At 58.9% G+C, this 115343-nt stretch carries 90 protein-coding genes, 28 pseudogenes and 1 riboswitch; of the genes and pseudogenes, 54 read left to right on the top strand and 64 right to left on the bottom strand.

Features of this window, described 5'->3' with window-relative positions:
* Positions 1-657 precede the first annotated feature (657 nt).
* The 8 genes and pseudogenes from MF410_RS32680 to nifH all read right to left on the bottom strand — a co-directional run bounded on the left by MF410_RS32680 (position 658) and on the right by nifH (position 7659).
* Positions 658-1113, bottom strand: coding sequence for a phasin (locus tag MF410_RS32680; protein ID WP_007636614.1), 456 nt, complete (start codon positions 1111-1113; stop codon positions 658-660).
* Between the two features lie 954 nt (positions 1114-2067).
* On the bottom strand, positions 2068-2385 hold the full coding sequence (gene fdxB / locus MF410_RS32675) for a ferredoxin III, nif-specific (protein ID WP_097622191.1): 318 nt from the start codon (positions 2383-2385) through the stop codon (positions 2068-2070).
* Positions 2382-2585: a CCE_0567 family metalloprotein gene (locus MF410_RS32670; RefSeq protein ID WP_097622192.1), complete on the bottom strand. Its 204-nt coding sequence runs from the start codon at positions 2583-2585 to the stop codon at positions 2382-2384. The genes fdxB and MF410_RS32670 overlap by 4 nt, the downstream gene beginning before the upstream one ends.
* A gap of 24 nt (positions 2586-2609) precedes the next feature.
* Positions 2610-3098: a NifX-associated nitrogen fixation protein gene (locus MF410_RS32665; protein WP_088397325.1), complete on the bottom strand. Its 489-nt coding sequence runs from the start codon at positions 3096-3098 to the stop codon at positions 2610-2612.
* Positions 3099-3158: 60 nt separating this feature from the next.
* Positions 3159-3434 (bottom strand): annotated as a pseudogene (locus MF410_RS32660) (nitrogenase component 1); the annotation flags it as partial.
* Positions 3435-3492: 58 nt separating this feature from the next.
* Entirely contained in the window at positions 3493-5034 is a 1542-nt protein-coding gene (nifK, locus tag MF410_RS32655) for a nitrogenase molybdenum-iron protein subunit beta (protein ID WP_239621149.1), read from the bottom strand.
* A 122-nt stretch (positions 5035-5156) separates the two neighbouring features.
* Entirely contained in the window at positions 5157-6659 is a 1503-nt protein-coding gene (gene nifD / locus MF410_RS32650; protein ID WP_096772154.1) for a nitrogenase molybdenum-iron protein alpha chain, read from the bottom strand.
* Positions 6660-6765: 106 nt separating this feature from the next.
* On the bottom strand, positions 6766-7659 hold the full coding sequence (gene nifH / locus MF410_RS32645; RefSeq protein ID WP_054186393.1) for a nitrogenase iron protein: 894 nt from the start codon (positions 7657-7659) through the stop codon (positions 6766-6768).
* 464 nt (positions 7660-8123) lie between these two features.
* Here nifH and MF410_RS32640 point away from each other — a divergent pair.
* Positions 8124-8507, top strand: a pseudogene (locus MF410_RS32640) (GDP-mannose 4,6-dehydratase); the annotation flags it as partial.
* Between the two features lie 412 nt (positions 8508-8919).
* Here the strand turns inward: MF410_RS32640 and nodA are convergent.
* Positions 8920-9507: a nodulation N-acyltransferase NodA gene (gene nodA, locus MF410_RS32635; protein ID WP_096772155.1), complete on the bottom strand. Its 588-nt coding sequence runs from the start codon at positions 9505-9507 to the stop codon at positions 8920-8922.
* Positions 9508-10444: 937 nt separating this feature from the next.
* Here nodA and MF410_RS32630 point away from each other — a divergent pair.
* Positions 10445-11359 (top strand): hypothetical protein, encoded by a 915-nt coding sequence (locus MF410_RS32630; protein ID WP_040111901.1) that lies wholly within the window; start codon positions 10445-10447, stop codon positions 11357-11359.
* A 351-nt stretch (positions 11360-11710) separates the two neighbouring features.
* Here MF410_RS32630 and MF410_RS32625 read toward each other — a convergent pair whose 3' ends face one another.
* A complete protein-coding gene (locus MF410_RS32625; protein WP_096772157.1) occupies positions 11711-11929 on the bottom strand; it encodes a hypothetical protein in 219 nt (72 codons plus the stop codon).
* A 755-nt stretch (positions 11930-12684) separates the two neighbouring features.
* On the opposite strand from MF410_RS32625, the gene MF410_RS32620 reads away from it, so the two are divergent.
* A complete protein-coding gene (locus MF410_RS32620) occupies positions 12685-14748 on the top strand; it encodes a recombinase family protein (protein ID WP_239621147.1) in 2064 nt (687 codons plus the stop codon).
* Positions 14749-14771: 23 nt separating this feature from the next.
* Here the strand turns inward: MF410_RS32620 and MF410_RS32615 are convergent.
* A pseudogene (locus tag MF410_RS32615) lies at positions 14772-15575 on the bottom strand (IS3-like element ISRel21 family transposase); the annotation flags it as partial.
* Positions 15576-15652: 77 nt separating this feature from the next.
* On the opposite strand from MF410_RS32615, the gene MF410_RS32610 reads away from it, so the two are divergent.
* Positions 15653-16485 (top strand): IS5 family transposase gene (locus tag MF410_RS32610; RefSeq protein WP_239621145.1). Its coding sequence is split into 2 segments (ribosomal slippage): positions 15653-15869 and positions 15869-16485, totalling 834 coding nucleotides; the frame shifts between segments, so codons are not numbered across the junction.
* A 12-nt stretch (positions 16486-16497) separates the two neighbouring features.
* Here MF410_RS32610 and MF410_RS32605 read toward each other — a convergent pair.
* Positions 16498-16725, bottom strand: a pseudogene (locus MF410_RS32605) (transposase); the annotation flags it as partial.
* Between the two features lie 443 nt (positions 16726-17168).
* Here MF410_RS32605 and nodD2 point away from each other — a divergent pair.
* The gene (nodD2, locus tag MF410_RS32600) at positions 17169-18113 is read left to right on the top strand and encodes a transcriptional regulator NodD2 (RefSeq protein ID WP_096772353.1); all 945 of its coding nucleotides are present in this window, start codon (positions 17169-17171) and stop codon (positions 18111-18113) included.
* A 476-nt stretch (positions 18114-18589) separates the two neighbouring features.
* Here nodD2 and MF410_RS32595 read toward each other — a convergent pair whose 3' ends face one another.
* The 3 genes and pseudogenes from MF410_RS32595 to tnpB (MF410_RS32585) form a co-directional block, all read right to left on the bottom strand.
* Entirely contained in the window at positions 18590-18895 is a 306-nt protein-coding gene (locus tag MF410_RS32595) for a hypothetical protein (protein ID WP_096772371.1), read from the bottom strand.
* Positions 18895-20460, bottom strand: coding sequence for an IS66 family transposase (locus MF410_RS32590; RefSeq protein ID WP_096772372.1), 1566 nt, complete (start codon positions 20458-20460; stop codon positions 18895-18897). The genes MF410_RS32595 and MF410_RS32590 overlap by 1 nt, the downstream gene beginning before the upstream one ends.
* 72 nt (positions 20461-20532) lie before the next feature.
* Positions 20533-20676: pseudogene (tnpB, locus tag MF410_RS32585) on the bottom strand (IS66 family insertion sequence element accessory protein TnpB); the annotation flags it as partial.
* Positions 20677-20723: 47 nt separating this feature from the next.
* Between tnpB (MF410_RS32585) and MF410_RS32580 the strand changes: the two are divergent.
* The 3 genes from MF410_RS32580 to MF410_RS32570 all read left to right on the top strand — a co-directional run bounded on the left by MF410_RS32580 (position 20724) and on the right by MF410_RS32570 (position 24043).
* Positions 20724-20984, top strand: a complete 261-nt coding sequence (locus MF410_RS32580; protein ID WP_239621142.1) for a DUF5372 family protein — start codon at positions 20724-20726, stop codon at positions 20982-20984.
* 194 nt (positions 20985-21178) lie between these two features.
* A complete protein-coding gene (locus MF410_RS32575) occupies positions 21179-21748 on the top strand; it encodes a helix-turn-helix domain-containing protein (RefSeq protein WP_239619764.1) in 570 nt (189 codons plus the stop codon).
* A gap of 183 nt (positions 21749-21931) precedes the next feature.
* On the top strand, positions 21932-24043 hold the full coding sequence (locus MF410_RS32570; RefSeq protein ID WP_239619765.1) for a recombinase family protein: 2112 nt from the start codon (positions 21932-21934) through the stop codon (positions 24041-24043).
* On the opposite strand, the gene tnpB (MF410_RS32565) is transcribed toward MF410_RS32570, so the two are convergent.
* From tnpB (MF410_RS32565) to MF410_RS32550, 4 genes are all read right to left on the bottom strand, one after another.
* Positions 24019-24264: an IS66 family insertion sequence element accessory protein TnpB gene (gene tnpB / locus MF410_RS32565; protein ID WP_239621140.1), complete on the bottom strand. Its 246-nt coding sequence runs from the start codon at positions 24262-24264 to the stop codon at positions 24019-24021. The genes MF410_RS32570 and tnpB (MF410_RS32565) overlap by 25 nt on opposite strands.
* A complete protein-coding gene (locus MF410_RS32560) occupies positions 24261-24641 on the bottom strand; it encodes a transposase (protein WP_096772384.1) in 381 nt (126 codons plus the stop codon). The genes tnpB (MF410_RS32565) and MF410_RS32560 overlap by 4 nt, the downstream gene beginning before the upstream one ends.
* Before the next feature lie 252 nt (positions 24642-24893).
* Positions 24894-25802: a transcriptional regulator NodD3 gene (gene nodD3 / locus MF410_RS32555; protein WP_096772347.1), complete on the bottom strand. Its 909-nt coding sequence runs from the start codon at positions 25800-25802 to the stop codon at positions 24894-24896.
* A gap of 150 nt (positions 25803-25952) precedes the next feature.
* On the bottom strand, positions 25953-26978 hold the full coding sequence (locus tag MF410_RS32550) for an LLM class flavin-dependent oxidoreductase (RefSeq protein WP_096772348.1): 1026 nt from the start codon (positions 26976-26978) through the stop codon (positions 25953-25955).
* 1453 nt (positions 26979-28431) lie between these two features.
* Here MF410_RS32550 and MF410_RS32545 point away from each other — a divergent pair.
* A pseudogene (locus tag MF410_RS32545) lies at positions 28432-28799 on the top strand (ATP-binding protein); the annotation flags it as partial.
* A 102-nt stretch (positions 28800-28901) separates the two neighbouring features.
* On the opposite strand, the gene MF410_RS32540 reads toward MF410_RS32545, so the two are convergent.
* The 3 genes and pseudogenes from MF410_RS32540 to istA (MF410_RS32530) form a co-directional block, all read right to left on the bottom strand.
* On the bottom strand, positions 28902-29258 hold the full coding sequence (locus tag MF410_RS32540) for a hypothetical protein (RefSeq protein ID WP_096772349.1): 357 nt from the start codon (positions 29256-29258) through the stop codon (positions 28902-28904).
* A 401-nt stretch (positions 29259-29659) separates the two neighbouring features.
* A complete protein-coding gene (gene istB / locus MF410_RS32535) occupies positions 29660-30394 on the bottom strand; it encodes an IS21-like element helper ATPase IstB (RefSeq protein WP_017996675.1) in 735 nt (244 codons plus the stop codon).
* Positions 30395-30399: 5 nt separating this feature from the next.
* Positions 30400-31893, bottom strand: a pseudogene (gene istA / locus MF410_RS32530) (IS21 family transposase); the annotation flags it as partial.
* A 232-nt stretch (positions 31894-32125) separates the two neighbouring features.
* Here istA (MF410_RS32530) and MF410_RS32525 point away from each other — a divergent pair.
* The 3 genes and pseudogenes from MF410_RS32525 (at position 32126) to MF410_RS32515 (ending at position 32648) form a co-directional block, all read left to right on the top strand.
* Positions 32126-32314 carry a hypothetical protein gene (locus tag MF410_RS32525; protein WP_239621137.1) on the top strand — a complete coding sequence of 63 codons (189 nt, stop codon included), beginning with the start codon at positions 32126-32128 and terminating at the stop codon, positions 32312-32314.
* An 89-nt stretch (positions 32315-32403) separates the two neighbouring features.
* Positions 32404-32457 (top strand): annotated as a pseudogene (locus tag MF410_RS32520) (hypothetical protein); the annotation flags it as partial.
* An 83-nt stretch (positions 32458-32540) separates the two neighbouring features.
* Positions 32541-32648: a nitrogen fixation protein NifQ gene (locus tag MF410_RS32515; protein ID WP_141098812.1), complete on the top strand. Its 108-nt coding sequence runs from the start codon at positions 32541-32543 to the stop codon at positions 32646-32648.
* A 1186-nt stretch (positions 32649-33834) separates the two neighbouring features.
* On the opposite strand, the gene MF410_RS32510 is transcribed toward MF410_RS32515, so the two are convergent.
* Together MF410_RS32510 and MF410_RS32505 are read right to left on the bottom strand one after the other, a co-directional pair.
* Positions 33835-34356, bottom strand: a complete 522-nt coding sequence (locus MF410_RS32510) for a YbaK/EbsC family protein (protein ID WP_054185946.1) — start codon at positions 34354-34356, stop codon at positions 33835-33837.
* Positions 34357-34439: 83 nt separating this feature from the next.
* Positions 34440-35135, bottom strand: coding sequence for a DUF6875 domain-containing protein (locus MF410_RS32505; RefSeq protein ID WP_096772339.1), 696 nt, complete (start codon positions 35133-35135; stop codon positions 34440-34442).
* 356 nt (positions 35136-35491) lie between these two features.
* On the opposite strand from MF410_RS32505, the gene MF410_RS32500 reads away from it, so the two are divergent.
* Entirely contained in the window at positions 35492-36064 is a 573-nt protein-coding gene (locus MF410_RS32500) for a hypothetical protein (RefSeq protein ID WP_239621135.1), read from the top strand.
* 310 nt (positions 36065-36374) lie between these two features.
* Here MF410_RS32500 and MF410_RS32495 read toward each other — a convergent pair whose 3' ends face one another.
* Both MF410_RS32495 and MF410_RS32490 read right to left on the bottom strand, forming a co-directional pair.
* Complete coding sequence (locus MF410_RS32495; RefSeq protein WP_096772340.1) at positions 36375-36671, bottom strand: hypothetical protein; 297 nt, start codon at positions 36669-36671, stop codon at positions 36375-36377.
* Positions 36671-36895, bottom strand: a pseudogene (locus tag MF410_RS32490) (transposase domain-containing protein); the annotation flags it as partial. The pseudogene MF410_RS32490 and the gene MF410_RS32495, both read right to left, overlap by 1 nt.
* A 94-nt stretch (positions 36896-36989) precedes the next feature.
* Here MF410_RS32490 and MF410_RS32485 point away from each other — a divergent pair.
* A pseudogene (locus MF410_RS32485) lies at positions 36990-37264 on the top strand (serine recombinase); the annotation flags it as partial.
* Positions 37265-37390: 126 nt separating this feature from the next.
* Here the strand turns inward: MF410_RS32485 and MF410_RS36855 are convergent.
* The 3 genes and pseudogenes from MF410_RS36855 to MF410_RS32475 form a co-directional block, all read right to left on the bottom strand.
* Positions 37391-37980: pseudogene (locus MF410_RS36855) on the bottom strand (Tn3 family transposase); the annotation flags it as partial.
* Between the two features lie 276 nt (positions 37981-38256).
* Positions 38257-39202, bottom strand: a protein-coding gene (locus tag MF410_RS32480) for an IS630 family transposase (protein WP_170961553.1) whose coding sequence is annotated in 2 segments (ribosomal slippage) — positions 38257-38862 and positions 38864-39202 — 945 coding nt in all. Because the reading frame shifts where the segments join, the coding sequence is not laid out codon by codon here.
* A 220-nt stretch (positions 39203-39422) separates the two neighbouring features.
* Positions 39423-40379, bottom strand: coding sequence for an IS481 family transposase (locus MF410_RS32475; RefSeq protein ID WP_096771901.1), 957 nt, complete (start codon positions 40377-40379; stop codon positions 39423-39425).
* A gap of 238 nt (positions 40380-40617) precedes the next feature.
* Here MF410_RS32475 and MF410_RS36695 point away from each other — a divergent pair, with 238 nt between their 5' ends.
* The 3 genes from MF410_RS36695 to MF410_RS32465 all read left to right on the top strand — a co-directional run bounded on the left by MF410_RS36695 (position 40618) and on the right by MF410_RS32465 (position 43911).
* Complete coding sequence (locus MF410_RS36695) at positions 40618-40743, top strand: hypothetical protein (RefSeq protein ID WP_275593055.1); 126 nt, start codon at positions 40618-40620, stop codon at positions 40741-40743.
* Between the two features lie 117 nt (positions 40744-40860).
* The gene (locus tag MF410_RS32470) at positions 40861-41946 is read left to right on the top strand and encodes an HlyD family efflux transporter periplasmic adaptor subunit (protein ID WP_097622114.1); all 1086 of its coding nucleotides are present in this window, start codon (positions 40861-40863) and stop codon (positions 41944-41946) included.
* A gap of 27 nt (positions 41947-41973) precedes the next feature.
* Entirely contained in the window at positions 41974-43911 is a 1938-nt protein-coding gene (locus tag MF410_RS32465) for a peptidase domain-containing ABC transporter (protein WP_239621132.1), read from the top strand.
* Between the two features lie 96 nt (positions 43912-44007).
* Here the strand turns inward: MF410_RS32465 and istB (MF410_RS32460) are convergent, their stop codons facing one another.
* On the bottom strand, positions 44008-44742 hold the full coding sequence (gene istB, locus MF410_RS32460; RefSeq protein WP_222135253.1) for an IS21-like element helper ATPase IstB: 735 nt from the start codon (positions 44740-44742) through the stop codon (positions 44008-44010).
* Between the two features lies 1 nt (position 44743).
* Positions 44744-46243: an IS21 family transposase gene (gene istA / locus MF410_RS32455; RefSeq protein ID WP_222135254.1), complete on the bottom strand. Its 1500-nt coding sequence runs from the start codon at positions 46241-46243 to the stop codon at positions 44744-44746.
* Between the two features lie 753 nt (positions 46244-46996).
* Between istA (MF410_RS32455) and MF410_RS32450 the strand changes: the two genes are divergently transcribed.
* Positions 46997-47332, top strand: a complete 336-nt coding sequence (locus MF410_RS32450; protein WP_007635986.1) for a helix-turn-helix transcriptional regulator — start codon at positions 46997-46999, stop codon at positions 47330-47332.
* On the top strand, positions 47325-48572 hold the full coding sequence (locus tag MF410_RS32445; RefSeq protein WP_096771906.1) for a type II toxin-antitoxin system HipA family toxin: 1248 nt from the start codon (positions 47325-47327) through the stop codon (positions 48570-48572). Before MF410_RS32450 ends, MF410_RS32445 begins: the two co-directional genes overlap by 8 nt.
* A gap of 196 nt (positions 48573-48768) precedes the next feature.
* Here the strand turns inward: MF410_RS32445 and MF410_RS32440 are convergent, their stop codons facing one another.
* From MF410_RS32440 to MF410_RS32410, 7 genes and pseudogenes are all read right to left on the bottom strand, one after another.
* A complete protein-coding gene (locus MF410_RS32440; protein ID WP_239621130.1) occupies positions 48769-49410 on the bottom strand; it encodes a thiamine phosphate synthase in 642 nt (213 codons plus the stop codon).
* Positions 49407-50180: a thiazole synthase gene (locus MF410_RS32435; RefSeq protein WP_096771908.1), complete on the bottom strand. Its 774-nt coding sequence runs from the start codon at positions 50178-50180 to the stop codon at positions 49407-49409. Before MF410_RS32435 ends, MF410_RS32440 begins: the two co-directional genes overlap by 4 nt.
* 1 nt (position 50181) lies before the next feature.
* A complete protein-coding gene (gene thiS / locus MF410_RS32430) occupies positions 50182-50379 on the bottom strand; it encodes a sulfur carrier protein ThiS (RefSeq protein WP_007635990.1) in 198 nt (65 codons plus the stop codon).
* Positions 50376-51356, bottom strand: a complete 981-nt coding sequence (gene thiO / locus MF410_RS32425) for a glycine oxidase ThiO (RefSeq protein WP_007635991.1) — start codon at positions 51354-51356, stop codon at positions 50376-50378. Before thiO ends, thiS begins: the two co-directional genes overlap by 4 nt.
* A 2-nt stretch (positions 51357-51358) precedes the next feature.
* Positions 51359-51562, bottom strand: a pseudogene (locus tag MF410_RS32420) (phosphomethylpyrimidine synthase ThiC); the annotation flags it as partial.
* A gap of 260 nt (positions 51563-51822) precedes the next feature.
* Positions 51823-51953: riboswitch (TPP riboswitch) on the bottom strand.
* A gap of 1122 nt (positions 51954-53075) precedes the next feature.
* The gene (locus MF410_RS32415) at positions 53076-53489 is read right to left on the bottom strand and encodes a hypothetical protein (protein ID WP_054186188.1); all 414 of its coding nucleotides are present in this window, start codon (positions 53487-53489) and stop codon (positions 53076-53078) included.
* 9 nt (positions 53490-53498) lie between these two features.
* A complete protein-coding gene (locus MF410_RS32410) occupies positions 53499-54047 on the bottom strand; it encodes a hypothetical protein (protein WP_054186187.1) in 549 nt (182 codons plus the stop codon).
* Between the two features lie 255 nt (positions 54048-54302).
* Between MF410_RS32410 and MF410_RS32405 the strand changes: the two genes are divergently transcribed.
* From MF410_RS32405 to MF410_RS32390, 4 genes are all read left to right on the top strand, one after another.
* The gene (locus tag MF410_RS32405) at positions 54303-54470 is read left to right on the top strand and encodes a hypothetical protein (RefSeq protein WP_007636000.1); all 168 of its coding nucleotides are present in this window, start codon (positions 54303-54305) and stop codon (positions 54468-54470) included.
* A 169-nt stretch (positions 54471-54639) separates the two neighbouring features.
* Positions 54640-55530: a hypothetical protein gene (locus tag MF410_RS32400; protein ID WP_239621127.1), complete on the top strand. Its 891-nt coding sequence runs from the start codon at positions 54640-54642 to the stop codon at positions 55528-55530.
* Between the two features lie 23 nt (positions 55531-55553).
* Complete coding sequence (locus MF410_RS32395) at positions 55554-57488, top strand: flagellar biosynthesis protein FlhA (protein WP_096771911.1); 1935 nt, start codon at positions 55554-55556, stop codon at positions 57486-57488.
* A 38-nt stretch (positions 57489-57526) separates the two neighbouring features.
* Entirely contained in the window at positions 57527-58279 is a 753-nt protein-coding gene (locus MF410_RS32390) for a pectate lyase (protein WP_096771912.1), read from the top strand.
* A gap of 60 nt (positions 58280-58339) precedes the next feature.
* Here MF410_RS32390 and MF410_RS32385 read toward each other — a convergent pair whose 3' ends face one another.
* From MF410_RS32385 to MF410_RS32330, 12 genes and pseudogenes are all read right to left on the bottom strand, one after another.
* Positions 58340-59137 carry an EscU/YscU/HrcU family type III secretion system export apparatus switch protein gene (locus tag MF410_RS32385; protein WP_096771913.1) on the bottom strand — a complete coding sequence of 266 codons (798 nt, stop codon included), beginning with the start codon at positions 59135-59137 and terminating at the stop codon, positions 58340-58342.
* A complete protein-coding gene (locus MF410_RS32380) occupies positions 59124-59933 on the bottom strand; it encodes a flagellar biosynthetic protein FliR (RefSeq protein ID WP_096771914.1) in 810 nt (269 codons plus the stop codon). Before MF410_RS32380 ends, MF410_RS32385 begins: the two co-directional genes overlap by 14 nt.
* Before the next feature lie 10 nt (positions 59934-59943).
* The gene (locus tag MF410_RS32375; RefSeq protein WP_004672590.1) at positions 59944-60213 is read right to left on the bottom strand and encodes a flagellar biosynthetic protein FliQ; all 270 of its coding nucleotides are present in this window, start codon (positions 60211-60213) and stop codon (positions 59944-59946) included.
* A gap of 59 nt (positions 60214-60272) precedes the next feature.
* A complete protein-coding gene (sctR, locus tag MF410_RS32370) occupies positions 60273-60926 on the bottom strand; it encodes a type III secretion system export apparatus subunit SctR (protein WP_088396743.1) in 654 nt (217 codons plus the stop codon).
* Complete coding sequence (locus MF410_RS32365; protein WP_096771915.1) at positions 60926-61945, bottom strand: FliM/FliN family flagellar motor switch protein; 1020 nt, start codon at positions 61943-61945, stop codon at positions 60926-60928. Before MF410_RS32365 ends, sctR begins: the two co-directional genes overlap by 1 nt.
* Positions 61942-63261 carry a FliI/YscN family ATPase gene (locus tag MF410_RS32360; protein ID WP_088396741.1) on the bottom strand — a complete coding sequence of 440 codons (1320 nt, stop codon included), beginning with the start codon at positions 63259-63261 and terminating at the stop codon, positions 61942-61944. Before MF410_RS32360 ends, MF410_RS32365 begins: the two co-directional genes overlap by 4 nt.
* Positions 63254-63817, bottom strand: coding sequence for a type III secretion system stator protein SctL (gene sctL, locus MF410_RS32355; protein WP_096771916.1), 564 nt, complete (start codon positions 63815-63817; stop codon positions 63254-63256). Before sctL ends, MF410_RS32360 begins: the two co-directional genes overlap by 8 nt.
* Positions 63814-64443 carry a hypothetical protein gene (locus MF410_RS32350; RefSeq protein ID WP_088396739.1) on the bottom strand — a complete coding sequence of 210 codons (630 nt, stop codon included), beginning with the start codon at positions 64441-64443 and terminating at the stop codon, positions 63814-63816. Before MF410_RS32350 ends, sctL begins: the two co-directional genes overlap by 4 nt.
* A gap of 2 nt (positions 64444-64445) precedes the next feature.
* Positions 64446-65270, bottom strand: a complete 825-nt coding sequence (sctJ, locus tag MF410_RS32345) for a type III secretion inner membrane ring lipoprotein SctJ (RefSeq protein WP_088396738.1) — start codon at positions 65268-65270, stop codon at positions 64446-64448.
* Positions 65267-65743 carry a hypothetical protein gene (locus MF410_RS32340; RefSeq protein ID WP_096771917.1) on the bottom strand — a complete coding sequence of 159 codons (477 nt, stop codon included), beginning with the start codon at positions 65741-65743 and terminating at the stop codon, positions 65267-65269. The genes sctJ and MF410_RS32340 overlap by 4 nt, the downstream gene beginning before the upstream one ends.
* A gap of 50 nt (positions 65744-65793) precedes the next feature.
* On the bottom strand, positions 65794-66051 hold the full coding sequence (locus MF410_RS32335) for a hypothetical protein (RefSeq protein ID WP_088396736.1): 258 nt from the start codon (positions 66049-66051) through the stop codon (positions 65794-65796).
* A gap of 298 nt (positions 66052-66349) precedes the next feature.
* Positions 66350-68358: pseudogene (locus MF410_RS32330) on the bottom strand (hypothetical protein).
* A gap of 556 nt (positions 68359-68914) precedes the next feature.
* On the opposite strand from MF410_RS32330, the gene MF410_RS32320 reads away from it, so the two are divergent.
* Positions 68915-69202: a hypothetical protein gene (locus MF410_RS32320; protein ID WP_239621120.1), complete on the top strand. Its 288-nt coding sequence runs from the start codon at positions 68915-68917 to the stop codon at positions 69200-69202.
* A gap of 212 nt (positions 69203-69414) precedes the next feature.
* Here the strand turns inward: MF410_RS32320 and MF410_RS32315 are convergent.
* Positions 69415-71662 (bottom strand): annotated as a pseudogene (locus tag MF410_RS32315) (hypothetical protein).
* Between the two features lie 622 nt (positions 71663-72284).
* Between MF410_RS32315 and MF410_RS36690 the strand changes: the two are divergent.
* The 4 genes and pseudogenes from MF410_RS36690 to MF410_RS32300 all read left to right on the top strand — a co-directional run bounded on the left by MF410_RS36690 (position 72285) and on the right by MF410_RS32300 (position 75195).
* A complete protein-coding gene (locus tag MF410_RS36690) occupies positions 72285-72410 on the top strand; it encodes a hypothetical protein (protein WP_275593054.1) in 126 nt (41 codons plus the stop codon).
* Positions 72411-72583: 173 nt separating this feature from the next.
* Positions 72584-72853 carry a hypothetical protein gene (locus MF410_RS32310; protein WP_239621116.1) on the top strand — a complete coding sequence of 90 codons (270 nt, stop codon included), beginning with the start codon at positions 72584-72586 and terminating at the stop codon, positions 72851-72853.
* Between the two features lie 51 nt (positions 72854-72904).
* Positions 72905-73738 (top strand): hypothetical protein, encoded by an 834-nt coding sequence (locus MF410_RS32305; RefSeq protein WP_342588543.1) that lies wholly within the window; start codon positions 72905-72907, stop codon positions 73736-73738.
* A 426-nt stretch (positions 73739-74164) separates the two neighbouring features.
* Positions 74165-75195 (top strand): annotated as a pseudogene (locus MF410_RS32300) (type III polyketide synthase).
* A gap of 221 nt (positions 75196-75416) precedes the next feature.
* Here the strand turns inward: MF410_RS32300 and MF410_RS32295 are convergent.
* Together MF410_RS32295 and MF410_RS32290 are read right to left on the bottom strand one after the other, a co-directional pair.
* Positions 75417-76000, bottom strand: a pseudogene (locus tag MF410_RS32295) (hypothetical protein).
* Between the two features lie 316 nt (positions 76001-76316).
* Positions 76317-76943 carry a pyroglutamyl-peptidase I gene (locus MF410_RS32290; RefSeq protein ID WP_096771919.1) on the bottom strand — a complete coding sequence of 209 codons (627 nt, stop codon included), beginning with the start codon at positions 76941-76943 and terminating at the stop codon, positions 76317-76319.
* A 237-nt stretch (positions 76944-77180) separates the two neighbouring features.
* On the opposite strand from MF410_RS32290, the gene MF410_RS32285 reads away from it, so the two are divergent.
* Positions 77181-77594, top strand: a complete 414-nt coding sequence (locus MF410_RS32285) for a hypothetical protein (RefSeq protein ID WP_239621176.1) — start codon at positions 77181-77183, stop codon at positions 77592-77594.
* A pseudogene (locus tag MF410_RS32280) lies at positions 77483-77932 on the top strand (IS6 family transposase); the annotation flags it as partial. The gene MF410_RS32285 and the pseudogene MF410_RS32280, both read left to right, overlap by 112 nt.
* A 176-nt stretch (positions 77933-78108) precedes the next feature.
* Here MF410_RS32280 and MF410_RS32275 read toward each other — a convergent pair.
* The 4 genes and pseudogenes from MF410_RS32275 to MF410_RS32260 all read right to left on the bottom strand — a co-directional run.
* Positions 78109-79458: pseudogene (locus MF410_RS32275) on the bottom strand (IS66 family transposase); the annotation flags it as partial.
* Positions 79459-79505: 47 nt separating this feature from the next.
* A pseudogene (gene tnpB / locus MF410_RS32270) lies at positions 79506-79849 on the bottom strand (IS66 family insertion sequence element accessory protein TnpB).
* Positions 79846-80250: a transposase gene (locus tag MF410_RS32265; protein ID WP_037080141.1), complete on the bottom strand. Its 405-nt coding sequence runs from the start codon at positions 80248-80250 to the stop codon at positions 79846-79848. Before MF410_RS32265 ends, tnpB (MF410_RS32270) begins: the two are co-directional and overlap by 4 nt.
* Positions 80251-80504: 254 nt before the next feature.
* A complete protein-coding gene (locus MF410_RS32260) occupies positions 80505-80972 on the bottom strand; it encodes an avidin/streptavidin family protein (RefSeq protein ID WP_064842422.1) in 468 nt (155 codons plus the stop codon).
* Between the two features lie 505 nt (positions 80973-81477).
* Here MF410_RS32260 and MF410_RS32250 point away from each other — a divergent pair.
* Positions 81478-81633: pseudogene (locus tag MF410_RS32250) on the top strand (DUF6429 family protein); the annotation flags it as partial.
* A gap of 58 nt (positions 81634-81691) precedes the next feature.
* On the opposite strand, the pseudogene MF410_RS32245 reads toward MF410_RS32250, so the two are convergent.
* Positions 81692-82404, bottom strand: a pseudogene (locus MF410_RS32245) (IS6 family transposase).
* An 89-nt stretch (positions 82405-82493) separates the two neighbouring features.
* On the opposite strand from MF410_RS32245, the gene MF410_RS32240 reads away from it, so the two are divergent.
* The 4 genes and pseudogenes from MF410_RS32240 to MF410_RS32225 all read left to right on the top strand — a co-directional run.
* A complete protein-coding gene (locus tag MF410_RS32240) occupies positions 82494-82775 on the top strand; it encodes a hypothetical protein (protein ID WP_239621115.1) in 282 nt (93 codons plus the stop codon).
* Positions 82772-83251 carry a (2Fe-2S)-binding protein gene (locus MF410_RS32235; protein ID WP_096771481.1) on the top strand — a complete coding sequence of 160 codons (480 nt, stop codon included), beginning with the start codon at positions 82772-82774 and terminating at the stop codon, positions 83249-83251. Before MF410_RS32240 ends, MF410_RS32235 begins: the two co-directional genes overlap by 4 nt.
* Complete coding sequence (locus MF410_RS32230; protein ID WP_096771482.1) at positions 83248-84009, top strand: N-acyl homoserine lactonase family protein; 762 nt, start codon at positions 83248-83250, stop codon at positions 84007-84009. The genes MF410_RS32235 and MF410_RS32230 overlap by 4 nt, the downstream gene beginning before the upstream one ends.
* Positions 84006-84922: pseudogene (locus tag MF410_RS32225) on the top strand (molybdopterin cofactor-binding domain-containing protein); the annotation flags it as partial. The gene MF410_RS32230 and the pseudogene MF410_RS32225, both read left to right, overlap by 4 nt.
* A gap of 254 nt (positions 84923-85176) precedes the next feature.
* On the opposite strand, the pseudogene MF410_RS32215 reads toward MF410_RS32225, so the two are convergent.
* A pseudogene (locus MF410_RS32215) lies at positions 85177-85829 on the bottom strand (helix-turn-helix domain-containing protein).
* Positions 85830-86500: 671 nt separating this feature from the next.
* Here MF410_RS32215 and MF410_RS32210 point away from each other — a divergent pair.
* The 8 genes and pseudogenes from MF410_RS32210 to istB (MF410_RS32175) all read left to right on the top strand — a co-directional run bounded on the left by MF410_RS32210 (position 86501) and on the right by istB (MF410_RS32175) (position 93894).
* Positions 86501-86836 carry an NTP transferase domain-containing protein gene (locus tag MF410_RS32210; protein ID WP_345774744.1) on the top strand — a complete coding sequence of 112 codons (336 nt, stop codon included), beginning with the start codon at positions 86501-86503 and terminating at the stop codon, positions 86834-86836.
* Between the two features lie 449 nt (positions 86837-87285).
* Positions 87286-88522: pseudogene (gene serA, locus MF410_RS32205) on the top strand (phosphoglycerate dehydrogenase).
* Positions 88523-88654: 132 nt separating this feature from the next.
* Positions 88655-89410, top strand: a pseudogene (locus MF410_RS32200) (IS5 family transposase); the annotation flags it as partial.
* Positions 89407-90071, top strand: a pseudogene (locus tag MF410_RS32195) (SOS response-associated peptidase); the annotation flags it as partial. The pseudogenes MF410_RS32200 and MF410_RS32195, both read left to right, overlap by 4 nt.
* Before the next feature lie 659 nt (positions 90072-90730).
* A complete protein-coding gene (locus tag MF410_RS32190) occupies positions 90731-90985 on the top strand; it encodes a type II toxin-antitoxin system HicA family toxin (protein WP_096771483.1) in 255 nt (84 codons plus the stop codon).
* The gene (locus MF410_RS32185) at positions 90982-91338 is read left to right on the top strand and encodes a type II toxin-antitoxin system HicB family antitoxin (protein WP_096771484.1); all 357 of its coding nucleotides are present in this window, start codon (positions 90982-90984) and stop codon (positions 91336-91338) included. The genes MF410_RS32190 and MF410_RS32185 overlap by 4 nt, the downstream gene beginning before the upstream one ends.
* 254 nt (positions 91339-91592) lie before the next feature.
* The gene (gene istA / locus MF410_RS32180; protein ID WP_128715576.1) at positions 91593-93110 is read left to right on the top strand and encodes an IS21 family transposase; all 1518 of its coding nucleotides are present in this window, start codon (positions 91593-91595) and stop codon (positions 93108-93110) included.
* Positions 93100-93894 (top strand): IS21-like element helper ATPase IstB, encoded by a 795-nt coding sequence (gene istB, locus MF410_RS32175; RefSeq protein WP_054186382.1) that lies wholly within the window; start codon positions 93100-93102, stop codon positions 93892-93894. The genes istA (MF410_RS32180) and istB (MF410_RS32175) overlap by 11 nt, the downstream gene beginning before the upstream one ends.
* Positions 93895-93966: 72 nt before the next feature.
* Here the strand turns inward: istB (MF410_RS32175) and MF410_RS32170 are convergent.
* The 4 genes and pseudogenes from MF410_RS32170 to MF410_RS32155 form a co-directional block, all read right to left on the bottom strand.
* Positions 93967-94197 (bottom strand): annotated as a pseudogene (locus MF410_RS32170) (AAA family ATPase); the annotation flags it as partial.
* Positions 94194-95319, bottom strand: a pseudogene (locus MF410_RS32165) (DNA repair exonuclease). The pseudogenes MF410_RS32170 and MF410_RS32165, both read right to left, overlap by 4 nt.
* Positions 95320-95321: 2 nt before the next feature.
* Entirely contained in the window at positions 95322-101306 is a 5985-nt protein-coding gene (locus MF410_RS32160; protein ID WP_239621113.1) for a DUF3320 domain-containing protein, read from the bottom strand.
* Positions 101307-101720: 414 nt separating this feature from the next.
* The gene (locus MF410_RS32155) at positions 101721-102089 is read right to left on the bottom strand and encodes a hypothetical protein (RefSeq protein WP_239621112.1); all 369 of its coding nucleotides are present in this window, start codon (positions 102087-102089) and stop codon (positions 101721-101723) included.
* A gap of 102 nt (positions 102090-102191) precedes the next feature.
* Between MF410_RS32155 and MF410_RS32150 the strand changes: the two genes are divergently transcribed.
* The 5 genes from MF410_RS32150 to MF410_RS32130 all read left to right on the top strand — a co-directional run bounded on the left by MF410_RS32150 (position 102192) and on the right by MF410_RS32130 (position 107463).
* The gene (locus MF410_RS32150; protein WP_239621111.1) at positions 102192-102344 is read left to right on the top strand and encodes a hypothetical protein; all 153 of its coding nucleotides are present in this window, start codon (positions 102192-102194) and stop codon (positions 102342-102344) included.
* Positions 102341-102907, top strand: a complete 567-nt coding sequence (locus MF410_RS32145) for a hypothetical protein (RefSeq protein WP_096771492.1) — start codon at positions 102341-102343, stop codon at positions 102905-102907. Before MF410_RS32150 ends, MF410_RS32145 begins: the two co-directional genes overlap by 4 nt.
* 1 nt (position 102908) lies before the next feature.
* The gene (locus tag MF410_RS32140; RefSeq protein ID WP_096771493.1) at positions 102909-106304 is read left to right on the top strand and encodes an ATP-dependent helicase; all 3396 of its coding nucleotides are present in this window, start codon (positions 102909-102911) and stop codon (positions 106302-106304) included.
* An 83-nt stretch (positions 106305-106387) separates the two neighbouring features.
* Positions 106388-107077 carry a multiubiquitin domain-containing protein gene (locus MF410_RS32135; protein WP_096771494.1) on the top strand — a complete coding sequence of 230 codons (690 nt, stop codon included), beginning with the start codon at positions 106388-106390 and terminating at the stop codon, positions 107075-107077.
* Entirely contained in the window at positions 107077-107463 is a 387-nt protein-coding gene (locus MF410_RS32130; protein WP_141399549.1) for an E2/UBC family protein, read from the top strand. The genes MF410_RS32135 and MF410_RS32130 overlap by 1 nt, the downstream gene beginning before the upstream one ends.
* Before the next feature lie 5 nt (positions 107464-107468).
* On the opposite strand, the gene MF410_RS32125 is transcribed toward MF410_RS32130, so the two are convergent.
* Positions 107469-107966 (bottom strand): hypothetical protein, encoded by a 498-nt coding sequence (locus MF410_RS32125; RefSeq protein ID WP_239621109.1) that lies wholly within the window; start codon positions 107964-107966, stop codon positions 107469-107471.
* A gap of 64 nt (positions 107967-108030) precedes the next feature.
* Between MF410_RS32125 and MF410_RS32120 the strand changes: the two genes are divergently transcribed.
* The 6 genes from MF410_RS32120 (at position 108031) to MF410_RS32095 (ending at position 114855) form a co-directional block, all read left to right on the top strand.
* Positions 108031-108807 (top strand): ThiF family adenylyltransferase, encoded by a 777-nt coding sequence (locus MF410_RS32120; RefSeq protein WP_275593052.1) that lies wholly within the window; start codon positions 108031-108033, stop codon positions 108805-108807.
* The gene (locus MF410_RS32115; RefSeq protein ID WP_239621103.1) at positions 108800-110323 is read left to right on the top strand and encodes a phosphotransferase; all 1524 of its coding nucleotides are present in this window, start codon (positions 108800-108802) and stop codon (positions 110321-110323) included. The genes MF410_RS32120 and MF410_RS32115 overlap by 8 nt, the downstream gene beginning before the upstream one ends.
* A gap of 13 nt (positions 110324-110336) precedes the next feature.
* Complete coding sequence (locus MF410_RS32110; RefSeq protein WP_141399551.1) at positions 110337-110816, top strand: DUF6527 family protein; 480 nt, start codon at positions 110337-110339, stop codon at positions 110814-110816.
* Between the two features lie 804 nt (positions 110817-111620).
* Positions 111621-112814, top strand: coding sequence for a transposase (locus MF410_RS32105; RefSeq protein ID WP_239621100.1), 1194 nt, complete (start codon positions 111621-111623; stop codon positions 112812-112814).
* Positions 112814-113290, top strand: coding sequence for a transposase (locus tag MF410_RS32100; protein WP_239621097.1), 477 nt, complete (start codon positions 112814-112816; stop codon positions 113288-113290). Before MF410_RS32105 ends, MF410_RS32100 begins: the two co-directional genes overlap by 1 nt.
* Positions 113291-113937: 647 nt before the next feature.
* Positions 113938-114855 (top strand): recombinase family protein, encoded by a 918-nt coding sequence (locus tag MF410_RS32095; protein WP_096772351.1) that lies wholly within the window; start codon positions 113938-113940, stop codon positions 114853-114855.
* The last annotated feature ends 488 nt before the right edge of the window (positions 114856-115343 follow it).

Raw genomic sequence — 115343 nt, 5'->3', positions numbered from 1 at the left:
AAATCAATGATGACGTCTCAGGCCAGACTCAGCCCGATCTTTGTCCGCTGTGAAAGTCAGCACTTTCGAACCCGCCTAACATCTCGTTCTGACATGGGTCGAGCCGCGGTCCCGTCTGTTCGAAGAGACGTGGCACAAGGAAACGAGCAAGAATGCCTGATACCGGGTGAAACAACTCAAATTGATGTCCGCGTGGTGTCGCCGGTCGAGCCGCATCCCACCGTCTCGGCACGCTCCATGCGCTGGCCCCCGGCGATATTTTGCTGATCGCCAGTGGAAACTGGTGCCGGCCTAACGGCGGAAATCTCGAACGAAGCCTACCGAAATGCGGAAGTCGTGGTCGTTCCAAGTCCACAGGCCCTCGCCGCGGCCGCCGACGTGATCGTCAAGGTGCGCTCCGACTAATGAGGTCGCCCTGCTGTCGCCTGAAAAGACGCTGATCTCTTTCATCTATCCCGTAGCCAACAACGAGTTGCTCGAGCGGGCTCTGCATTCGGGCGCGAATATAAGCGCCATAGACATCCCGCGCATCAGCCGTGCACAGAAGATGGATGGGAAAGATCGGGAGCTACCGAGCGGTCATCGAAGCGAGTGCGAACTTCAGGTGTTTCTTCACCGGGCAGATCACCGCGCGGTTTTTCCAGGCTCTCCTCAGTTTTACGTCGCCTTGAGGTCCGTCAGCACCTTGTCAAAAGCATCCTTGACCGGCTTTGAGATTTCCTCCACCGTCCTGCTTGCGAGTACCCGGAATTCCTTGGCGTGCTGCAAACTTGTCTCAACCCGCTTGCGCAGGAAGGTCGACTGCAGTTCGAGGACCTGCGACGGCGAATTTGCGCTAAGCAAAGCTTGCAGATGCGAGAAGCCGGCCTCGGCGTCGGCCTGCAGTGCAGCGATCGTCTTCCAAGACAATTCGTTGCCGAACAGGCTTGTCGTTTCGAGGATCGGAGGCAGCATTTTCTGTGTCGCTTCAGCACCGGACGCAAATTTCAAAAAAGCCTCTGTCACCTGCTTGTTCCCCTTTTCAACGGATGCGCCCAACTGATCTGGCACCTTGAGCGGCGATGACGCCGGGTTTTCGATCGTTTCAAAGGATCTTTCGGAAATCTTGGTCATAGCGTTTTCCTTCTCATTGAGTTGGTTGCAAGCTGTGACGTCGGGATTGCCCCTTCCGCCGGCGGACTATGCAGGCCGCTTGGTAGAACGTCGGGCCGATGACGAACCGTCATGTGGCCTCCGTTCCGTTCGTTTCATGAACCGGCATCATGCAGACTGCTTTCTGCCGCTTGTAACCAGGGATCAGCAAACACCATGCCAACTGCTCAGACGCTTCAAGAAGATGATTTTTGTTTATCGATGGGCGGATTGATGGGTATTTGGCGGAGAGACCGGCGAACAAACGTTCTAATCTCGACAATTCGACAATACCGAGGAGACCCGAGAGGGGACGACGGCGGCGGGCGAAGCAGAAGCAACCCCGACGAGCGGGTTGCTTCTAGATAGGTGTCGGGTGCCCGACATTTGCGAGACATGTGGACAGCTGAGATGGGGACAAGCGAATGAGCATGTAATTCAATCGCGCTCAGGATCGTCCTGTGTCGGATCGTATTGAGCCTGCGGGGTGGAAAGTGACGTTGCGGTCCTCGCCGCAAGTGCCTCCGTCAGCCGCGCACTGGTGTTTGCCTTGACGGTCAGCTTGCGCGAGACATTGCGTGCAAGCGCAGTGCCTTCTTTACACCGGCCGTCATCTGGGTAGAAACCGCCGCATCCGCATCCGCGGAACCGGCATGGGACACGAATGTCACGATGTGTGGCGATCCGATCACGGGGCATCAGCCTTGGAAACCGGATAATCGGTTCATCGCCGAGGGCCACGAGACAGCGATCGCCACTTCGCGCTTTTGAAAAAGCTTCACTGAAGAAGCGATGAACTAGCCACCATCGCAACGCTAACTTTGTGGATGGAATGCCACAGGAAGTAACTTCGTTCGTTGGCTTGCGCAGAGTACGAGCAGCAGGAGGCAACAAACGAGATGAAGGCAACAGCGTTCTCCTGATTTGTTCGCAAGATCACGCACTAACCTTATCTGCCGCGACATGGGTCTGACAGTTCTTCGGGCAGACGCGCGCGCAGGCGCCGCAACCAATGCATCGGCCGGCCTGGTCGACAACCATGATCATACGATTGAGCTCGCCATCGAAGTCTTCATCCTCGTCGTCGCAGATGCCGAGGATTCCACCCGCTTCATCGACGCCATAGAGGTGCATGACTTCGCGAGAGCAGACTTTGAAGCATCGGCCACAGCCGATGCAGGTTGCAGCATCGATGCAGGTCAGGTACTCCGGCACCCAGCTGGAGCCGTCGCGCGTGACGAAAGAGCCGGTCATCGTGAATTCTCCAATGCGGCGAGCTCTTCCTTCGCAGCGTTCAACTCGGCGAAGGCGTCGAACGTCTCTCCAGCAATGGTCTTGATCTTAGCCCAATTAATCGGAAGGTCCTCGGCAAGATCGTGCAACGCCATTTTCGCAGTGGCGGCACGTGACTGCAGCTTACGGACCTTCTTCAGCTGCTCCACAATGTTTGGCATGATCTCTTTCCTCGAAAACTGATTTCATGATGCCCGCGCAACGTCGGGATAGGTTTCGATAACTGCAATCGCGTCATCGACCATTTTGTTGCCGACCTCGGCGAGCTTGCCAAGCGTCTCAAAGCCGAACCGGTGGACATCGCGCAGGGTCTTCGACAGAACGACCAACCGTCCAGTCGTGAAAAGCACGCGGCCGAAGCCCTCATGGCCGATCGTCATGATCGGCGATGCCAACAGGCCTGTGCACTCTTCGATCACAAGCCCCACGCAACTGTAAAAATTCTGGAGCCTCCACAGCACATCTGGATCGGGATCGCCTATGATCGGGATCTTACGGCGCTGCTCCTTGGTGAGGATGAAGTCGGCCAGCAGGTCAGCGTCCGATTTGCCCTCCCACGCCCCATGGGCATCCTGAGCGCGGATGAGCCTTATGAGGCATCTGAGAAAAGGGGTGGCGAGATCCCCATCCTCCTTGACAGCAGGGCCATCCGTACTTCCTGTCAATGTACCCATGTCCTAGTCCTCCTCATCGAAAGGCTTCTTTTCGGTGGCGCCTGATTCGGTCAGCACCTTGAAGCTCGTGTGCCAGAGCGTCGGACCTGAGGAAGCCGATCCTCGGTTGTCCCAGGAATTGCCCTCACAGCCGAGAGGCCCGTGGATCAGGTGCGCGACGTCGGTGACGGGCTGCAGCACGATCTTGGCGCCATCGAAAGCGCATCCGCCGGCTGCCGCCCCGGGGATCAGCGGCTTCGAGCAGCCGGTCTTACGCGCCTTGGAATCCTTGCTGCGGTTCTTCTCGCAGGCAGGCTCGTCGAAGACGTCCTGGACTTTAGCATTGAGCGAGGGCATTGCGGTCTCCAAGTTCAGATGAAGGCGGCCGGCCTCACAAGGCCGACCGCCGCCGCTCCTAGCGGGTCAGGTCGTAAGAATAGTCCGTCACACCCGGCTCGCTCGTCTCGCGATCGAGCGTGTCGAAGATCTTGTCGAGGATCGTCGTCAGGACGCGCAGGCCGCCCTGGTAGCCCATGAGCGGGAAACGGTGGTGATGGTGCCGGTCGAATATCGGAAAGCTCAGCCGGATCAATGGGGTGCCGGTGTCGCGCTCGAGATACTTGCCATAGGAATTGCCGATCATAAGATCTACCGGCTCGGTAAAGAGCAGCGAGCGCAACGCCCAGAGGTCCTTGCCCGCCCAGACCTGGGAAGCCTTGCCGAAGGGCGAGGATGCGAGCAACGCCTTCATCTCGGCTTCCCAGGCCGACGTGCCGTTGGTAGCAAGGCAGTGGGTCGGCTCACCGCCGGTTTCCAAGACGAAGCGAGCAACAGCGTAGACGAAGTCAGGATCGCCGTAGATCGCGTATTTCTTCCCGTGCAGCCAGGCCTGGCTATCTGCCATAGCGTCGACGAGACGGCCGCGCTCCAGGCCGAGTGCCGGAGGAATTTCCTTGCCGGTAATCTCCGAGACCTTCATCAGGAATTCATCGGTCGCCTGGACACCCAGCGGATAATGGAACGAGGCCGTAGCCTGACCGACCTCCTTGCAATATTCCAGCGTTTTGCGCGTGTTATAGTGCTGCAGCGACAGGGTCGCTTCGGCGTTCAACGCCGTTTTCACGTCTTCGATCTTCGTGCCGCCGTCATACATGCGGTACGTGCCGTCAGACGGCGTGTCGAACTGGTCGGAGGCATCCTGGATGAAGATGTAGGATACGCCCATCATGTCGAGCAGGCGCTTCAGTTCGCGGTTGTTGCCGACGCAGAAGCCGTCGAAGCCGGGAATGATGTTGATGGCTTGGGCAACCTCCTTCCGCTCGTTGCCTTTCCAGAAGTTCTCCAGAATGCCCTTGATCATGCCGTCATAGCCATCGACGTGGCTGCCGACGAAGGCAGGCGTGTGAGCGAAAGGAACATCGAAGTCGTGCGGGACCGACCCTTCGTTCTTTGCGTTTTCGATGAAGCTGTGGAGATCGTCTCCAATGACTTCGGCCATGCAGGTGGTCGAGACGGCGATCATCTTCGGATCGTAGAGCTTGTATGTATTGGCGAGCCCGTCGATCATGTTCTTCAACCCGCCGAACACCGCCGCGTCCTCCGTCATCGAGGACGAGACCGCCGATGAAGGCTCCTTGAAGTGACGCGACAGATGCGAACGGTAATAGGCGACGCAGCCCTGGCTGCCGTGGACGAAGGACATCGTTTGCTCAAAGCCTGCGGCTGCGAAGACGGCACCGAGCGGCTGGCAGGCTTTGGCCGGGTTCACGACCAGGGCTTTGCGGCCCAGGTTCTTTTCGCGATACTCCCAGGTCTTCGTGAAGTCGTTTTGATCGGCAACGACCTGATCCGGGTGGGGGCATTCGAAATTGGCTTTCTTCTCGGCGAGCATCTGCCTGTATTCCGGCTCGCGGAACAGGGGAGCATGATCGAGAACTTTTTCCGCCGACTGCGGCATAGTAAGCACCTTTCTTTTCATCGCGCCGCACCGGTGGCGGCAATGGGATGTCATCTGTCACGAGTGCGGATCAAGGCCGATGGAAGGGCCTGGCCTGCCCCCTCCCAAGACAGGCCAAGCTCTCATTCGGCCGCAACCGCCTCAGCTGGCGCGGCCTTTTTTTTCCAGGGGACGTCGTAGAGATCCCACACCGGATTATTGATGGCCAGATCCATGTCGCGGGCGAATATGGCAAAGCCGTCATAGCCGTGATACGGGCCCGAATAATCCCAGGAGTGCATCTGGCGGAAGGGGATGCCCATCTTCTGCACCGGATACTTCTCTTTGATGCCGGACCCAACAAGGTCGGGGCGGATGCCTTCGATGAACTTTTCCAGCTCGTAACCGGTCACGTCGTCATAGATCAACGTACCCTTGTTCACATAATGGCCGGTGCGCTGATAGTCGTCGTTGTGGGCGAACTCGTAGCCGGTGCCGACGATCCGCATGCCGAGGTCCTCATAGGCCGTGATGACGTGGCGAGGACGCAGGCCGCCGACATAGAGCATCACCGTCTTGCCTTCGAGGCGCGGCCGGTACTTGTCGACGACAGCATCGACCAGGGGCCGGTACTTGGTGATGACAGCCTCGGTCTTGTCGACGATTTCCGGACCGAAGTGCTTGGCTATTTCGCGCAGGGAGGTTTCGATCTGGGACGGACCAAAGAAATTGTATTCCATCCACGGGATGCCGTACTTTTCCTCCATGTGCCGACAGATGTAGTTCATCGAGCGGTAGCAGTGGATGAGGTTGAGCTTCGCCTTTGGCGCGCGCTCGACCTCAGCGAGCGTGGCATCACCCGACCAGTTGCCGACCACGCGCAGCCCCACCTCCTCCAATAGAATGCGCGTAGCCCACGCGTCGCCACCGATATTGTAGTCGCCGACGACGTTGACGTCATAAGGGCCGGTCTCGAACTCGACGTCGTTCTTGTCGAAAACCCAGTCACGGATGGCGTCGTTGGCGATGTGGTGGCCGAGCGATTGCGAGACGCCGCGGAAGCCCTCGCAGCGCACCGGCACGATCGTCTTTTCGTGCTCCTTGGCCTTCTTGCGCGACACCGCCTCAATGTCGTCGCCAATCAGCCCGATCGGGCATTCCGACTGCACGCTGATGCCGTTGTTGAGGGGGAAAAGCGCCTCGATCTCGTCGATGACCTGTTCAAGCTTCTTGTCGCCGCCGAACACGATGTCCTTTTCCTGGAAGTCTGAGGTGAACTGCAGCGTCACGAACGTGTCGATGCCCGTCAGGCCGACGTAGTAGTTGCGGCGTTGCGACCAGGAATAATGACCGCAACCGACCGGCCCGTGCGAGATGTGGACCATGTCCTTGACCGGCCCCCATACCACGCCTTTGGAGCCGGCATAGGCGCAGCCGCGGATCGTCATCACGCCCGGAATGGACTTGATGTTCGATTTGACGTCGCATTCGGAAAGCGCCTTCGGCTCATCGCCAGGCTCGTCGCCGCTCGTTGCGACGCTGAGGTGCTTCTTGCGGCGCTTCGCCGCCTTGTCTGGATATTGCGCTAACACTTCCGCAATGAGCTTTTCATGCAAAACGCTGTCATTCTCGTAATCAAGGCTCATGGGCCCCTGCCCCTTTCAAGGTTCGGGTTAGGTCGTCGTCGACGAAGCGTCTTTCGTGGAAGGACGCGCTGGCTCAAGGGCCAGCGCGTCCTGTCGACAGCGGCAGTTATTGAGCCGCAGCCACCGCTGACTCCTTGGCCTGTAGTTCGGCCAGCATCTGCTCGTCGCTCTTCATGATGCCGAAGTCGAGCAGCATGTCTTCGAGCTCTTCCATGGTAATCGGGGTCGGAATGGTCCCTTGGCCCGAATTGGCATGGATCTTCTCGGCTAGCGCCCGATATTCCCCGGCCTGCTTGGAGTCCGGCGCGTACTGGATCACCGTCATCTTCCTGAGCTCGGCGTGCTGGACGATGTTGTCACGCGGCACAAAGTGGATGAGCTTGGAATTGAGCCTGGCAGCCAGCGCCTCGGAGAGGTCGAGCTCGCGGTCCGTCTGGCGCTCGTTACAGATCAGGCCGCCGAGCCGCACGCCGCCGGAATGGGCATATTTCAGGATGCCCTTGGCGATGTTGTTGGCGGCATAGAGCGCCATCATCTCGCCGGACATCACGATGTAGATCTCCTGGGCCTTGTTCTCACGGATCGGCATCGCGAAGCCACCGCACACCACATCGCCAAGCACGTCATAGGAGACGTAGTCGACATCGTCATAAGCGCCGTTCTCCTCGAGGAAATTGATCGAGGTGATGACGCCGCGCCCGGCGCAGCCGACGCCCGGTTCCGGACCGCCGGACTCCACGCACTTGATGCCTTTGTAGCCGGCCTTGAGCACGTCCTCGAGCTCAAGGTCTTCCACCGAACCTTCCTGGGCTGCCAGATGCAGAACCGTGTCCTGTGCTTTGGCGTTCAGGATCAGCCGGGTGGAGTCGGCTTTCGGGTCGCATCCGACGATCAGGATCTTCTGCCCGAGGTCGACAAGCGCTGCGAGCGTATTTTGGGAGGTGGTGGACTTGCCGATCCCCCCTTTGCCGTAAAATGCGATTTGACGCAAATCTGACATATCGCCTTCCTTCTTTCGTTCCATCCATCGCTGAGTAAAAGGCCGGCAGCTCGCGCCGCCTCCCAGGGCAGTCTTCAAAACCCGTGCCATGTGGGCCGATCGAGCCGAAGGAAAGATCTTTTTGTTGGGTTTCAGGAAGTTAGCCGGAGCCAGCACAGGAAACTGGCCAACCAACCCTAATGTCGCCGACAAGACAAAGCCGACAGACGGTGTCGTAAGGGCATCACTTGCACCGCTCGGTCGACCGCGCGGCAGGGAGACCGCGACTATCAGCAGGATCAAACGAAGCTCCGAAAACTGGAGACAATCGCACATCCCTGTAGCCAAGAGAGAAATGGCGTATCGCACGGGCGACGATGCGAGCGCCCAGGTGACAGAGCTTCGCCTTGTGGCTGAACAAGCCAACTTCGATCGCGCAGGCCCGCAGCGCCCGACAGCTGGCCAAAAACAGCGTCAGGAGCTGCGACTGGGGCCACGCACGTGAGTATGTCGAGGGCATGTGGCGCATGCTGCAGCAGGACAAGCCGGATGGCCACGTCTTGGCGACCGGCGAGACGACGAGTGTCCGCCAATTTCACGAGCGGGCTTTTGCCGATGTGGACATTGCTTTGGAATGGAAGGCGTCCGGCGTCGACGAAATGGCTACGACTCCGCGTCCGGTGCCTGCCTTGTGGAAGTCGATCCTCGATACCTCCGCCCGACGGAAGTCGATCTTCTGCCGGTGATCCGACCAAGGCCCGCCAGAAGCTGGGCTGGCAACACAAGAACCCGGTTCGGGAGCTCGTCGCCGAGAAGGTGCGCGAGGTGTCAAGCACTGGAAGGCCCTGAACAGCCGGGAAGAGCTTTAAGTGTACGACTTGTCCAACAAGAAGATCTGGGTTGTCGGCCATCGCAGTATGGTCGGCAGTGCGCTTGTACGCAGGCTCCGATGCCGTGCTCTGCGGCAGTGGCGTCAGTTAGCGGGTCGAACGAGGAGCGCGGATCGTGAACCCGCGAGCGCGCAAAAATACGGCATTAGCCGATAATGTTCATACTTCCTCCAGGTGCCCGGATTGCGGTACCGAGGCTTCGGGGCATATGTCCCTGATGGTCCTGCTTGTCTCGAATATCTCAAGCTTGACGTCTAAGCGTTCGCAGATCGAAAGGTGCGGGATGTGTCATCGTGTGAGTCGGTCCGTCATCGAGGGTTAAATAGACGCACCGATCACTGGGCCGCCACCGTCTCTCTTCGGATAACTTCAGCTATGGGACCATGCTCTTTCATAGCTCAGGGCCATTCCGCTCGATCAAGGTCCCCGATGGCCAATCACTCATTGAGCATCCTATTGGGAATACTACCAGAATTACGTTTTCACAGCGCGTCGGCGGGAGGTTGAGATAAACATCGGCAAGGGTGGATCGCACGCGTACCCCTTCCAAAACCGTCGCAAGACCATTTCGGCAGAGCCTGAGAACAAGGTTGCGCAACGCCTGCCGAACACCGCCGAACGCAAACCGAACGCCAAGTTGCTGCAGCACTGGGTAAACAATGCGCATCGAATTAATGCCGTACCCCTCAAGATCTGGACGCACGCCCCACAATCCAAGCTCGCATACGAGTAGATCGACCTCGCCAATCCGAACGAAACGACGCAACAACCCCATGTGAGCGGCCACACCGTGCGCATCATAGCCTATTACGCGAAGCTCGGGCCTAGCTCCTGACCAACTACGAGCACCTTCGAATGGAAGGGCGTTGTAAGCTCCAGTTGGCCCATAGGTCTTCCGAAAGAAATCTGCGAGCTCCGTGTGGTCAGAGAGCTCCAACTCGTTTTCCCAGCATACTTTCCACCGCACCTGAGGGCTCATACCTAAACCTCCACTTAATACTCTGTCCAGGCGTCGACAGAGCAACTACTTGATACGCACTCGTTGGGGCGCTTCTAATGGCACTGGTATAAGCTGGTGAAATCATTTGTTTGGATGGAACTCATCCGTCCAATGGATGCGTTCCAATCAATCGGCCTGCCATCGGCTGCCGACGCCAGATGAAGCGGCCGAGCTCCAACTTCTTCGTGAACATGCCGCCTTGTCCATCATGCTGGATCATCTTGATCAGGCATCCACGACATTGAACTGAAAAGTTGACCATGACTGAGGGGCTCGCTACTCAGGCAGAAGCAAGCCAAAGACGTTTTCGGCGATAATCAGGCAAATTGTCGAGATCACATTAGAACCCTCGGCGGGACCGGGCTGGTCTATCCCGGCGTCGAAAGTCGTCGAACGACCCGACCTGGCGGAGGGGTTTTTTCGGAATGTTCGGTTTGCGCCCGTCTGATTCCACACAAAATGGGACGCGGCGATAGGCAGCAGCATTCTCCTGTTGAATCTGAAAGGGGTTCCCCTTGCAAAACGCCCTGGTTCGCTTTGGCTATCGCAACCCATGGACCGGCACGCTGGGTATCGGCGAAGATTGCCAGAGGACATACTTGCCTGGCGATCCCGACCTCGGGAGAAGATGATGGGTACAGGAATGGATTCGCAGATCAGTGCGTTTCCGGTGCAAGCTTTTAGGACCCCGGACACAGCAAACGCCTCCCAGGACTGGCGAGGCGGCCGCGAGATCGCAATTTTCTCCTAGATAACGGTATGAGGTGATCGTCATACCCTGGTCACCGGATGCCGATCGTCACGCACATGGTCTGATACAGAGCCGGCGGCGCCGATGTGCCCCCGAGGAAATACTTAGTGACTGGCACGATTGTTGCGTCGTCTCACGAAAGACAGCCGTTAACGAGAGGTCACGATGATTGACGTATGCTCGATGGGGATGGTGTTGTGCGGTGGGTACCTTCTTGCTGCATCCGCAGGCAGACTCGGCGGCGCTGAGAATGTCTTATCTGACTCGCCATTGTCCGCGGCTGATGTATCGAGTTTCGAGACTTTCATAGTTCGCAGCCCACCGACATCACTCAATCTGGATCCATTTTATGCCAAATATGCTGACGCAGCGGGCATACCTATTATTTCGTCAAACAAGGTTCCAGACACGGCACTATTGATCTCACGTGACATTGTCCTCTACATGTTGTCAGAACGCCGTGATGTCCGCGATGCTTTAATCCAGGCTGGAGCGCGGGTGGGCGTCATGGCAATTGACGAGACGACGACTGATATTCCCGAGCAGCGGGATTGGAAGAAGCCTCTTCCCGATGATCCACGTCTCACCCCTGACGAGCGGCGGGATTACGCCAACACGATCGGCAAGATGACTGCCCGAGACTACTGGGCACAAAGGGCGCGCGGCATGGGCGGGCTCTACACGACGGGAGCTGTGGAGAATTTGATGGGCGTGCCGGGCACGCGGTATTACGGCGGGAACATTCTTGTTCACGAATTCTCACATAATATTTTCTACGCGCTGCGCACGGTAGATCCTGATCTCGTTGCACGAGTTGAACGTGCCTATTCGCACGCCTACGAGAAAGGCCTCTGGGCGTGTTCCTATATGGAGAACAACGTCGATGAGTATTGGGCCGAGGGCACGCGATTTTGGTTCAATACGAACTTGGCTTACAGCCGAGGCAATCTCACCATTGCCACATCAGAAGATTTCGAGGCTCACGATCCAAGCCTCTATAATATCATGGCCGAAGTCTACCGCCATGACCACCACATTCTGGCGGATGTCTATTACCGGCATTCGGCGAAGTCGCAGTAATGTCCTTTGGTATTGACTGCCGGCCTCATGCTGCAATCCCGCTGGAGACCCGAACTATCGCTGATCGTCCGTAATTTGTCAGAGCCAGCCATAAATTTGAGTTTCCGTTCAATTGAAGCGCCCATGTTGTTCCCACGGGTGCATACCAAGTACTTCGTGACCGCTGGAATTGGCTCCTTGTGCAACATCGAGACCAAAGGCGTAAACTTTGACGTCTGTCCCCTTGCTGGCGACACTCGGCCGCGGCGCAAAGGGCGATATCACCGGCTTGAACATGCCACGCCGAACCCATCCTGGTTTAGCGGTGCTGGAGATGATCAGTGTTGTTAAGCCGTTAAACGTTTCGTGGGCCTATTCTGGCGCATCTTCGAGGAGGCCGTCATAGACTTCCATGAGCGCGTTGTTGATAGCCTGTCCAAGAGCATTGCCTGCTTCCCGGACTGCGTCTTCGGTTCCATCACGTACGGCCTTGGCTAGATCAAAACCCTGTTCGCCGACAATCTGCTTGGCGACCTTGATCGCCCAGTTACCAAAGTCATCCCGATTGTCTATATTGATGCATTCTTCCATTGTTCGTCTCATCTATCTATGCGGAGCGCTTCCCGTGACCTGCCACTGAATTTTCATCCGGCGGCGATTAGAGCCTCGGCGTCAGTGAACCGCTCCCAAACGTTGGACCACCGCATGCTAGAGTTTTCCGGCTTTACTCAGGGAGGCGGGCTGGTTGCGCACCCTGAATTCACCAACGAGATCGGCACCTTGTTGCCGATCGCACCATGAGGTCTTTCCTCATTGTACAACACGACGACAGAACACCCACGGGACCGAGGTTCGCGAGCTTCTGTATCCGTGGCATCCCTGGTCCGGACGGCTTGTTCACGTGCATGAGGCGGTGTCTAAAGGGACGCATATTTTCCGCTGCAGCCTTTCTGGTTCTTCTTCTGGTCGACTTCTTGAGGTCCCGTCGTGGATGTTCGACCGATCAGTGAGTGGTTGTTGGCGCAGCCTGGCGGTCCCGCACGTCGATCTCGCAAGCCTGCATTCTTTGGCAAGATTGCTGAAGGACGCTGATGCCTCATCGCAATCTTCGGTAATGGGCGCAGCATTGGTCTCTCACGAAACGAGTTGGAGAGATGTTCATGCCTCGCCAGCCCATGACATGCCAGTTCGATCTGTTCTCGGCCCCGCAGCGGGGAAGACGGCAGGGACGCCGCAATGGCCGGAGTTGCCGGAGGAGACCCGCCAAGCGTTGACGGTGCTCATCGTGCGGCTGTTCGTCGATCACGCAAAGTGCGGACATGCCTGCCAACAGAAGGAGGCCGGTCATGATGCATGAGAAGATCGCGCCGCATCATCTGGAGCGGAAGGCCATCCTCTATGTTCGGCAGTCCTCGGCTCACCAGGTTCTGCACAATCGAGAGAGCAGCGCCCTCCAGTACGCCATGCGCGACCGTCTGGCAGCGCTTGGATGGTCACATATAGAGACGGTGGATGACGACCTTGGTCGTTCGGCCGCCGGCGGCGTGACCCGCGCTGGATTTGATCGGATGGTGGCGGAAGTCTGCCTTGGCAAGGTAGGCGCCGTGGCCGCGCGTGAGGTATCGCGCTTCGCCCGGAACAGCCGCGATTGGCAGCAACTCATCGAGATGTGCCGCGTTGTCGATACCGTCCTGGTCGACCAGGAAGCAGTTTATGCGCCCCGCCAGGGCAACGACCGCCTGCTCTTGGGTTTGAAGGGCAGCCTCAACGAGTATGAACTCGATCTCTTGCGTCAGCGTTCCCTTTCCGCCCGCTATGAGAAGGCTCGCCGCGGTGAACTCGTCGTCACTGTTCCGGCCGGCTTCGTAAAGGCCGGTGACAGGATCGAGAAGGATCCCAATCGGCGCATCCAGGAAGCCATCGCACTCGTCTTCGACAAGGTCACCGAACTCGGGAGTGCCCGGCAGGCCTTGCTATGGTTCCTTGAGCAGGGATTGGACCTGCCCGTCAGGTGCGCCAACGGTGACGTCATCTGGCGCAGGCCAAATTATGCCACCATCCACCGGATGATTGCGAACCCGATCTACGGCGGCGCTTATGCTTATGGTAAGAGTTGTTCCGTACCAGGATACGATGGCCGATCTGGAATTCGCCGCAAGGCGCGTGATGAATGGCTGGCGCTGATCCCGGATGCGCACGAAGGTTACATCAGTTGGGAACGGGCGGAGGAGATCCGCAAGATGGTCAGCGACAATGTACCGGCCAGTCGCCATCATGGAGCGCCGAAGCATGGCGACGCTCTGCTTGCCGGCCTGTTCCGCTGCAAAAGGTGCGGCCGGAAGCTGACGGTTCGTTACACAGGAGCCAACCATAACATCCCGCGCTATTCCTGTTGGCGAGGGTTGCTCGACAACGGCGAACCACGTTGCATCGCCTTCGGCGGTCTGCGGGTCGATGACGCGATCGAAGAGGCACTTCTCGGCGTGGTCGAGCCAGGAGCCATTGCCGCCGCCGTCGAGGCGGAACGCAATATGGCCAACCAACGCGATCAGGTTCAGGATGCCCTGATGCGCGACCTCGAGGCAGCACGCTATGTAGCCGACCGGGCATTCCGGCAATATGACGCGGCCGATCCAGAGAATAGGCTGGTGACGTCGGAGCTGGAAGCACGCTGGAACAAGGCGCTGACTGGCGTCGGTGAGATCGAGGCCAAGATTGCCAAACATCGGACAGTTACGCCGCATCCGTTCCCCATGTCCGCATCACAGGTAACCGCACTTGCGGGAAACCTTCGCGCCGTCTGGACGGCGCCGACAACCGATGCAAGGCTGAAGAAGCGCATCGTGCGCACGCTCATCAATGAAGTGGTCGCCGATCTCGATGATGGAACCTCTGAGATCGTCCTCGTCATTCATTGGGTTGGAGGCGTCCACACCGAACTGCGCCTGCCGAAGCGACACCGTGGCCAAAGAAATGCGACCCCTGACGACATTGTCGACGCTGTGAAACAGCTCGTCTTGATCGCCAATGATGATGTGATTGCCGGTGTCCTCAATCGCAACGGACTGACGACCGGCAATGGCAATCGCTGGACACGGGAGCGGGTCACCGCGCTGAGGTCATATCGCAAGATTCCGGTCTTCCGTCCGCAGATCGACGGGGTTGAGCCATGGCTTAATCTGGGCGGTGCGGCGAAGTTACTCGGGATATCGCCAAAGACGCTGCGTCTGGCGGCCGAGGCTGGCGATATTAAGGGGGCTCATCCGCTACCCGATGGCCCATGGATCTTCAGCCGTTCCAAACTCGCGACCCCGCAAGCACGTCAGATTCTCGATCGTGCCCGGAAGAACCCTCGCCACCCCGCGGGATCGCCTCCAGATCAGGAAAATCTATTCCTTTCAATGACATAGAAAGATGGGTGTTATGAAACAGGATTGTAGTATCTACGCCAATCCTCCATCTTTTCGCGGGCATCCGCAAGGGTCAGGAACCAATGCTGGTTCAGGCATTCTGCACGGAAGCGGCCATTGAACGCTTCGATGAAAGCATTATCAGTTGGCTTGCCGGGGCGTGAGAAGTCCAACGTCACGCCCTTGGAATAGGCCCACAAGTCCAAGTCGCGCGACACGAACTCCGTCCCTTGGTCGACACGGATCGTTTTCGGATAGCCGGCTTTTTGGCACACCCGTTCAAGGGTTTGCACAACGTCTTCGCCTCTATAGCTATGACGTGGATCAAGCACCGGCACGTAGCGCGAGAAGGTGTCGACCACCGTCAGCACGCGCAGTTTCTTACCCGTTGCGAGTTGGTCGTGAACGAAGTCCATCGCCCAGACGTCGTTGGGGCCGACGGCCATGTGCCGATCCTCGCGAAGCTTGGCTTTTACCCTCCGCTTCGGTGTTTTGTTCCGCAACTGTAGCCCCAAGTCCCTGTAAATGCTTGTAAGTTCGCTTGATGTTGGTGCCCCAACCCTCGCGTTCCAACAGCACATGCACGCGGCGATAGCCGTACCGCACACGGATCTCGCAGATCTCGCGAATACGACGTTCCAGACCGGCCTGATCAGTACGGCGAGAGGTATAGTGGTGAGTTGATCGATCGAAGTTCAACGCTCCACAAGCACGCCGGATCGAGATCGCCCAATCGCGGCACATGCCTTTCACCATCTCCCGCTTCCGAGCAGGCCTCAGAGCTTTCGGCGGATGACATCCTGCAACATCTCGCGGTCCAGCGTTAGAGGCTGCCCCAAAAGATTTGAGTGATTTCAGCCAGTTGTGATTCCTTCGGATTTGCGAAGATTCGATGGAGTGCACAATGGCCTGGACTGAAACCACCCGACGGCAATATGTCCGTCGGACGAGCCGATATGCAAGCGATGTTACCGATCGCGAATGGGAATTTATTGCGCCGTTCATGCCCGCGCCACGGCGTCTGGGCCGGCCACGCAAGACCGATCTGCGCGAGGTTTTAAACGCCCTTCTCTATATCGCTTCGACAGGCTGCCAGTGGCGGATGCTGCCGAAGGACTTTCGCCCTGTTCAACGGTGCAGCGGTATTTCTATGAATGGCGGGCAATGGGTCTTTGGCCACGGATCAACCATCACCTCGTCATGGAGGCGCGGGAGCTGGATGGGAAAGAAGCTTCACCGACGGCTGGCGCCATCGACAGCCAAAGCGTCAAGACGACTGAAAGCGGTGGTATTCGGGGCTTTGACGCTGGCAAGAAGATCAAGGGCCGCAAGCGCCACATCATTGTCGATACGCTCGGGCTGATGGTTGGTCTCGTGGTGCACAGCGCTGATATACAGGACCGCGACGGGGCTCCCGATCTTCTGAAGTCCATCCGCAACCGATGGCCGTGGCTCCTTCATGTCTTCGCCGATGGCGGCTATGCGGGCGACAAGCTGAAAAAGCGGCTGCAGAAAATAGGAAAATGGACACTCGAAATCATCAAGCGTACCGACAAGGCCAAGGGTTTCGAAATCCTGCCGCGCCGCTGGGTCGTCGAACGGACGTTTGCGTGGTTGGGTCGATGCCGCAGGCTGGCCAAGGACTTCGAGACATCCATCGCTTCAGCAGAAGCCTGGATAACCATCGCTCACATCCGAATGCTCACCAGGCGGCTGGCAAGATACGGATATCGTTGAAACCTTTTCGAGTTCGACTCTTAGATCCGCGACGATCTTCTTCAGGCGCGAATTCTCGTCCTCGAGCTGTTTCAGCCTCTTCATCTCCGGTGGCAGCATGCCCGCGTATTTTTTCTTCCAGTTGAAATAAGTCGCCTGGCTGATCCCCGCCTTCCTGCAGATTTCAGCAACCGACACGCCTTCATCACCTTGCTTCAGAATGAACGCCTTCTGAGCGTCCGAAAACTGCGATGCTTCCATCGTCTTCTGGTCCTTTCCCAGCCAGGAAAATGCACCGGAAAACTCTAACCAAAATTGGTCCAGTTTGAAGGGTTCAGATCAAATTCTCAGTGGCAGGTCAACGCCACCATATCTTGAACATGCTTCCAAATAGAAGGAGCCCGCCAGTCGATAGCCAGCGTACGGCAAAGCCTCTCCGGTATCGCGATATGATGAACCTACTTCCGCCCATTCCGTTCACTAGCGAATGTTATGTCGCTCGGTGACGCCGCTCCACATCGCCTATTGCTAAGGCGCCTTTCCATACTTAAATTAGACTATCTGCAACTATAACGTCTATCGTAACTATGCACGCTACTTAATAGATCATCGACGAACCTTCATTGGAGCTAGGCTGGAAGGTTCTGTACTGGAAAACTTGATTGTTTGGATATAAAATATCCGTTGTTTGGATGTGACTAAAGATGCGTTTCAAGGGCCTTGATCTAAACCTGCTCGTTGCACTGGACGCGCTCACGACCGAGCGCAACCTAACGGCTGCCGCACGTAGTATCAATCTAAGTCAGCCAGCCATGAGTGCCGCCATTGGCAGGCTGCGGGACTATTTCCGCGACGAATTGTTTACAATGAATGGTCGAGAACTTCGGCTGACGCCACGCGCCGAAGGACTTGCCTCGGCAGTGCGCGAAACTCTCTTGCAAGTACAATGCTCAATCATCTCTTGGGAGCCATTTAACCCGTCGAAGTCTGACAGATGCTTTAGAATAGTTCTGTCCGATTTCATGATGCTGATATACTTCAATAAAATCATTGAGCGCGTTGCTCGAGAAGCGCCCGGAGTCAGCTTCGAGTTGCTGCCTTTAGATAGTGATCCGTACGAAATGCTTAGCCGCGGTGACGTCGATTTCCTCATACTGCCTGAATTTTTTCTCTCGGGCGCACACCCGAGCGCAAAGCTGTTCACAGAGAAATTTGTATGCGTAGCCTGTTCGACAAATGTGGACCTACCTTCAGCGCTGACGATCGAGCAATATGTTTCCATGGGACACGTCGCTGCCGCGTTTGGGCGCTTTTTGAAGCCATCGGTCGAGGGCTGGTTCTTGCTCGAGAATGGGATTCAGAGGCGGGTGGAGGTCGTCGTGCAAGGGTTTAGCTTAATACCATCAGTCCTGCGTGGCACGAAACGCATAGCTAACCTACCGCTTCGCTTAGTCGAGCATTACGAAAGTACTTTTCCTTTGCGGATCATCAACCTTCCGTTACCGCTTCCCGTCTTCACCGAAGCTGTTCAATGGCCAGCGCTACATAATGCCGATCCAGGGAGCATCTGGTTTAGGGAGATATTGGTTGAGGAAGCTTCCCATATGATTTCCTCCAACGCACTTAAAATACATGGCTCGCTGCAATAATCCGGTTCCTGACGGAGGTTCCTGCTTGAGTACGATCTGCCGAATCCGAACAAGTTCAACTAACGCGGAGAATTCGCGGCCGACGCCGAAGTCATGATACTGCACCCACTAAACAGGCGTTTCAGAGCCCAAACGCATGAAAATTCACAGTGGGGCGCTCGCATTGGATCGCTGAGGAAGCCGCGGTTAGAAAGGCTGCTATCATAAACTAGTTTAGAATTCGGCGATCCAATCGCCTGTGAAGCGGTTAAACGCGAACATTGGCCACATTCCCGAGGCCTCCGTCCCTGCTTACGTAGGAGCAGCGTCCGAGCTTAGGAGATGCCACCAAAAACCAAGAACCATCAGAAACGAACAATACCAGCAATTGTGGTCCCCCAGCACCCTTCGCTTTGCCGCCGAAGGTGCTAGACCGCAGGTCGCGCAATCGTCGTAAGCGTCCGGCGAATGCATTTTTTGCGTCAACGAGGCACGGTTTAGGACTTGCGGATTAGCTCATCTGCCATGACGCGCTCGATCACCTCGGGATCGCATTGTTCATCGACGAGGAACTGGCGGATTCCACCATCCCACGTCCGTATGTCGGCCAGGAGATCTCGAAGGTCGTCAATTCCATTTTCGGTCAGGCCTTTTGTGCCATCTTCACTGCCATCGCGGACATATACCAATTCGCCCTCGGCGATATTGTCCGAGTTGGCGGTGACTTCCTCGAGTAGTTCAAGGTTCTCGCCGATCATGACGGCGACTTCTTTGAGCGTGTAGATGAACCTCGAGCGTGCCATCACGCAGCCTCGTATCGGTCTTTCGCCGGCACCCACTGCCACGGCAGCAGTTCCTGGAGCCGATCCTTGGGATGGCTCGGGATCCGGGTCAGGACGTCTGTGAGATAGACCTCCGGATTGTGGCCATGGAGTTTGGCAGTCTCGATGATAGTCAGAATGTTGGCGATGCGCTCACCGCCCTTGTCTGACCCGGCGAAGAGCCAATTTTTTCTTCCGATTCCAAGCGGACGCATGGCTCGCTCAGCTATGTTGTTATCGATTTCGACACGGCCATCGTCGATGTAAACGCTCAACGCTGCCCATCGCGAGAGGGCATATCGCATCGCTTCAGCCAGCTTCTGCTTCTGTGGTACCGCCTGCAGCTTTTCCTCGATCCAGCTCTTGAAGTCTGCCAGAAGGGGCCTGGCGTGTTGCTGGCGCAGTGTACGCCGCTCGTCAGCCGGCATGCCGCGGATACGATCCTCGATATCGTAGAGCGCACCGATGCGCGAGAGCGCTTCGTCAGCGATTGGAGATGGCTTCAGCTTGATCACATCGTGGAACTTGCGGCGCACATGGGCCATGCAGGCGGCCTCGACGATCTGGTTGCCGTAAAGCTTCTTATAGCCACCATAGCCATCCGCGTGCATCACGCCGCTGAAGTTTGCGAGATGGTCGGCTGGATGCGCGCCCTTGCGGTCGGGGCTATAGTAGTAGGCAATGGCTCTTGGAGTGGGATCTTGATAGCCGCTGCCATCGAAGACATAGACCCAGACCCGCCCGGTTTTTGTCTTTCCTCGCCCAGGGTCGAGAACATCGACCGGGGTATCGTCCGTATGTATTCGGTCGACCGCCGCGATATGGGCTCTGATCAGCAAGATGAGAGGAGCCAGCAGAACTGACACGCGGCCGACCCAGTCGGCCATCACGGATCGGGAGATATCTATCCCCAGCCGGTCGTACATCTCGGATAGACGGTAGAGCGGGATGTGATCGTCGAATTTGGCGACCATGATATGGGCCAGCAACCCCGGTCCGGGCTTGCCGCGCTCGATCGGCAGGGTCGGCATTTCGCCTGCCACCGTCGTATCGCAGTCCCTGCAGATCATGCGCTTTTCGACGTGGCGGACAATCTTGATGGACGCCGGCACGTGCTCCATCACCTGGATCACCCTGTCGGCGGCCTTCAGGAACGATGTGCCACCACAAGTCGGACAACTGCAGGGTGCTGCATAGACCAGTTCTTCGGTTGGAAGACCATCGGGCAATGGTTTACGCTTCGGCTTGTCCGGCGCGTCGTCCAACTCCGGCAAAGGAGCTTTCCCGGAGCGCATCTCAGCCTCGGCGCGGGCGGCTTCGATCTCCTCCAGCATCAGTTCGAATTGCTCGATCTTCCGGTCGATCTTTTCCGAAGAAGCGCCATGCTGCCGATGGCGGAGCAAATCCAACTGCGCGCGCAGGAGCCCGATAATGGAGTCTCGCTTGCTGACTTCGGCTTCTTGGCGCTCAAGTTTCGCCGCCTGTTCAGCGACGAGCGCGCGCAAAACAGATAGCTCCTCCTGACTGTCCAGCGGCGTTATTTCCATACCCGCATACGTAGCCGATTTGCGCCGGAAGCGCTAGCATTATGCTCCGGATGTCCTTGCAAAATATAGCTTTTAACCCGTTCGACCGGGAGCGGAAGTCCACGCAGGTCGGCGCCAGTCGATCCCCTCAACAAGCATCGACAACTGAGCTTGCGTCAGATGCGCAACCCCATCTTTCGCTGTCGGCCAGGGAAAGTATCCGCGTTCCAAAATTTTGTACCTCACAACAGAATGCAGCCACTGCCAACGCAGATACGCAGTTAGTGCGGGTAACGCATCCGTTTCATCCTTTATTCCCACGACAGTTGCCGTGCATCGGCAAGCGCTACAACCGGCATGGTGAACGCCTTTTGCTGCAGACCGAGGACGCCACTGTTTGGTCGGTTCCTCCGCAATGGACTGATCTTGTGAGCCTGGATCCCGAAGTCGTCATGAGCAACGGACGATTGCTCTTGCGGATTGTCGACTTAATGGAGTTGGCCACTCTGGTGGAGCGCCTTTCGAGCAAATCGAGCCCGCGCTGACGCGCTGAAGTGTAAAGGTAAATATGTCGCATCTGTAAAGTGGATTATGCCGCAAGAGGTCGTTTTTATGAGATGGTACGCCTGCAAATACGAGATATCGCGTCAGATAGACCATAAACATCGCCTTGACGAGGTAGCAGAATGCGGCATAATTAGCATTACGCTAACGCCGCTTCATGTCCTCGGAGCCATTGATGTCTGCGAAGTACGAGAGCAAGCGCACAAAGATGGATGTCCTCATCGAAGAGGGCACGTTCAATCCCACCCCCGAGAAGGTGCGCGATCCAAAGTTTCGGGGCAGCGAGTTCTTCGATCCGCACGACGCCGTGCAGGTCAAATACGAGATGCTGCGTCGCGTGTCCATCGACAAGGTGTCGGTGACGGAGGCCTCCGACGAGTACGGTGTTTCCAGGCCAACCTATTACCAGGCCAAGGTGAACTTCGACATGGCCGGGATTGCCGGACTGGTGCCGACAAAGCCGGGCCCCCGCGGTCCCCACAAGATCGACGACAAAGTCCTGGCATTTCTGCAGGCGCAGACCGCCCCAGGAGAACCCGTTCGCGCCCGGGAACTGGCCAAGCTGCTCCGCCAGGAACTCGATATCGAGCTTCATCCCAGATCGATCGAGCGGGTTCTAAAAAAAGCGACACGTAAACATTGCCGCGACGGCGGCATGCCCGACCCAACCGTCGACCATCGCGTCCCAGTACGAGGTATTGCGCAAGGCCGCCTTCGGCGCAGCGCTGCCACTTATGGCCCGTAGCGGCCTGATGCTCTTTCTGCGCCGGGGCATGTGGGGATGGGCTCAGGCGCTGACCGCAACAGCAGTCACCCCGCCAGAGCAGAATTACCCATCGTCAATGGCTTGGCCGCTGCGCGGCGGACACAGCGCCGTCGTTCACGTCCTTGCGACAATCGCTATGAGCACCAACGATCGGAGGTCACCATGAATGTACATCTCAAAGTCCAGCCTCATCACCTCGAACGTGGCGCCTACCTCTACATCCGCCAGTCTTCCATGCGGCAAGTCGTCGAGAACGTCGAGAGCGCCAGGCGGCAATATGCGCTTCGGGGACGCGCTGTCGCCCTCGGCTGGCGCGACGAGCAGATTATCGTCATCGACAACGATCAAGGAGAGTCCGGTGCATCGGCGGTGTGGCGCGAGGGGTTTCAGCGGCTGGTCAGCGACGTCGGCATGGGACATGCCGGGATCGTCATGGGCCTGGAGGTCTCGCGTCTGGCGCGCAACAATGCCGACTGGCAGCGTCTGCTGGAGATTTGCGCCCTTGCCGACACCCTGATCCTCGACGAGGACGGCGTCTATGATCCGGCAAGTTTCAACGACCGGCTCCTGCTCGGCCTCAAGGGAACAATGAGTGAGGCCGAACTGCATGTGATCAAAGCCCGGCTACGCGGCGGCATTCTCAACAAGGTGCGGCGCGGCGAGTTTCGTTGCCTCCTGCCGACTGGGTTGGTCTATGACCATTTCGGCAATGTGACGCTCGATCCAGACATGCAAGTCAGAGAAACGATCATTCATTTCTTTGAGATGTTCTCTCGCCTCGGGTCCGCCTCCCAGACCGTCAAGGTCTTTCGCAATGAAGGCCTATTGTTTCCATCGCGCCTACACAACGGCGGCACGCTGTTTCGGCCGCTGACCGCATCGACGGCGATGCGTGTCCTGAACAATCCGCGCTACGCTGGCGCCTATACCTATGGCCGACGACAGTTTCGACGCACCATCGACGGCAAAAAGACTCTGCGTGCGCGCGACATTGATGACTGGCCGGCCTGCATTCCCGATGCTCATCCCGGCTATATCAGCTGGGAGCGACATCAGGAGAATCTGAAGATCCTCAAGGCGAATGGCCGTGGATTTGAAGCGGCACGAGCTTCAATCCCAAGGGAGGGACCGGCACTGCTGCAAGGCCGGGCCGTATGTGGGCAGTGCGGCAGCCATCTTAGGGTTCGCTATGCGGCGCGGCGTGGCCGGCAGGAAGCCTGGTACATTTGTAATCGTGCCCGCATTTATCGTGGGGAGCCTATGTGTCAGTCGATCGCCGGGCCTCCCGTCGATGAAGCCATCGGTATGCTGATTGCCGAGCAAATGACGCCGGCGGCCGTCGAACTCGCTCTCGAAGTCCGCAAGGAGATCCAAGCCCGGCATGAAGAAGCAGACCGGCTGCGCTGTCGCGCAATCGAACGCGCCCAAACGGAAGCCGAGCTCGCTCAGCGCCGCTTCATGCTTGTCGATCCTAGTAACCGCCTCGTCGCCGACACGCTCGAAGGTGAATGGAACGAGAAGCTTCGCACGCTGGCCAGTGCCCGCGAAGAGCGCGAACGTGGCCGAGAGCACGATCAATTCATCCTCGATAAAGCTGTCCACGAACGGTTAGTCGCGATGACGGCCGACTTCAACCAGCTCTGGAAAGAGCCGGATACCCTAAGCCGCGAACGCAAGCGATTACTGGCCCACATCATTGAGGATGTCACTCTCTTAAAGCTGCCAGCGGAAGGAACCACCAAGCTTCACGTTCGCTTCAAGGGCGGCAAAATCCAGACGCTCACCACCATGAACCCAAAATCCTCTCCTCAGCAGATCAAGACAAAGCCCAGTATCATTGAACTGGTCGATAGGCTTCTCGACGATTACATTTATCCCGAGATCGCCGAGATTCTAAACGAGCAGGGACATCGCCCAGGTGGAACCGCACGTCGCGGCTGCCAGGACGCCCGCTTTACACCCCTCAAAGTCGCCTATCTCATCCACGAATATAAGCTGCGATCACGATATGATCGACTGCGACAGCGGGGAATGCTGACAAGACAGGAAGCGGCAGCGCATCTCAATATCAGCGAGCAAACCGTCGCCAGATGGGCCAAATTTGGCCTCATCACCAGACATGCCTATAACGGGCACTATAGCCTGTACGAAATCGCCGATGGAGACCTGCCGCAAAAGCAATGCAGCCGATGGAACCCCTCAAGAATCGCGCTGCTGCGTATCGAGAAACGCAAACTGAGCCAAAAACATCAACTGGCGAGGAAAGAGGTGTAGTATGAACGCCGATCGTTGTAAAACAGGCAGAACCCTTGGCCATCCCACCATAAAAGTTTGATCCGATCAGCGCGTTTTCCGCGGAAGCCGAAGATTGCGCCGGAGCCCGGCACCTCCTTGATAGCCGTCTCGACAAGCGCGGACAGTCCATCAATGCCACGCCGCATGTCGGTCACCCCGCAGGCCAGATAAACCCGCACATTCCCCGAAGGCCCGATCATGCCGCCTCCACACAAGCGACCAGTGACGATAGCACTTCGAGATCCATGTCCGCTGCAATTCTCAGTAAGCGGCCATTCCTCAGGACGATTTCAACGTCTTTGCATCTCGGCCGAGCACTGCTCCTCTTAGAGCCTTCACTCACGCACTCCGACGCTCCGATAAGCGATACCGGGATGAACGATGCGGTCTGGGGAGATTCGGGTGGCAAGAGCTTCTTTCGCCAGGCGTAAATCTGCTGCGGAAGAACGTCGTGCCGGCGCGCCACATCCGAAACGGTGCCATCCGCGCTGAACGCTTCTTGCAATATCGAAAGCTTCAGTTCCGTCGACCATCGACGTTGTCGCTCGGCACCCGTCAGGATCTCAACCTTGGCCATTCATACCCTGTTACGTCACAAATGAATCATCTGTGTCGTAACTTGCGCCAATCCCACACCTAACCAAAATCCGCTCACCGGACGCTCACCACCAATCGTCCGAAGGCCGGCCGACCGGCGACGGACGTGGCGCTCAGCTTCGTCGATAAAATGGCCTGCGGGTCAGTCACAGGTGGTGCCGTCTTCAGCTAATCGGGCACGTCGCGGGTCGATCGATTCCAATGCAACCCAGCTTCCTAGGTTTCAAGATGGTCACGGCAATCGCGCTGCCTCCTGAACCATTATATCTCGCATCCAGATATTTGCCGGATCTTTGTCGTGAAGTACCGGCCATTGGACCGCCTCGGTGAATGTCGGCAGCGTTATCGGGGGCGCAGTCATCCGCAACGGTATCTTGTCCTCAAAAAGCCCAACTAATCGTAACGGAATGGTTGCGATGCGATCAGTGCCCATCAGGGCGGCGGGGATCATGCTAAAGCTTGAAACAACGACTTCGACCCGCCTCTTGAGGCCATGCTCCTGCAAGAAGCAATCTTCTATGGTAGGCTGCTGCGTCCGACCGAACCTAACTACCGCGTGCCCCATTGATGAATACTCCTCTGCAGTAAGGGCTTCCTCAAGTTGTTTGTTATTACTGCAGCCGACGCAAGTCAGTCGTTCCTGAAATAGATCTATCTTAGGATGCGCGCTCGACATGAATAACGGTGGGCTAATAAGGAAGTCTACGTCGCCGCGTCGCAAGAGCTCGTCTGGATTGTCAGTAAGCGGCAGCAAGTCAAAGCTAATGCCGGGTGCCTCCCGCGCAAGACGCTCCAGTATCTTCTGAAAAAGAACAACTGTAACGAAATCGCACAAACTTACTCTGAAATGACGATCTGATTGATCAGGAGTAAATTTGTCCCAGGAAATGATATTGAGACGAATATGCTGTAAAGCCTCACGAATCGCAGGCGCGAGGTCTTCCGCACGCGGCGTTGGAACAAATTCACGACCACGCATCGTAAAAAGTTCATCGCGGAAATAGGAGCGGAGCCGGCGGACGGCTGCACTCATTGCGGGCTGGCTCAGATTAATGCTACGTGCCGCCGCAGTAAGGTTGCGCTCAATCATTAGTGCATCGAGCGCGACAAGGAGATTTAGATCGAGGCCCTTGAATCGCATATCTTTTAACTATCCAATAATGCAGCCCTTCCACAACGGTTGTTCCTACGGCGATGGCTGAATTCGCCTTGGCGCTCCTCAACCGATTTGAGGGCGCGGACACAGAGACTTAATCTCTGTGCTCGGAAAGCAACCTGAGGCCAGTCCAGATTAAGCCATAACTCCAGAGTGAACGCTCGTTGCAGTGTAATAGGAAGCCTCCAATGGCAAATCGCCAAACGCCAGCTGGCAAAGAAGATAATTAGCACCTGCTTCCTCGACATGATCGAGAAGATCTTGCCTAACTGACGCCGCAGTACCAACTACGCACAACTGACAGTCTACTGCTGCATCAAAATCTGGCGGGAGGTTCTGAGGAGTCTGTATCCCGTTTATCTCGTACAGAAACTTAAAGCTCCGAAGCCACCGTTGATAAGCCGGGGCCGCGAGCGAAATGGCATGCTTCGTCGTGCTGCCGGCCACCACCATTCGGACCAACCCAAGGAATGGCGCCCGTTTCCTGCCCCCGGCGGTATGTCTCTCGTGTGCTCGGTAGGCATCAGTGATCTGGCGAACAGTCGAAGCAGGGCCCCCGCAGGCAAGATTTGTATCGTTCTCAGCCGCCCAGCGCGCAACCTCAGGACGACTGGTTGTAATCCATGTCGGAGGCTGAGGACGTTGGTGTGGCCTCAACATCAACGGGACTTTGTCTAGTTCAAAGTGATCGCCTTTGTAGGAAAGAGCTTGAGCTCCTCCCTTCATCGCTTGGATGACGATCTCGCTGGCTTCGAGATAGCGCGATGTCGCCACCTCCTCCTCAATACCGAAAAAGCCCCATTCGATTGGTAAGGAGCCGCGTCCCATGCCCAACTCGAGCCTGCCACCACTCAGATGATCCAGCATGCAAATTTCTTCAAACGCACGTAGCGGATGATAAAGGTTCAACAGCATAACCAACGGACCGAGACGAAGATGCTGCGTGCGCTGAGCTACGCCTGCTAGAAATAGATTCGGCGAAGGTCCCCTACCATGGGGGGTACAGTGGTGCTCTGCGACGTGATATCCAAAAAAGCCAAGGCGATCGCAAACCTCTGCCAATTTCATCCGATCTTCATATTGGCGCGCAATCTCTCTGCCGTCTTCGTCCAAATGGTCGAAAATGCCAACCATCAGCTTTGCGGGAAGAGAGTTTGTCATCTGAATGTCTCCAAGTTTGGCGGCGAGTTTTCGGTGGCCAGAACCGGAGGGTGGCCCCGATGTCTTTCGCCAGGAATTATTCGCCCGTCTTAAGTTTGCACTGAATTATCTAATGGTTACGGCGGCGCCGGAAAATCTATCCGAAGCCCGTTGCGCTAGGTGGTTGGAGGGTCTGGCAGGATTGGAGGCCGCACATCCAGAGCCTATAAATGTTGGGGCTTCGAGTTTATTGAACCTGCTCAGCTTTCACCCCCTAGACTAGGACGCCACCCGCTTCATCTACCGCTGCGAGCATGCGATTGCTGGCGACGGCTCTCGCATCCACAATCGGGTGGCTGCTCCAAGAATGCAGTCTACAGTTTCATCAATGGATTTATCTGCGTAGCCGTACCGATACTCACGCATATGGAATGGCAAAGAGCTTCGTTCGGAAACATTTACCAGTATATATTTCTCCGTTCTAATTCCCTTTGCCAAAACCTTCCATTTTTACCCGCCCGGGCCCTGAAAAGTGCGAAGTTAATTTCGAAAGGGTGATCGAAAGCCCCGCTCCGAAAGCGCCAGGCTCACTACCTCACCCATACTTAACATCCTTGCGGTTCTCTTCGTAAAGCCGTTGGCTCTGAAACCGATGCTGACGCCGATGAGCTGAACATAATGCTCACGCTGAAATGATATTGGATCCTTCATATTCCCTGTATGACTTCGCGGCGAGTAACACCCCATCTCGCATACCCACAGCTCCGTTCACTTTTGAGAACCCAAGGATTGGGAAGTTCGATTAGTGGTTGTTCAGCTTTTGTGGCGACCCGAACGGGTTATGGCTGGTATTCGGTGTAATGCGACGAGGCTCTTGCAGTAGGCGAAGAAAGGACCCAGAGCTATGTCTCCGCACTTGATTGGCAGACGAGAGTGCGTTCTGCATTTCCACGTTGGCCATATTCGTCTCCATTTATCGGCCAGGTCTGTGACCTAGCCCTCGGCTGCTCTCCGGTGGAGCAACATCATGGTATCCCCAATTCATAGTCGAGGTGTTTAATAACATCCCACGGCTTCGTAAAATTAATTGTTTGTATGGCATTGATCCACCAGGTGAATAACCCGGGATCTCCACCTTCAAAGGGTTGCTCAAACGTCAACGCTTCTTGCCACGTCTGACCCAGGGCACAACAGCGCTCGCCCCGATGTTCAGAAGGCGTCTAAGCGTTCGATGCCATTTTGGATGTTCGGCCGAACCGTTGCTTTCCTTCGGTCGATCGAAGTGGCGTAAGGCCGACCCGGGCGAAATCACGGTCCCTTCTGAGGTGGAAGGATCAGGAGCCAGTGCGGTTGTATGTCCCTGCATTTCCAGATCTTAGCTTTATAGGATGAAAGGTGTTACGATTGGGAGATGAGGAGACGCCGCGTAGGGGCTGGCAGATCAGACTCTATAGATCGCTTCATGGACTTGATGCGCGGCCGTTTCTTCAATGTCATCGATCTGGTCAACCGGTTGGAACGACAAGCAAGGCGGATAGTCGACTTACCTCACACGCCTCGACTTCATCACCCTCGATGAGATCGGCTATCTGCCGTTCGCGAAGGACGGAGGCCCGCTCCTGTTCCATCTTATCCGCAGGCTTTACGAGCGCACCTCGATCCTCGTCACCGGCGAACATGGCCTTCGGTGAACGCCCCGTCGGCGTTCGGTGATGCCAAGATGACGACAGCACTGCTTGATTGGTTGACTCACCATTGTAGAAATTGGGAAAGAGTTCCTGGCGCTTCGAAAACCGCTTCAAAGCTAAAGTCGGGATCCCTACACCCGCACTTGGCCCATAGCCATTAACTAATTCAGAACCAATTTGAAATGGAGAATGCGCACTGATTCAGCGCCAGTGATACGGGTGGAGAAGCTAGCGGTGGCCAAGTTGGCAAATGTAGTTAGGTACTGTCAGGCGGCGAGAAGAAGCAGTTCACGTCGTTTTCCGTCGGATGAAGGCAGATATGATACCGGCCATCTCCCGAAGGGATTTCGTCCCCATACGGAATGAAGAAAAGGTGCGGCTCTGTCGCGAGGTGGTGGTCGCCCGCATGCAGTAAGACGGAAAAACCGCGGGGCCCTTTACGAATGTTCTGAGTCGGAATGGACTGACAATCTCCACTCAAACCGTGGGCCTTGCAGCACGCCGGAGGATAGGTCCAGCCGCTCTTCGCTTGATGGGCGTCGGTTCGAACGATAGTGCAGACGGAGATCGCCCCAAGTGCGATCAGCAACCCTGTTGATGTGGCGAGTGTCATTGCATACCTCCTTAGAGGCAGCCCCTCGAAAAACGCCGGGAGGTTGCGCACTGATTGCCAAGAACGCGCGTCTTTTCGATACCTCGTCTTTTTTGTCACGGACACTTCCGGGTCAGAAACGCCTGCGCATCTAGGACCATCGCCATGGTACGTAGAGGCACATAGAGGCGAGTGAGCATCGGCGCCATTAGGATACTGCTCCGCTGCCGGGAAGTGAAGCCAATCTTCTGCCGCGCCGACCGCACGAATGGTACCTCCGGGCTGTCAATCAGCACCGAACATTGACCCCTTTTGCTTATCCAATTTTGACCCCCCTGTGCTGTAGATCAGCGCTTGGCCTGCCCGGCGCTGGCCGGGGTTGCAGAGGGTAGGCCAAGTGCGGGTGATGGGGCTCTTCGGCTTTAGCTTTGAGAGCGGTTCTTGAAGCGCCAGGATTCGTTTCCGGTCTCGACGATCTCACAATGGTGCGTCAGGCGGTCGAGAAGTGCCGTCGTCATCTTGGCATCGCCGAACACCGTCGGCCATTCACCGAACGCCAGGTTCGTGGTGACAATGATCGACGTGCGCTCGTAGAGCCTGCTGATCAGATGGAATAGGAGTTGGCCGCCGGCCAGGGCAAATGGCAGGTATCCGAGTTCGTCGAGGATGATGAAGTCGAGACGATTGAGATAGTCGGCCGTCCGCCCTTGCTTGCCGCTGCGCGTTTCCGTTTCCAGCCGATTGACCAGATCGACGACGTTGAAGAAGCGCCCGCGTGTTCCGTTGCGGATCAGTGCACGGGCAATCGCGATGGCGAGATGGCTCTTTCCGGTTCCCGTGCCGCCGACGAGGACGACGTTACGCTGATCGGCGACGAAGGTGCCGGTAGCCAGCTCCCGCACCAGGGATTCATTGACCGGCGTATCGGTGAAGTCGAAATCGTCGATGTCCTTAGCGAGGGGCAGCTTGGCGATGCTGAGTTGGTAGCGAATGGAGCGGGCCTGCTTCTCGGCGATCTCCGACTGCAAGAGATCACCGACAATGCGCGGCGGTTCGTGCTGCCGTTTGATGCCGTTGCCCATGACCTCGTCGTAGGCGCTGCGCATTCCATAGAGCTTCAGCGTGCTCATCAGTTCGAGAACCTGTGTGCGTTCCATCAGCTTGCCCTCCTGAGGCTGTCATAGCGTGCGCAGTCGGCGACCGGTTCATGGGTCAATCGAAGCGCATCCGGGGTTTGCAGGGTTGCGGCCGGAGCCGGGTCACGACTACGAGCCAGAATGTTGATGATCACCGAGGCCGAGCAGACGCCTTGGTCCAGCGCCTCCTGACAGGCCGCATCGACGGCCGTCAGACCATCGGTGGGAACGCATGCAAGGATTGTGACCATTTGCCGATCACCGTCGTGGACGCTCTTCAGGCGCTTGCGGACCTTCTCCATCGCCGCTGGCAACACCCAGTCCCTGAACGGCGCACCATTGCGCAAAGCGCCGGGTTTGCGAGCCAGAACGGGTACATAATGCCAGGGATCGTAGATCGTCTCGCCACGGCCAAAGCAACGCGGATGCTCACCGACGTTCACGCCGTCCTGCCTGATGACGATCTTCTCGGCATAGGCGTGAACCTCAACAGGGCGGCCGACCGCAGTCGAGAGGACGGAGTATTTGTTGTTGTCGAAACGGACCGTGCAGGTCTTCGACACCGAGGCCGGGACGCTGTGGAAACCATCGAACGGCCCGACGTAATGCACGAGGCTGCCGCGTTCCTCCTCGAACACCTGCCAGATCATTCGCTCGGTCTGTTCAGGATGACGGTGTGCCTTGGCGTAAGCGATGCACTTATCGAGCAGCCAGACGTTCAGCTCTTCCAGGCTTTTAACCCGAAGACGTGGTGTGAAGAAGCGTTCTCGAACCAGTCCGACCTGGTTCTCGACCTGTCCCTTCTCCCATCCGGATGCGGGCGTGCAGGCAACGGGATGGACCAGATAGTGGCTACACATCTGCAGGAAGCGGCGATTGTATTGTCGCTCCTTGCCGACGAACACCGCCTCGACCGCAGTCTTCATGTTATCGTAGATGCCGCGCGTACAGGTGCCACGGAAGAAGGCGAAGGCCTTGTCATGGGCATCGAACACCATCTCCTGGCTCTCACGCATATAGGCTCGGGCGAACATCATCCGGCTGTGGCAGAGCCGGACATGCGCGACCTTCACGGTCGTAGTCACCCCGTTGATCAGAATGATCTCGTGGCTCCAGTCGAACTGGTAGGCTTCGCCCGGCGCGTAATAGAGGGGCACATAGGCTTCCGCCGTCACGGCTCCCCGGTTCTTCGCCCAGGTCTTGGCATATCGCCGGATCGCGTCATAACTGCCGTCGTAGCCGAGTGCCCGAACCTCCTCGTAAATCCGGATCAGCGTCAGCCGTTCGCGCGATGCCTTGCCTTCGTTGGCAATGAGGAACCGTTCAATATCACCCTTCCAGGCTCCGATCCTGGGCAACGGTTGATGTTCTCGTTTGTAGACAAAATCAGTCGCATCAGAACGCAGGATTTTGCGAACCGTATTACGCGAAACATTCAGCTCTCTGGTGATCTTCTTCACCGACCAGCCCTGAACATGGAAGGCTCGTCGGACACGGGCAATCGTATCCACTCTCTTCAACTCCCCACCCCATCCACTGGCAAAAGCCGGATGGTCGGATGAAATCCAAGGGGGGTCAAAATTGGATAAGTATCACCCCGCCAGAGGGGTCAACATTCCATGCTTAAACACACTCCGGGCTCCGCCGCGGCGAAGGCATCCTGCTGAGCTCCATAGCACCCGATCGGGGTGAGTAGGAGTGGAGCTTCCGAAAAATTCGCGTTGCAAAGCGACGCTCTGAAGCGGTGGCGAAATGGGCTTCGATCAGTATGTCATCACTTGCGTACTTTCGCGGGCACTGGAGGAGGTCGAGGCCGGCGAGGCGACGGCTACGGAGGTGACCGGATTTCGCAGATTGAACTCCGAGATGCGCTATCCAACCACGCTTACTTTGTCATTTGCCGTTGAAAACGTGCGGGATGCAGAGGTTGGCGTCGAGTAAGGACTGTTGCATGGTCGTCTGTTGCTGAATTACGCCCGGCCGCACGAGCTCATCAGCAGCCTATTTGCCAAAGTTATTGCGCTTCGCGCTTGCGAGATGATCAACTATGGAAGGAGTTCGGCCTTCTCGACCCGGGCGAACGAACCAGATTGGTCGCCAATCATTTCCCCCAGCTCGCTGCTGAGAACACCCACAATATGAGTGGAAGAAAAACCTCTACCACCAAATCTGTCAATCTGCAGGTTTCATTCTGTGCTCCCCTCCGAATTACCAACAATGCGAGGAATTCCAGAGCTGCTTTCGTTCCGACGAGTATGACACGGAACCGACGTAGCTACATAAGGCATAAAAGCCATGCGTCGCGTCCCTCGGTCAAAATCCAATCAGCTATTGATGAAGTTATCTTACCTGACTCACTGCCGGGCATTGATCAGGAGAAACGACATAGAATTGTCTAAGCTGTCGAAGGAAGAGCGGTCAACAATGGAGTTGCACTTGCCGAAAAACCAGCCAGGTGCACGCGGGGTGGATGACCGTCGCGTGATTCGGGCATCATCCACGTTGAGAAGGTTGGTTGCCGCTGGTGTGATTGCCTGGCCGCTTATGACCCACCGACGACGGTCTATAATCGCTCAACCCGTTGATGGTCGCAACGAGGCTCCTGGCTGAAGTCGCTCATGCAGACTGGCGCAGTGACGAAGAGTACGGCGGACTGCGCCAATTGTGCACGACCCGCGGCGGCATTTGGTGGAAAGGGGGCGCAAGAACAAGCCATCGGCCGTTGTCGCGGTGGCCGGACCACCAGAATCTATGCGCTCACCATGTGATTCCCGCCCGCAATTTCACAGCAGGAGACGTCAGACAGTTAATGCGTACGCCAGGCTTGATCGCCCGCGCTGGCCCAATACGTTATCTGTTGGGAGCCAAAAAGTATTACGCTGGGCAAATTGCGCTGCTCGCTGCAAACGAAGAAATGCACACCGGTCATTCCTAGTCGGCGCAACCGAAAAAAGGTTGTCCGCTTTGATCAGCGACGATACCGAGCGCAGCATCTGATCGAGAGCGCGTTTAATGAACGAACTCAGGTTGGAAATGCATGCGCTAGCGCCGAGTCCGGCATGGCGCATGGTTCTACCACTTATGGGGAGCCGATGCGCAGACATAGTCCACTAGATATTCACGTTGAAACAACCAATCAGCGCGAACTCGTACGATCCGCACTTAGAAATTCCATGCGCCGGCGAGTCGATGCTCGAAGGTTTTTTCGCGTGTTCAGCTATCCTCAGGACGGCCCACGTGCCGTTACGTTTGAAGCTTGCGCTCGACTGATTGAGTTTCGGCCTTAGAGCGGGCGGCTCCGGACGGATTTCGTTATAGTGTGGACTGTGAGCCGGTTAACGCGGCATACGTATTGGAACCCTCATTATCTATCAAGACGCCGTTATGTCGACCCGCATTTCCTCTTCCGAAGAAATAACCTAACCTTGGTCACGGCCTCTCTTTGATAGGTGACGGAGTCGTTAGGTTTGGGTGGCCCGTGCACGCGTCTGCAACGGCTGCCCGATCTTCCAAAGCATGCTCGTGTCGATCTCAAGCTCGACTCCAAACTTGCCCGCACCTGTGACTACGGTAGGATAAGCAAAAAGGGCGGTGTCAATCAGTACGGCGATCTTCTGGAGACCGAATGGTGATACGCTTCCTGACGGGTAGCCGAAGAGATCCAGTACCTGTTCTTTCTGAGCCAGTTCGGCTCGTTTCCATCCATACGTGCCAGCAACCGCTTTCATGTCGATCTTTGCAGGTGATGGCAGCAAAACGGCACAAAGGTGGCGTCCAGGATCCAATCGGCGCATCACATCGTCTGCTTGCTGCTCCGCAACAATCATTGTCTTTGCAACGCGTCCGACGGGAAGGCCGATAGCAGAGGCTAAATCTGAAGGGGATGTAATAGGGGTGGCGAAATCACTATATCGCCACAATCGTACCGTCGACGCTCCGATCTGGTGCAGTTCAGCAAGTACGTTCGGATGAACATCCAACATAGTCGTTTCCTTCCGTTTCATATGGCAGGATGATCGAGCATGGCTGATTGCGACTGCGAGTACACCCCGGTTGCGAGTAGGTTTCAGCCGGTTCGCTCCAAAAGTTGCCTAATGCGGCGGCGACCCTCGTCACCAAAAATACTGAAGTAAGCCTCCAGGCACTTATCGCTGCCAAGCATGAAAGGAGCATCATATTTGGTGATATGCCGAATAGCCAAGGCTGGAACCGGCGTGTCGAGCGGTCGAAACATCCTATTGTGCAACCCAGGTTCCGGGCAACCTGGATAAAATTCACCGATCATGAAACCTTCCTGAATGAAGTCGGGCTTCAGCCGTTTCTGCAGTTGACCTATCATGTTGATCTCTCCTTCATCCTGAATTCCAGGAAGGGCAATAATAATCGCCTTATAGATCCAGTCGCCCGTTCGATCGTTGAAGGACATAACGGGTTTCATCTGGCTGAAGACGGCGAGCATACGCGCCATCTCATTTTCGATTTCGTCAACTGCAACAACTTGCGACGCGGCAATCCGTAAGAGTCCCTTCGTCAGAGCTTCGGGAACGAAAGGGCAAACGCTCCCGTCCCGACCCAAACGAGGATGTGGATTGGAGAGGAAGTCCGAGGCATACCGAGCAAATTTCTGAAGAGCTGCGTTTGTATACTCATCGTAGGCATTGTATCCGGCATCAATGTTCTTTTCCAGAATTTCGCCCACTGTCATCAATGGACCGATCGTCCCGAACGGTTGGCTGTAATCTGTCCAGATCTCTTTAGTCATTTCGGATCCCTCGCTCGAAAAGCCACACGTTCAAAACGGAAGGTCGGGCTCTTTCATGCCAGCTCGGGCGGCGGGCGAGCTGGGTCGGGGGCCAACTAAGAGACCGACCTTCCATCGGAAGCGAAGCTCCCGAATTTTTTGATAGCACTGGTAGTTACACTTGTGTAACTGTTTTTTTAAATGGATGTGAAAACAAGAGCGGGGGCTCGTGCACCCTGAAGGTCAGTCGCACGACCGCTAAAAACTCTATATTCGTCGTAGTTATAAAGACATACATATGATAAATGTCGCCGCGATGGGATCCGGTAACAGGCTTTGGGTGAAAACAGAACGACCCATTGCGCAGAGGCGTGGCCGTGGCGAAGACAACACGAAGAGTAATATATACGCCAGAACAGATCGACGTCGGCGTAAAGCATAAGCTTGAGAAAATTGACTCGTTTTTGTCAGATCTCTTTAGCGAAAATTCCGAAGAAAAACTTTTCCTGAGGAACATTCTTGGGTTGCTGCTTAAAGTATATCATATGCATGCTAATAACAGACCCATGACGAAAATGCAGGCGTGTCGCTATCTACCTTTTAAAAACCAGACTGTTTGCCAAAAGTATGTCGAGGCAGCGCATTTGCGTGGGTTCATCGACATCACTCGGGACAAAACGGACAAACGGCGTCTGATTGTTGTTCCAAAAGAGCCGTTGGTTGTCTATGTCAATGAATATATAGCTAACTTCCTTGATGACTGCCGTAGAGCGATTGACAGTGCCGCTCAAGTAGCTACGCTTCCTGAGGAAGGAATGGCAACGGCACGGTCTTCATCTATTAATAAATCGCCAGCGTCTTCTGGAGCACCTGTAAGTTCCTCTCAGAAGACAGCCGATCTAAAAGCCCAGGCAATTTTAGCGAGTTCTATTGTGGGGAAGCAAAAGTAAGAAGCCGTCTCGCGCGCGATTAGCCTTTTATCAATCAAATGTCCCCTCCGTACACAAGCTTCATCGAGCTAACCCACTTCGCCCAGCCGGCCAGGCGGCCGGTGCAGGCGCTGCTACGGGGGAGCGGCTGTATCGTCGTTTCTGCCAGGAAACCGCGCGGGAGGTTCGGCGGCGTCCTCAGGCGCATACCTTGGCATTTACGCTGTCTTTTTCCGCTAACGCGGTCGTCCATCTCTTGGTCGAGACAGTGCATGAGATGGTGGCGAGTGGGAACGCAGGGTCGTCGCCTCGATCGTAACCGGCCCGATTGCTACCGCGGAGATTTTGCTTTGATGCGAGCGACGAGCGGCACGTCGTCAACAAAGCTGTCGAGGAAGTCGTTCCATTCTTGGGATGACCGGCGGGCGTCTTTGAGCATCTGCTCCAATTCGTCCATGCCGTCGTCTGTCAGTGCGGTCACGGATTCGTCGTCGCCAGTGCACACGGAGATAATGCTGCCATAGCTCAGATTATCATCGTTGGAGACGATTGCCTGAAGAAGCTCCGGGTCCTCTTCGAGAATTTCGGCAACAAATTTGATCGTACGGACGTGGGTGACTGTCGCCATCAGGCTGCCTTTGCGTCGATTGTGGTGATCGCCGACCAGTTCCACGGAAGCAATTCGTCTAACCGATTGATCTTGTGATCGTGGATACGATCGAGCACGTCAGCCAGATATGCCTGCGGATCACGACCATTCATCTTTGCCGTCTCGATGATCGTCATGGCGCGTGCCAAGGTCTCCGCTCCCGTATCGGCTCCCGCGAAGAGCCAGTTCCCTCTTCCAACGCCAAAGCCCGTTCATTCTGCCCATGTCGGCGATGAAGTCGAGGTCTATTATCGCTGGCATCCGTATTTCGGCCAGAGGGTTTCCATTTGGCACGACGACGATGCGGTGCGTGACGTGGTGTTGACGATCCATTGGAAGGGCGGTCAGCTTCGGAGCTCAAGGTCCGTAAGCCTCAGACCGGTGAACACGGTTGTGCCACCACTGAGGATGCCCTGGCGGTGATGCGCAGCATGGCTGGTCGCTGCTCCGATGAACATATCGCCGCGTCGCTTAATCGAATGGGCATGCCAACGGGGCAAGGAAAAACCTGGACCGGGCATCGGATCGCTTCTGTAAGGCGGGTGCGTGCGATCCACGCGTACAAATCAGCCTAACTATCGCTGGCATCCATATTTTGGCCAGAGGGTTTCCATTCGACGCGTCGAAGAAAGAGCGACAGGTCGGTTTCTGAAGGTTTTGGGGTCGGCCTGTCAGGGTTATTCTGAACCGTACCCTCTAATGGCATCGCCTTGCGCGGTGGCGGCAAATAATAGGCCGTCGCTCGAAGCCGGAGTGCTCATGGATCGGTAACCCCGCCTGCGCCTCGACCACCCTGGCTAGCGCCGGTCGTAGGCTTCGCCTTCGACATGCCACTGTCGAATACGGATTAACAACCACAAGGTGTGGGTGTCTCTGTGGCATCGGCCATCATGCGCAGGTCAAAGTTAGTCCCTTCCGCGAGGATGACGTTCATCGCAGGGCGCTCCGCAGATGATTGAATGCTTCGCAGAAGCCAGTCGCAGCATCCACGTCGGGACATCGGTGATCCGCGTGGGCGAGATTTGCTTGTAGAGATCGAGTAACACGTCCTCAAAGCCGTCCGGTGCGGCAACTTTGAGCTTCTCTCTAATACAGGACGCCTTCGCAATCGAGCCGCCGGGAATCGTACCAGCCCGAGCGGGCGCGGCCAAGCTCGCGTAACCGGATGTCGAGGTGAGCTTGAGATTTCCAGCTATTCCTCCTGTCGCAACGGCACAGCGAGACGACCGCTGTCGGTCACAGCCTGGGCCGGAACAAGTGCAGGTCTGAGATCGCTATAGCGTCGGGACCCGGCCAGGCATTCCCCAATAGGTGTCTCGTTTCTTGTCGCATCCGGTGGATCTTTTACTTGACGCATGCGGCCATAGCATCTGTTAACAGGGACAAGGCCTGCGGCACCAGAAGCGGCGCATCCGCACCCACTATCGTGCGGAGGGCCACAGTCCGTTAACAATTCACAGGTTTCAGGGTGCATCAGCAACAACAAAAATCGACGGCAAGCTCGATGGGGGGCCACGCGGATTGGGGTGCTCACTGAGCGCCGAGGTTCTAGAGTCTGTCAGGTTTATTTTGAACCATACCCTGCATGTCTGAGGTAGTTAGAGCACTCTTGGGGACTGAACGTCTTCAAGAGTTCTCCAATGCGTCTCCATGTTGTTTCAACGGTTCGTTCGTCTGCCTTTCTGACGAGTGTCTTGAGCTTTGCGAACATCATCTCGATGGGATTGAGGTCGGGGCTGTAGGGCGGCAGGAAGAAGAGATGTGCACCGACATCTCGGATCGCATCGCGGGCCGGCTTTCCTTTGTGGCTTCCGAGATTGTCGAGGATGACGATGTCACCGGCTTTGAGTGTCGGGACCAGACATTGCCGAACCCATGCGGTGAAAGCGATGCCATTGATGGGACCATCGAGGACGAAGGGGGCAACGATGCTATCGCGGCGTAAGCCGGCCAGGAAGGTCAGTGTCTTCCAATGACCATGAGGGACTTTTGCAATGAGGGGCTCTCCCCGCTGACACCAGCCGCAGGTGCGCGTCATGTTGGTCTTGACCCAAGTCTCGTCGATGAAGACGAGACGGTCCGGATCAAGCCGGTGCTGATGGGTCTTCCACCGCATCCGGAACCGGGCCACCTTCGGGCGGTCTTGCTCGCTTGCCACCAGCGTTTTTTTTGAAGGTCTTGCCTTCGCTGCGCAGAAAGCGCCAGACGGTGTCGTGAGACACGTTGATCCCCGCAGCCTTCAGGTCCGCCGACAGTGCGCGCACCGTCCAGTCGGACTTGACTTGTAGCCGCTGACGCACGGCGTCGGCGGCCGCACCCCTCAGTGTCGGTTTGACATAGCCGCCGATCTTCGCCGGCGCCAGGCCTTTACCTGAACGATCGAGCTGTCCGATGCGTACCGCTGTCGCAGCCGATATGCCGAACCGCTCCGCTGCGGCGCGAACCGTCATGCCATCATTCAACGCTGTCGCAATGCGCGTTCGCAAATCCAGAGAAAGAGGTCGCACCATCATCGCTGGCCTCCACACCAGCAATGACCTTGAATCACAAAATCAAAGACAAGGGAATCTCCGCACGATTCCGATTAGCGCTGACAGACTCTAGGCCTCAACTGTACCGCCCCCACCGAACTTCGGAGCTGTCGATCCTGTTCAAGACGTTCATTCAGAACCCTACTCGGTTTGTCGTGCTTGCGACAGCGTGATGTGCGTTTTGGCATGTCTCGGCGCTCTAGGTGTGGAGCCTCAACAGGTTGTCCTTGATCAGGCCGAGTCTACTGACGGGCGGTTTGGATTGTAGGCTGCCGTGCGGGCGATGCCAATTGTAACGGTGGAGCCAGAGCGGCAGGTCGGCGGCGCGCTGCTGCGAGGTTTCGTAGGCCTTGGCATATGCCCATTCGCGCAGTGCGGTCTGGACGAGGCGTTCGGCCTTACCATTTGTCTTCGGCGTATAGGGTTTGGTGCGGATGTGTTTGATGCTGAGCCGCCGCAGCGCCTTGGCGTATCGATGGGAGCGGAAGCTTGTGCCGTTGTCGGTCATGACGCGCTGGACCTTGACGCCATGGGCTTTGAAGAAGCGCAAAGCATTGAAGAGAAAGCGCAGACAGGAGCGTCGCGTCTCGTCGGGTAATATTTCCAAATAGGCCAGGCGTGAGTGGTCGTCGATGGCCAGATGGACGTATTCCCAACCGATGCCGCGGCTGTTGCTCTGCCCCGTGCGATCGCCGGTGATGCGGTGGCCGGTTCGGTTGAATTTGCCGAGTTTCTTGATGTCGATATGGATGAGTTCGCCGGGCTGGTCGCGTTCGTAGCGCCGCACCGGCTCAGCCGGGGCCAAGGCCTTGAGCTTGTTCAGGCCAAGGCGCTTGAGAATGCGGCTGACTGTGGCTGGCGAGACACCCGTCTCCTTGGCGATGTGTTGGCCGGTCATGCGCAGGCGGCGTAACGTCTCGATCCGGGCGGCGGTGGCCTGCGAGGTCGGATGATACAGGCGGTGCGGTCGGGAACTGCGATCATTGAGACCGGCCTCGCCCTCCCGTCGATAGCGTCTTACCCACTTATAGACAGTCTTCACGCAGACGCCGAAAGCCGCAGCGACGGCCATCGGTCGCTGTCCTTCCATCAGCACGCGGTGCGCAATTACCGCTCGACTGAGCGGCGTGAGGCGGGCATTCATATGGATGTCCATTCGGTCCCCCGAGAATCACTGAAGCTTCGACAACCTCAGCTTTCCCGGTCCGGATCGAATGGACAACCTATTGGAAGCTCACATCTAGGGCAGCCATTGTATAACATGCAGAACAGTTTTCTGATGCTTTTCGCTCTTTCTGCATTGGCACGAATCTTGAACCTTTTTGTTGCGCGCCGCTAGGAGCTCCCAACGGGGCCTTGGCATCTTCTCAATCCAGCTCTGAACGGAGACACCAATGATGAACAACATGGCAGCCTATCGTGTAACTGAATTAACCCCTCAAGAAGCAGCTGAAACCTCCGGAGGTTGGTATTTTTGGGTTTACGTGTTTTTGCGACGTTACGGGCACTTGTTTGGTTGATACAAAGCGAGCTGGCTCTCGATGGCTCCTAGTGACTACAGACTAGCAGTTCCCCTTTCTGCTGAAACGGCCAGCTGCACCGCAGAAAGCATACTGTCGCGACGATCAGGACGATCCCTGAGCATTTATAGGGCGATCTTGCTCTTCGTCGTCGCGGCATTTGGCTCACTGCCACTCGTCACCATACCGGTCTCCATGCAGAGTGCCGGTACTATTCGCCCGATCGTGGAGAAGACGCCCCTGATAGCGCCCGTCTCCGGACGCATCTCCCGTGTCCTTGCCTTTGAGAACGATCTCGTTGCTAAGGGGAAGGAAATAATCGCCTTTGACGATCATGTAATCGAGGAAAAGCTCAGCGGCGTTTTAGCCGACATTCATGCCAAGAGCGATCTTGCCCATGACTTCCAAACGCTGATTTCTTCCGGCGCAAGGATCAGCGTCTCGTCCCCCCTACAAACCGAATCCGCGACGGCTGAAAGGGTGCATTTTCTCAACTTGCTGCGCGAGAACCAATATGCGCGCAGTAACGCCGCGGCGGAACTCGACCGCGCAAAGCGACTTGTCTCGGCTGCTGCGGCGCCGGCGAAGGCCGTTGACGAGAAGGCTTTCGCTCTCCAAAATATCGAGGTCCAAGGGGAGATCCTCGTGCGACGCAAAACCGCTGATTGGAACCAGAAGCTCCTTGATGCTAACCTGCGCTTAAAGGAACTCACGGCCACCTTGCATCAGCTCGAGCACGAACGGGACCTGCACCGCATCCGCGCCCCAGTATCGGGTGCTCTCGAGCAGTTCTCCGGCCTCGCGCACGGAAGCTACGTTCAGATCGGGCAAACCGTTGGTTGGATCTCGCCGAACGACGATCTGGTGGCGGAAATCTACGTCTCCCCCAACGACATTGGCTTTGTGCAGGCTGGTCAGCCGGTGCGGCTCCAAGTGGATGCCTTTAACTACAACCAATGGGGTGTCATCAAAGCAAGGGTGCTCGAGGTGGCGCAGGACTTCACTCTGCATGACGGGAACCCGGTCTTCAAGGTCCAGTGCGCGCTCTCTCGCAGCGATCTCGCGCTAAAGAGCGGGGCCATCGGCCACCTGAAGAAAGGAATGACCGTGCGGGCTCGCTTTCTGTTGGCCAATCGCACTCTCCTGCAACTGCTCTACGACGAGGCAGACGATTGGCTCAACCCGATGCTGGCGGGGCGCTAATATTGTCCCAACAGTCAGCGAGCCTCCATGTCGAGTAAGGCCATTAAGTTCAAGCAGCGTGACATCACGGATTGCGGCGCCGCCAGCCTTGCTTCTGTCGCAGCCTTCTACGGCTACAAGTTGCCATTGGCGCGCATCCGCCAGTATGCGTCGACCGACCGCTCCGGTACGAGCGTGCTGGGGCTCACGGAGGCGGCGCAGAAGCTGGGCTTCATCGCGAAAGGCGTCAAAGGTGGCTTCGACAGCTTGTACAAGATCCCTAAGCCCGCTATCGCGCACGTCGTCAAGGAGGGCCTGCACCATTTCGTAGTGGTCCATGCGATCGACGCCAAGTGGGTTATCGTCATGGACCCGGCCTTTGGCGAAATCTGCAAAGTGCCGCATCAGGAATTCATGGAGCAATGGACCGGCGTCCTGGTTCTGCTGGTTCCGGCAGACACATTCAATCGCCGAGACGAGACCACGTCGCCCCTCGCCCGCTTCGCCCGCCTACTCGCGCCACACCGCATGGTGATGGCGCAGGCTCTCGCCGGCGCGCTGGTGACGACCGTCCTCAGTCTCTCGACGGCGATCTACGTTCAGAAGATCGTTGATCACGTGATCCCAGCGGGAAACCGCAACCTGCTCAACTTGATGAGCATCGCAATGCTGCTGATCCTAGTGATACAGATCCTGATCAACCTCCTAAGAGGCCGACTCGTCCTGCAGACGGGGCAGAAGATCGACGTCTGCTTGATCCTCGGCTATTACAATCACATCCTGGCCCTGCCTCAGAAGTTCTTCGACAGCATGCGCATGGGAGAAATCGTGTCGCGCATGAACGACGCTGTGAAAATCAGGAGCTTCCTGAACGACGTTTCGATAAACATGTTTGTTGACGTTTTAATGATACTGTTCTCGTTCGGGATGATGTTCATCTATTCTTGGAATATTGCTTTGATCGTGGCGCTCGCCATTCCAATGTACATCCTGGCATATTGGGCCATTAATCGGATGAACAGAAATCTCCAACGTGTCATCATGGAAAATGACGCCAAACTCGAGGCGCAACTGGTAGAATCACTCGGAGCCGTCTCCACCATTAAGACTTCCGGCGTCGAGAGCTTCGCAAACTTCAAAATGGAGACCCGCTTCGTAAAGATGCTGCATTCCGTTTACAGCTCCGGGCTGATCTCAATCTGCGGCGACAACGCCTCGACGTTCCTGTCGGTCCTGTTCACCATCGTGCTGATGTGGTTTGGAACCACGCTTGCGCTCGAACAGGCCGTCACGCCCGGCGAATTGCTGTCCTGCTATACGTTGCTTGGCTATATCACCCGGCCGGTCACCCGCCTGATCCAGACCAACCGGATCGTTCAAGACGCGTTTATCGCGGCGGATAGACTTTTCGAGATCTTTGAACTGGAGTCGGCAAGCAGCAGCGGCATCGATGCCACGAAGACCGATCTCGGAGATATTCGCCTGGAGAACGTCACGTTCCGCTATGGCGCGCAGGCGGAGGTTTTCAGCGATCTAAGCGTCTCCTTTCGCCAAGGAGAGTTGACGGCCGTCGTGGGTGAGAGCGGCTCGGGCAAAAGCACCCTTGCGGCTCTGCTGCAGAATGTCTACCAGCTTGAGGATGGATGCATTCGGATCGGCCGATATGCCCTCCAGGACCTCTCGAGCGCATCACTGCACAAGGTCATGGCTGCAGTACCGCAATCGATAGACGTCTTCTCTGGTTCCGTGATCGAGAACATCGCCCTGGGCGAGTTCGAACCGGAGTTCGATAAGATCGTACGTATCTGTGATCGAATAGGACTGCGGGAGTGCATCGAGCGCTGGCCCGGGCGGTTCCAGGCCCATCTGGGCGAGAACGGGGTTCGCCTCTCCGGAGGTGAGAAGCAGCGCCTCGCATTGGCTCGGGCCCTGTACCGGGTGTCAATCGGCTTGGTAACGGGACCCCTTATCGGCTCCCAAAAGTGACCCCTGCCTCTGGTTGCATAGGGTCAGCGCGCGTAGGCCCGGAGCTTTTCATTTAGCGCAGGGGCCTGCGGGCGCGGGTTGGTTGTCTTTTCGGCTTTAGCTTTGAGAGCGGTTTTTGAAGCGCCAGGATTCATTTCCGGTTTCCAGGATCTCGCAATGGTGGGTGAGCCTGTCGAGAAGAGCGGCGGTCATCTTGGCGTCGCCGAACACAGCGGGCCATTCTCCGAAGGCTAGGTTGGTCGTGACGATGACCGACGTCCGCTCGTAAAGCCTGCTGATCAAATGGAAGAGAAGCTGGCCGCCGGCCTGAGCGAACGGGAGATAGCCGAGTTCGTCCATGATGACGAAGTCGAGCCTGGTGATGAAGTCGGCAAGCCGCCCCTGTTTGCCATTGCGTGCTTCTGTCTCAAGCCGATTGACGAGATCGACAACATTGAAGAACCGGCCCCGCGCTCCGTTGCGGATAAGAGCACGGGCAAGCGCGATGGACAGATGGGACTTCCCTGTGCCGGTCCCGCCGACCAGAACAACATTGTGTTGCTCGGCGAGGAACGCCCCGGTCGCGAGCTGGCGCACTAACCCTTCATTGACCGGTGTATCGGTGAAGTCAAAGTCGTTGATATCCTTGGCCAGCGGCAATTTGGCGATGGCGATCTGGTATTTGATCGACCGGGCCTGCTTCTCAGCAATCTCTGACTGCAACAAGTCACCGACAATACGGGGCGGTTCATGCTGGCGTTTGATGCCGGAAGCCATTGTCTCGTCGTATGCGCTGCGCATGCCAAACAGCTTCAGCGTGCCCATCATGTCGAGGATTTGGGATCGTTCCATATCAGCTTGCCCTCCTGAGGCTGTCGTAACGTGCGCAATCGGCCAGAGGCTCATGGGTCAGGCGAAGCGCATCGGGAATGGAAAGGATGGCGGCCGGTTGCGGATCACGCTTACGGGCCAGAATGTTGATGATGACGGCGGATGAGAACACGCCCTGATCGAGCGCCTCCTGGCAGGCTGCTTCAACGGTGGGAAGCCCGGCCTCACCGACACATTCCAGGATCGCCACCATCTGCCGGTCGCCGTCATGCATGGCCTTCAACCGGCGGCGCACCTTCTCCATGGCGGCGGGCAAAACCCAGTCATGGAACGGGGCGCCGTTGCGTAGGGCTCCCGGCTTGCGGGTCAGGACCGGAACGTAATGCCATGGATTATAGATCGTCTCGCCGCGGCCGAAGCAGCGGTCGTGCTGACCGATCTCGATGCCATCTTGCCGGATGACGATGCGGTCGGCATAGGCATGTACCTCTGCCGGGCGACCGACCGCGGTGGACAGCACCGAGTATTTGTTGTTGTCGAAACGCACGAGGCAGGTCTTGCCGATCGAGGCCTGGACGGCGTGGAAGCCATCGAACTTGCCGGGATAACTGATCATATGCGGCCGCTCCGCATCGAACACCTCCCAGATCGTGTGCTCCGTCTGATCGACATGCTTATGGGCGCGGGCATAGCTGATGCACTTGTCCAGCAGCCAGCCGTTCAGCTCATCGTAGGATTTGAAGCGCAGACGTGGGGTGAAGAAGCGCTCTCTCACCAGATTGACCTGGTTCTCGACCTGGCCCTTCTCCCAGCCGGACGCCGGCGTGCAGGCCACCGGCTCGACAAGGAAATGGCTGCACATCTGCAGGAAACGACGGTTATATTGCCGTTCCTTGCCAACGAAGACCGTCTCCACCGCCGTCTTCATATTATCATAGATGCCGCGCGTGCAGGCTCCGCCGAAGAACGCGAACGCCTTGTCATGGGCGTCGAAGACCATCTCCTGCGTCTCTCGCGGATAGGCCCTCACAAACATCATTCGGCTGTGGCAAAGCCGGACATGAGCCACCTTCACCGTTGTCGTCACGCCGTTCAGTACGACAATCTCGTGGCTCCAGTCGAACTGGTAGGCTTCGCCGGGCGCGTAATAAAGCGGGACATAGGCTTCCGCCGTCACGGCCCCGCGCTCTTTCGACCATGTCCTCGCATAACGCCGAACGGTGTCGTAACCGCCTTCATAGCCGAGGTCGCGTAAATCCTCGTATATCCGGATCAGCGTCAGGCGCTCGCGGGAAGCCTTGGCCTCATTGGCAAGCAATATCCGATCGAGTTGTTCGCGCCATGGTCCGAGCTTCGGCTGAGGTTGACGGGCTCGCTCGTATTTGAACTCCGTCTCATCGGTGCGCAAAACCTTCCGCACCACTTTCCGCGATATGCCCAACTCCCGGCAGATCGCCTTGATCGACTTGCCTTGCACATGGGCCAGCCGTCGTATCTTCAGAATTGTTTCCACAATAAGCATCCAAACAAAAAGCCTCCGATGAAACCGGAGGCTGTTGTAACCCCATCGCAGATGGGGGTCCCGTTTGGACGCCGATCACCCCAAATGCGGGGTCCTTATTCCATGCCTAATCACACTGGGCCTGGTCCGATGCCGACCGGATCGACCGGCTGCAAGGTTTGTAAAGACCGTTTCAACAACCAGCCCCTCGGCGCTTCGGCAGCGTGTATCTGAAGCTGCTGGCGTGCATCGGCCGCGTTCACTCTCTATTCGCCAGAACACGGCACCTGGGGAATCATCGCATCCGGCACGACCTAGCTGGCCGGTTCCGCCGGCGCCGGCAAGAGGATGACTATGGCAGGGACCGTCATGGAACAGCGCCCGCTCGGCATGACCGCTGAGGCGATTTTCGCTGTTCCCGGTCATTTGCTTTGCACAGCCCGGAAGAGCGTTTTTGGTACCTTATGCGAACGTTCGCAACTTTATCAGGGACAAGCGGGACCTGGCGGCAAGCGGGACGCCGAACGATATCGACTCCACCATCTTTGACGTTGCCAAAGATACGGTTCACTTCCCGCTTGCTTGCTTGCTTGCTTGCTGATGAAGTTTAGGGTGAGAATTGGACACCGCTAGTTATTCGCAGGATTGCTCGGCAAACGAACCAGACGGGGTGGCGCTCGACGAAACAATCGGCTTTTCTACCTGACCATCCCTCTGGCAAAATTGTCATCTTCGTGCTACATATTGGGCTTATCTGCAGTGCGAAGGTGACAAATGCCTACACCTCATAACCCTCCGGCCGCTGTGCGGCGCGCGCTGCGCAAACTGGGCGCAGACATCCACGACGCACGTCGACGTCGCCGCCTGCCTATGGCGGTAGTAGCCGAACGTGCCTTCACCTCACGCTCAACGCTTCAAAAGATCGAGGCCGGCGACACCAATGTCAGCATCGGCATCTATGCAGGCGTCCTCCAGGCACTCGGCCTGCTAGTTGGGCTGAGCCAAGTCGCCGACATCAGTAACGACAGCGTCGGCCAATCTTTGGCCAGTGCGGAGTTGCCCAAGCACGCTCACCCAAAGCGATCGCCGGGATCGTCACGCGATGGCTGATTTTGAAGTTCATCTCGACCTTCACGGTCACACCCGTCCGATCGGACTGGCGCGAAGCAATCGCGTCCGTGGTGCCGAAACGATCGTGTTTGAGTATGACCGTGCCTGGCTAGAGGACCCCGGCCGCTTCTCGCTGGAGCCCGCTCTAGCTCTGAGCCGGGGAGCGTTCGCCCCACCCGCCGGCCTCGCAAACTTTGGCTCTATTGGTGACTCAGCACCCGATACGTGGGGCCGACGCCTCATGCAACGCTCGGAAAGGCGCATGGCTGAGCGCGATGGCCGGGCCGTTCGTACGCTGGCCGAAAGCGACTATCTGCTTGGGGTCGCCGACGAGACACGGCTCGGCGCCCTCCGGTTCCGCCGGGTTGGCGACGAGGAATTCCAGGCGCCGATCCGTGCCGGCGTTCCCGCCCTCATCGAGCTCGGCCGCCTACTGCAGATCACCGAACGTATTCTGCGCGATGAGGAAACCGACGAAGACGTCCAACTTATCTTCGCGCCTGGCTCCTCGCTTGGTGGAGCGCGTCCGAAGGCTTCTGTTATCGATCAACATGGCCATCTCTCGATCGCCAAGTTTCCTAAGGAAACCGACGACTACAGCATGGAGACATGGGAAGAGGTCGCTCTGCAACTGGCTGAACAAGCCGGCATTGTCACGCCCCTCCACGAGCTCATCGACGTCGCCGGCAAGAAGGTCATGCTCTCGCGTCGCTTCGACCGTGATGGTGCTGTCCGGATCCCCTTCCTGTCCGCGATGGCGATGATGGGCGCAAAGGACGGCGAGCGTGGAAGCTATCCGGAGATCGTAGACGCCTTGGCCGAACACGGCGCGCAGGGAAAGACCGATGCGCACGCGCTTTATCGCCGCGTCGCCTTCAATGTGCTGATTTCCAACGTCGATGACCACCTGAGAAATCACGGCTTTCTGTGGCTCGGCAAAGCCGGCTGGTCGTTGTCCCCTGCCTATGACCTCAATCCAGTGCCTACTGACGTCAGGGCGCGCGTCCTGACGACCAACATAGATCTTGATGAGGGCACCTGCTCCCTTGATCTGCTGGAAGAAACTGCCGGGTTCTTCGCGCTCACGCTCGCCCAGGCTCGCGCGATCATTAAGGAAGTCGCGACCTCCACAGCAAGGTGGCGCGAGACCGCAAAGGCGGTCGGTGCGCAGTCAGCCGAGATCAACCGTATGGCTAGTGCGTTCGAGCACGATGATTTGCAGCGAGCGCTAACTCTATGAAGAGAGCCTTACTCCAAAGTTTCGACCCGCCCTCGGCCAGCCCGATCACTGAACCAAATTGCGGCATCGTTGCGTTGCAAAGATCGGGTGTCCGATAGTAACCTTCCGATGGTGCCTCAGTCAGCGTCTGAACCAGCGAGCGGTGGTCGCGAGCCCCTGACGCATCCGCCTTTTGGTCCTCTTTATTGTTGCCTTTTCATTGTAGAGAGCCCAGGTGCGGCCTCTCAGTCACGGACCGCCAAGGCGCGGTCGCGGCCAGCCACTGTCGTGTGCGGGCTTCGGGATCGGGGTTGCGGGTGATATCGGTGACCACGGCAGCGGTATCGGCGCCGTTTTCCAGTACCAGCGGCGCGCGCTCGGCGGTGATCCCGCCGATGGCAACGAGCGGCATCGGCCCGACACGCCGCCGCCAGTTCGCAATGCGTTCGACGCCTTGTGGCGTCCATCTCATCTCTTCGAGCACCGTGGGCCAGACCGGTCCGAATGCCACGTAATCCGGACGGGCGGCCAGCGCCGTCTCTAGTTCCGCCATGTCGTGCGTGGAAAGGCCGAGCTTCAGGCCGGCGCGGCCGATTGCAGCCAGATCGGCTGCCGCCAGATCCTCCTGCCCGAGATGGATGAAATCGCATCCCTCATCGATCGCGAGCTTCCAGTAATCGTTGACGATCAATCGGCAGTCCGCTGCCGCGCAGGCGGCTTTCGCACGCCGGATCTCCTCGCGAAGCACCGGCTCTGGCTGGTCCTTGATGCGCAGCTGGACGAGTTTGACGCCGAGCGGCACGAGACGCTCGACCCAGTTGGCGCTGTCGACGATGAGATAGAAGGGATCGAGCTTCATGAAAAGACGGCCTTTCCGATGACGGGAGTGGAAGGAACGGCCATGTCGCGCGGCTCCAGCGGCACGGCGCCATGCGCGATGCGGCCGGCATTGATGGCAAACGCGAAGGCCTCGGCCATGGCGGCGGGATCACCCGCGCCGGCAACGGCGGTGTTCAGAAGAACGGCATCATAGCCGTATTCCATGACGGCGGCGGCATGAGATGGGCGGCCGATGCCGGCATCAACGATGAGCGGCACATCCGGAAAATGTGCTCGGAATGCCCGCAGCGCCATCGGGTTCACCGCTCCCATGGCAGAGCCGATCGGCGCGCACCAAGGCATCAGGACGCGGCAGCCGGCGTCCAGCAGCCTTTCGGCGACGACAAGATCGTCGGTCGTATAGGGGAAGACGTGAAAGCCCTCGCCGGTCAGGATGCGTGCCGCCTCGACGAGGCCGAAAACATCGGGCTGCAGCGTATCGTGATGGCCGATCACTTCGAGCTTGATCCAGTCGGTGCGGAAAACATCGCGCGCCATCTTCGCCGTCAGCACAGCCTCCTGCACGCTGTGGCATCCGGCCGTGTTGGGAAGCACGCGCACATCAAGCTCGCGGATCAGCTCAAAGAAGGCGCCGCCCGCCTTGCCGCCGACGGCCTCGCGCCGAAGCGAAACAGTTACAATTTCGGTCTTCGATCGTCTCACTGCTTCCGCAAGCACGGCCGGAGACGGGTAGCGGGCGGTGCCAAGCAGCAGCCGGGAATGGACCTCGACGCTGTAAAGTTTCAGCATCTTAGCCTCCTTGCATCGGTGAGAGAATTTCAATGCGGTCGCGCTCGCCAAGCATGAAATCGACGCGATCCTCGCGGTGTACCAGTTCGCCGTTCACCGCGGTTGCGAGCCACCCGCCTTCGTAGTCCAGAGCGAGAAGCAGATCTGCGAGCGTCGCGGCCGCGACCTGTTGTTCCTCGCCATTGATGATGAAGGTCATGGCGCCCTCCTTTCCGTTTGTTCTGTTAGAAGAAGCCGCGCCACCTCTCCGGCCATGGCCGGCGCCAGCAAAAAGCCATGGCGATAGAGGCCGTTGACATGGAGGGTGTGTTTCTCCTGCGTCACGCGCGGTAGATTATCGGGATAAGCGGGCCGCACGCCTGCGCCTGTTTCCGTGACGCGTGCCTCGCCGAAGGCGGGATGCATCGCATAGGCAGCATTCAGCAACTCCATCAGCGAACGCGCGGTAATCGGCCCCGCATCGTCACTTTCGATCATCGTCGCACCGACCATGAAGCAGTTCTTTTCGCGCGGCACGATATAGATCGGGTGGCGCGGATGCAGCAGGCGGACGGGGCGAGAAAGGCTGACCTCGCGCGTTTCGACGCAGAGCATCTCGCCTCGAACACCACGCAATTCGGGCAGTTGGCCAATCTGGGCGGCACCGGTGCAGTCGATCACCCGGTCATAATGGGCAACGTTCGCATTGCCCGTGACGCCGAACACGAGAAGCACGCGGGCGTTCTCCAGTCCTGCCGCAAGTCCCGAGAGCGCCTGCCGTGGATCGAGGTGCGCTTCCTGCCGGAAGAACAACGCCCTGCGGAAGCGGCCGGCGAGATCAGGCTCCAGAGCTGCGATCGCCGCCTCGTCCAGCCATTCCCATCCGCTTGTGCGGCGGGAAAAGCGGTCCAGCTCGGCGGTATCTCGCCCACCCGCGACCACCAGCGTTCCTCGGCGTTTGACGTGGCCGGGCAATGCTGCCTCCCACCAATCGGCGGCATTACGACCGAGCGTCAGCACCGGTTCCTCCGCACTTTCCCGTTCGCACCACGGGGCGAGCATGCCGCCGGCAAGGCCGGAGGCGCCGCCCCCGACCTTGTCGGCCAGCTCCGTAAGGGTGACGCGGAAGCCTTGGCGATAAAGCTGCCAGGCCACGGTGAGGCCGGCAACGCCGGCCCCCTTGACAAGAACGCGCATGGTCATCCTCCAATCGGTATTTTAGCGGCCTCTACGACCGACATGTAAAGTTCGCCGCCCTGTCGGTATTTCGCCGCCATCGCGTCCAGCCCCTCCTTCTGCGCCTCGGCGCGGATGTTGTGCGATATGCGCATCGAGCAGAAATGCGCCACCTTGTGCGCTTCCTTCGGCAAGGTCTCGTCACGGTAGCTGCGGGCGGTGTCGGGATGGGAGGAATCATAGACGACGAAAGGCGGCTCGCCGGCGGTCGGATGGACGCTGATTCCGCGCATCGGCACGCGGACATGACTGTGGATAACTCCCGGTATGGATCTTCCGCGACACTGGCAGCGGGCCGGTGGTGACGGTTGGGGTGAAGTTTTTTGCGGCAATGTCATAGTTTGAGGCTCCAAATTGAAAGTTGGAGACCCAGTCAGCCGGAATGATGAAAAGACGCCGGCATGGATTCCACGCGTGAATCCGAAGCCTTGGAGCGCTTGCACCGTCCCTACGCCAGTATGAACTGGATCAGGTTCAACGGGTCACTGCGCCACAACAAGCAACACCTTATTGTTCAGCAGTATCTCAGCCCCTTGCCGGGCCCCCCTGGTGAATGCCGCCATGAAAGACCGGAGCTGCCCTTCTGTCAAGCAAGGCCTAATGCATATTTTTCTTGCTCGTCAAGCATGACGGCTTCCCGTCTAAAATCGCCGTTGAAACCGGAAGTCTCCGTGCCTCCGCTAATTGCATTTCACAAGCGCGATATGCGCGCCGCAATAGGAACCTAACTGGCGGATATTCGCCACCTCCACCGAGGCGAGAAATGCCGGGCCCGCCCGTTCCTTAAGACAGGTTCCTTCGGCCCGCGAAGGTGCTTAGCTTTGTCGATTGCGCAGGCTCTCAGTGCGCGAGCGCTTCCGCCACCCGAATCCCACCGGCTGGATCCGAATCGACCCCACAAGCAGCGCGATCACGCCGTCCCCGACGATCCATTATGCGATCTTCGTCCAAAACGTGAGCTCCATAGCAACAAGCCGGAGCGCTGGCCTCGAAATCGCGCCGTGCCACGACGTAGGAACGTCCTGAGCGGAAGCGGATGTCGACTGTCCTCTAGAGCCAATATCGGTTTCTCGGGGGAAGCTTCATGCGGTCGAGGCCTCATTTTTTTGGATATGGTACGCGCGTTGTACTATCGTGGCGGGAAATCCGGAGAGGGGCATGCAATATGGCCAAAGGTTGGTGCTGTGAGCAGCACCTCGGCTGATCATCGGGGCTGCCGCAGTAGGCGCTTCGGGCGGTATAGCCATTGCAGACTTCGAAATTCCTGAACTGCTAATCGCCGCGCTGTTTGAGGGCGTTATCATTGGCATGGCCGTTGAGCAGTTCCTAGCTACGATGAGCAAACAGGCTTGGCGGGAGAAAAACAGATGGCGCTCGGAGGAAACGCGCTGGAATGAGCGTGCCGTACTCGGACCCTGGCTTAAGACACCAGCTGCGGAGCCATTACGGCCGGTCGACGCCGCGGATCAACTCCGTATCGTGATGCGCTCGAAGTTCACCATCCAGCCATTGCTGAACAAGAGGGGAGCCCGGGTAGGTTTCGCATTCGTAACGTGAGCACTAATTTCAAGCTGAGGCTGAACATCAATGATCAAGCGATGACGCGGAACGTTGCATCAGGACAGTGGTTACGCTGGTTCGCTGCCAAGGCGGTTGGTTCATCTGCTGGTTCTTAGCTCTCTACCGGTCGACTTTCTCCGCTGCTTCAAGCGAAAATTCGGCGCGCAATACCGCCTTCTGTGCTCGCGAAAAATCGGCGGCGGCTTGTTCTGCCCGCTCTTGCGCGGCGCACCGGGCGTCTTTGCGCTGCGCAAGCGATCGGCCGGCATCGGCTTCATGGCTGCGCAATACGGATTGTCGCATCAACGCGTCCTGAAGCTTGGCGGCGGAGATAACGCCGCTCTTGCGCAATTCGTCGACGATAGGATTGCCTGCGGCCCGGCTTGCTGCCATGTCGAGCGCTTCGGAGGCTTTCGCTTCCCGCTCCCGCGCGTTTTCGGCGTCCGCCCGCGCCTCGGAGAGGCTGCGGGAAAGATTGTCCGCCCGCAGGCTGCGGATCTCCAGTAACTGCCTGAGAGACTTCAGCGCCTTCATATCAGCCGCTCAGGCACCGTTGTTCGTCGTCAGGATTTCCAGCTGGCCGCCCTTGATGACCTTGATGCTGTCGGCTTCCTGCCGGCTCAGCACGTCTTCGACGGCCTTGGTGAAGACGGAGGGGCCGCGCACCAGCACCAAGCCGCTGGCGGGATCTTCACGCAGTGCATCGTCCGGCAGTAGCGGGAACAGCGCGCGAATGGCGTTTTGCTCGGTCTTCCAGCTGCGGTCGCCGCGATCGAGGACAACGGTGGAGACCTCCTGCTTAGGCGCGATGATGATGCGGCTGCCGTCATAGGCGACGAAGAGATTGCTGGCATCGCCAAGCTTGACGAAGGCCTTGGCTCCGCTTTCTCGGACGGACCAGTGCTCGACCTTGCCGCTCAGCGTCCCGACTGTCGTGACCGGGATGCCAGACATGAAGGACAGCGTCTGGACGACATCGCCAAGCGGCAGGGAGACGACATCCAGGCGCACCTCCCGCTCGCCGGCGCCGGCTGATGGAGGAAAGGAGACCAGCAGTCCGATAGCGGCCATGTAAACAAAACGCGCAAACATCTGAGTTTACCTCACGATCCGGATGCCGCCCGACAACTAATGAACGAAGGAAATCAGGGGGCTGCGAAATCCAGTCTGTTAATAATTATCTGATCTACTGTTGCAGATCATCGGTCCGCTGGGAACAGGACGGATATCCATTTCGCGCAATTGTTGTACATATCGCGAATTAATAACTTTTTAACATAAGCTGTTGAATTCGATCCGGAATTCTGCAAGATTTTGGCCGCCAAAACCATGCAAGGAGTTCAAGACATGGCTACCAGCACTAGTACTTCGACACTCGATGCGGGTATCGGCTCGGCGATTTCCGCCTTCAAGTCGGCCCAGAACGAAGCGACCGCGCAGAGCCTGCAGGTTGCAACTGAAATCACCAAGATCAACGGCGTCGCAAACGCCATCAAGAAGATCGGCCCAGGCTGATTGAAACAATGGCGCGACGGGTTCGCCCGTCTCGCTTCCCCGCTCTCGAAGACAATAAAAGCCGCTCGACGGACGGTTCGGGAACAAGATGGCTATGAATCTAGATCCCTCTTCGCCGACATTCAGAGGTAACGCCGGCAACGCTGCGTCAGGCCGCGGCGGACCGGTCTTGCGTATCACGCGCGCCGGGCGCAGCTCCATTCTGCCGTTGACGGCGGAGCGGCAGGTTGTCGGCGGCAGCGCCGATTGCGACCTGATCATCCTCGGCGCCAAACCGGAACCCGCCTTTGCCATCAGTCTGCAGCGCTCCCGCGGCTCCGACGCGGTGTCGTTTACCGCGCTGCGGGATGACGTGGTGATCGATGGTCATTCCATCCCGCGTGATCGAACGATGAGCCTTACAAAGAGGCAGACCATCTCCTTCGACGGCACGGCCTGCGAACTCGAAGGTCTCGGCGCCGGGCGCGGGCGGTTCGCGCCACGCCGGATTGCGGCTGCCGGCCTTCTCGGGCTGGCGGCGATGCTTTTGCTGGTCGGCCTTTACAACAGCGACGCGCCGGCTCACGAAGGCCCGCCCGTCAGGGTTTCCGCCGCACCCGAACCGGCGCCGTCATCGGCGGCGATCGCTGCCGAAATCCGCCAGGCCATTCGTATGGCTCAGATTCCCCAAGATCTTAGCATCGTCGCCACCGCCGACGAAATTCGCATCGGCGAAGGATCGCGACCTCTCGGCCTGCCTGACAAGACGAAGCTGCGTAGCATCATCGCCTCGATGAGCCGGCGCGGTGGTTCCGTTTCCATCGTCGATCTCACCGCCCTCTCTTCCGGTCTCGACGGCTTCGTCGCCGCCGCCGGCTATACGCCAGTCAGGTTCATCATCGGCTCCGACGGCCGCCGCTACGAGGAAGGCGATGTCGTTGCGAGCGGCTGGCGGATCAAGGAGATCGGCAACGACCAGATGATCGTTTCCCGCGACAGTGAGGACGATACGGTCAATTTCGCCTCCGCCGGCAGTGCCGAGCCGAAGCTCGCCGAAATTTCCAGCAGCGAACAAGAATAGGCGATGGCGTCGGAAGCCGGATCATGAAGGTAAGGTCATCCGCCATCGCCATGCTTGCGCGGCGCACCGATATGCTGCTTGCGGTGTTTTTCGCCTCCGTCGTGACGATGATGGTGCTGCCGCTTCCGACAATCGTTCTGGACGTGCTGATCGCCTTCAATCTCTCCTTCGCTTTCGTGGTGCTGATCACCACGACCTATCTGAAGAGCGTGCTTGAAATCTCGACCTTTCCCGCGGTCATTCTGATCGGCACGCTGTTCCGCCTGGCCTTGACGATTTCCTCGACGCGGCTCGTGCTGGCGGATGCCGATGCCGGCGAGATCATCATGGCCTTCGGCGATTTCGTCGTTGCGGGAAATGTCGTCGTCGGCCTGATCATTTTTCTGATCGTGGCGCTGGTGCAGTTCATCGTGGTGACGAAGGGCGCCGAGCGTATCGCAGAGGTCGGCGCGCGTTTCACGCTCGATGCCATGCCGGGCAAGCAGCTCGCCATCGACAGCGACCTGCGCAACGGCCATATCACCACGGAAGCTGCGCAAAAGCGCCGGTCGCGTCTCGAACAGGAGAGCCAGTTCTTCGGCGCGATGGACGGCGCCATGCGCTTCGTCAAGGGCGATGCGGTCGCAGGATTGGTGATCGTCGCCGTCAATCTCATAGGCGGCCTGGCGATCGGTATCTTCCAGAAGGGGCTGAGCTTCGCCGAGGCTGCCCATCTCTATACGCTGCTGTCGATCGGCGACGGTCTGGTGTCGCAGATTCCGTCGATTCTGATGGCAGTCTCGGCCGGTATCGTCGTGACCCGCGTGTCCGATGACGGCAACGGCAGTCTCGGCAGCGATATCGGCCGCGAACTCTTCCGGGAGCCCCGCGCATTGGCGATTGCGGCGGCGCTGACGATCTGCGCGGGCTTCGTCCCGGGATTTCCGACGAGCGTGCTCGCCGCGATCGGCCTGTGTCTGGCGGGCCTAGCCTTCATGATTCATCGCCGGCGCGCGGGCCCTGCCGCGGCCGGATCGGCGAATGCCGTGGAAAGCGCCAATTCCTATCCGCTCGACAGGGCGAAATATGGCGATCCCGTCATCGCCACCGTCGCGGTGGAAACGCTGGCGCGGCTTGAGGCGATGCGGCTCGGCGAAATGCTGGACGCGCGGATTCGCCTGGCGGCGCGCGCCGTCGGCGTCTCCGTGACGGTGCCGACGTTCAACGCCGATCCCCGCATGGCCGAGGATCTGATCCATCTTCAGGTGGAAAATGTGCCCGCCGGCCTCGTCAACTGCGGTCCTGAACGGACGGCCGAACAGATTGCCGACGACATCGTGCGCATCGTCCGCCGCCATATCGGCGCCCTGTTCAGCGTCGACGACGCGGCACAATGGCTGGGGAGCCTCGAACCGCGTCTCGGCAAACTGGCGATCGACGTCGCCACCCAGGTGCCGCTGATGCTGACGGTCGCGGTCGTCAGGCGCCTGCTGGATTCCGGCGTGACGCTTTCCCAGCCGCGCGGACTGCTGGAAGTGATGCTGCACGCCGGCACCGATCACGCACCGGATGCCGTGGCCGAAATGGCGCGCGCCGCGCTGGTCAAGCAGATCGCCTTCGGGCTTCTCGACCGGCGCGGATTGCTGCCGGCGCTGGTGCTTCCGGCCGAATGGGACCACTTCATCCGGTCCTATGATGCCGCTGGAGCGACCGAGAAGATCGAGATAGCCGAAAGACTGCGCCTGCTGGCCGAAAAAGCCAGGCAGGCTCTCGAGGACACCAACGAGCGGGGTTACGATCCCGTCATCATCGTGCCGGGCGAATGGCGCCTGCTCACCCAGACGCTGATGATCCACCACAACTGCCGCATTCCGGTGCTGGCGGCGGCGGAGATCGACAGGGATATAACGATCGAAACCGTCGGAGAGATCGGGCAAATCCGGAACGCTGCCGGCTCCAAACAGAGGCCAGGCTCATAGAGCAGGTGAAGTAGACGAGACCAACTGGGGTGAATGCAATGTGTGGCGTAGATGGACAAAGGCCCATCGACTTCGACAGAACGTCCCGTTTCGACCTCGAGTCCGGTTGCCTTGGCGGCAGCAATAGGGCCGACACGGATTTCACCGCCATCCGAACCCGCAAGGTTTCGCCCTTCGAAGATTTCTCCGGCAACCCGCCGTTGCTAACTTCCTATGTGCCGAAGTCGCGGGAAACGTCGGAAAACGGCACTGAGTCCGACCCCAAGGATGTGCTGCGCAAGCACATCAACTGGCAGTCAGACTCCAAGAAGGTGGATCCATCCGACGAAAAACAGGCCACGACGGAAAAGCCCGACCTCTCGAAAGAGGGCAGCGTCATCGTGGTCAATGAGCCGATCGTCGTAGATGGAGGCGTGTTCGACGGCAAGGGGGCGACCTATACGGCCTCGTCCAAGCTCGGCAATGGCGGCCAGTCCGAAACCCAATCGCCGCTGTTCATTTTCAAGAACGGCGCGACGCTCAAGAATGTCAATCTCGGCGAGAATGGCACCGACGGCATTCACGTCTATGGCGGCCCGACGCTCGAAAACGTCAATTGGCAGAATGTCGGCGAGGATGCGCTGACGGTAAAAAGCGCCGGCGACGTCACCATCGATGGCGGGGCGTTCTCCAACGGCAGCAACGTCTTCCGCACCGACAGCTCGCTTGCCGGCGCGACGTTCCTGTCCCAGATCACGCTGGACGATGTGAAGAATTGTACGCGTGTGGGTGACAATCAATCGGGCGTTTGAGACGCCCGACGACTGGAACCGCAAATTGAGACCAAGCGGGCGCCTTAGGCTCCCGCTTTTTCATTGCCGGCCAGGCCCTTGCCTGCGCGGCGAGCTGCTACGCATTTCCGCGCCGATCTGCCGGCGCGCCGATTTCAGCTTCGGGTCGCCCTGAGTATCCTTGTATTCGCGCCGCGCCTCCGTCCTGGTCATCCGGTGTTCGTGCCTGAACAGCGCGCGCGAAATGCGAATATCGAAAAACGCCGCCGCTACCATGATGCCGGCGGCAATGACGAGGATCGAGCCGAGGAGATGGGCTGCCGCGGAGAGCGTGCATGCTTCTCTGCAAAGAGGCGACCAGAAGATGCTGTTGAGAAAATAGAGGATCGCACCGCCGCCGGCCGCCGCGAGCAGGACAAACTTGACGAGCCCCTTGACGAACTCAGCGATGCTCGCGAGCGAAAAAAGCCTCTTGATGCCCTCGAACGGATTGAGCCGGTTAAAATCGAAGCTCATATGTTTGAACGATACGAGAAACCCCTGCCCGTCGAGGATCGCGACCAGGATGGTTGCGGCAAGACCCATGGCAAGCGGCAGCCAGATGAGATCGAGCAGCGCCACGCCGGTTTCGCTCAAGCCGACAGTGACGGCGTCGGAGGGGTCGGCCCGCGCGGCGGAGTGTAGGCCGGCATCGAAACTGCGGGTGAAATCCTCGAGGATATCAGGCAAGCCCCAGGTGACGTAGACGGCGATGGCAAGGACGGAGATCGCAACCGGGATTTCCTTCGAGCGGGGAACCTGGCCCTCGCGCCGAAGACGATCGAGCTTCACCCGGCTCGGCGGCAGGGTTTTTTCCTCGGTATCGTCATTTTTGGCCATCGGTCACCTCCAGCATGGCTTTCGCCTCGTTGAATCCATCGATCCAGAGATCGTGGAAATAGCTGGAGATGAAGGCCGTGTAGATCACGAGGATGACCATGACCGCGAAGTTCTTGATGGCCGGCAGGCTGTCGTTCAGCGGGAATTGTTTGGACGAGCGGCCGACGAAGGCGAGCGACAATTCAAACGCGCAGGTGACGATCATGAACGGGGCGGCGAGTAACCCGGCCGCTTTGAACAGCCGGCCGAAAACGCCTGATATCATGTCGAGCGGATCGTCGGGGATAGTGGGCATGAGGTTGAAGAGCGGCCAGAGCTCGAACGACTTATAGAAGATCGTGACCAGATCGATGATGCCGCCGGCACTGACGAAAATCACCAGGGCGATCGACATCATCAGCGAGCCGAGCGGCGCGGTTTCCAGCGCGTTGATCTGGTCGAAGAGATTGGCGGCATTGGCGCCGCGATAGACATCGGTCATATCGCCCGCCGTCTGGGCCGCCCAGAAGGGAATGCCGAGCCCCATGCCGATCAGCGCCCCGAAGCAAAGCTCCTTCATCGAAAGGGCGGCCAGATCGAACCAGGACGTATCTCCGAGAGCCAGCACCGAATAGGCGAAGGCGACGGAGGGCGCCGAAAGGCCGATTGCCAGGCCGAAACGCAGAATGCCGACGATGCTAAACAGCGAGAAGATCGGGAAGATCAGCAGGATCCCGAGCGCACGCGCGGCGCCGAGCATGGCTGCGGCCGGTGCCGCGACCTCAATGCCGACGAGCGGAAGATGATCCGGCCCCATCCGCCTCGCCTCACTGAACCATGGTCGGGAAGTCGTTGAGGATATGAACGGAATGTTCGATCAGCGGCGTTGCCAGCACCCGGCCGAACAGCAGCAGGGTGATGGAGATCACGAAAATCTTGACGATCTGCGCGATGGTCTGCTCCTGGATCTGCGTTGCCGCCTGGAAAATGGCGATGATCAGCCCGAGAAGCGCGGCCAGGCCCAGAATGGGGCCGGCCAAGGCGAAGGTCGCCATGACGGACATGCCGATTTCGGCTGCGACCTGGTCTTCACCCATGACGGCAAGCCTTTCGCGTGGCAGGCACGTGAACCGGGGTTTTCGGGAAGGGGCGATGCTCACTGCGCATAGGACAGCACCAGACCTTCCAGCAATCGCCGCCAGCCATCGATCGAGACGAACAGCAGCAGCTTCAGCGGTGTCGACACCACGGTCGGGGACATCATCTGCATGCCGAGCGCCACCAGAATGGCGGAAACGGCAAAGTCGATCATCAGAAAGGGCAGATAGATCAGAAATCCGATTTCGAAGGCCCGCGTCAGTTCCGAAACGAGGAAGCTCGGCGTCAGCACGGTGATGTCATCGGAGGCAATGGGGGTTGCCGGCGCGTTTGCCCAGATCTTCTGCGACGCCTGCACGAAAAATTCGCGCACCTCGGCGTCGGAAAATTTCAGCATGAAATCCTTCAGCGGTGCCGCCACCTTGATCATGCCGTCCACCATGCCACTGACCGTGCCGAAATCGCCGCTATGGGCGAGCAGCAATTGCCAGCTGTTTTGCAGCACCGGGTTCATCACGAAGGCCGAGAGCACGATGGCAATCGCAAAGACCAGGAGATTCGGCGGCGTCTGTTGGATGCCGATCGCATTACGCACGATCAGCAGGACGACCGAAATCTTGGTGAAGGAGGTCGCGATCACGGCAATAACCGGCAGCATCGAGATCGCCGCCATCGCCACGAGGCTCTGGGCAAGAGGAAAGCTCTGTTCCATCAGTCGTGCAGCGCCGTGACGCGAACGGCGCTCAATCCATCCACGGAGATGATTTCGCCCCGTCCGATAACGCGGCCTTGGGCGATGATATCGACGGCGTCCGACAATGGCCTGTCGAGGTTGAACACATAACCCTCGCCGATCATTTCGAGTGTGCGCAGCGGCAACTCCAGCCGTCCTGCATCGAAGACCAGCTTGATCGGGATGCTGTCGACAGGCGACGGACGCGGCTCGCCCTGCAATTCCTGATCGACGGTTTCATTTGTCATGAAATGCCTCATTGGTCCGGTTGGCGTCGACAGGAGTGGTTCGGTGAGGACCGCGCCTTTGTCCGATCGCATGCAGGTTGCAAGGTAACGTTCACCCGTGATCGCGACCACGGTCTCCGGTGCCCCGCCATCGATGACGATGCCGTCCCCCAACCGCAGGGATTTGATTTCACTGACCGACAGCAGGGCATAACCGCGCCGGATGCTGACCGCCGTCGTCAGGACATTGAGCGTGCGGCGCGGCAGGCGGCTTGCCCAGCCGACCAGGCCGGCAAGGGCGGTTTCATCGAAGCGGCCGCTCAAGGGCAGGCTCATGCCGTTCCAGCCGATGTCGAAGCCGAAATTGCCGCTGACATCCGGCTGCGTCTCGGCGCCGATCTGCAGCAGCGACAGGCTCATGCCGATCCTATTCTCGATTGCCTCGAAAGCCTCGGCGAACAGGTGTTCGACCACGGCCGCCTTTTCAGACGGCGACAGCTTTTCCCATAGGAGCAGCGGTTCCAGTCTTTCCGCCAGCAGCCGCAATGCGCCGGCCGACGCAATCAGCATCTGCTCACGTTTACCGACGTGGCAGAGAATGCCGACCGGATCGGTGGTCCGCGCGGCTGCGATATCGGGGGCCAGCGGGCGAACGGAAAGCGTCTGCTCCCGGACCGGAATTTGCCAGGCGGCGCGCATCATCGTGCCGGAACGGGAAAAGAAGTTCCCGGCCATCGATGCGTGGGGCCATGCGGGCGCGGCGACATTCATCGGACAAGCTCATCGAGGGCTTCGACGATCGCGCCGAACGGCTGCGGCTTGCCCTGGCCGTCAAACAGGAAGCGCTGGATGAGGCCGTGTTTGGCGACGGCCTCGTCGACAGCGGCATCGCGCCCCTGGCGATATTCGCCGACGCGGATAAGCAGTTCCACTTCGTCATAGAGGGCAAGCAGGGCGCGCAGCTTGTCGGCTGCCTGGCGATGGCTCTCGCTCACCACCGCGCTCATCGTCCGGCTTCGGCTGGCCAGAACATCGATCGCCGGAAAATTGCCCGCCCTGGCAATCTTGTCGGAGAGCACGATATGGCCGTCCAGCAGCGACCTGGTTTCTTCGGCAATCGGATCGTCCTGCTCTTCGCCTTCGACGAGGACCGTATAGAAAGCCGTCATCGTGCCGTTTGCGCTGTTGCCGGCGCGCTCGAAGATCTGCGGCAAGACGGCGAATACGGAAGGCGGAAAGCCGCGCCGCACCGGCGGTTCGCCGGCAGCAAGTCCGACTTCGCGCAAGGCGCGGGCCATGCGGGTGACGCTGTCGATGACGAGCAGCACATGTTTTCCCTGCTCGCGAAAATATTCGGCGATCGCCGTTGCTGTCATCACCGCCTTGAACCGCTCCAGCGCCGGGCGATCGGATGTGGCGACAACCAGCGCCACATTCGACGGAACGCCTTCCGGCATGTTGCCGGCAACGAATTCGCCGACCTCGCGTCCGCGTTCGCCCACCAGGGCGCAGACGATCACATCGGCCTTGCTGTTGGCGACGATCTGGGACACCAGCGTCGACTTGCCGGCGCCGGGCGCGCCGAAAATACCGATGCGTTGGCCCTGGCCGCAGGTCAGCAATCCGTCCAGGGCAGCAATTCCCGAGGTAAACGGCTGGCGGATGGGGCGGCGCGACAGAGGATCGACCGGCTGGCCATAGAGCGGCTGCAGGAAGCGCGCGTCCTCGCCGCCGGGATTGGCGGAGGGACGCAGGACATTACCGTGTGCGTCGACGATCGCGCCGATTAGGAAACTGCCGACAGAGACCGTCGGTTCCCGGCCGGTCGGGATGATTTCCGTGCGCTGGGAGATGCCGCGGGTTTCGCCGTGAAGCGAGAGAAGCGCCGTCTCGCCGTCGATGCCGACGACATCGGCAAGGCCGATGCGACCCCTGCCCGGCTCATGCAGTTCACAAAGCTCGCCGATCCTGACCGAGGGGATGAGCGCCCGCACCAGCAGGCCCGACACACTCTTTACGCGGCCGCTCTGCCGCCGCACGTCCGTTTGTTCGAGTGTCCGCTCCATCCGAAGCAACGCGTCAACCATGGACGAGGGCCTCGGTCACGGTGGCGAGCTGGTCTTTCAAGCCGATCTGGCTTCGTCCCGCCGACGTCTCCAGAATAATCTCGCCGGCAGACATCAGCGGATCCGTTTCGATGGTGATGCGGTGATCGATGTCCGCAATTGCCCGGGCGATCATGGCGGCATCGTCGGGGGCGACATGCAGGACGATCTCCTGCGCCTCAGCGGTCTGGGATATGGCGTGGCGGACCAATCGCCTCGTGCGTTCGTCGGCCTCCATCGATCCGAGGATCAGTCCGACCGATTTCAGAACCACCGCCTCGACCCAGCTGTCGAGATTGGCAATTTCCCGTTCGGCTTTTCCGAGCGAGGCGGCAAGCCGTGCGGCGGCATCGCGAACGCCCTGTTCGAATCCGTCGCGATAGCCGTTTTGGGCGGCTTGCTCGCTGGCGGCTGCAAGTGTGGCCTGAGATTGGGCGGCGTCCCGTTGGGCAGCCTCCAGAATTTGCGCCGCCTCTGTGATCTGGCCGAAACTCTCCGCCGGAATGATGCGGTCGTGGCGTGCAAATCCCGAGCTCATCGTCCGGCGCCTTCCTTTAAGGCGGCGACCTCGTCGACGGCTGCCGCCGCCAGGGCGAGCGCCGGGCCCTTTAAGAGGGAAGCCGAGCCGTTTTCAGCCATGTCGCGCCAGCCCGCCGACCGCCAAGCCGCGGAGATCCGGTATTCGTCTGCCAGAAGTGCCAGCATCGACCAGCCATCGGCCTCGACGACCTGCCTTGCCTGCTCGCTCAACAGATCGAGCGGCGGCGTTGCCGCGGAAAGATTGATGTGGCCGAGAGCGAATGCGACCGCTTCCTCGCCGTAGGCGGCCCTGAGCCTCGTAAGGGTCGGGCGATCGACCGCGGGGCAGAAGGCTGCGAGATGATAGGCGAGGCCCGCCCGGAGCGCGGCCGTTGCGCGTCCGTCCGTGGCCATGGAAGTCAGGCGGCGGGCGCCGTCGGCAAACGTGGCGGGATCGCCATGGGCTTCCGCTATCTCAGTGAAAAGCCGCCGATGCAGCCGCGGCGACAGGGTGGATCCGTCGGCAAGGAGCGGCGCGATCCCATCCCATCGGGCGGCCGTCAGCATATCCGCGGAAAGCAGCGCTGCCTTGCGGATCCTCGCCGCATTCGAGATCGCCTCGCCGTCCGCACGCGGCGTGCGCATGCTCAGCGCTCCTTCCGCTGCGGAAACAGCAGCAGCAGGCATGCCCCGATGGCGAGGATGATGGCGCCGATCACGGCAAGATTGGGGCCTTTGAAAGCCGAGAGAGCGCTTTGCACCATCGAGGATGGCGCTGTAGCGGGCGCCGGCGTCACGGTTGCCGCCGGGGCCGGTGCCGCCGCTACCGCCGCCGGCGCGCCGACCTCCGACCAGGGGCTGACCACCACCGAGACATCTTCGTAAGAGAGATCACGGATGCTGTTGACCAGAACGGACCGGCTCTTCATGTCGATCTCGTTGAGATTGGCGCCGGGGCGATATTGCAGCACGGCCGCTGCCCTCGCCTTCTCCTTGATGAGCCCGCGGCCGTTCTCCTCCGGCAGCACCACATGGACGCGCGCCGTCGCCACGCCGTCGAGCCCGGAAAGCGTTTCGGCAAGCTGCTGCTCGATGGCGTAGCTCATCCGGGCTTTCTGTTCGTAAGGTGTCACGAGGAAGCCGTTGCCGGCAAAGAGTTCGGCGACATTTCCAAACGACTGACGCGGCAGACCGGCGCCCGCCAGCAGCTCGATCGCCCGGGCATGATCGGTTGATTCAGCGGTGATCGCATAGGTCCCGCCCTTTTCGCTCTTCATGGTGACGGAAATGCCGGCGCGTTCGAGCAGCACCTGGGCATCCAGCGCATCGCGCTGATCGAGCCCCGTGAGCACGTCCTGGCTGCAGGCGGCGAGGAACAGGCAGAGGGCAAGCATTGCGGCCTTCGGAAGGACTTTGCGCGCGGGCGAAGAGATCGATGATCTCGAAAGGGCCGATGTGATCATGATGTTCACTGGCCCTGCGTCAGCCGTTTGGATGACGACATCACCGACTGGGTGAGCGACGACAGCAGCGTCGTGCCGGTTGCGAATTGCTGTGATTTCTCCAGCCGGTCGATTGATGTCGTGATGTCTTCGATCTTCGGGCCGCTCTGATCCTTGTCCGCGGTAAATCGCACCAGCGGCGTCTCCGGCTGGCCGATTCCGGCCACCGGCATGAAGAAAGCCGACAGCCGGTCGAGAATGCTGGAGGGCGTGGTATTGCCTTCCGGTGAATAGGAGGGCAGGACGGCGTCGGACTCAGGCGCGATCTTGCGGCCCTGGGTATTGGGAATGGAGGTGAGCTCGGTTGGCCGAATGCCAGCGAAATCCGCCGGCTGCAACCCGATCCGCTCCGCCACGATCTCCGAGGTCTTCAGGACATTGCCCGTCGATACGCCATCGAAGGGCGGCGTGAAGGCGCGGCCGGAAAGTACTTCTCCACTCATTGCAATTCCTCAACTCGGTACATGTCAACTGCAAACGATGAACAGGAACGCTACTCGTCGCTGCCTTCGTCGATCGCCTCCTTGGCGAAATTGAAAAGCGAATTGTTCAGCATCAGGGTGTTGGAAATCATGCCCGGCAGAAATGCGTCCACGGCAGCGGAGAGAACCTCGCTCTCGCTGTTCGGATCGACCTTTTTCGTCGTGCTGCCGGTGGTGCCTGTGGAACCCGTCTTATCAGTCGTCAGCTCCACCGAGACAGGGTCTGCAGGCGCCAAGTTCAGGTCGGAATTCACCGCATCTACGGCCATATGAGCACTTCCATCAAGGAATTTATCAAAATGAATGCATGATTTGATATGGATAAAAAAACGGCTGGTCAATTGTTTAAACTTAACCGATGGTTAATTTCCAGAACGTACAGTCGGCTATGATAAATTTAGCGATCTTTATATTAAAATGGAACGTTTTGTCCATAAAACGCAGCAGATATCCAGATTGCGCATGAAGTTTATACTTAAATTTGTTCGAATGTTCACAGGCCCGACCGCCTCTACGCCAACGGGCCTGTGAACACTCAGATATTTGGTGTTGCGAACGCGTCCCGGATCAGCCCACCGCCGTACCGCGGCGCTTCTCGACATCGGCGGTGATCGCGTCCCAGTTCTCAGGCGTAAGCTCGCGCTGTTCCGGGTCGCGGGGCGCGGGGGTGACGCCGCCCTTGGCGCCGACGATCGGGCCGGTCTTGGCGTAGATGCCGACCGTGTCGTTGACCGTGCGCTTGAGCATGTCGTTCATCATGTCGGTCTGCTTGTGGAAGGCCTTTTCCTGCTTGATGCTCTGGTAGATGGTAAAGCCTGACCAGGCCGCCCAGGACACCGCGCAAGCAACGGCAAAACCGAGCGAGAAGGCGCCGGAGACCAGGGCAACCGTTGCACCCGTGCGCCCGAGGAAGGTGGAGTTCACCAGCATGTTGGCAACGCCTGCAATGCCTTCGATCGCGCCGACCGTGTCCGCTACCGTTCCGATACCCATGAAAATGAGATCGACCGGGTCGCCCTTGCCGCTCGTGAGCCCTTGCAGGAACTGGTAATATTCCACCGGCAGCCAGGCGACCCCGGCAACGGCGCCGACCGTCGTCCCGGTATTCTTGAAAAAGGCGGAGAGCACGCTGCGTTGCGCCCGCGCCAGTTCGTCGGAGACGCCGACGAGCGAGCCGATCCCATCCAGCAGCGAAAAATTCGAGGCTTTGATCGCCGAGCCGAGCGCACTGCCCATATGCGCCAGCGCACCAAGGGCGTGCAGAACGACGATGCCGATGCTGTCCCAGGTCGGGCTCGTCATGTTGAGGCCGGCATAGATGGACCGGGAGGCGGTGAGCACCGACATCACGCCGGAAGAGAGCGCCGCCTTGTATTTGACCGGATCGACCCCCGCTGGCACTGCCGTCGCAGTCTTGTCGATCAGCTTGGCAAGGTCGGCCTTGATGGTTTCGACGCTGCCGCCCGGGCGCATCGTCGCCCAAAGCGCGGTGAAGATCGTCGTGAAATTGGTCTTGTATTGCGCCATGGCCTCGGCATTGCCCTTGAACAGTGTTTCCGCCAGCGCATCAAGGCTCGGAGCGATGATCTTCTTGATCGCCTCTTCGGCGGTCTTGCCGTCGACGATGATCGGATCGATCACATCCGTTCCGGGCATCAGCGTCTTCATCAGCCCCGACATGGAAAGTCCCATGTCCTTCAGGCTGGATGTCAGATATTCGCTGTCGATATAGGGCAGATCGAGATTCTGGATGGTCTTGCTCCAGCCGTTATCCTTGGTGGCGAACATGCGCTCGGCGATCCAGGCGTCGCCGCCGCTACCGGCGAAGAAGCGTCCGTCGCCTGAGCCGTTGGCGGCAATGCCCTTGCCGGCCAGCCCGGTGCCGATCATGATCGCCGCCATGACGTCGTTGAACGAATAGCTGGCGAGATTGCTGGAGGGCAGCGGCGAGACGCTCTTGTCCCACTCAGCATTGGCCGACATCTTCGAGACAAGGCTGGCGCCCATGACGAGCCCTTCGAGCGCGGTCTGCACCGCATGGCGGTAGCCCCAGACCTCCTTGCCACCGGGGGCGGCCAGCTGCGAGGTGATGCGCTCCAGATTGCCGGCAAGATCGCCGACTCCGATTTCTCCGGCCCCGATCTTGTCGAGCAGCGGGCCGAGAAGCGCCTTCACATCGGCCTTGAACTGATCGCGCACCTCGGGGCTGTCTCCCCGTGAAACTGGTTGGCCATCGCCTGGATGGTCGGGTTGAACAGGTGGGTGATGTTGTTGGGCACGGTGCTGCCGAATTCGGAAGCGGCAACCTTCTTCAAACCGTCGAGGTCGATCTTGAGATCGGGGAACAGACTGCCGCCGAGCCCGAGCGACTGGTCGAAATCCACAACCGGCAGGATGGAGCCGAGCCCCTTCAGCTCCCGCTCGGTCTTGTTGCCGGCCAGTCCCATGCGGATCAGGCCATCGAGCGCCGTCGTCGGATCGGAGATCGTCGGCAGCACGTTCTTGTCGAAAAATTCGGCATAGGTCTTGTCGGCAATCGCCGAGCGCTGCTTTACGAAATCGTCGGGAAGCACCATGGAATAGAAGCCGAGGGCGGCATTATATTCCTTGAGAATGGTGGTGACGTCCTTGCCGGATTTCAGGCCGTCATTCAGCAGGCCGCCATTGACGATGTCGCGCTCAAAGGCATCCTCGACCTTCGTACGCAGGTCCTTCATCTTCTCGTCACGGGTGATCGTGTCGTTGATGATCTCGAAAGCGTCCTTGTTGGTATCGGCCGGCGCGACGCGATAACCGGAGAAGATCAGCTTGAGGGCCTTCAGCGCCTTCTCCGTCATCTGTGAGTTGACGTCGGCGTCCGAGCCCAGGATTGCAATCGACTTGTCGAGATCCTTCAGGATCTCCTGGTCGTTGTAGATGCCGCGCTGGTTGTCGCCGAGGCTGTCCTTGTATTTGCCGAAGGTCGCCTTAGTCTGAAGCAGATCGAGATACATGATCAGTTTCTGCTCGGCGGTGTAATTCTGAGGGTTTTTGACGACGTCGATGCTCTCGAAGGACTTGTCCTTGTCCTTCAGCCCTTCCATGAAGCCCTGATTGATCTCGCTCATGAAATCGGAATTGAACAGGAGATCGATGACCGGCTGGATCGGTGCGGTAGGGCTGGAATCGCCATTTGACGTCGCGGCCTGCGCAACGAACTTCGGGCTACTCGTCTGCGCCGATGTGGAGGAGAGAATCGTCAGGCCTGCCGTCGTCGTCCCGTCAGAGCTAAAAGGCGATGCCTTCTTGACCGTGCTCGCGGTCTTGTCCTGGCTTGTCGAATTTTCGGACTTCGGATCGGAATTGGCGTTTAGCCTGAGAAATGAAACCGTATCGATATCCGAAGATGCTGGTGCGATGGATGACATGCGTTCCCTTTGATTTTCTTGTCCGCTTTTCGCGGATGAGGTCGTTTACCTTACGTTAGGCATAAGATCGACCTTTGCGCGATAATTCAAGCCCGATCGCGACATCGCGGTTGCATAAATGCAGCGACCTCGCGCGGGGAGATCAAATCACATTTTTACCGAGGCTCGCAGGGCATTTCCCAGGCTTTTCCGGGGTGGCGGTCATCGTTGCCGCCGACTATGCCTTTACCAGATGAATGACGGATCCGGCCGGAATTCGAGATGCACGGACTCGCCGGTGTAGCGCTCAAGCTTCTCGTTCAGCTGCTTTTCCATCTTGTCGAGCTTCTTCACGCCATTGGCCATATCCCACAGGCCAAGTGCCAGCCCGACGGCCGAGGCAACGAGGCCGGTGACCAGTCCGGCCGCCGCAAGGCCGGCTTTGGCGGCGTTGCTGAAGATGGTCACCACTTCCGGCGCCACCGTTTCGAGTCCGGAAAAGGCGCGGGACATGACATTGGTCAGATAAAGCATCGCTTCGGAGAAACCGATAAGCGCGTTGCCGGTACCGGCAATGCCGCCGATGATTTCGAGCGCGCCCTTGGCGCGGTCGCCGGTCTTCATCGTCCGCGACGCCAGATAGAAGCCGAGGCCGGCCATGGCGAGGCCGCCGGCGGCACCGAGAATCTTGCCCGCCGCTTCCATCGTCTTCGGCGAGAAGCTCATGGAGATCCCCTTGCCCCAGCTGCCCGGCTGATTGCCGAAGGCGCTGAACGGCTTGCCGGCAACGTCGAGGTTCTTGCCGAGACCCTCCATCGTCATGCCAACGATCTGCGTCGCCGAGCCGACCGCAGCGGCGATATCGGCCGGCGTCCACTTGCCGCCCACACCGAGGCCGCGCGCCACCAGCACGCTCGACATGCTGAGCATCTGGACCGCATGGACGAGGCCGGCCTTGTACACTTCGGCATCGATGCCAGCAGGTGTGCGAGTTTGGCGCGGCAGGTCGAGCGAATCCTTGAAGGAGGCGACCGCGGCGTCGAGCTTCATGCCGCCGCGCACCATGCGCAGAACGCCGTCAACGTCGCGTGCTATGTCCTGCGCCAGATTCTGTTTCAGCGTTTCGCCGCCATCTGCCGGGCCGTTTTTGCTGATGAAATCCTCGGCGAAGGTGTTTGCCAACTGGCTGATGGCGTCATTCGTTGCGCCGGGCACAAATGTGTCATCCGGACCCGACAGCAACTGCTCGAGATCGACACCCTGGCCGTCGCCGATATAATGTTCCTTGATGATGTTTGAGAAGGTGACGTTCGCGGCGTCGAGATGCGCGTCGATATAATCCTGGGGCAGGAGATCGACGAGCGTGTTGAGTTCGGAATAATAATCCTTCAGGGCATCTTCGAAGCTCTTGCCGGCGCTCAGCGCCCGGTCGATCGCCTTGCCGCCGCCGATATCGATCAGATAGGCGTCTTCGATGTTGGTGAGCAGATCGGAATTCTCCGGTTGCTGCAGATATTCCTTCATGCCGCTTGCGAAGATATCTGAGAGATGCTGCTGCGTCGCGGGATCAGCCGTCAGCTTTTCGATCCGCGCGTCGAGGTCCTTGCCGACGCGCTCGCCATCGGGCACGCTGTCGCCATACTGGTTCATATAGCCGTTGAACTGCTGTTTGATCTCGATGAGATCGTAGAGCAGCGTTGCCTTCTGTTCCGGCGCCAGCTGGTCGAGGTGGTCCATATTGTGGGGCGCCACGAAATCCCGGTTCACGTCCTTCACGGCGTCGCCGAGAATGCCGTATTTGAGTTCGTCGAGCTTCTTCAGCGTCGGCTCATAGGCGGTCGACGGAGCGTAACCGCGCAGCACCTTGCTTTCCAGGATGTCTTTCTCGTCGATCGGGCGCTCCACGACCGGCTCGATGGCATCCGAACCCGACATGACAAGGTCCATCTTCTTGAGGCTGGATGTCAGATAGTCGCTGTCGATATAAGGCAGATCGAGACTTTGGATGGTCTTGCTCCAGCCATTATCCTTGGTGGCGAACATGCGCTCGGCGATCCAGGCGTCGCCGCCGCTGCCGGCGAAGAAGCGTCCGTCGCCTGAGCCGTTGGCGGCAATGCCCTTGCCGGCCAGCCCGGTGCCGATCATGATCGCCGCCATGACGTCGTTGAACGAATAGCTGGCGAGATTGCTGGAGGGCAGCGGCGAGAAAACCGTCGAGGTCGATCTTGAGATCGGTGCCCGGGTCGGTTTCGGGCGTGCTCACCTTTGCATCGACCAGGATCGCGGCGCCGCCGCGTTTGCTCGGCGTAAACCCGACGAAGCCCCGCGCAGCGGAGATGTCGAGTGCCTGCCCGTTGCCGCTCGGCGCGATCTTGCGTATTTCGCTGGCGTCGATGGTTTTTGCCGATGCAGAACGGCCGGTCACGTCTTTCTGGCCGAGGTCCACGACCAGGGTTTCGACCTCTTTCGATTCGCTGCCAACACGTTCCAACATGATTTCGTCACTCCTGATCGACGGCCGCACCCTGAGCGGAGGCCCGGAAAGCCTCGTTAGGTCAGAAGTTTTTCAGTGATGTGACAAATGGGACTATTCGGAGCGGCATACCCAACTCATCCCTCGCCTTGATGGGAATCGAACCGTTGAACCGTGATTTGGCAAAATGAGATCTTGATAGAACAGCTTGTGTCGAGATTATATGATTCTCTAGTTTCGACATGTGGGGTCGTCATCCAACCTTTGTTTCATCATGTCATAACAGCGGTGGCAATCACCTCAGTGAAAGCCGAAAGCTGGTCAGGGTTTCCCTTAGGTTTCTCGCGAAATGTATGCGTTATCTCGAGCTAATGCCATTCCGCTTTTCCCGCGATTTTAGATATTATTTGGGGCGGTGCCGGCGAGAGATTGGCCAGGCGCCTTTGCTTCGGCTGGAAATCTGGTCTTGATCAATTCGGAAACCCCTCGATCATCATCATCTACCAAATCGCCCAAGCACTTACTGTGAGGTACATCGAGCTCTTTGCTCCAGACGATCAACCCTAAGGGCGATGTCCACAGATTTGACAGGACCAATTGCTTTAGGCTAAGTGTCCTCAGTCCTAGGACAGAGGACACTATTATGAAGAGCCAAGATATCGTCGTCCTGCTGAAGCTGGTAAGCCTGCAAGATCAGGAACTCACCAAGGGCATCGATCGGTTGCGATCGGAATCCGTGGGGGAGATCCATATTCCGTTCGGAACCTAGAAGCGCAACTCGGGATCAGCAAGACCGAAATAGCGCAGTCGATCAAGCGTAGTGTCGCATCAGGCATCGCGCGAAAAGACAACAGCAGGAACGAGCCTCGGCCAAGCCGAAGGAACCTGTTCGGCTTCATTACCACCGGGCTAAAGTTCGTCTTCCCCGCCCAAGTTGGACCGATGCAGCGCGGCATACCGACTGCCTTCGCCGCACCTATGCTCACGGAACTCCTGATCAGCGGCGGGACGTACAACTACGTTTGGCCCTATGCCAACGGAAGGGAGATGGGGCAGGCGGTGGAGCCGCTCTTCAAGACCGTGCCGGACGCAGTCCTGAAGGACGACGCACTCTACGAGTACCTCGCGTTGGTCGATGCGATCCGGCTCGGGAACCAGCGGGAAGTTGGTCTCGCGACCGACCACCTCAAGTCAAGGATCATGAGCAAATGACAGCGATCCGCGCTCAACTGCTGGAAATGATGAAAGCCGTTGCCTCGGCCCTTGGCGAAGACCCGCTCGCGCCTGGTCTTCGTTGGCGGATGCACGACCGCGCTATTCATCACTGATCCGGTCACGCTCGAGGATGTGCGTGCCACAGATGACATCGACCTGATCGTTGACCTGGCGGGCCTTCCTGCCTGGGCACAGCTCCAGGAAGAGCTTCGACAACTGGGCTTCATGGAGGCCGCTGACGAGGCGGTGATCTGCCGCATGCGTCTCGGCAAGCTCACGGTCGACGTCATGCCGGATGATCCGGCTATCCTCGGATTCGGAAATCGATGGTATGCGAGTGGAATCGAGACGGCACAGCATTACCAGCTCTCGGAAGACCTCACGATCCGGATCCTGACGCCGCCAATGTTTCTTGCGACGAAGCTCGAAGCCTATGCCGGAAGGGGAAACGGCGACTTGATCATGACCCGTGACGCTGAAGACATCCTCCTTATTGTCGACGGCAGGGAGGAGCTCCTTGCCGAGGTCACGGCGGCCGACAACGACGTTCAAAATTTCATCGCCGGACAGTTTCGTGCGCTCCTCGATCAAGCTGACTTCGACGATTTCCTCGATGGCAATATCCGCGGGCCCGCGATGCTCATTGTCTGTCTCCAAGATTTCCCGTTGCCACCCCGAAGGGCAAGCCCCCTCGGGCGAAGCCTCCCCGGTCTTTCCGGGGGAATGGCCTCTGACATTCCCCCGGACAGAAGGGGAGGGCGAAAGCCCGCCCCGCGGTGGCGAACGGGACTGTCAAGCGGCGTGGCGCGGAAGGCGGGAGATCTTCTCGGGTCCGCTCTGCGGACTGGCGCGGAAGATGGACCGGCTTCACGGGCCGCTTGACGGGCCTGGGCGGCGATGTCATGGGGCGAAACAGACGGAAGCGGCCCGGAACGGGCCTCGTCGCCAGGCGCGTCAGCGACCGCTGGACAAGCGATCGTCACCGGGATCGGCGGAGACGGCAGAAAGCCGGCTCCGTGCCATCGGCATAGAGCGCGATCCACTCGATAAGCGGATGGCCCCTTTTCACGTCGCAGCGATTACTCGTTCGGTTTCAACCTGAAGCACACGTTGAGCGCATTGACGTGGATCAAGGCAGACACGAAGCCGCGGGAGGCATTCTTCGCGCGTCGTCGTCTCTGAAGCCTTCCGACGAAGTGCGGCGTCAGGCTCGCCCGCATTGCAACCTTATTGAGGATCAAGGCGTACGGTTCGGTCTCGTCCTCGCGCGGCGTACCAAATTCTTCCCGCGCCGTCGCAAGGAGTCTTATGCAGCATTCCGTCAAGCTGGTATCCGTCGGTACCGCCGTTCCGCCACATGTCATCGACCAGCGTGACGCGGCGCGAGCCTCGCACGCCGCGTTCTCATCGCGATTTGGCGATTTCGAAAAGCTGGCAAGGGTGTTCGAAACCTCGGGAATTCGGCGCCGCTATGCCGTCCGGCCGATCGAGTGGTATCTCGAGACGTCGGGATGGCCCGAACGAAACCTCGCTCACATCGAGGGCGCGAGTGCAATGTTCGTCGCCGCCGCCAGCAAGGCTCTCGCGTCGGCGGGCCTTGCAGCAGGCGATGCCGACACGATCGTAACCGTCTCCTCGACTGGTATTGCGACACCTAGTCTGGAAGCGAGGGTAAGCGGCGAGCTGGGCTTCCGGGACGATGTCGAACGGGTTCCCGTGTTTGGCCTCGGCTGTGCCGGCGGAGTCTCTGCGCTTTCAATCGCGTCACGGCTGGCGGCATCCCGGCCAGGCTCAGTCGTTCTGGTGGTCGCCGCCGAGACCTGCACGTTGGCATATGGACAAGCTTACGAAGGCGAACATCGTGGCGACCGCCCTCTTCGGCGACGGGGCCGCCGCCTGCGTGGTGCGTGCCAGTGAGACCGGTCTGGCCGAGGTCGAACTTGCAGGCCAAGCATACGTGGCCCGACACGCTAGACATCATGGGATGGAGCGTCGATCCGGAGGGTCTGGGCGTGATCTTCGACCGTGCGATACCATCGTTCGCCGAAACTCATGTGCTGAAGGGCGTAACGTCCATACTCGCCCGATCAGATCTTACTCCTGCCGACGTTGACCGGTTTGCGTGCCACCCCGGAGCCTTGGAATCGGCGCTTAAACTAAGCCAGGGAACCCTCGACCAGGAACGTGAGGTGCTCTCGGACTATGGGAACATGTCCTCGCCAACCGCGCTGTTCGTACTCGAGAAGCTTCTTGCGCAAGGACTACCCAGGAGAACTGTCCTGACGGCGATGGGACCGGGCTTCACCCTTAGCTGCCTCTCGTTGACGGCTGCAGCATGATCCGGCGATCATTCTCTACGACGTTTTGGGATCGCATCGTCTGCAGAGCGAAAACGACTCGAAACAGGCTGAAGCTGACGCTGCAAAGGCTGCGCTTGCCGTTGGGACACCCCAAGTCGAGCGAGGTTGCCACCTCGCACTCGAATCCTCTCTCCTGCGTGCCAGCGTGGCTGCGGCAGTATGCGGTGGCAGTCGCTACCCAAATCCGGTCATCGGTGGCGCTAGGAGGAGCGTGCCCAGCGCCAATTCTGGATTTCCGGCATGTCTTCTCCACGCTCCCGCACGAACGCCCGGTGCTCGTCGAGCTTTGCATGCAGGTCTGCCACCACATCTGGCACCTTCTCGGCGAGATCGGGCACTCGCGCGATCGCCTCGAGAGCGAGATGATACCTGTCCAGCTCGTTCAATACGGTCATGTCGAACGGCGTCGTCGTAGTTCCCTCCTCCACGAACCCGCGCACGTGGATGTTGCCGTGATTGGTGCGCCGGTACGTCAACCGGTGGATGAGATAGGGATAGCCGTGGTAGGCGAAGATGACCGGCCTGTCCTGCGTAAAGATACTATCGAACCGTGCATCATCGAGGCCATGAGGATGCACCTTCGGACCTTGCAGCGCGAGTAGATCGACGACGTTGACCGTCCTTATCTTGAGATCTGGTACCGCCGCGTGCAGCAGCATGACGGCCGCGAGGTCTCCATAGTCGGCACGTCGCCCGCACATGCCATCACGACGTCCGGCGCGATTGTATTGTTTTCGAAGCTTGCCCAGTCCCAGACGCCAATGCCCTCTTCACAATGCTTCACCGCCTCGTCGATCGTAAGGTACTGGGACTCCGGCTGCTTGCCGGCAACGATCACGTTGACGCGGTCGTATGTCTTCAGGCAGTGATCGCCGACCCACAGGAGGGTATTGGCGTCCGGCGGTATGCTGCTAATCCTATCTCACTGCGGGCGTCGGTCACTGCTGGGCACAAAATGGATGACGAGTTTTCCCTGCCGTCCCGCCTCCGCCCATGCGCGGGGTGCAAGTTCCCGTTGCGGTGGTCCAAGATCTGATCGCCTGCGCCTCCCACGTGAACCACGGGGGTCATCCGTCAACGCCGAACCACAGCCGTGCAGTTCAGCACTCATCTAGATACATCCGGCATGCCAGCAGTAATTTTCCGATGGCTGCTAGATGCCTGTCCCGTTGCGGCAAATCGAAATGCTCCTGTATCGTCACGGGATAAGCCCAAGGTATATGGACAAACAGGGCCTTCGCGGTCGACGCCACTTCGTCTAAGCGTCTAAGTACGCGGTAATAGATATAGTTACAGACGTAGTAGCCCGCGTTGTTCGACACGCAATAGGGGATACCAGCCACCGCCAGCTGCGCTCCGACACGTTCAAGATTGACAGAGGTCCCGTATGCGCGGGGGCCGCCATCGACAATCGCGACTCCACTGCGAACCTCGCCGCGATTGTCCGCTACGCCACAATCGGCTACGTTGATGGCAAAGCGCTCAAGCTTAAGCCTATCTGTCGACACAGACAGGCCAAGCATTAGGATTAGATCTGCGTCCAGGGCGAGATCGAGGCTTCGCTCGAGCCAGTTGTCGACTCCCGCGTATGAAGTTGGAAGGACCGAAAACTCGATCAGATCGAACAGGTCGTTTGGGGGATGCCGTCTTAGGCTTTTCAAAATCTCTTCGGATGGGTTAAACGGAAGCCCGGCAAACGCGTCGAATCCGGTCACCAGCGCTTTCATTGCGGATCCCTCCGGAAACAATCTCTTCGCTCGACGGCTCGGTTCCCCCAATCCTTCGCCCACGTGGACCGTTGCAGCAGGCGGGCTCGCGCTCCCGCATCAAGGTCGAGTCGGGTGGCCTCGTGTTTCACACGGCTCAATCCGAGCCAGAAATCCCGCCGGAACTTAGGGCAGAGCATCAATGGTCTGACCGACCGGAAATAATCGTTCCAGCTCTTGATCCGCGCAGGTGCATAGATGCCCCTAACCTCCGCACGTGCAAAGGAGTTCCAACATCTCTATCTGCAACTCAGGCGCCTGTATATTAAAGATGGCGTCCTCGATCTCCACAAATCGCACACCGGAGGCTATTCCGTCTACCGCGAGGATATCCAGCCAAGCCTTGACCAAGGTAATTCGAATGCCGCAAAAGTGTTGCACGAAGTCGGCCTGCTCCCCCAAGGCGAGCCAAGCTGCCGCTTTGTCCGCGTTTCCGAGCAGCGCCCTATTCACGGCGATCGCATGCACCATTTCTGCGGTGCATGGCGCCGTCACCGCCCGTCACCATTCGCGGCAGAAGGTACTGGCTCTGGCGTGCCGTTGACCAAGACGGCTTCGTTCTGGACGTTCTCGTGCAAAGCCGCCGAAATGCAAAGGCGGCAAAGCGCCTGATGCGCAAGCTTTTGAAAGACCAGGGACAGCCGCCACGGGTGATGATTACCGACAAGCTTCGATCCTACGCCGCCGCGAAGCGAGATGTCATGCCTGGCATCGAGCACCGCTCGCATAAGGGCCTCAACAATCGGGCGGAGAATTCTCACCAGCCAACCCGGCGACGGGAGCGGACCATGAAACGCTTCAAGTCGCAGCGACAATTACAGCGTTTCGTCTCCATCCATGACCCGGTTGCCAACCTCTTTCATATCCCTCGCCACGACATTCCCTCCAGCCATCATCGCGAACTGCGAGATGCAGCGATGAACTTATGGTCGGAAATGGCTCGCGTCTGAGTGGAAACCCAGGCCATCGTGATAATCCGTCGCCAATCGCGATTAAGTTTACGATGCCGATCAAAGAGATCCGCGATCGCGAAGCGCAATATGTCGAACGCGCTGAAAGAGCCTACGAGCGGAAGGTGGCGGCTTGGAAAGAAAAGCCACTGCATGCAGCGAGAGAGTGAAGATTCACTCTTCTCGACACCATCCGTCGTCATGCAGGTTCTGCCGTCGTCGGCATAGCGGGCAAAGTCAGCCCAGCGCGACAGCATATAGTCGATCGGTCCGGCCACCGGCGATGAGCGCGATAGGCTGGCCCGCTCGGTGCGCAACCATTCCTCCATATCGCCCAGTAGCAGCTTGCTCTTCTCCTGCCGGACCGCAAGCCGCTCGGCCGCGCTCAGGCCGTTTATGTCGCGCTCGAGGGCTACCGGGGAGATCGGCTTGGCACCCTTTACCGCGCCGAGCGTTGCGAGCGACATCGGCCAGCTCGAAGAACTTCCGGCGCGCATGGGCAAAGCAGAACGCGGGCGTAGCCGGCATCTGCTTCCTCGTCCGGTCGAACAGCGGATTAAAGCCGTTGTAGCAATCAGCCTGAAGAATGCCGCTGAAGTCGGCCAGATGCCCTTGCGGGTGCTCGCCGCGCCGATCGCTGGAGGCGTAGGGCCGGCGAACGGCTGATGGTCACGCACGTAAACCCATATTCGCCCGGTGGTGCATTGGCCCTTGGCCAGGATCGGGATCGTCGTGTCGTCACCGTGAAGCCGCTCGGCCTGGAACACATGCGCCTTGATCAGGTCGAAGACCGGCTTGAGGGCGAAGGTGACGTGCCCGACCTGATCGGCCAGGGTCTGGGTCGACAGACCGATGCCTCACATTTGAACCGCGTGCTCTGGCGGTTCAGCGGGATGTGCTGCCCGAACTTGTCGAACACGATCGTCGCCAGCAACTGAGGGCCGATGAAGCCGCGCGGGCGTCGCATGGAACGGTGCGGGAGCCTGACTGATCGCCTCGCAATCGCGGCAGGTAAATTTCTCGCGCACCGTCTCGATCACCTTGAATCGGCGCGGGATCTCCTCCAGCGTTTCCGTCACGTCCTCGCCCAGCTTCGACACCCGCGAGCCGCCACAGCAGGCACATGCCGTCGGCGCTTCGATGACGATGCGTGCGCGCTCGACGTCTTCGGGCCACGGCTTGCGCACTGGACGCTTGCGGGCGAAGGCGCGCACGGACTGCGTTCTTGCCGCGGCCTCTTGGGCGCTCAGTTCGTCCTCGGCGGCCGACGCCACCGAGCTCTTCGAGCTGCAATTCCAACTGATCGATCAGCCGCTGCGTGCGCTCGCGGCGCGGCCCGTGCTTCTCGCGCTCCAGCTTGCCGATCAGCAACTGCAAATGCACGTTCAGCGCCTCAATGCTCGACAGCCGCGCCTTCGCGTTGGCCGCTTGCCTCAGCTAGCTTGCAGCCGCGCAGCACGTTCGGCCAGCAGCGCCGCATGAGCGCTGGCAAGGTCCGATGGCAGGGTAAGCGGCGGCAATGTCATAACGACATTGAATTAGATTTCTCAACAATCTCAGTGCAAAAATGCAGTCAGACCCGGCTGGGGCGCCAGGTTTCCTGCGGTGCGCGTGAGTCAATTCCGGACAGCAGATAGGAAAGCTGCGCCGACGAGATTGCCACCGCCCCACCTTCGGCGGAAGGCCAGATAAACCTTCCTCGCTCCAGTTTTTTCGTGAACAGGCAGGCCCCCTGGCCATCGTGCCAAACGACCTTGATCAGATCGCCGCGTTTGCCCCTGAAGCAGAACAGATGACCGCCCAGCGGGTCGTGCTTCAGCACCTCCTGCACCCGTAGCGCCGGGACGGGAACCCACATCGCATATCCGCATTGCCCGTCGCCAACCAAACCCGGACGCCTGTCGGGATCGGGATCATCGCAGTGTCTCCAGCCCGCGCAGGATTCGCAGCAGCGCATCGACGTCGACGTCACGGTCGACAAGGACGCGCCGGCCGTTTGCGCTCCGCACCTCCATGCGACGGCTACCCACTACCGGAGTCGATGGAGCCGACACGGGCGTAGGCACGTCCGGTGTGATCAGCGCGGGCACAAAGCCCTCGATCCGATTGCTGCCAAGATTGCCGGCCTGCGCCAACTGCCGCCAGCGGTACAGTTGTGCGCGGGAAACCCCATGCTTCTGCGCCGTCGCGGAAACCTGGCGACCATCGCCGGAAAAGCCTTCCTCGAGAATTTTGAGCTTGGCCGCGGCGGTAAAGCGCCGCCGACGCCCTGGGTCGATGATTTCAAGCCGGCTCACCGGTGTCCGAAAACTGTCCATATGCCTGTCCATAGCGACAAAACGACAGATTCATCCTACGCGCTCAAGGCGGCGCATCCTCGGATGCTCACTTTTGTCCGGAAAGCTTGCCGTTTTGGCCGCATTGAACTCATCAAATAGGATTTGCGCCGCGCGGACGAGCACGCGGCGCTTTTATTCGGCAGGGAAAGCAGCTTCGTCTAAGCCTTTGGCCATATTCGATGAATTCTTGCTCCACAATCTCCGACGGGCCAGCGCCGGCAGGGCAGAGGAGTTTAGTCCTTCAAGAGGCTTTTGTTCTCAGTCGTCGGCACGTACTGGAAAGTGTCTTGTCCTTGCTCAATGGCCGGTCCGGAGCCGCCTTCGTAAGCGAGGTTCCAGCTCGTAACTATCTCAGTGTTGTTGCCGTTGACCTGTGCGTAGCCGGTCCATCCGGTTGCGGAATTGCAGTTCTCCGTCGAATTGTTCCAGCCGACCGAAAATGCGATGAACGTCCCGTTTACCCTTCCTGTTAGCGGATAGGGCGAGTTCTGGCATCCGGTGCCCTGGGCTCTGTTTACATATTGGCCGGAGACATTTCCGAACGAGTCGACTTGAATGATCATCGTCGAGCCGGACTGGTTCTGCCAACTGCTGGAAGCCGATGCGATGCTTGAAAAATCCTTGAAGTTGCTTGCATCGAAAGCAAGAGCTGAGGTTGCTACAGCAAACACAAGTGCTGCAACTGCAGTAGTACGGATCATGGTTTTTCCTCCTGATGTGCGCCGACCGTCGGCGATCGTACCGAAGGTTGCATATAATCTCGTAATAATCAATCAATCCGAGTAGCAATTTACCGGGTTGAGAAACCCGAAAGACGGGCCGCGCCTTGCGCGGCGCGGCCCGAGAACGAGCATCGGGAGTGAAGACTTACACCATGCAAATTACGAACGGGATAGCGCAACGCTAATATCTTGACCATCATTGAACGGACAAACTGCATGGCCGCAACCCCGAGAGCTACCTCACGGACGTCCTAACCCAGATCAAAGATTCACCGGTAGATAGGCTTGAAGACCTGTTGCCGTGGAATATGCTCCCGACGGTCTCCACTGCGCAAAAGGCCGCCTGATGGCTCGTTCGATGCATATCTGCACGATCGAAGACGTCGCCACCATGACCGGCGAGAACCTCCAACTGCTCAGAGAGATCGTATCCATCCGAGCAGGGCCGCGGGATTTTGGGCGCCGCGCGTGGTAACGTCGGTTCATGGAGATCGATGAGGACAAGATCGACGATGCCGTTCTGGCGCTGTTATGGCTGACGCTGCATAACGAGCGTTGTGCCTGGAAGGGCTTCGACTGGGCAACGACGGATCGGCTTCACAGGAAGAGCTTGATCGGCGACCCGGTCAACAAGTCGAAGGGCATTGTAAACTTAATCGCGATTGGCGACGGATTATCACGATGGCCTGGGTTTTCACTCAGACGCGAGCCATTTCCGACCATAAGTTCATCGCTGCATCTCGCAGTTCGCGATGATGGCTGGAGGGAATGTCGTGGCGAGGGATATGAAAGAGGTTGGCAACCGGGTCATGGATGGAGACGAAACGCTGTAATTGTCGCTGCGACTTGAAGCGTTTCATGGTCCGCTCCCGTCGCCGGGTTGGCTGGTGAGAATTCTCCGCCCGATTGTTGAGGCCCTTATGCGAGCGGTGCTCGATGCCAGGCATGACATCTCGCTTCGCGGCGGCGTAGGATCGAAGCTTGTCGGTAATCATCACCCGTGGCGGCTGTCCCTGGTCTTTCAAAAGCTTGCGCATCAGGCGCTTTGCCGCCTTTGCATTTCGGCGGCTTTGCACGAGAACGTCCAGAACGAAGCCGTCTTGGTCAACGGCACGCCAGAGCCAGTACCTTCTGCCGCGAATGGTGACGACCACCTCGTCCAGGTGCTATTTGTCACCAAGCGCTCCGACCGAACGACGGCGTATGTCGTTGGCGAAGGCTCGGCCGAACTTCTCCGCCCACGGTCGGATCGTTTGATGCGAGACAATGATCCCGCGGGCTGCCAGCATGTCCTCGACCATCCGTAGGCTGAGAGGAAAGCGGAAATACAGCCAAACGGCATGAGCGATCACCTCGGCGGGAAAGCGATGCGACGGTAAAGCGGATCACGGTGTGTGTCATAGCCCGTGATCGGACATCGAAATCCAATTTCCGTTAGTTTACGATGCCATCTCCTCACCTGACGGTTGGGTGTTGCCGCCCTCGAGTGGCGAAATCGCATTGCTTGACATTCCTATCAGGGCGTCTGACGTTCGCGTTGGCATGATGGGCGTTGGTGAAACCCCGCTGCGGCTCGAAGAGATCGAGGACATCATCGAGGGGACGGATGTGTCCGAGCCGGTTCTCGATATGGTGGCGGTTCGCCTAGCGCGAATTCTCACCCCCAACACCGATATCCATGCCTCTGCAGATTATCGTAGACATCTCTCCGGCGTCCTCGCCAAACGAGCCCTTCGCGCCGCCTGGAGCCGTGCGAACCACGAAAGGCTTCAAGCAAGATGAGTGATAAGACGATCACCGTCAGCGTCAACGGAGTGTGTACGACGCGCACGATTGAAGCACGAATGCTGCTGAGCGACTTCCTGCGCCAGGACCTTTGCCTGACCGGAACCCACGTCGGGTGCGAACATGGCGTTTGTGGTGCCTGCACGGTCATTCTCGATGGAAGGAGCGCACGCTCCTGTCTGACGCTTGCAGTGCAGGCGGACGGGAGCGAAATCGAAACCATCGAGGGCCAGGGAAGCGTCGATAAACTCGGGCGAATCCAAGAAGCGTTCCGCCAGCATCATGGCCTGCAATGCGGATTCTGTACGCCCGGTTTCATCATGGCGATCACCGACCTTCTTCGCCACCACCCGCTGGAAACCGATGAGGAGATCAGGGAAGCGCTGTCGGGGAACATCTGTCGCTGTACGGGATATGAAAACATCGTCAATGCCGTCCGCGAACTGGCTAGGGAGAGAGGACCTCTGAGATGAAGATGCATTTTCTTGAAGGCGGCCGGCTCCGTATGCGCCGGTCCATCTACGTCCCCGGGGCACCGAAGGAAGAAGCGATCGAGTTGCCGGTTCACGCCACCCTGGTGCGCCATCCCCAAGGCAACGCGCTGTTCGACAGCGGATGCAGTCCGGAGGCCGCCATCGATCCAGGCGCGCGATGGGGCGGGTTAAGCAAGGTTATGACCCCGATCTTTTCACCTGAGCAGACGGTCGTTCATCAGTTGAAGACTCTTGCTCTCGATCCGGAGGACATAGATGTGGTGATCTGTTCACATCTGCATCCCGATCATTGCGGCTGCAACTCGTACTTTCGGCGCGCGACGATCTTCTGCCACGAAGCGGAGGCGAAGGCAGCAACGGCAAACGGTGCAGAAAATCTAGGCTATCTTCGAGGAGAATGGGACCAGCCCCAGGGTTTCCAGACCTTCAACGCGGAGCATGACGTCTTTGGCGACGGGCGCATCGTCTTACTGCCCATGCCGGGTCATACCCCCGGGATGACCGTCGCCCGTGTCGAGCTGGAAAAGGATGGTTCTTTCATCCTCGCTTCAGATGCTGCGCCGCTCCAGGCGAACGTCGACACCGGTATCGCTCCAAGAAATACTTGGAACATCGAGCTGGCCGCAGAGGCACTCGCTCGCCTGAAAGCTCTTCGGGAGCGGGGAGCTACCATCATTTCCGGCCACGACGACGCGCAGTGGCAAGGGTTGCGAAAGGGTACGGAGTTCTACGAATGAGCCATCAGGACCACTCCGTCGAGCTGCGGCCCAAACTTGTCGGCAAGCGGGTCAAGCGCACCGAAGATCCACGTCTGCTGACGGGTGTTGGTCAGTATGTCGATGACATGGCGCCGGCCGGTATGTTGCATATCGCATTGCGGCGCTCCGACCAGCCACATGCCCGAATCCTGAACATCGATGTCGGCGATGCGTTCTCGATGCCCGGCGTCGTCGCGATCTATGACGCGAGCGACCTGGAAGGAGAGATCAAACCTGCCATACCGACCTCGCGTATGCCTGGTTATTACGCCACCCCCATATGGCCACTTGCACGCGGGAAGGTTCGATATGTAGGCGAGCCGGTCGTCGCCATTGTGGCGGAAAGCCGGTACGCGGCGGAAGGCGCGCTTGAACATATCAGTATCAAGTACGAGCCACTGCCCTTCGCTATCAATGCGGTCAAGGACGATGCACCCCTCCTGCATGAGGAGGCAGGCACCAACACGATCATCCGCCGCGAGTTCAAGCGTGGCGACGTCGACGCGGCGTTCCAAGGATGCAGCGGTCACCGTGAAAGGCAAGTTCCGGATGACGCGGAAGACCGCGGCTGCCATGGAGAACCGGTCCTATCTCGCCGAATGGGAGAGCCGGAAACAATCGCTCACGCTACACGTCCTCCAATATTCCGGGCGTGATCCGCGATGTGCTTTCGGCCTGCCTCGACCTCCCAGGAACACGCATGCGCGTCGTGGCCCCCGATGTGGGAGGCAGCTTCGGCGGCAAGGGGTCGCTCTACGGCGAAGAAATTCTTGTCTGCGCGCTGGCTCGAAAGCTGAAGCGGCCAATCAAGTACATCAGCGATCGGCTGGAAGATCTTTCCGCGACCAGTCAGGCCTTCGACGAACTGATCGAGGCTGAGCTGGCGGTATCGTCCATACCGAAGCAAATCTGCCGAATAATATCGGCGGCTTTCGCGGCATGGGCGAAGGCGGCACGATCGGCGCGCCGGCGGCGATCGCAAACGCCGTCTCGGACGCGCTTTCTCACCTCGGCGTGTCGGTAGAACGCTGCCAGTTACTCCAGAGCGCATTTTCCAGATGCTTCGCCATAAGAGACTGTTCCCCGATGCGCCGGATTGACCCCGAACATCGCGTTTTTGGAAATCCCTATGGGACAAGAGACCCTTCAAAGGTCAAATGGGTACCTCAGGATATAGTCGGTGTCCTTGGAGGAGATGGGCTTCTTGCACTCGGAGCAGACCAAAATGGCGGAAAAATCCTGCCCGCAGCCCTTATGCCGAAGCCGCATCGGTGGCTTGCCATCTGAGAGCCACCTGTCTCCCCAAGCCATCATGACGAGCATGGGCTTGTACAGATCGAGGCCGATTTCCGTAAAGCGATACTCGAAGCGTACGCCCGCATTATAGGGAACTTTGCGCAATACCCTGCCTGTACGAGCCGGGAGAGACGGTCCGCGAGAATGTTGGTCGCAATGCCGAGATTCTCCCGCATTTCCTCGAAGCGGCGAACACCGAACCAGCCTTCTCTCAGAATGAGGAAGCTCCAACGATCGCCAATGATCGCGAGCGTCCGCGCGACGGAGCACGGCCGCACTCTTTCCAAAAGTGTCGAATCTGAGCTTCTGCGAGATGTCGGGCGCGTCTCGACCGGAGCATACCCCGCGCCCGGTCCGTCGCGAGGCGCAACTTCTTTAGCCGTGAAAGGTTCGAGACACTCGCAGCAGACAGTGATGGGATGGCATTCACACCCACAACTTTTATGAATCAACTGTAGCGGGGCTTCGTTGCCCCCTGTCAACCACTTGTCGCCGAACTCCATGAGCGAAAGCATCGTCGGAAAAAGATCTTTACCTCGGAGGGTTAGAAAATACTGTTGCCCCGGCTCGTTGGGCCGCTTGCCGGTGCTGAGGATCTCATTTGCCACAGAGTCGGGACGAAAGCGTTTGCCGTGGAAATCCCAAACGCTCTTGAAATTTGTCGAACCGACGCACACCGAAATAGGCTTCTCGAAGAATCAAGAAGTTCCAGGTCTCGAAAACAATTTCCATGGTTCGACGAACCGATGATTGCCGCTGCATTAACAAGGGTTTTTCAACATCGGGTGAGGACGCAATGTTCATGGGCAGCTTTATAAAATTGTTCATCGGACGAGGCCGAATTGATGATGGTTCACACTATAGATAAGGCATCAGGTCTAATATTGAAAGCTTCGGACCCATAAGAAACGGCGATCCGATCGCAGGCGATAAGCCAGAAAGAAGGTCTGCAGGTACTCACACAATAATCTTGTCATCAGGTGCGGCGTGACCGCATAAACACCCCACGGCAACTGGCACTGACGCTCACGCCTTAGCCTCAAGGCGCCGGTGGGGCTCCGTCTGGGAAGACCTGCAGCACCGCTGGCGCTCGCGCTCTTGGGGAGGAAGGTCAACCAACCTAGACGTTGCATTAATCAGAGCGACGAACTCGCCGGTGACACCAAGTCCGTAGGTGGCGACATACGTGCGATCGGCGCAAGGAACGCTGGTCATGCTGGCCGACATGCCGTGGGTTTCAACAGCTGACATAAACTCGCTTATTGAGGCTTTCTTTGCTCATCGTTGTCGACCGATTATTGTCGCGACCTGCGGGAGCGTTCGCGGGAATCCAGTGATCCTTCCCAGGTCTCTCCTGGGCGAGGTCGCCAATCTTAAGGGCGACCTTGGAGCACGAAATATTATCCGAGGCTCCAATCTGCCGGTCGTAGAAGTCGATATCGGTCCCTCAGCATTGCACGATGTCGACACAATGGAAGCATTGGTCGCAGCTGGCGGTATCGTATCCTGATCCTCAGCAACAGCGAAAGTTGTTTGTCGCCACCCCTTCAGTTGCTTGTGCCGGAACTCACGTATTGAGAACGAGGAGCCGAGGGACATCACAATAGCGGCGACGGCCAGATCTACGGCGCTTTGTCTATGTCAGATCCACGGACAATTGCACATCATAACCGACTTCGGGGGTTGAACATATGGCTCGCCAGCGGACAGTTCCGCATTGCCCAAAGATCTACATCATTTGCTAGAGCATGTCCTGCGATTGATGAATCGATTGTGAGGTGACGGGGCCGGTCGAAGCTGATTCAACATCCACAGCGGAGAGGTGGATGATGGGACAGGCCCTGAGCGATGATCTCCGAATACGGGTTTTTTAGATGAGGCCACAAAAGCTCACAGACAGGGCAACAGGATTCAGTCACATTGTCGGTATATTAATGATTCAAAATCGAGAGCAATCCAATGTCCCGACCTCTTTCGCTTCCGCGCGACCGGATTTCCGTACTTCTGCTTGAAGGCATCAGTCAGAGCGCGGTGGACTATTTTTCGTCATCCGGCTACGTCAATCTCACGCATCTGCCGAAGGCTCTGGATGACAAGGATCTCAAAAGTCATATAGCCGAAGCACATTGTGGGAATTCGCTCACGCACACATCTGACAGAGGAAGTTTTCAGATCGGCTAAGAAGCTCATGGCCGTCGGCTGTTTTTCTGTGGGGACAAATCAGGTCGATCTGGATGCGGCCCGCCGACGTGGGATACCCGTGTTCAACGCACCCTATTCAAATACGCGCTCGGTGGCCGAGCTTGTGATCGGTGAGATCATCATGCTGACCAGGCGGATCTTCCCGCGTTCGGCCTCGGCTCATGAACGCGGATGGGAAAAATCTGCCGTCGGCAGTCGTGAGGTGCGCGGTAAAACGCTGGGAATCGTTGGCTATGGCAATATCGGCTCGCAGCTTGGCGTTCTTGCGGAAAGTATGGGCATGAACGTGCGCTATTTCGATCCCTCGGACAAGCTTCGGCACGGCAATACAGAATCGATGGAAACGCTCGGGGCACTGCTCGAAATCTCAGATTATGTGACGATGCACGTTCCAGAGACCGGTTCAACGCGAAACATGATCACTGAAGCGGAACTGCGCCGAATGAAGAAGGGAGCCGTTTTTATCAACAATTCCCGCGGGACCGTGGTCGATCTTGAGGCGCTTGCGACGGTTTTGAAAGAAGGGCATCTCGCAGGCGCCGCTGTGGACGTGTTCCCGAAAGAGCCGGCATCCAATGAAGAACTTTTCGAGACGCCGCTACAGGGTTTGGACAATGTAATTCTGACGCCACTTATTGGCGGCTCAACCGAAGAAGCCCAGGAGCGCATCGGAGGGGAAGTCTCAAGGAAGCTCGTCGAATATTCGGACGTCGGTTCGACGCTGGGCGCGGTCAATTTTCCCCAGGTTCAACTGCCTCCGCGACCGAACGGCACACGTTTCATCCATGTTCATGAAAATCGCCCTGGGATCTTGAACAGTTTGAATATGATTTTTTCGTCCCGCGGACTGAATATCGTCGGCGAATTCCTGCAGACCTTCGGCGAGATGGGTTATGTGGTGATTGAGGCCGAGAGCATTGGCCAGAGAGCGGATGACATCCTTGATGAAGTTCGCCAGATTCCGGGAACGATACGCGCTCGATTGCTTTACTGACCCGATGCATTGTGCGTCATTTCACTTTGGCCTGAACGTTTGTGAATTCACGCCTTAGAGCCCGATTTAAAAGAAGTTGAGCGAAACAGGCAGTTGTGATTCCCTATTGGTGCTAAATCAAATGGGGTTTCGATGAGCTGGACTGCTATCGCTCGCCGTGGGCATAACCGAGACGTGCTTCGTTTTCCAAGTGATTTGGAGGACCGGGGATGGGCGTTGATCAAACCGCTGATCCCGCCAGCGCGTCGTGGCGGGCGGCGTCGGACGACGAATATGCGCCCGGTCGTGGAGGCGATCCTCTATATCGCCTCGAGCGGCTGCCAATGGCGCATGCTGCCGGGCGATTTTCCGCCGGTTTCGACAGTGCGCGGTTATTTTTATGCTTGGCGCGCGATCGGACTGTGGCAGAGCATCAACCAGCTTCTGGTGATGGCGGCGCGGGAAATCGAGGGACGGGAGGCGCAACCGACGGCAGGGATTATCGACAGCCAAAGCGTCAAGACCACGGAAAGCGGCGGAATATCCGGCTATGATGCAGGCAAGAAGATTAAGGGCCGCAAGCGTCAGATTGTCACCTATACGCTTGGATTTCTGATCTTCGTGTTCATCCATGCTGCCGACATACAGGATCGCGACGGCGCACCCCATGTCCTCAAGGCGATCCGCCGCCGTTTTCCGTGGCTGCGCCACATCTTCGCCGATGGTGGCTACGCCGGAGCCAAGTTGAGGCGAGCAATGTGCGGCCATGGTGACTGGACGATCGAAATCGTCAAGCGTTCGGATCACGCCAAGGGCTTCGTCGTCCTGCCCAAGAGATGGGTGGTGGAAAGGACTTTCGCCTGGCTTGGACGCTGCCGCCGTCTCGCCAAGGATTGGGAGAAATCGATCAGATGGGGCCGATCGTCCGCAATACCGCGGACGGGAAGAAACAACTGGTCCATGCGCGCTGGGGACTGCCCTCCCCGCGCTTCGCGCTCGAGAAGACGGCCAAAGCCACGGACTTGCGGCCAAGGGCAAGCCATTCGATTTCGAAGAGCTGATCCGCATAGAGGCCGACCGCGGCACGACCAATGTGCGCAAGCTCAATTTTCCGCATAGGAAGCGATGGTTCGGCGTCGAAAATAGATGTCTCGTCCCGGTCACCAGTTTCGCGGAACCGGATCCGGCCAGCCAAGCGGAAGGTGGTAAGGTGCCAAATGCCTGGTTCGCCCGCGATGAGCAAAAGTCGCTGATGTTTTTCGCTGGCATCCATGTGCCGCAATGGCAGAGTGTCCGAAAAGTCAGGGATGGCCTGACAACCGACGACCTTTATGGGTTTTTGACCACGGATCCCAACAGACTGGTGGAGCCGATCCATGAGAAGGCCATGCCGGTCCTGCTGCTGACGAAGGAAGAGACCGACACCTGGATGCGGGCGCCTTGGGATGAGGCCAAGAATCTCGCACGGCCTCTACCGGACGACGCGCTAATTATTTCCTCACGCGAGCCGTATGGATCCACGATCGTCTCGACATCCGGAGAGCCGGTGGAACAGGGCGGTTTGCTTTAACGCCGGAACTCAGAGCTTGATTGTATCGGAAAACGAAAAAAGCCTGCCGCGGGAGGAGGTGCGGCAGGCTTTTCGAAAGAATTGAACAACGGCTGGGAGGAGGAGTGCCGCTATTCCGTCAGGCGCCCCTTGGGAGGAGGAATGGGTCGCCTGAAACACGAAGCTTTGCGGGAGGAGGTGCATCGCTTCGATGATCTGAAAATACCAGAGGCTGCCCCGACCGCCAGCGCTCAGATCGCAGTGCAGCCATGCGCATGTTGCAATGCAATATGAAATTCTGTGCGTTTTTCGGCATTGTGGTCGAGACGCAGTGTTCCCGTGCCGGGGTTGAAGCTGACGATATCGGTTCCGCTAAGCTCCTCGCATAGAGCCAGGTCCGTTTCCCCTCCTCCGAGCTTTTCGCAAGCGCGTCTTCGAACGTCGCCAGAATCGGTGGAGGTGTTTTGCCGCCGGCAGTCATGGTGCCAGACATTCGTCGCAGATCCCGCAGCCATAGAAATGAGTTGGGCGAGGGTGCCCAATGGACGCCTTGAAGGGATACGAACTGCCGACCCGCGATTATTGCCCCACCACGCCCCCCGGTACGACCTTTGGGATGAATTCAAGAGGCTGTTGAGTTTGTGCTTGCATAATCAGCAAGCGTCTCTATATTTGCTAGCATGAACAGCAAGCAGAGAAAGACTCTCGCGGCGGTCTTCACGGACCCGGTCTCGGGAACCATTGAATGGGCCGCTATAGAGAATCTGCTTGTGGCTGCCGGAGCCGACGTCATTGAGGGGAACGGTTCCCGCGTTAAGTTTGAAAAAGACGAGATCATTGCGAGCTTCCATCGACCTCATCCGGACAAGGAAGCAAAGCGTTATCAGGTGCGCGATGCTCGCGAGTTCCTGATGCAGATTGGAGTAACGCCATGAACATCATGACCTATAACGGATATCACGCTCGCATCGAATTCGACGCTGAGGACGATGTGTTTTTCGGCAGGATTGCAGGTATCTCCGATGTAATCGGCTTTCACGGTGACAGTGTCACTGAACTCAAGAAAGCCTTCCATGAGGCAGTCGATGACTACCTCGAGACCTGCAGGAAAATCGGCAAAGAGCCTCAGCGACCCTATTCTGGGAAGATGATGTTTCGTGTCGCTCCCGAAGTCCATCGCCGAGCAGCTCTTGCTGCTGAGCTTTCGGGAAAGAGTCTGAACCAGTGGGCAGAAGAGGTGCTGGAAGAGGCCGCCGACCATTATGCCGAGGCGCGCTTGCCGGCGTAGTTCCCTTCACAGTACCGCCCATCGGCGTGTCCGGTGAATTGGTGTTCCCGACGATCCATTATGCGATCCTCTTGGCCCAGACCGTGAACAGCATGGCAACAAGCTCTAGTCTCGAAAGCTCTGGCGGTGCCGGCGATGTGGGTGTTGGTTTCCACGCAGAACTGAGCCGGTTAGGCGCATAATTTCCATTGAGAATTGAGCCATGTGAACCTTCCCCCAACGCGGTGAGCGACGGGGGCAACGGAGTGATCCACATGGGACTTTTAAATATCATCCGTCGGATGGCGCTTCGGGAGAAGCAGTCGATCCGCGAGATCAGCCGACGAACCGGATTGTCGCGCAATACGATCGCGAAGTATTTGAGCGCCGGCACGATCGAGCCGAAGTTCACGGTACCGGAACGACCAAGCAAGCTTGATCCGTTCGCCGACAAACTCGCTGGCTGGCTGAAGACCGAGGCCGGGAGGTCACGCAAGCAGCGCCGAACGCTGAAGCAACTTCATGCCGATCTGATGGCTCTGGGCTTTACCGGGTCCTACGGCCGGGTCGCCGCCTTCGCCCGTGAGTGGCGGATTGAGCAGCAGATATCGGGCCGCGGCATATTCGTTCCGCTGTCTTTCCGCGCTGGCGAGGCATTCCAATTTGATTGGAGTGAGGACTATGCCGTGATCGGCGGCGAACGCACGAAGCTTCAGGTCGCCCACATCAAGCTATCGCACAGCCGAGCTTTTCTGATCAGGGCCTACCTGCTGCAAACCCACGAGATGCTCTTTGACGCTCATTGGCACGGCTTCCGCGTGTTCGGCGGTGTGCCTAGTCGCGGCATCTACGATAACATGAAGACTGCAGTCGACCGTGTTGGCCGCGGCAAGGAGCGACAGGTCAATATCCGTTTCCTGGCAATGACGAACCACTACGTCTTTGCGCCTGAGTTCTGCAATCCCGCCGCGGGTTGGGAGAAGGGTCAGGTCGAGAAAAACGTCCAGGATGCCCGACCGCGGCTGTGGCAACAGATGCCGGACTTCCCGGATTTATTGGCGTTGAACGCATGGCTGGAACAGCATTGCCAAGACCTGTGGCGCGAGACCCAGCACGGCACTTTGCCCGGCACGATTGCGGACATCTGGGTCGCCGAGCAGGCTGCTCTGATGGCATTACCTGCCGCTTTCGATGGCTTTGTCGAACAGAGCAAGCGCGTCTCGCCGACTTGCCTGATTACCTTCGAGCGGAACCGCTACAGCGTGCCCGCGTCGTTTGCTAACCGGCCCGTCAGCCTGCGGATTTATCCGGAGCGGCTGGTCGTTGCGGCCGAGGGCAATATCCTATGCGAGCATGCGCGGGTTATTGAGAGGAGTCACGACAAACCGCCGCGAACGATTTACGACTGGCGGCATTACCTTGCGGTCATCCAACGCAAACCTGGTGCCCTGCGCAATGGTGCGCCCTTCCTGGAATTGCCGTTGGCCTTTCGACGGCTGCAGGACCAGATGCTTCGCCGCCCTGGCGGTGATCGTGAGATGGTCGATATCCTTGCTCTCGTTCTTCATCACGACGAACAGGTCGTCGTCAGGGCTGTGGAACTGGCTCTGGATGCGGGCGTAGCGACGAAGACGCATGTGCTGAACCTGCTGCATCGGCTGATCGACGGCAAGACGACCGATGGCCCCGATATCGATACGCCACACGCGTTGACCTTGCTTCACGAACCCAAGGCCAATGTCGAGCGCTACGATGGTCTGCGCGTCCGGATCGGAGGTCGCCATGCGTCATGATCCTGCCAGCGCCGCAGTCGTCATCATGCTGCGTAGCCTGAAGATGTATGGCATGGCCCAGGCTGTCACTGACCTGATCGAGCAAGGAGCCCCGGCTTTCGATGCGGCCGTGCCGATCCTGTCCCAGTTGCTGAAGGCCGAGATGGCCGAGCGCGAGGTCCGTTCCATCGCCTATCACATGAAGGCTGCTCGCTTCCCAGCCTACAAGGACATCTCCGGGTTCGACTTCGCCGCCAGCGAGATCAACGAAGCGACGGTGCGCCAGTTGCACCGATGCGAGTTCATGGACGGAGCGCATAATATTGTGCTTGTCGGCGGACCGGGCACAGGAAAAACACATGTCGCGACCGCCCTCGCAGTCCAGGCGATTGAGCATCATCGCCGAAAAGTTCGCTTCTTCTCGACCATAGAATTGGTCAATGCGCTCGAGCAGGAGAAGGCCAAAGGCAAGGCGGGCCAGATCGCTGAGACGCTGGTTCGCCTCGATCTGCTGATCCTCGATGAACTCGGATACCTTCCGTTCAGTGCCTCAGGCGGAGCGCTGCTCTTCCATCTGCTGAGCAAGCTTTATGAACGCACCAGCGTCATCATTACCACCAACCTCAGCTTCAGCGAGTGGGCCACCGTCTTTGGGGACGCCAAGATGACGACCGCTCTGCTCGACCGCCTGACCCATCGTTGTCATATCCTGGAAACCGGCAACGACAGCTTCCGATTCAAAGCCAGCTCGGCTGCCGCAGCACAGAGGAAAGGAGAAAAAACCAATCCCTTGACCAAACCCTGATCAGAAAACCATACTCAGAGGTGGCTCACTTCTCGGTGGAAAAACCGGCTCAGTTCCGCGTGGAAACCAACAGTCGGCTTCGAGCAGTGGATTGCCACCACTGTAGGGCCGCAATCTCTGAACATCGGCGGGAGTACCAGAATGTGGTTGGAAAAAGAGTGCGTGCAGCGCTTCAAAGCTGGTCGACTTGCCAAACTCGTTGGCAGCGCAAAGGACGTTCACGCCATCGCCAATACCGTCAATGGCAACACCACGACCGGCAAACCGCTTCACATTGAACAAGCGTAGTGCCGAGATCTTCATGGTGTGATCGCCTGTGCGTAAGAATAAAGGCGCACCAGCGCCGCCCGTGCGATCTCACGTTCAGACGATGCGCGAACTCTCGTCGTCCCCCTCGGCACGCAACGCATTCGCGGCCTCGCGAAGTGCGCCTCCGCGATCTATGTGGTCAAGGTCTTCGACCTCGTACTCCGTGACAATACCCATGTCATCCAACTCGAGGAATGCGAAATCCGGCAAAAGTCTCTCGGCCGCACCCGCCAACGCTGCTCGTGCCGCCAGACGACTGCGACCTGTCGCCGCCACGCGGGCGAGGGTCATCCTTCGATGCCTGGAATCCGGCAGGAGCGCTTCTAAGGCCGAGACGGGTTCGTCGCCTTCGAGAAGGTGAAGATCCAGCCTGCGCCATGTAAAGCTCTCCATCGGTAGCGGCGTTACCTCGGGCTGGGCGGAGGGGCCGGCAATGCTAACAAGCAACGCGGTGCCTGGACGTTGGTGTTTGAAACGGTCGGGTTCAGGGGTACCGCTGTAATGGGTTCGCTGATCGATCTCGACCGCGCCGTGCCAATCGCCAAGCGCAAGATAGTCAAGTCCGGCTCGCCGTGCCCGGTCCACCGCAATAACATCCGAGGCGATTGCCTCCTCGGAGAAACTCTGAATTGCGCCATGGGCAAGCCCGACGCGAAGCGTCCCCTCTGGCGTTGCTTCGCCATCCATCCATTCAGTCAAATCCCGGCCAGGACGGCGTGTGGTGCAAGGGGCAGGCAATAGAAAAACGTCCCTCGCCAATTCGACCGGCCGAGGCTCGACCGCGAGCACGACATTTTCCGGCACTTCTGCAATCAGCGTCGTCCAAAGCTGCGTTGCCTGTAGCGAATCGTGGTTGCCGGGCAGAATTACCCATCGGATCGGGGCGTGGTTCTGCATCTCCGTGAGAGCCTGTCTTCGCACATCCGGCGCAGGCGTTTCGGTGTCGAATGTGTCGCCCGCGAGCAGGATAGTGGTGGCGCCTTGTTCGCGGGCGTGCTGAGCGAGCCGCGCGATGACTGCGTGTCTTGCCTCGCGCAATCGACTGGGCAAGTCGCCCGAGAAATTGCCGAAGCGCTTGCCAAGATGGAGGTCGCTTGAATGGATAAATCGGAACATGGCTACTCGAATGAATGGGTGGTTGAAATATGCTGCTGCGCTCTCGCAATCGCTTCGTCAAGCCGTGAGCGGGAAACAGCGGCAAGGCGCTCGACACCAAGCAGCCGAGCCAGATCTCGGGCCGGATCTAATTGGTCTAGTAAGTCGGGATTATCGAGTACTACAAAAGCAAGTTCCGCAAGCGGGATATCGGCAATCGATCTGCGCGCATCCTCGCTGGCTGGCTTCCGGTATGCAACAATTTCGGAAACGGTTCCCACCTTCCAGACGAACTCGCCGCTCGATTCCTTGGTCGTTTGGAGACCGCGAAGATGAAGGTCGATCCTCTCTCGGATTCGTCCACCGGTACGCAACCAGCCGTGCGCCCGCGAAATGCGCTGGGCTAGTATGTCTGTGCGTACCGGGCTTTCGGTTTCGATGACCGCTTCGATCATACCTCGCAGGGTATCTCTATAGCCGAATTCGAAGAACTGATCGGGATCAGCTCGGAAGCTGGACAGATCGGTGACACGATATCGCTGTCCATCCGATGCTTCGTCGCCGACCGAAGCGGCAGGTGGTTGTGTTCCCACCGATCCCAACATGCTTGAAGAGGGCGGCGTCTCCGCAGAGACGAGTTCGGTCTCGACGATCGCTGGAGGCAAAATAGCCTGCTCGACAGGAGGGGCAGCTTCGTCGTCATGAATTTCGTCAATCCCCTCCACCTCGTGCCCCATGTTCCAACGGGTCGCGGTGTCCTCCGTTTCCGTAGCACGGCGCGCCCTGCTCTCCTCCAGGAGGGCTTCGAGGCTGGCATGGAGTCGCTCGGCGCAGCCTGCCGCATCGAACCACCAATCGGTCGACCAGACTCGCAATATGTTCCAGCCAAGACCTCTCAACACCTGTTCACGGACCTTGTCGCGGTCTCTGGCGGTGGCCGATCCGTGGTAGGTGGCGCCATCGCACTCCACGCCCGCCAGATAGCTACCAGCCAAATCGGGATGGCGGATACCGAAATCGATCCGAAATCCGGAAATCCCAACCTGCGGCACGACCCGCCAGCCGTGGCGCTCCAATTGCGCAGCGACGGCCTCCTCGAAGGGGGAGTCGAAACCGCCGACAGAACCGATATCCTGGGCCGGCAGGGCGATCGCGCCACGGTCGGCATAGTCGAGGAATGTCTTCAGATGTTGTACGGCGAGTGCCTTTGTGCGGGTCGGGTCGATCTGGTCAGCCGTGAAACCGGAGAAGACGATGAGTTCCTGCCGCGCACGTGTGACAGCAACATTGAGGCGGCGCTCGCCACCGTCCCGGTTGAGCGCGCCGAAATCCATCGTGAGCTTGCCAGCGGCGTCCTTCCAGAACGTGATCGAAAACAGGATGACGTCTCGCTCGTCGCCCTGCACGTTCTCCAGGTTCTTGACGATCGTGGGCTCGACCCGTTCCTCGACAAAGAACCACTCGAGCTCCGGATCGGCTCGGCGCGCGGAATCGAGGAGATCGAGGATCAGCGACTGCTGCTGCGCGTTGAAGGTGATTATCCCAAGCGTCGGGCGATCTTTTTCAGACAATTTCAGCCACGCCTTCATTCGGGAAACGGCTTCTTTTGCGACTGCCTCTGCTTCGATCCGGTTGGTTCTGCTCTTCCCACGGTCGTAAATGCCGTTAGGTACCTTGCGCAGATGTACCGCGCGGTCTTCAACGGCAGGCGACGGAAACGTTACCAGACGGTTCTGGTAGTAGTGATGGTTTGAGAAAGCGATCAGAGACTCGCTTCGACTGCGGTAGTGCCATCGTAAATCGCGGACCGGAATACCAGCGGCCTTCGCCTCGTCAAGAATGCTCTCCAGATCCTTCTCATGATCGGCGACTTCCTCCTCTTCCTCGTTGCGCCCGAAGAAGTTCGTCGGCGGCAACTGCTTCGGATCCCCGACAATAATAGTCTGGCGAGCCCGCGCGATGGCGCCAACAGCGTCCCAGGTTGTTATCTGCGACGCCTCATCGAAGATCACAACGTCAAACAACGCCTGGTTTGGCGGGAGATACTGAGCAATGGAGAGCGGCGACATGAGCATGCAGGGCGCAAGCTTTGAAAAGTTCTGCGGCATCTTGCCGATCATGTCTCGTATCGACTGGCTCGGCCGTTGCAACTCCATCTGGTAGCGCAAGAGGCCGAGTTCCGAATTCCGTGGAACGCTCTGAACGGGCGGCAATCCGTGGGCAATCACACTGACGACACGTGAGGTAGCGTGTGATCGAACGAGATCATCGATTTCACGAAATTCACGGATTGCGTTTTCGTGCTGGAAACGGCGGAAACTTCGCAGAACATGGTCTGCGTCCAGAACCTTCGGAAGCCACCACCTCGCGTAACCGAGGCGAAACGCAGCTCGCGCTTCATCGAGCCGGATCACCCCATTCTCAATCTGTTCGACCAGAGAGGACAGGTTCGCGTGCATTGCGCGGCTTCTGATCCGGCACCAGGCGGACCAATCGCGAAGCAGATGTCGTGCACCGATGAGAGCATCAAGCTTCTCCCTAAGCGTCGCAAGGTCGACCACGTCTTTCTCAACAGAGCGATCCCACCCCGCAATCGTGCTGAAGCGCTGTCGCGCTTCCTTAAAGCCTTCGACTGCGGCAAGAAGCCTGTCTCCCGCTTGCCGGACGCCATCGTTTTCAACCACTGCGTGGAGACATGGCGCGATGATGCGGACCGCCGACCGTATCTCCTCCTGATCACGTCCCGGAAGCGGCATGGTGGCACGAAACTCTCGCGCCAGTTCCAGAGTTTGGGCAACCACTCCGACATCTGTACCCAGGCCGTGTACCGGCAAGGGTTTTCCGTTCAACAGATTCTGGTCGATCGCCGCCAGGCAATCCTTCATGCGGCGCATTAGTGGGAGGTCCCGCTCCGGTTCCGCGGTACCTTTATCGGCATAGCTTTGCAGCAGCTTTTGAATCTTGCGCTTGGCAAGCATCGCGTTTGGCCAAAACGAAGCGTTCGCCTCTCGCCATTGGCGATCCAGCACGTCCGGATCAAGGTCTCGAATGGCGGAGGCTCCATAAGATGCTGCGAGTCCGCGCTCTGCTTCGCGATAGGCCTCGATAGAATTTCGAAGACTTTCCAGCGCCTCGGCACATCGCGCGAAGTCCCGATCGAATACGATCGTGATGTCGCGACCTCGGCATTTCTGCAGTGCTCGCGCTAGACTTTCCAATGCTTGGAGTTCGGCTTGTGACGACCGTTCCCGCGGCTTCAGGCCCATGCTCGCGAGATAGCCGTCGATTGAGCTGGCCAACAGATCGATCGCATTCTGCAGCGATTGTGCGGACGCTAACAACCCATCCTGCCAGGCGGAAGTCCATTCGCCAACCTTAACAAGGTCCAGTGCTGGCTGCCGCTCGACCGATGCGAAGACCAGACCGAGTTCGCCCGCAAGGTCTTCAAGCTCGCGTAACGTCTGCGCATCATGAGCGTCTCGTTCCAACCATGACAAGCCTGGTGCCGGAGCGTCCACAGCCTTGAGAGCGACGCCCAATGCCAGATAAGGCGTCCATCCGTTTGGATAACGATTGTGCAAAGCCTCGACGTAGGCATTGAGCTCGTCGCGGCGCAATCGAAGTCGCTCGTTGATCGCGACCCACTCCGACGCATCTGTCCGACCGCCATGCTCCCAGGCTGCCTTGAGCTGTCCAAGGAAATGTCGGCGATCAGCTTTGTGCGAGTGCAATTCGATGCAGTGGTCTCCGAGGCCGTGCGCGCGTAACCGACGGTAGACAACGTCCAGCGCAGCCGTTTTTTCAGCGACGAACAGGACCGTTTTTCCCACCGCGAGGCAGTTCGCGATCATGTTTGCGATAGTCTGGCTCTTGCCCGTACCGGGAGGACCGACAATGACGAAATCTCGGCCCTCAGCGGCCGCCAGGCTTGCCGCTGTCTGGGATGAATCTGACGGAAGAAGGCAAATGATGTCCGCTGGCGCGTAAGCAAGATCGAGCTCACGCTCGTCCCGGAACGCCGATTGCCCGCCGCCTTCTTGGAAGGCGTCCTCCGGCGTATCGATCAGATGGCGGACCACTCTGTTCTCGCGAAGCGCCTCGGTACGTTCCACGAGATCCTTCCACATGAGGAATTTCGCGAAGGAGAAGGTCGACAATGCTGTCTCGTCCACAACCTCCATACCAGGCACGTCACGGACCGCCTGCCGCATCATCGCCAGAAGACGTGGTACATCCACCCCATTGTCATCGAGCGGCAGATCGCCGCCGAACTGGGGAAGCGTCAGGTCGAAATCCCGCTCCAGGAATTGCAAGAGAGTAGCATTGAAGCGCGGCTCATCCTCATGAAAGCGGATCGTAAAGCGCGAACTGGCACTGCGGCGCTCAAGCTTTACCGGAACCAACAAAAGCGGCGCTCGATAGCTGCGCTCATCCTCCGGTTTCTTCTTCCACCGCAGGAAGCCGACGGCAAGAAAGAGGGTGTTTGCTCCGCCCTCGGCAAAATCATTACGGACCTGCCTGTACAGGTCGATCAACCGAGCATCGAGCTGTTGAGTATCCAGTGGCGACGGAAGTTCGTCTCTCAGCAGAGCTTCGGCAGCAAAATTGCGCTGAAGATCGCGGCCGTGCACGTCACGATAGAGCGCCGCGTCCCGTTCGCCGAGTGGGTTCTGTTCGGGCAATGAAATGATCCGTACTGCAGCGCCATTCGCGAGTCGGTCTTCGAGATAGGCAACGTCAGTACAAAGAAACGGAATCGTCTTCTTCGATTCGGGAAAGTTGAGGAGCCGGTTGCGAAGGGTGAGATCGAGCAGCTTCTTCTGCCATCGGTCGATACGGCCGGCGGCGGTGGGCGGTTTTATCTCAATGATATCAGCCGGTAACTCGCCAAAACTGAGGGCTGAGGGAAGGCGCAGATCCGCGACGGGTGACATTTCGTCATCGAGGACATTGCGCCGGATCGGCTCATGTGAGGCGAGTGGCATGACCCCGCCGCTTCTCGATCGCCTGACATCGATCGCCGCGACGAATGCGTGAGCTTCGCCTTCTCCGAGACGGCTGTCCAGGGCCCGCTGTGCACTTTCCAAGGTCATGGCGGGACGATGCGTCACGCCAGTCGTTTCAAACACTATCAACTCGCGCGATGCAAGGGCCTTTCGGACCTCCATATGATCTGTCTCGATCGCATGGGCGAAGGTTCTCTTAGACAGCCATACACCAACTGCCGCATGCCCATCGAACATCAAGACGACCGGATGCAATCCGGCGGCTTCCAGTCCAGCGGCAAAAAGAAGGGTAGTATCAAGGCAGGTCGCCAGCCGCTCCTCGGCAATTGTGCTGGGACGCCGAATCTTCTGGCCGCGACTTTCAAAACTTGCCGGCGGCTCTGCGTAGTGCAGCCCCATCCCGGCAACGGCTGAATAGATAGCTGCGGCGAGCATGTAGGCTCGCTGGGGATTCTGTGACTGGTAACCGTCCAATCCTCCCGGCTGACCGTGTGCAGCAAGCCTTTCTGCTGCCGTTCGCAGGATTTGGGCAACTCCCGGATCGTTCGGCATGACGAAGGCTGGCAGCAGTTGCACCATATCGGCAACGCCTCCCCATTCGTCTCGCGCAAGCAGTCTGACGGGAAGGCGCCGTTCGTCCAGAATCTCTCCACCCCTGGATAGACGTAGCGTGATCTCACCGCGCTCTGCCTCATTTAGGCCGGAGAGATAGGCGGCGTCGAATTCGACTTTTCGATCGACCAGCGGAAGCCGATCGCCCGGCATCAGGCGATCAACTATCCATGATTTCGGCCTTAGAAACGAAGGCGAAGACGTCAGATCGAGGCGGCAGTTTTCAATGTGCCTATCAGTATTATTCTCAATCAGGATCGAGCGGATGACCGGAATCGCATTTTGGTAAGATGCGTAGGTGAAGCTGGCCGCAACGTCGACAACAACGGCAGGATTGTTGGATCTATCGGCTTCTTTGCTTTCACTACCATAATTCTCAAAATCCTGCATTGCTGTCTCCCCCTTGGCGGAAAAGACTAGCCGTGTTTTTCAACTTTAAGAAGACCAGTCTTGGAGACAAATGAACTTTTGAGACGTTTTCTTTGAAAGCATGGGGCCGAGTTATAGTCCGGCTCATCGACCACGAGACTCGCCTTCAGAAGGCCATGCCCATTTTTGGTCCGGTGCCCCGCTCGACATCAACTTAAAGATGTTGGATTCTCGAAATGTGATTCGAATCGAATTTTGACGCGGAGCCGACAAAATGAACCCGCGGACCATTCCGCCGCTCAGCAAATATACGAGAATGACCGAGGTCGAGACCGAGCTTGCCGGACTTGAAACGCTTGGGTTCGACGAGCTTATTACGCGTTGCGAAATTTCCGACCGCTCGAACCCCGGCTATATACGCTCGGAATCGCTGGTCTACAGGATGCGGGCGACGCGGTCGGACAATAATGACGCAAGGTTCAACCGGTTGTTTGTGCTTTTCTCCGGCGCATCGCCCGCGCCTTGCCGCGTGCCGAACGCACGGTCGACGGCAAGGTTCTGGTCGATGCGGCCACGAAAGACATCAACGATGCGGCACTCGACCGTATTCGCCTTCTCGTCAGCCTTGACCGCAGTGGCGGCGACCGTCTCGATTTCTACGAGGTCCATTTCGACGAGGCGGTCGCGAAGCTTCGCCTGAGCGCACGCAGGCGTGTCTCCGTTCGCGCCGAACGCGAGACCCCGATCGAAGTCGATGACGACAGCGGGGCTCTCGTCGCGTCGGCCCAGACGACCGGCGCGCATGCAAATGATGCGGATGATGCAATTCTTTCAGATCCTATTTTCCGGCCTCGGCTGTTGGCGGCGATTGATGCTTTGCCACAGGAACAAAAGGAGGTCATCACCATGACGCTTGCAAATATCCCGAGCCAGTCGAGCGATCCCGATATTGCTTCAATCAGCGGCCTCTTGCACTGCGATCCGCGCACCGTGCACAATCGCCGCAAGCGGGCTATTGCGGCATTGCGACAGGCGCTCGGCCTCGGAGAGGACAAATGAGCAAAGATCAGCCGACCCCTGAGACATTGCTGACAAGCTTCGCCGTCGATTTCCGCAAGGATCCCGTCTCGCTCGGCCGCTACTGTCAGCGCTATCCGCAGAATACGCACGACTTCGTCGCGCTCGCCCATGAACTGCTCTTGTTGCAGAGCGTTGAACAGGACACTCCCATCGACGCGGCCACCGATCGATGGATTGCCAACCTCACCCCTACCGGCCCGTCCCGGACCAGTCCCTTTGCGGGCCTTGATCGTTCGGCCTATGCCGCGCTCCGCGAGAGCCTCGGCGTTCCTGGCCCCGTCATCAACGCCTTTCGCGATCGATTGATAACGCTCGGGAGCGTGCCGTTGTCCTTCCTGGAAAAGTTCGCCGCCGGGCTGAATGTCGGCATCCAGGAACTTGCGGACTATCTTTCCGCTCCTCCGAGCCTGTCGCGCGGGGTCCAGTATAAGTCGGACGGCAAGCCTGGGGCGGCAAGCGACAAGCTGAGTTTCAAGGCAGTGCTGGAGGAGGCGAATGTCTCCCCGGAACACGTTGCAGAACTTCTTCTCGACGAGGACTAGGATGGATACGGTCGAACTCGGCCGTCAGGAGGCCGCAAGGATCCACGCCCGTCTGGTTGAACAAGGCATAGATCCCTGGGACCCGCTGGCGCTGGTGGAAGCGGCCGCCGATCGCTGCGGCATCGTCGACATAACCGGTTTGAAGCCGGGCGGCGCGCTTCTGGCCCAAGCACGTGCGAGCTACGACCCGCACAGCCATAGCATTCTGCATGAAGACACCGGCAATGCGTTCATGAACGCCTTCCTGATCGGCCACGAAATCGGCCATGCCACCCTCGGTGACGCGCGATTGCCCGACCAGGCGCGCGACCCAGATCCGGCTCGTTCGGTCGAGGCGGCCCCCGATGGCGAAGAGCGCGTCGCCGATTATAGCCGCAAGTCGCGTCGCGAGGTGCAGATGGACCTCTTTTCGCGCGAGCTGCTGATGCCGCGCGCATTCCTGCGTGAGCAACACCTGGCGGGCATGAGCGCGAACGCCATAGCGGCGAAGCTGGGCGCGCCCTTTGGCGCGGTTGCCCAGCAATTGCTGGACGCGCTACTCTTGCCGTCGGTCGAGCTCAGACAGGACGCCTGCGACACGTTGCCGCTGAACGATCGTCAGGCGCGCGCCGCAGCCCATCGCGGTGGTGCCTTTCTGCTCGAGGCGGGCCCGGGTACGGGCAAGACGAAGACCCTCGTCGGCCGCATCTGCGACCTCATCGACAAGGATGCGGTCGACCCGCGTACCATGGTCGTCCTGACCTATTCCAACAAAGCGGCCGGCGAATTGTCGGAGCGTATTGCAAAGCGTGCGCCGCAAGCGGCAGCGGCCATGTGGATCGGCACCTTCCACGCCTATGGCCTCAATCTGGTGCGCAGCTATCATAGGGAGCTCGGATTTGCTCGCGAACCACGGCTGCTCGATCGCACCGAAGCCATCGATCTTATGCTCGACAGGGTCGCCGGTCTCGATCTTGCCCACTACCGGGATCTCTCCGATCCGACTGACAAGCTGCGCGATCTCCTGTCTGCGATCTCCCGGGCGCAGGATGAGGTCGTGCTTGCGCCAGATTATGCCGCTCTCGTCGACAAGTTGGCCGCTTCGGACGGCGCGTCGGGCGGACGGGCGGACCGGGCCCGCGAAGTCGCGCGCGTCTATGAGAGCTACAGCGACCTGAAGAGGTCGCTCGACTGCGTCGATTTTGGCGATCTCGTCGCCTTGCCGACGCATTTGCTTGAGACGCGCCCCGAGATCGCGCGCGCCGTCGCCGCCGATATCGGCCATATCCTTGTCGACGAATATCAGGATGTGAACCGGGCAAGCGTGAGGCTCCTGCAGCAATTGAGCCCGGGTGGTCGCAACCTGTGGTGCGTCGGCGATGTCCGTCAGTCGATCTATCGCTTCCGGGGCGCATCATCCTTCAACCTTTCCCGTTTCGAGACGCAGGATTTCAAGGGCGGCAGTCGCGATCAGCTGGAGGTGAACTATCGCTCTGTGGGCGAGATCGTCGACAGCTACCAAGCCTTCGCGGCTGGCATGCAGATCGAAGGGGCCACGCCCATGGCACTGAAATCGAACCGCAGGGCCAGCGGCAATCCGGTCGAATTCCGCTCCGTCGACGGCGACACCGAAAGGGAAATCGACGCTCTCGCCGACGGCATCCTGGAAATGCGCAATGCCGGTCATGCCTTCCGCGACCAGGCGCTCTTGTGCAGCGGCAACGACCGGCTCGCCAAGATCGGCGCCGGCCTCGAGGCCAGGGGCATTCCCGTCCTCTATCTTGGCAGTCTGTTTGAGCGGCCGGAGGTGAAGGATCTTTTGGCATGGCTTTCGCTGTTGATCGACCGGCGCGCCATGGCGCTTGCGCGCGCGGTCGCCACACCGGGGCTGACGATACCGCTTGGCGATCTTGGTCGTTTCAATGAAGCGCTCAATAACGACACGGCCAGACCACTCGATTGGATAAAACACCCGCCTGCCGGCCTCAGCGAGCCAGCCGCGGCGGCCGTTGCCGCCTATTCCTCCTTGCTTGCCGGCTTCGACGCCAATTCTCCGCCCTGGGATACCCTCGCGCAATTGTTGCTCGACCGCAGCCGTATGGCGGCACAGATTGCCGGCGCCGGCAACATGCAGGCGCGCGCAAAAGGGATCGCCCTTTGGCAGTTAATGAATTTCGTGCGGACCCAGCCCGCAGGCCGCACCGGAGCCATTTCCGCCCTGCTCGAGAGGATCCGCCGGCTTGTACGCCTCTCCGACGACCGGGACCTGAGACATATTCCGCAGGCGGCAGGCGGCATCGACGCGATGCGGTTGATGACCATGCATGCCAGCAAGGGCCTTGAGTTTCGCGTCGTGCACATCCCCGGCATGGCGAAGGGTACCTTGCCGCGCAACGCCGCCGCGCCAGCCTGTCCGCCGCCCGACGGCATGATCGAAGGATCGGACCTTGACGGCGAACGTTTCAATGATCGCGAGCATATGCAGGAGCAGCAGTGTCTGTTTTATGTCGCCCTGTCGCGGGCGCGCGATCGGCTCCTCGTCTACGCGCCCGGCCGCACGAAAAAGTCCGAGCGGCAGCCCTCACCCTTCATCGCCCGGCTCGGATCCGGCCTGTCTCGGCTCGGCGTTACGCCGTCCAGCTTCGATCTGCCGCCCGACAACCCGTCGATCGCGATAATCTATCGCGGACAGCCCCTCTTCCGGCAGAGCGAGCTTGCCCTCTACGAGCGCTGTGCGCGCCGTTTCTTTTATACCCATATCCTCAAACTCGGCGGCCGGCGTACCACGACCGCCTATGAGGACATGCACGAGATCGTCCGGCAGGCGGTCCGCGAGCTGATCGCCACCGGCACCATCGCGGCGGAGGCGGCCGGTCCGGATGAGATCGTCGAACGTCTCTGGTCGGCCTCGCCTCTTGCTGCATTGCCGGCCGCGCCGGCCTATCGCCGCCTTGCCGGCGAACTCGTCCGGAATTTCGTCGCCATGAACGACGGCAGGCCCGTCGCCCCGCCGGACCGCCTGTCCTTTACGCTCGCCGGGGCAACGATCGAAATCGAGATCGACTATGCGCAGACGGATGCCGCCGGCGTCATGCGGGCATTGCGGCAGGTCCAGACGGGCCACAGGCGCACGACGGCGATGGAAGGCGCTGCCGTCATGGCGACGCTCCTTGCCGTCAACGATCAGGCACCTGGCTGCAGCGCCGAAATCTTGTTTCTTTCCGACGCAGGCCACGAACGGCTCAGCCTGCAGGATGGGCCGCTCGACACGCGGCGGCGCAAGCTCGAGGCCAATATCGCCGCCATACTGTCCGGCCAATTTCCGACCAAGGCATCGCCGCGCACCTGTCCGAAATGCCCGGCGTTTTTTATGTGCGGAACCGTGCCGGGCGGAACATTCGAAAAAAATTTCGCCTGACCTTTCCGGTTATCGTTCCTCGCAGGGATTGATCCAGTGCACGTCACAGCAGACCGCGGTGACAATCATGAGGATCAATTCCGATGCAAGATAACAGTACCAACAAGGGCCATCCCGCCGAACTCGCCGTCGACGGTATCGTCTTCAAGCCGATCGCGCTTTCCGACCCCGTGCCACTGGGCCGCCAGCTTCTGGGCGCCGGCAAGCTTGCGCCGCCCGAGGCCTATAGCCTCTATGCCATTCTTCAAACCGGTGACTTCGAGGATGTCCGTCTCGACGAAACCTTCGACCTGCGCGCCAAGAGCACCGAACGCTTCATCGCCTTTACCGGTGACCGTATCTTCCGCCTCTTTGCCAATAACCGGGAAATCAAATGGGGTCTCGAAACGATCGACGAGGCGGCGCTGCGCCTGTTCAGCGGTGCGTCGGACAATGAGGCGGTTTTTCTCGAGGTTCGCGGCGGCACCGACCGCCTGATCAAGCAAGGCGAAGCCATCGACCTCACGCGCGACGGCGTCGAGCGCTTCATCACCGCGCCGCGTCCGAAGACCTATCACTTCTTCGTCAATGGCCAGAAGTACGAAACCGACCAGCCGCAACTGACCGGTCTGCAGATCAAGGCACGCGTTTCGGGCTGGAACCCCGAACACGATCTTATGCTGGAAGGCCATGGCGACGATCCGGACCGCATCATCGCAGACGACGAGATCGTCGATCTCGATGTGACGCCTGCGCGCCGCTTCTCCTCTGTCCCGAAGGCGAATTTTGGCTGATGAGCACGATCCTCGAACGTCAATTTGACGAACTCCGGGCGCGCTTTTCAGCCGCCGAAAAACGCCTCTTGCCGAGCGGAACGACGCTCGTGAGCGTGCCGGCCGTCCTGCTGCCCGAAGGATGGTCGGCAAGGCAGACCACGATCCGTTTTCTGGTTCCGGTGGCCTACCCTTACGCCGCCCTGGACTGCTTCTGGGGTGACAATAGCCTCAGGCTTTCCTCGGGCAACCTGCCGCAGAATGCGGCCTCGGACAATGCGATCCCGGAAACCAGCGAAAGCGGGCTGTGGTTTTCATGGCATCTGACAACGCCATGGGACGCAAACCGCGACACGCTGTCGGGCTGGATGAACACCATCATCGACCGGCTACGGAGGATCCAATGAGCGGACTACGTACGCTGCAAGGGACCTGCAGGAGCCTGGCCGACGATCTGCTGGCGGCAACCGGCGCCGAGGCCTGCGCAATCGGCTACGCCCATTTCGACCAGATTACCAAAAGCTGGGTGCTTGCCGAAGCCTCGCCGGTCGACCAGTCGGCCTATGTGAGCCGGGGCCCGACCTCGGTCTGCCTCCACCCCGCCGTCCTGGTCGACATTGCCAATCGAGCGGGCATCGAGCGCCTCAGCCCCGTCATGATCCATACGCATCCGCACGCCGCCGGGAGGCCTGTCTTTTCGTCGATCGACGATGCCGGCGAAAAGGAGATGAAGGCCTTTTTCGACCGGCGTGCCCCGCAGGCAAGTCCATTGGCAATGGTGATCGGACCGCAAGGGCTGAGCGCCCGTCGTCTCGGCCTGCGGACGCCCGTTGACGTCTGGGAGGTCGGAACCGGGCTGACGCTGCTGAGCGACGCGGCGGCAGGCTTCCAGGAGGGCGATCTGCGCCACGATCGGCAGATCCGCGCCTTCGGCCGGGACGGCCAGCAGATGATCGCAAGGCTGAAAATCCTGGTTGTCGGCGCCGGCGGCACCGGATCGGCGACGGTGCAGCAGTCTCGCCTATCTCGGAGCCGAAAACGTGACGATCGTCGATCCCGACAGCGTCGAGGCGACCAACCTCAATCGGCTGATCGGGGCGACGGCAGCAGATATCGGCACGCCGAAGGTCGATGTCGCCCGCCGGGCCATGCTTGCCGTCAATCCGAAGGCGGCTGTGCAGGGCATTGTCGGCGATATCGTCGACGGCCCGGTCGCAGGCCTGATCGGCGGCTTCGATTTCATCTTCCTGTGCACGGATTCGCATGCCAGCCGCGCCGTCGTCGGCCAGGCCGCCTACCAGTATCTCGTGCCGGCCATCGATGTCGGCGTCAGTGTGACGGTTGCCGACGGTCTGGTCTCGCACATGACCGGCCGGGTACAAATGCTGGCGCCCGGTCTGCCGTGCCTGACCTGCACCGGTGCCTTGAACGGCGAACAGATCCGCCGTGAGATGCTCACCCCGGCCCAACGCGCAGCCGATCCCTATGTGCTCGGCGCACATGTTCCCCAGCCCGCGGTCGTTTCCATCAATTCGACGGTCGCCTCGCTTGCGGTCACGATGTTCCTCGGAGCCGTCACGGCCATGCCCGCGCAAAGCCGCTTCCAATATTATGACGGCGTGCGCGGCACGGTGAGGCCAACGGCTGCCGCCCAGCGCTGCGGCTGCATCGTCTGTTCACCATCCGGCGCGCTCGGCCATGGCCCAAGCTGGCCGCTGCCCGTCCGCCCCGCAGGAGCACACCATGTTTGACGAACGCCGCAACGTGCTGTGGATCGGTGAAGCGCCCGGCGCACTGATGATGCGCGAGTTTGCCAATCGCCGTTGCATCATAGAACGATGTGATCCGACATCGCTGTTCCCGAATGCCGGCTTCGCACGTAGTGTCGTCGTGAACGTCAATGGGCGACAGGAAGACGAGCTCATCAAGGCGGTCGGACGCGACGCCCTGCAGCTTGTGGATCACGGTCTGCGCGTCGATGTGATTGCGCCCGACGATGCCGCGACGGGCCGTATCCAGGATCGTCTGGGAACGCTTGCCGGCCTACCTTCCGTCGGCCTGCATACCGCGCCTCAAGCGCCCGCCATCGCCGAGGTGATTGCCCGATACGATGCGGGCAAGGTGCCGCGCCTGGACCTCGACATCAACACGTCCGATGACCGCGAGCCACTACGCGAAGCCGACAAGATCCTGTTCAAACGGGCCTTTCCTCACTGCAGCAGGATCGCGCTTGTCGAACTGGGTGGCGGGCGCTCTGCGGCTCGCGTCTTTGCCGTCCATATGATCGTCGACCGTTCCAACATCGGTGCGTGGCCGCAACCGGCATTCGCAAAGCTCGACCGACGCGACAAGATCGCACAGGAACACGACAATTATCGGAATTTCGCGGAGCGCTTCATCCCGTTCGGACTGCGTCCCAATATCGATGAACTGATCCACGGCAGCCAGCGCAGTCTTCTCGTCGGCAGTTTCGTTGACCGCTCGGAATCGCTCTGGACGCTTGCCCGGCGCAATGTCGCAGGATCAGCCATCACCGCCCTCTTGGATGAAACGTTGGGTGGCTGGCGCGACCAGGGTTATGCGAGCGATCCGGTCAGAGGCGCTGTCGCGGTTGCCCTCAGGAACATTGGCGTGTGGAACCCGGATCGGATTGATCCCTGTTATGTCGAGCGTGCCGCCGAGGCCGGGATCTTTGAAACACCTGAGACGTTGTGGACCGCTCTTGCATCACTTGAGCAGACCTATCGACGGGCCCCGATTCATGGTGACCTGCATGGCGACAATGTGCGGGTGCGCGGATCTAGTGCCATCCTGATCGATCTGGCTTCGGTAACGCTCGGGCCTTTGACCGCCGATCTTGCCGCACTCGAAGCCTGGCTGGCATTCGAGTTGCCACCCGACGTCGACCAGCACCGTTATGACGATCCGGAATGGACCACGGTGATCGAACGACTTTATGCACCAACGGCCTTTCGCCATCCCCCGGGCCTGCTCGCCCGGCAACACGCTTTGCCTGGATCGAAGCGGTTGTCCGCCAGATCCGCACGATGGGGATCGCCATTCAGACCTGCCCCGGCGAATACCAGACCGCCGTCGCCGTGCAGCTCCTGCGGCGCTGCCAATGGGCGGATGGTCCCGATGCCGACCGCGGGCGCCGCGCAAGGGGCTACCGGATCGCCGCCCGTCTTGTCGCCGATCTTTGCGGGGGCGCACCATGACGTCGCCAGCACGCAAGATCCGCTGGCGCGGAAGAGGCGAATATCGTGATGATACCGAAGCCTTGCTCGAACTGCCCGGCGATACCGCCGCCGTCATCCGCACCCGCCCCCGTTCGCTGTTGATAAGATGCCCAGACGGGTGCGGTGACACCCTGGTCATCAACCTTGATCCTCGAGCGGGAAAGGCATGGTCTCTGACGGTCCGGGGCGAGCGTTGCTCGCTTTATCCGTCGGTATGGCGCGAGGACGGCTGCCGCAGCCATTTCATCGTCTGGCGTGATCATATCGTATGGTGCGGGCGCTTCGAATACGGCAATGAAGAACCGTCCTACGACGGTCGCCTCGAAGCCAAGGTCATTGCCGCATTGGATGAAGCGACCTATCGCAGCGGCTCTGATATCGCCATCGATATCGATGAGATCCCGTGGGATGTTCTGAGGGTCTTGCGGCGACTAACCTGGGGCGGGACGGTCGAGGAAGGCGATAAGGACCGCCGAGGACATTTTCGGCTTGCGGGCGCTGACAGCAAGGGCAGCAGGTGATTTGACATCTCCAGCCCAGTGGTTTTGCCGCCATAACCATTCCTTTTGGATCAGGTGCCAGGCGCCCATGCACAGTGATCTCCGATGGATCACCTCTCGGAAGGCTGACGGAACCGATCGAGGTGGCGCCTTGGAGGAGATGTGATGTCGAATAGAAGGCCGCTTAACGCCAATAGGTTAGGTGAATATGGCGAGACAACATTCAGCACTCTACGCGCCAGGGCGGGCCTGATTGCAAACAAGCCTATGCGCGAACGTGCGGGGTAGACTTTTCAGATCGAGGTTCCGCACGCTGCTCTGAAGACGTCGTTTCCTGCCGACGAGCGCTCCATTCCCGATCCACTAGTTTTCAGACAGACGTTTGCCCCACGATAGCGGACACGACCGAAATTACAGGATCCGTCGCGCCGCCTGCGGCGTGACGTCGAGCTTGCCCCTTCCGCCCACGCCCGGGCGCCTGAGCCTCGGCAATAGCCGTGTTGGAACGGGCGAGTACCGCGTCGATCGCAGCTAACTCCGCCGCGGGGGATCGGAAATCTTGGGCCTCTCCCGTCCCCCGGTCGGCCGTGTCGCGCGGCGGCCGGTAGACCGGTAGCGACTCCTGCGCCACCGAGCCCACCCACCTCTGGTGTAATGTCCCCGCCATGACCGCGGAGTATCCGCAGCCCTCTGGGGTCAGCGCCCAGACGGTAACTGGAGCAGATCTGGGCGCAGCCCTCTGGGGTCAGCGCCCAGACGGTAACTGGAGCAGATCTGGTGGCAGAAGGGATTCCTGTTTTTTGTGAATCATGATTCACTTCCTTTATGACGAAGCGCCGCCTCCCCATGGCCGAGCATGCCGACACGCTGTCGCTGAAGGCGCTGCGGGAGTTGGTGACTGGTCTGGTGGAGCGGGCTGATCGGGCAGAAATCCGGATCGAGAAGCTTGAGGCTGACAACCGAAAGCTTCGAGAAGACAACGACCTGCTCAGGGTAGAGAACACGCGGCTGAAGGTCGACAACCAGCTTCTGCGCGACGAGATTGCGCGGCTTAAAAACCTGCCGCCACGCCCACCCTTCAGGCCCTCGGGTATGGACCAGGCAACGAGCGACAAGGCGGTGGCCGGCAGCCGAAAGCCGGCGCGGCGTCGCGGGCCGAAGGGCGACACGGGGAGCGCCACGCGCGAAGAGGTACTGCCTGCCAGAGCCCCACCTGGATCGCGGTTTAAAGGCTACAAGGATTGCGTGGTCCGGGATCTGGTCGTGCGGGCCGAAGTGGTGCGCTATCGCCGCGAATGCTGGGTGACACCGGAAGGACGCACGATCATTGCGCCGCTGCCAGCAGGGATAAGGGGCGGCTACGGCGCCAGTCTGCGTCGCTTCTGCCTGATGCTTCATAGCCATGGGCAGGTCACAACGCAGCGATTGACGACCTTGCTCAACGATGTCGGTGTCGAGATTTCCAAACGCCAGGTCATCCGGTTTTTGACGCAGCGGCTGGACGGCTTTCATGCCGAGGATGCCGCCGTGCTGCATGCGGGCTTGGTCTCGGCTCCCTTTGTCACGGTCGACGACACTGGCGCCCGTCATGCCAACCGCAATTTCCATACGACACAGATCGGAGGCGAACATTTCACCGCCTTCCGCACTACGCCGTCGAAGTCGCGGCTGAACTTTCTGGCCCTGCTGCGCGGCAACTATCAGGACTATGTTCTCAACGATGCCGCCTTCACCTTTCTGGAAGACCGTCAGGTCGACCCCGCCCTTCTGGCGCGGTTGAACACACGCCAACCGCGGCGGTTTGCCAATCAGGTTCCGTTTCTCGAGTATCTGGCCGCCAATGGGGTCGACATCTTCGACAAAGAAATAATCCGCCCGTTTGCCGAGGCCGGCATCTGGGGCGCCATCCGCCATCATGGTCTGGTCGGCAATGCGGTGATTGTGTCCGATGATGCCGGACAGTTCCGCGTCGGCACCCATGCGCTGTGCTCCACGCCGAACGGTTGCTGCACAAACTGATGCCGGCGACACCCGGCCAAGTACGGCATGTCGAAACCCTGCGGGATCTCATCTGGCGCTTTTACAAGGCCCTGAAAGCCTATCAGCGAAGACCTGATCCGCGTGCAGCCCGGAGCCTTCAGGCCCGGTTCGATCGGATTTTCTCGCTGCGCACCGGTTATGGCGACCTCGACAAACTGCTGTTTCGACTGAGACGCCGCAAGGCAGAACTGCTGCGGGTTCTCGAGCGGCCTGAAACCCCGCTCCATACCAATGCGTCGGAAAGAGATCTGCGCGGATTTGTCATCAAGCGAAAGATTTCCGGCGGCACGGTCAGTCGCAACGGTCGGCAGGCGCGAGACAGCATGCTCGGCCTGATGAAGACCTGCCAAAAGCTCGGCCTGTCGTTCTGGCACTATCTCGGCGATCGGCTGGGGATCAATGACGAAGATCATCCTATTGCACCCCTCGCCTCGATGGTTGCAGCACGCGCCTGAACGCTCTCGGCCCTTCGAGCACCCTGCTCTGCGTCAGACATGCTGATTGTATTGGCATGGCCACCAAATCAGCCCCGCTTACCCCCCGCTTACTCAATATTTCGCCGTTTCCGTTTCATTAACCATATGAATTAATGCCGTTCTTTTCTGTCCTGGAAGCCAGGATGGCATTAACTTCCGTCATCGCTTGCGTCGTTTAGAGTTCGCCTCACTTCCGATAAGTAATGCTTATCGGACGTGATTGCTATAACACCGCAAATCGGCGATGTCGGTCGTCCTGGATGACCGGAAAGGCCCGGTTTTCGGCCTTCTAGGGCGATGTCGGCCGGATTAACCGGACTCGCCCAAGCAGAATTCGACCCGCGCCGTCGGGCCAAGTGATCTGGCGCCGATACCGAAACAGACTTCAATACCCCATGAGCGAGGTCTTAGTCGTTCCACTATCTTCGGAACCATTGGTTTTCCGGCATTTCCGTCACAGAAGCCCGCAGGCACGCGTTTGCCTATGTGGACGGCCCGTCGCTCGTCTTGGGCGACGATTTGAGTCTGGCGGCCCGCTATTCAGAGCTTAAAACACGCTTGCAACTGATCATTTTCTCACGCATTCCTTATCTGTACAAAGCACCTGAAATACCCGTGAGAAAACCATGGCAAAACGGCCAGGCGCCAATCCATCGTCAGCACCCAAACGGCTTATCGGCTATGCACGCGTCTCGACTGATGATCAGGTCCATGATGCGCAGATGGACGAGTTGCGCGCCGCCGGCTGTGAGCGGATTTTTCAGGAGCAAGCATCAGGTGCTTCACGGGCACGGCCCGTCCTAACGAGACTGCTCGGCGAGCTCGCCGCCGGCGACGTGCTTGTTGTTGTCCGGCTGGATCGCCTTGCTCGGTCGGTCAGCCATCTGTTGCAGGTGATCGAGGACCTTGAAGAACGCGGCGTCCATTTCCGGTCGATCCGCGATCCGATCGATACGTCCACACCACAGGGCATGTTTTCCCTTCAGGTCCTCGGCGCGGTCGCGCAGCTCGAGCGGGCGCTCATCGCCGAGCGCACCAAAGCCGGCATTAAGGCGGCGAAGGCGCGCGGCAAGCTTCCTGGAAATCCGGGTCTGCGAGAACGACGGCCGGAGGCGATCAAGGCAGTCACGCAAGCACGGCATAAGTTATATCTTGATGAACTTATTGCATCGGCGCAGACGTGGCTGCCAATGGTGCGGCAACTCCGGCCGCAGCACAGTTGGGACAATGTCGTGCGGGTGCTCAATCGCCGTGGCCACGACTGGACCGTCGAACGCCTTCGTCGCGCTGTTCATCGCATGGTCCGCGAAAAGCTGGCGGAGAAGGAACTCCTTGCTCGGTCCCCTCGCCGCGCTCCCGAAGACTACCTGATGAAGCTGGTGGCAGCGATTGCCATTGCCGATCCCAATCTGTCGCTGCGCGACATCGCCGCGCAACTGGACCAGATGGGAGAACGGCCTGTCCGCGGCGGCAAGAAGTGGCAACCGTCCTCGGTGCGGGTCCTGCTGGACGAAGCCCACCGGTTTGGCCTCATTCGCCGCTGAGGGCACGGTTCATCCGGCAACCGATGGCAGGGTGTTTCTTCTTGCCGCTATTCGACGGCATAGCTTGCAGGTCCGGCTTTGGGGATCTGCAGCGCCAGGACCGCTAGTCGCTATCGCTCCACAGTTTCGGCTCAGCGCCTACATCCTCGACCGCGGAGGCGGCTTCTTCCCCCTGCTCGCCCTCCCTCCCTCGGAACATGCTGCGGCTTCAGCCGCGGCGATTACGTTCCGTAGAGGCGCGCGGGCCATGACCCTCGACGGCGCCATTGAAAGCAGAGAACGGCCCCCTCCCCTCGCGGCCAATCCATCTCGGCCGCACGAAGAATTCGGGCGCGAGCTAGGACCCAGTCAGACAGTGTTTGTTTCATTCAAAATCCCATAAGCGTTTCGGCGTTCTTTCGAGGATGGTCGACAATTCGGTTGGGCCTTTGTCCACGCCGGCAGCTATGATTTCTACAAGAATGACTACGGCCAAAATCTGCGAACAT

This window comes from Rhizobium sp. C104 (assembly GCF_022354505.1).
In the GTDB taxonomy this organism is placed as follows: Bacteria; Pseudomonadota; Alphaproteobacteria; order Rhizobiales; family Rhizobiaceae; genus Rhizobium; species Rhizobium redzepovicii.
Note: the sequence above shows the minus strand (reverse complement) of the source record. Positions and strands in the feature narration are given on the sequence as shown.

Excerpts from the sequence above, each read along its gene's own strand:
- MF410_RS32680 (WP_007636614.1), bottom strand. The coding sequence starts at position 1,113 with ATGACCAAGATTTCCGAAAGATCCTTTGAAACGATCGAAAACCCGGCG.
- fdxB (WP_097622191.1), bottom strand. The coding sequence starts at position 2,385 with ATGACCGGCTCTTTCGTCACGCGCGACGGCTCCAGCTGGGTGCCGGAG.
- MF410_RS32670 (WP_097622192.1), bottom strand. The coding sequence starts at position 2,585 with ATGCCAAACATTGTGGAGCAGCTGAAGAAGGTCCGTAAGCTGCAGTCA.
- MF410_RS32665 (WP_088397325.1), bottom strand. The coding sequence starts at position 3,098 with ATGGGTACATTGACAGGAAGTACGGATGGCCCTGCTGTCAAGGAGGAT.
- nifK (WP_239621149.1), bottom strand. The coding sequence starts at position 5,034 with ATGCCGCAGTCGGCGGAAAAAGTTCTCGATCATGCTCCCCTGTTCCGC.
- nifD (WP_096772154.1), bottom strand. The coding sequence starts at position 6,659 with ATGAGCCTTGATTACGAGAATGACAGCGTTTTGCATGAAAAGCTCATT.
- nifH (WP_054186393.1), bottom strand. The coding sequence starts at position 7,659 with ATGTCAGATTTGCGTCAAATCGCATTTTACGGCAAAGGGGGGATCGGC.
- nodA (WP_096772155.1), bottom strand. The coding sequence starts at position 9,507 with ATGAGCCCTCAGGTGCGGTGGAAAGTATGCTGGGAAAACGAGTTGGAG.
- MF410_RS32630 (WP_040111901.1), top strand. The coding sequence starts at position 10,445 with ATGATTGACGTATGCTCGATGGGGATGGTGTTGTGCGGTGGGTACCTT.
- MF410_RS32625 (WP_096772157.1), bottom strand. The coding sequence starts at position 11,929 with ATGGAAGAATGCATCAATATAGACAATCGGGATGACTTTGGTAACTGG.
- MF410_RS32620 (WP_239621147.1), top strand. The coding sequence starts at position 12,685 with ATGATGCATGAGAAGATCGCGCCGCATCATCTGGAGCGGAAGGCCATC.
- nodD2 (WP_096772353.1), top strand. The coding sequence starts at position 17,169 with ATGCGTTTCAAGGGCCTTGATCTAAACCTGCTCGTTGCACTGGACGCG.
- MF410_RS32595 (WP_096772371.1), bottom strand. The coding sequence starts at position 18,895 with ATGGCACGCTCGAGGTTCATCTACACGCTCAAAGAAGTCGCCGTCATG.
- MF410_RS32590 (WP_096772372.1), bottom strand. The coding sequence starts at position 20,460 with ATGGAAATAACGCCGCTGGACAGTCAGGAGGAGCTATCTGTTTTGCGC.
- MF410_RS32575 (WP_239619764.1), top strand. The coding sequence starts at position 21,179 with ATGTCTGCGAAGTACGAGAGCAAGCGCACAAAGATGGATGTCCTCATC.
- MF410_RS32570 (WP_239619765.1), top strand. The coding sequence starts at position 21,932 with ATGAATGTACATCTCAAAGTCCAGCCTCATCACCTCGAACGTGGCGCC.
- tnpB (WP_239621140.1), bottom strand. The coding sequence starts at position 24,264 with ATGATCGGGCCTTCGGGGAATGTGCGGGTTTATCTGGCCTGCGGGGTG.
- MF410_RS32560 (WP_096772384.1), bottom strand. The coding sequence starts at position 24,641 with ATGGCCAAGGTTGAGATCCTGACGGGTGCCGAGCGACAACGTCGATGG.
- nodD3 (WP_096772347.1), bottom strand. The coding sequence starts at position 25,802 with ATGCGATTCAAGGGCCTCGATCTAAATCTCCTTGTCGCGCTCGATGCA.
- MF410_RS32550 (WP_096772348.1), bottom strand. The coding sequence starts at position 26,978 with ATGACAAACTCTCTTCCCGCAAAGCTGATGGTTGGCATTTTCGACCAT.
- MF410_RS32540 (WP_096772349.1), bottom strand. The coding sequence starts at position 29,258 with ATGACACTCGCCACATCAACAGGGTTGCTGATCGCACTTGGGGCGATC.
- istB (WP_017996675.1), bottom strand. The coding sequence starts at position 30,394 with ATGGAACGCACACAGGTTCTCGAACTGATGAGCACGCTGAAGCTCTAT.
- MF410_RS32525 (WP_239621137.1), top strand. The coding sequence starts at position 32,126 with ATGGGCTTCGATCAGTATGTCATCACTTGCGTACTTTCGCGGGCACTG.
- MF410_RS32510 (WP_054185946.1), bottom strand. The coding sequence starts at position 34,356 with ATGTTGGATGTTCATCCGAACGTACTTGCTGAACTGCACCAGATCGGA.
- MF410_RS32505 (WP_096772339.1), bottom strand. The coding sequence starts at position 35,135 with ATGACTAAAGAGATCTGGACAGATTACAGCCAACCGTTCGGGACGATC.
- MF410_RS32495 (WP_096772340.1), bottom strand. The coding sequence starts at position 36,671 with ATGGCGACAGTCACCCACGTCCGTACGATCAAATTTGTTGCCGAAATT.
- MF410_RS32475 (WP_096771901.1), bottom strand. The coding sequence starts at position 40,379 with ATGGACATCCATATGAATGCCCGCCTCACGCCGCTCAGTCGAGCGGTA.
- MF410_RS36695 (WP_275593055.1), top strand. The coding sequence starts at position 40,618 with ATGATGAACAACATGGCAGCCTATCGTGTAACTGAATTAACCCCTCAA.
- MF410_RS32465 (WP_239621132.1), top strand. The coding sequence starts at position 41,974 with ATGTCGAGTAAGGCCATTAAGTTCAAGCAGCGTGACATCACGGATTGC.
- istB (WP_222135253.1), bottom strand. The coding sequence starts at position 44,742 with ATGGAACGATCCCAAATCCTCGACATGATGGGCACGCTGAAGCTGTTT.
- istA (WP_222135254.1), bottom strand. The coding sequence starts at position 46,243 with ATGCTTATTGTGGAAACAATTCTGAAGATACGACGGCTGGCCCATGTG.
- MF410_RS32450 (WP_007635986.1), top strand. The coding sequence starts at position 46,997 with ATGCCTACACCTCATAACCCTCCGGCCGCTGTGCGGCGCGCGCTGCGC.
- MF410_RS32445 (WP_096771906.1), top strand. The coding sequence starts at position 47,325 with ATGGCTGATTTTGAAGTTCATCTCGACCTTCACGGTCACACCCGTCCG.
- MF410_RS32440 (WP_239621130.1), bottom strand. The coding sequence starts at position 49,410 with ATGAAGCTCGATCCCTTCTATCTCATCGTCGACAGCGCCAACTGGGTC.
- MF410_RS32435 (WP_096771908.1), bottom strand. The coding sequence starts at position 50,180 with ATGCTGAAACTTTACAGCGTCGAGGTCCATTCCCGGCTGCTGCTTGGC.
- thiS (WP_007635990.1), bottom strand. The coding sequence starts at position 50,379 with ATGACCTTCATCATCAATGGCGAGGAACAACAGGTCGCGGCCGCGACG.
- thiO (WP_007635991.1), bottom strand. The coding sequence starts at position 51,356 with ATGCGCGTTCTTGTCAAGGGGGCCGGCGTTGCCGGCCTCACCGTGGCC.
- MF410_RS32415 (WP_054186188.1), bottom strand. The coding sequence starts at position 53,489 with ATGAAGGCGCTGAAGTCTCTCAGGCAGTTACTGGAGATCCGCAGCCTG.
- MF410_RS32410 (WP_054186187.1), bottom strand. The coding sequence starts at position 54,047 with ATGTTTGCGCGTTTTGTTTACATGGCCGCTATCGGACTGCTGGTCTCC.
- MF410_RS32405 (WP_007636000.1), top strand. The coding sequence starts at position 54,303 with ATGGCTACCAGCACTAGTACTTCGACACTCGATGCGGGTATCGGCTCG.
- MF410_RS32395 (WP_096771911.1), top strand. The coding sequence starts at position 55,554 with ATGAAGGTAAGGTCATCCGCCATCGCCATGCTTGCGCGGCGCACCGAT.
- MF410_RS32390 (WP_096771912.1), top strand. The coding sequence starts at position 57,527 with ATGTGTGGCGTAGATGGACAAAGGCCCATCGACTTCGACAGAACGTCC.
- MF410_RS32385 (WP_096771913.1), bottom strand. The coding sequence starts at position 59,137 with ATGGCCAAAAATGACGATACCGAGGAAAAAACCCTGCCGCCGAGCCGG.
- MF410_RS32380 (WP_096771914.1), bottom strand. The coding sequence starts at position 59,933 with ATGGGGCCGGATCATCTTCCGCTCGTCGGCATTGAGGTCGCGGCACCG.
- MF410_RS32375 (WP_004672590.1), bottom strand. The coding sequence starts at position 60,213 with ATGGGTGAAGACCAGGTCGCAGCCGAAATCGGCATGTCCGTCATGGCG.
- sctR (WP_088396743.1), bottom strand. The coding sequence starts at position 60,926 with ATGGAACAGAGCTTTCCTCTTGCCCAGAGCCTCGTGGCGATGGCGGCG.
- MF410_RS32365 (WP_096771915.1), bottom strand. The coding sequence starts at position 61,945 with ATGAATGTCGCCGCGCCCGCATGGCCCCACGCATCGATGGCCGGGAAC.
- MF410_RS32360 (WP_088396741.1), bottom strand. The coding sequence starts at position 63,261 with ATGGTTGACGCGTTGCTTCGGATGGAGCGGACACTCGAACAAACGGAC.
- sctL (WP_096771916.1), bottom strand. The coding sequence starts at position 63,817 with ATGAGCTCGGGATTTGCACGCCACGACCGCATCATTCCGGCGGAGAGT.
- MF410_RS32350 (WP_088396739.1), bottom strand. The coding sequence starts at position 64,443 with ATGCGCACGCCGCGTGCGGACGGCGAGGCGATCTCGAATGCGGCGAGG.
- MF410_RS32340 (WP_096771917.1), bottom strand. The coding sequence starts at position 65,743 with ATGAGTGGAGAAGTACTTTCCGGCCGCGCCTTCACGCCGCCCTTCGAT.
- MF410_RS32335 (WP_088396736.1), bottom strand. The coding sequence starts at position 66,051 with ATGGCCGTAGATGCGGTGAATTCCGACCTGAACTTGGCGCCTGCAGAC.
- MF410_RS32320 (WP_239621120.1), top strand. The coding sequence starts at position 68,915 with ATGACCGGCTGGATCGGTGCGGTAGGGCTGGAATCGCCATTTGACGTC.
- MF410_RS36690 (WP_275593054.1), top strand. The coding sequence starts at position 72,285 with ATGAAGAGCCAAGATATCGTCGTCCTGCTGAAGCTGGTAAGCCTGCAA.
- MF410_RS32310 (WP_239621116.1), top strand. The coding sequence starts at position 72,584 with ATGCAGCGCGGCATACCGACTGCCTTCGCCGCACCTATGCTCACGGAA.
- MF410_RS32290 (WP_096771919.1), bottom strand. The coding sequence starts at position 76,943 with ATGAAAGCGCTGGTGACCGGATTCGACGCGTTTGCCGGGCTTCCGTTT.
- MF410_RS32285 (WP_239621176.1), top strand. The coding sequence starts at position 77,181 with ATGCCCCTAACCTCCGCACGTGCAAAGGAGTTCCAACATCTCTATCTG.
- MF410_RS32265 (WP_037080141.1), bottom strand. The coding sequence starts at position 80,250 with ATGGACAGTTTTCGGACACCGGTGAGCCGGCTTGAAATCATCGACCCA.
- MF410_RS32260 (WP_064842422.1), bottom strand. The coding sequence starts at position 80,972 with ATGATCCGTACTACTGCAGTTGCAGCACTTGTGTTTGCTGTAGCAACC.
- MF410_RS32235 (WP_096771481.1), top strand. The coding sequence starts at position 82,772 with ATGAGTGATAAGACGATCACCGTCAGCGTCAACGGAGTGTGTACGACG.
- MF410_RS32230 (WP_096771482.1), top strand. The coding sequence starts at position 83,248 with ATGAAGATGCATTTTCTTGAAGGCGGCCGGCTCCGTATGCGCCGGTCC.
- MF410_RS32190 (WP_096771483.1), top strand. The coding sequence starts at position 90,731 with ATGAACAGCAAGCAGAGAAAGACTCTCGCGGCGGTCTTCACGGACCCG.
- MF410_RS32185 (WP_096771484.1), top strand. The coding sequence starts at position 90,982 with ATGAACATCATGACCTATAACGGATATCACGCTCGCATCGAATTCGAC.
- istA (WP_128715576.1), top strand. The coding sequence starts at position 91,593 with ATGGGACTTTTAAATATCATCCGTCGGATGGCGCTTCGGGAGAAGCAG.
- istB (WP_054186382.1), top strand. The coding sequence starts at position 93,100 with ATGCGTCATGATCCTGCCAGCGCCGCAGTCGTCATCATGCTGCGTAGC.
- MF410_RS32160 (WP_239621113.1), bottom strand. The coding sequence starts at position 101,306 with ATGCAGGATTTTGAGAATTATGGTAGTGAAAGCAAAGAAGCCGATAGA.
- MF410_RS32155 (WP_239621112.1), bottom strand. The coding sequence starts at position 102,089 with ATGCGCGCCGGTCGTCTGGGCCGACGCGACGAGAGCCCCGCTGTCGTC.
- MF410_RS32150 (WP_239621111.1), top strand. The coding sequence starts at position 102,192 with ATGACGCTTGCAAATATCCCGAGCCAGTCGAGCGATCCCGATATTGCT.
- MF410_RS32145 (WP_096771492.1), top strand. The coding sequence starts at position 102,341 with ATGAGCAAAGATCAGCCGACCCCTGAGACATTGCTGACAAGCTTCGCC.
- MF410_RS32140 (WP_096771493.1), top strand. The coding sequence starts at position 102,909 with ATGGATACGGTCGAACTCGGCCGTCAGGAGGCCGCAAGGATCCACGCC.
- MF410_RS32135 (WP_096771494.1), top strand. The coding sequence starts at position 106,388 with ATGCAAGATAACAGTACCAACAAGGGCCATCCCGCCGAACTCGCCGTC.
- MF410_RS32130 (WP_141399549.1), top strand. The coding sequence starts at position 107,077 with ATGAGCACGATCCTCGAACGTCAATTTGACGAACTCCGGGCGCGCTTT.
- MF410_RS32115 (WP_239621103.1), top strand. The coding sequence starts at position 108,800 with ATGTTTGACGAACGCCGCAACGTGCTGTGGATCGGTGAAGCGCCCGGC.
- MF410_RS32105 (WP_239621100.1), top strand. The coding sequence starts at position 111,621 with ATGACGAAGCGCCGCCTCCCCATGGCCGAGCATGCCGACACGCTGTCG.
- MF410_RS32100 (WP_239621097.1), top strand. The coding sequence starts at position 112,814 with ATGCCGGCGACACCCGGCCAAGTACGGCATGTCGAAACCCTGCGGGAT.
- MF410_RS32095 (WP_096772351.1), top strand. The coding sequence starts at position 113,938 with ATGGCAAAACGGCCAGGCGCCAATCCATCGTCAGCACCCAAACGGCTT.